Source organism: Nocardiopsis sp. NPDC006198 (assembly GCF_040613895.1).
GTDB lineage: Bacteria > Actinomycetota > Actinomycetes > Streptosporangiales > Streptosporangiaceae > Nocardiopsis > Nocardiopsis tropica.
Genome location: NZ_JBEXSY010000009.1, coordinates 57,116 through 166,241, shown reverse-complemented (window position 1 = coordinate 166,241; position 109,126 = coordinate 57,116). Strand labels below are relative to the sequence as shown.

At 71.5% G+C, this 109,126-nt stretch carries 98 protein-coding genes and 1 tRNA gene (1 of these 99 only partly in view); 32 read left to right on the top strand and 67 right to left on the bottom strand.

The genetic code is table 11. The annotated features are described in order from the left end of the window. Positions 1-312: 312 nt before the first annotated feature. Both ABZ234_RS09455 and ABZ234_RS09450 read right to left on the bottom strand, forming a co-directional pair. Entirely contained in the window at positions 313-951 is a 639-nt protein-coding gene (locus ABZ234_RS09455) for a response regulator (protein ID WP_267946623.1), read from the bottom strand. A gap of 6 nt (positions 952-957) precedes the next feature. Beyond that, on the bottom strand, positions 958-5,442 hold the full coding sequence (locus tag ABZ234_RS09450) for a HAMP domain-containing protein (protein ID WP_355011678.1): 4,485 nt from the start codon (positions 5,440-5,442) through the stop codon (positions 958-960). A 403-nt stretch (positions 5,443-5,845) separates the two neighbouring features. Between ABZ234_RS09450 and ABZ234_RS09445 the strand changes: the two genes are divergently transcribed. Beyond that, positions 5,846-8,014: a SpoIIE family protein phosphatase gene (locus ABZ234_RS09445; protein WP_267950524.1), complete on the top strand. Its 2,169-nt coding sequence runs from the start codon at positions 5,846-5,848 to the stop codon at positions 8,012-8,014. A gap of 25 nt (positions 8,015-8,039) precedes the next feature. Here ABZ234_RS09445 and ABZ234_RS09440 read toward each other — a convergent pair whose 3' ends face one another. Continuing rightward, complete coding sequence (locus ABZ234_RS09440) at positions 8,040-8,645, bottom strand: response regulator transcription factor (RefSeq protein ID WP_267946625.1); 606 nt, start codon at positions 8,643-8,645, stop codon at positions 8,040-8,042. Positions 8,646-8,919: 274 nt separating this feature from the next. Here ABZ234_RS09440 and ABZ234_RS09435 point away from each other — a divergent pair, with 274 nt between their 5' ends. Continuing rightward, positions 8,920-10,779, top strand: coding sequence for a trypsin-like peptidase domain-containing protein (locus ABZ234_RS09435; protein WP_355011677.1), 1,860 nt, complete (start codon positions 8,920-8,922; stop codon positions 10,777-10,779). Positions 10,780-11,131: 352 nt separating this feature from the next. Further along, on the top strand, positions 11,132-12,421 hold the full coding sequence (locus ABZ234_RS09430) for a glycosyltransferase (RefSeq protein ID WP_355011676.1): 1,290 nt from the start codon (positions 11,132-11,134) through the stop codon (positions 12,419-12,421). A gap of 161 nt (positions 12,422-12,582) precedes the next feature. Here the strand turns inward: ABZ234_RS09430 and ABZ234_RS09425 are convergent, their stop codons facing one another. The 3 genes from ABZ234_RS09425 to ABZ234_RS09415 form a co-directional block, all read right to left on the bottom strand. Beyond that, positions 12,583-14,004 (bottom strand): HAMP domain-containing sensor histidine kinase, encoded by a 1,422-nt coding sequence (locus ABZ234_RS09425; RefSeq protein ID WP_355011682.1) that lies wholly within the window; start codon positions 14,002-14,004, stop codon positions 12,583-12,585. Between the two features lie 107 nt (positions 14,005-14,111). Then, positions 14,112-14,810: a response regulator transcription factor gene (locus ABZ234_RS09420; protein WP_267946628.1), complete on the bottom strand. Its 699-nt coding sequence runs from the start codon at positions 14,808-14,810 to the stop codon at positions 14,112-14,114. Positions 14,811-14,883: 73 nt separating this feature from the next. After that, positions 14,884-15,831 carry a CoA ester lyase gene (locus tag ABZ234_RS09415; RefSeq protein WP_355011675.1) on the bottom strand — a complete coding sequence of 316 codons (948 nt, stop codon included), beginning with the start codon at positions 15,829-15,831 and terminating at the stop codon, positions 14,884-14,886. 164 nt (positions 15,832-15,995) lie between these two features. Here ABZ234_RS09415 and ABZ234_RS09410 point away from each other — a divergent pair, with 164 nt between their 5' ends. From ABZ234_RS09410 to ABZ234_RS09400, 3 genes are read left to right on the top strand one after another with little or no spacing between them, the layout of a single operon-like run. Next, positions 15,996-18,323, top strand: coding sequence for a molybdopterin-dependent oxidoreductase (locus ABZ234_RS09410; RefSeq protein ID WP_355011674.1), 2,328 nt, complete (start codon positions 15,996-15,998; stop codon positions 18,321-18,323). Positions 18,324-18,364: 41 nt separating this feature from the next. Next, positions 18,365-18,646 (top strand): type II toxin-antitoxin system Phd/YefM family antitoxin, encoded by a 282-nt coding sequence (locus ABZ234_RS09405; RefSeq protein ID WP_355011673.1) that lies wholly within the window; start codon positions 18,365-18,367, stop codon positions 18,644-18,646. After that, on the top strand, positions 18,643-18,903 hold the full coding sequence (locus tag ABZ234_RS09400; protein WP_355011672.1) for a type II toxin-antitoxin system RelE/ParE family toxin: 261 nt from the start codon (positions 18,643-18,645) through the stop codon (positions 18,901-18,903). The genes ABZ234_RS09405 and ABZ234_RS09400 overlap by 4 nt, the downstream gene beginning before the upstream one ends. Before the next feature lie 5 nt (positions 18,904-18,908). On the opposite strand, the gene ABZ234_RS09395 is transcribed toward ABZ234_RS09400, so the two are convergent. The 3 genes from ABZ234_RS09395 to ABZ234_RS09385 form a co-directional block, all read right to left on the bottom strand. Continuing rightward, a complete protein-coding gene (locus ABZ234_RS09395; RefSeq protein ID WP_355011671.1) occupies positions 18,909-21,107 on the bottom strand; it encodes a PrsW family intramembrane metalloprotease in 2,199 nt (732 codons plus the stop codon). Between the two features lie 237 nt (positions 21,108-21,344). Then, positions 21,345-22,646 (bottom strand): isoprenylcysteine carboxylmethyltransferase family protein, encoded by a 1,302-nt coding sequence (locus tag ABZ234_RS09390; protein WP_355011670.1) that lies wholly within the window; start codon positions 22,644-22,646, stop codon positions 21,345-21,347. Continuing rightward, positions 22,643-23,608, bottom strand: a complete 966-nt coding sequence (locus ABZ234_RS09385; RefSeq protein WP_267946635.1) for a hypothetical protein — start codon at positions 23,606-23,608, stop codon at positions 22,643-22,645. The genes ABZ234_RS09390 and ABZ234_RS09385 overlap by 4 nt, the downstream gene beginning before the upstream one ends. A gap of 103 nt (positions 23,609-23,711) precedes the next feature. Here ABZ234_RS09385 and ABZ234_RS09380 point away from each other — a divergent pair, with 103 nt between their 5' ends. Both ABZ234_RS09380 and ABZ234_RS09375 read left to right on the top strand, forming a co-directional pair. Further along, positions 23,712-24,380: a helix-turn-helix domain-containing protein gene (locus tag ABZ234_RS09380; protein ID WP_355011669.1), complete on the top strand. Its 669-nt coding sequence runs from the start codon at positions 23,712-23,714 to the stop codon at positions 24,378-24,380. Next, complete coding sequence (locus ABZ234_RS09375; RefSeq protein WP_355011668.1) at positions 24,377-24,937, top strand: NUDIX domain-containing protein; 561 nt, start codon at positions 24,377-24,379, stop codon at positions 24,935-24,937. Before ABZ234_RS09380 ends, ABZ234_RS09375 begins: the two co-directional genes overlap by 4 nt. 36 nt (positions 24,938-24,973) lie before the next feature. On the opposite strand, the gene ABZ234_RS09370 is transcribed toward ABZ234_RS09375, so the two are convergent. Then, positions 24,974-26,473 carry an NAD(P)H-hydrate dehydratase gene (locus ABZ234_RS09370; protein WP_355011667.1) on the bottom strand — a complete coding sequence of 500 codons (1,500 nt, stop codon included), beginning with the start codon at positions 26,471-26,473 and terminating at the stop codon, positions 24,974-24,976. Between the two features lie 155 nt (positions 26,474-26,628). Here ABZ234_RS09370 and ABZ234_RS09365 point away from each other — a divergent pair, with 155 nt between their 5' ends. Then, positions 26,629-28,698: a hypothetical protein gene (locus ABZ234_RS09365; protein WP_355011666.1), complete on the top strand. Its 2,070-nt coding sequence runs from the start codon at positions 26,629-26,631 to the stop codon at positions 28,696-28,698. 257 nt (positions 28,699-28,955) lie between these two features. On the opposite strand, the gene ABZ234_RS09360 is transcribed toward ABZ234_RS09365, so the two are convergent. Continuing rightward, positions 28,956-29,714, bottom strand: a complete 759-nt coding sequence (locus ABZ234_RS09360; RefSeq protein WP_355011665.1) for a hypothetical protein — start codon at positions 29,712-29,714, stop codon at positions 28,956-28,958. A 478-nt stretch (positions 29,715-30,192) separates the two neighbouring features. Here ABZ234_RS09360 and ABZ234_RS09355 point away from each other — a divergent pair, with 478 nt between their 5' ends. Then, the gene (locus ABZ234_RS09355; protein ID WP_355011664.1) at positions 30,193-31,533 is read left to right on the top strand and encodes a glycerophosphodiester phosphodiesterase; all 1,341 of its coding nucleotides are present in this window, start codon (positions 30,193-30,195) and stop codon (positions 31,531-31,533) included. A 124-nt stretch (positions 31,534-31,657) separates the two neighbouring features. Here the strand turns inward: ABZ234_RS09355 and ABZ234_RS09350 are convergent, their stop codons facing one another. After that, entirely contained in the window at positions 31,658-32,194 is a 537-nt protein-coding gene (locus tag ABZ234_RS09350) for a DUF4352 domain-containing protein (protein ID WP_267946641.1), read from the bottom strand. A 354-nt stretch (positions 32,195-32,548) separates the two neighbouring features. Between ABZ234_RS09350 and ABZ234_RS09345 the strand changes: the two genes are divergently transcribed. The 8 genes from ABZ234_RS09345 to ABZ234_RS09310 all read left to right on the top strand — a co-directional run bounded on the left by ABZ234_RS09345 (position 32,549) and on the right by ABZ234_RS09310 (position 38,098). Continuing rightward, positions 32,549-32,911, top strand: a complete 363-nt coding sequence (locus tag ABZ234_RS09345) for a hypothetical protein (RefSeq protein ID WP_267946642.1) — start codon at positions 32,549-32,551, stop codon at positions 32,909-32,911. Further along, positions 32,904-33,329, top strand: coding sequence for a hypothetical protein (locus tag ABZ234_RS09340; protein WP_267946643.1), 426 nt, complete (start codon positions 32,904-32,906; stop codon positions 33,327-33,329). The genes ABZ234_RS09345 and ABZ234_RS09340 overlap by 8 nt, the downstream gene beginning before the upstream one ends. Before the next feature lie 74 nt (positions 33,330-33,403). Beyond that, positions 33,404-34,255 (top strand): sulfurtransferase, encoded by an 852-nt coding sequence (locus tag ABZ234_RS09335; RefSeq protein ID WP_355011663.1) that lies wholly within the window; start codon positions 33,404-33,406, stop codon positions 34,253-34,255. 220 nt (positions 34,256-34,475) lie between these two features. Continuing rightward, a complete protein-coding gene (locus tag ABZ234_RS09330) occupies positions 34,476-35,081 on the top strand; it encodes a DUF4178 domain-containing protein (RefSeq protein WP_267946645.1) in 606 nt (201 codons plus the stop codon). Positions 35,082-35,088: 7 nt separating this feature from the next. Further along, on the top strand, positions 35,089-35,622 hold the full coding sequence (locus ABZ234_RS09325) for a DUF2617 family protein (RefSeq protein ID WP_267946646.1): 534 nt from the start codon (positions 35,089-35,091) through the stop codon (positions 35,620-35,622). Next, entirely contained in the window at positions 35,619-35,966 is a 348-nt protein-coding gene (locus ABZ234_RS09320; RefSeq protein ID WP_267946647.1) for a hypothetical protein, read from the top strand. Before ABZ234_RS09325 ends, ABZ234_RS09320 begins: the two co-directional genes overlap by 4 nt. 66 nt (positions 35,967-36,032) lie before the next feature. Then, positions 36,033-36,461: a DUF350 domain-containing protein gene (locus tag ABZ234_RS09315; RefSeq protein WP_355011662.1), complete on the top strand. Its 429-nt coding sequence runs from the start codon at positions 36,033-36,035 to the stop codon at positions 36,459-36,461. A gap of 71 nt (positions 36,462-36,532) precedes the next feature. After that, the gene (locus ABZ234_RS09310) at positions 36,533-38,098 is read left to right on the top strand and encodes a polyamine aminopropyltransferase (protein ID WP_355011661.1); all 1,566 of its coding nucleotides are present in this window, start codon (positions 36,533-36,535) and stop codon (positions 38,096-38,098) included. Between the two features lie 374 nt (positions 38,099-38,472). Here the strand turns inward: ABZ234_RS09310 and ABZ234_RS09305 are convergent, their stop codons facing one another. After that, positions 38,473-38,931 (bottom strand): flavodoxin, encoded by a 459-nt coding sequence (locus tag ABZ234_RS09305; protein WP_355011660.1) that lies wholly within the window; start codon positions 38,929-38,931, stop codon positions 38,473-38,475. Positions 38,932-39,053: 122 nt separating this feature from the next. Between ABZ234_RS09305 and ABZ234_RS09300 the strand changes: the two genes are divergently transcribed. From ABZ234_RS09300 to ABZ234_RS09260, 9 genes are all read left to right on the top strand, one after another. Then, positions 39,054-39,959, top strand: a complete 906-nt coding sequence (locus ABZ234_RS09300) for a hypothetical protein (protein WP_344183190.1) — start codon at positions 39,054-39,056, stop codon at positions 39,957-39,959. A gap of 362 nt (positions 39,960-40,321) precedes the next feature. After that, positions 40,322-41,164, top strand: coding sequence for a nitrilase-related carbon-nitrogen hydrolase (locus tag ABZ234_RS09295; RefSeq protein ID WP_267946652.1), 843 nt, complete (start codon positions 40,322-40,324; stop codon positions 41,162-41,164). Positions 41,165-41,180: 16 nt separating this feature from the next. Continuing rightward, on the top strand, positions 41,181-42,587 hold the full coding sequence (gene hydA / locus ABZ234_RS09290) for a dihydropyrimidinase (protein WP_355011659.1): 1,407 nt from the start codon (positions 41,181-41,183) through the stop codon (positions 42,585-42,587). A gap of 19 nt (positions 42,588-42,606) precedes the next feature. Continuing rightward, positions 42,607-43,614, top strand: a complete 1,008-nt coding sequence (locus tag ABZ234_RS09285; RefSeq protein ID WP_355011658.1) for a TIGR03842 family LLM class F420-dependent oxidoreductase — start codon at positions 42,607-42,609, stop codon at positions 43,612-43,614. A 297-nt stretch (positions 43,615-43,911) separates the two neighbouring features. Beyond that, complete coding sequence (locus tag ABZ234_RS09280; protein ID WP_267946655.1) at positions 43,912-45,477, top strand: NCS1 family nucleobase:cation symporter-1; 1,566 nt, start codon at positions 43,912-43,914, stop codon at positions 45,475-45,477. Positions 45,478-46,353: 876 nt separating this feature from the next. Further along, on the top strand, positions 46,354-47,820 hold the full coding sequence (locus tag ABZ234_RS09275) for a bifunctional cytidylyltransferase/SDR family oxidoreductase (RefSeq protein ID WP_355011657.1): 1,467 nt from the start codon (positions 46,354-46,356) through the stop codon (positions 47,818-47,820). Next, on the top strand, positions 47,817-49,886 hold the full coding sequence (locus tag ABZ234_RS09270) for a glycerophosphotransferase (RefSeq protein WP_355011656.1): 2,070 nt from the start codon (positions 47,817-47,819) through the stop codon (positions 49,884-49,886). Before ABZ234_RS09275 ends, ABZ234_RS09270 begins: the two co-directional genes overlap by 4 nt. Positions 49,887-49,926: 40 nt before the next feature. After that, positions 49,927-52,659: a CDP-glycerol glycerophosphotransferase family protein gene (locus ABZ234_RS09265; RefSeq protein WP_355011655.1), complete on the top strand. Its 2,733-nt coding sequence runs from the start codon at positions 49,927-49,929 to the stop codon at positions 52,657-52,659. A 404-nt stretch (positions 52,660-53,063) separates the two neighbouring features. Beyond that, positions 53,064-55,238, top strand: coding sequence for an acyltransferase family protein (locus tag ABZ234_RS09260; RefSeq protein WP_355011654.1), 2,175 nt, complete (start codon positions 53,064-53,066; stop codon positions 55,236-55,238). A 230-nt stretch (positions 55,239-55,468) separates the two neighbouring features. Here ABZ234_RS09260 and ABZ234_RS09255 read toward each other — a convergent pair whose 3' ends face one another. Next, a complete protein-coding gene (locus ABZ234_RS09255) occupies positions 55,469-56,233 on the bottom strand; it encodes a crotonase/enoyl-CoA hydratase family protein (protein WP_355011653.1) in 765 nt (254 codons plus the stop codon). Positions 56,234-56,242: 9 nt separating this feature from the next. Continuing rightward, a complete protein-coding gene (locus ABZ234_RS09250) occupies positions 56,243-57,016 on the bottom strand; it encodes an SDR family NAD(P)-dependent oxidoreductase (protein WP_267946661.1) in 774 nt (257 codons plus the stop codon). Between the two features lie 203 nt (positions 57,017-57,219). Between ABZ234_RS09250 and ABZ234_RS09245 the strand changes: the two genes are divergently transcribed. Next, positions 57,220-57,816, top strand: a complete 597-nt coding sequence (locus tag ABZ234_RS09245; RefSeq protein ID WP_352983865.1) for a Uma2 family endonuclease — start codon at positions 57,220-57,222, stop codon at positions 57,814-57,816. A gap of 4 nt (positions 57,817-57,820) precedes the next feature. On the opposite strand, the gene ABZ234_RS09240 is transcribed toward ABZ234_RS09245, so the two are convergent. The 4 genes from ABZ234_RS09240 to rplM all read right to left on the bottom strand — a co-directional run bounded on the left by ABZ234_RS09240 (position 57,821) and on the right by rplM (position 61,530). Beyond that, complete coding sequence (locus ABZ234_RS09240) at positions 57,821-58,849, bottom strand: ROK family glucokinase (RefSeq protein WP_267946663.1); 1,029 nt, start codon at positions 58,847-58,849, stop codon at positions 57,821-57,823. Positions 58,850-59,033: 184 nt separating this feature from the next. Next, entirely contained in the window at positions 59,034-60,374 is a 1,341-nt protein-coding gene (gene glmM / locus ABZ234_RS09235) for a phosphoglucosamine mutase (protein ID WP_267946664.1), read from the bottom strand. 159 nt (positions 60,375-60,533) lie between these two features. Beyond that, a complete protein-coding gene (rpsI, locus tag ABZ234_RS09230) occupies positions 60,534-61,043 on the bottom strand; it encodes a 30S ribosomal protein S9 (RefSeq protein WP_330161793.1) in 510 nt (169 codons plus the stop codon). A 37-nt stretch (positions 61,044-61,080) separates the two neighbouring features. Further along, positions 61,081-61,530, bottom strand: coding sequence for a 50S ribosomal protein L13 (gene rplM / locus ABZ234_RS09225; protein WP_267946666.1), 450 nt, complete (start codon positions 61,528-61,530; stop codon positions 61,081-61,083). Positions 61,531-63,061: 1,531 nt separating this feature from the next. Between rplM and ABZ234_RS09220 the strand changes: the two genes are divergently transcribed. Beyond that, positions 63,062-63,901: a hypothetical protein gene (locus tag ABZ234_RS09220; RefSeq protein WP_344182275.1), complete on the top strand. Its 840-nt coding sequence runs from the start codon at positions 63,062-63,064 to the stop codon at positions 63,899-63,901. 335 nt (positions 63,902-64,236) lie between these two features. Here ABZ234_RS09220 and truA read toward each other — a convergent pair whose 3' ends face one another. From truA to rplJ, 41 genes are all read right to left on the bottom strand, one after another. After that, the gene (truA, locus tag ABZ234_RS09215; protein WP_355011652.1) at positions 64,237-65,235 is read right to left on the bottom strand and encodes a tRNA pseudouridine(38-40) synthase TruA; all 999 of its coding nucleotides are present in this window, start codon (positions 65,233-65,235) and stop codon (positions 64,237-64,239) included. 145 nt (positions 65,236-65,380) lie between these two features. Continuing rightward, positions 65,381-65,872: a 50S ribosomal protein L17 gene (gene rplQ / locus ABZ234_RS09210; protein WP_267946669.1), complete on the bottom strand. Its 492-nt coding sequence runs from the start codon at positions 65,870-65,872 to the stop codon at positions 65,381-65,383. Between the two features lie 70 nt (positions 65,873-65,942). Next, the gene (locus tag ABZ234_RS09205; RefSeq protein WP_267946670.1) at positions 65,943-66,965 is read right to left on the bottom strand and encodes a DNA-directed RNA polymerase subunit alpha; all 1,023 of its coding nucleotides are present in this window, start codon (positions 66,963-66,965) and stop codon (positions 65,943-65,945) included. Positions 66,966-67,149: 184 nt separating this feature from the next. Then, a complete protein-coding gene (rpsK, locus tag ABZ234_RS09200; RefSeq protein ID WP_053616319.1) occupies positions 67,150-67,554 on the bottom strand; it encodes a 30S ribosomal protein S11 in 405 nt (134 codons plus the stop codon). A gap of 65 nt (positions 67,555-67,619) precedes the next feature. Then, the gene (rpsM, locus tag ABZ234_RS09195) at positions 67,620-68,000 is read right to left on the bottom strand and encodes a 30S ribosomal protein S13 (RefSeq protein ID WP_267946671.1); all 381 of its coding nucleotides are present in this window, start codon (positions 67,998-68,000) and stop codon (positions 67,620-67,622) included. Positions 68,001-68,215: 215 nt separating this feature from the next. Next, positions 68,216-68,329 carry a 50S ribosomal protein L36 gene (gene rpmJ / locus ABZ234_RS09190; RefSeq protein WP_082206327.1) on the bottom strand — a complete coding sequence of 38 codons (114 nt, stop codon included), beginning with the start codon at positions 68,327-68,329 and terminating at the stop codon, positions 68,216-68,218. Between the two features lie 54 nt (positions 68,330-68,383). Beyond that, entirely contained in the window at positions 68,384-68,605 is a 222-nt protein-coding gene (infA, locus tag ABZ234_RS09185; protein WP_013156135.1) for a translation initiation factor IF-1, read from the bottom strand. 438 nt (positions 68,606-69,043) lie between these two features. Next, the gene (locus ABZ234_RS09180) at positions 69,044-69,508 is read right to left on the bottom strand and encodes a DUF1707 domain-containing protein (RefSeq protein ID WP_344182271.1); all 465 of its coding nucleotides are present in this window, start codon (positions 69,506-69,508) and stop codon (positions 69,044-69,046) included. 67 nt (positions 69,509-69,575) lie between these two features. After that, positions 69,576-70,400, bottom strand: a complete 825-nt coding sequence (gene map, locus ABZ234_RS09175) for a type I methionyl aminopeptidase (RefSeq protein WP_267946673.1) — start codon at positions 70,398-70,400, stop codon at positions 69,576-69,578. Next, positions 70,400-71,065 (bottom strand): adenylate kinase, encoded by a 666-nt coding sequence (locus tag ABZ234_RS09170; RefSeq protein WP_330160997.1) that lies wholly within the window; start codon positions 71,063-71,065, stop codon positions 70,400-70,402. Before ABZ234_RS09170 ends, map begins: the two co-directional genes overlap by 1 nt. Next, a complete protein-coding gene (gene secY / locus ABZ234_RS09165) occupies positions 71,066-72,379 on the bottom strand; it encodes a preprotein translocase subunit SecY (RefSeq protein WP_267946675.1) in 1,314 nt (437 codons plus the stop codon). 282 nt (positions 72,380-72,661) lie between these two features. After that, positions 72,662-73,126 (bottom strand): 50S ribosomal protein L15, encoded by a 465-nt coding sequence (gene rplO / locus ABZ234_RS09160; RefSeq protein ID WP_267946676.1) that lies wholly within the window; start codon positions 73,124-73,126, stop codon positions 72,662-72,664. Then, the gene (gene rpmD, locus ABZ234_RS09155; RefSeq protein WP_013156129.1) at positions 73,123-73,308 is read right to left on the bottom strand and encodes a 50S ribosomal protein L30; all 186 of its coding nucleotides are present in this window, start codon (positions 73,306-73,308) and stop codon (positions 73,123-73,125) included. The genes rplO and rpmD overlap by 4 nt, the downstream gene beginning before the upstream one ends. A gap of 2 nt (positions 73,309-73,310) precedes the next feature. Then, positions 73,311-73,913, bottom strand: a complete 603-nt coding sequence (gene rpsE, locus ABZ234_RS09150; protein WP_267946677.1) for a 30S ribosomal protein S5 — start codon at positions 73,911-73,913, stop codon at positions 73,311-73,313. A 49-nt stretch (positions 73,914-73,962) separates the two neighbouring features. Continuing rightward, positions 73,963-74,340 (bottom strand): 50S ribosomal protein L18, encoded by a 378-nt coding sequence (gene rplR / locus ABZ234_RS09145; RefSeq protein ID WP_267946678.1) that lies wholly within the window; start codon positions 74,338-74,340, stop codon positions 73,963-73,965. Between the two features lie 2 nt (positions 74,341-74,342). Then, positions 74,343-74,879, bottom strand: a complete 537-nt coding sequence (gene rplF, locus ABZ234_RS09140) for a 50S ribosomal protein L6 (RefSeq protein ID WP_267946679.1) — start codon at positions 74,877-74,879, stop codon at positions 74,343-74,345. 16 nt (positions 74,880-74,895) lie between these two features. Then, the gene (rpsH, locus tag ABZ234_RS09135; protein ID WP_267946680.1) at positions 74,896-75,294 is read right to left on the bottom strand and encodes a 30S ribosomal protein S8; all 399 of its coding nucleotides are present in this window, start codon (positions 75,292-75,294) and stop codon (positions 74,896-74,898) included. 284 nt (positions 75,295-75,578) lie between these two features. Further along, on the bottom strand, positions 75,579-75,764 hold the full coding sequence (locus ABZ234_RS09130) for a type Z 30S ribosomal protein S14 (protein ID WP_267946681.1): 186 nt from the start codon (positions 75,762-75,764) through the stop codon (positions 75,579-75,581). A 13-nt stretch (positions 75,765-75,777) separates the two neighbouring features. Continuing rightward, positions 75,778-76,353, bottom strand: coding sequence for a 50S ribosomal protein L5 (gene rplE / locus ABZ234_RS09125; protein ID WP_267946682.1), 576 nt, complete (start codon positions 76,351-76,353; stop codon positions 75,778-75,780). Continuing rightward, entirely contained in the window at positions 76,353-76,658 is a 306-nt protein-coding gene (rplX, locus tag ABZ234_RS09120; RefSeq protein WP_267946683.1) for a 50S ribosomal protein L24, read from the bottom strand. Before rplX ends, rplE begins: the two co-directional genes overlap by 1 nt. Positions 76,659-76,661: 3 nt before the next feature. Beyond that, positions 76,662-77,030 carry a 50S ribosomal protein L14 gene (rplN, locus tag ABZ234_RS09115; RefSeq protein ID WP_013156121.1) on the bottom strand — a complete coding sequence of 123 codons (369 nt, stop codon included), beginning with the start codon at positions 77,028-77,030 and terminating at the stop codon, positions 76,662-76,664. Positions 77,031-77,137: 107 nt separating this feature from the next. Next, entirely contained in the window at positions 77,138-77,410 is a 273-nt protein-coding gene (gene rpsQ / locus ABZ234_RS09110; RefSeq protein ID WP_267946684.1) for a 30S ribosomal protein S17, read from the bottom strand. Then, positions 77,407-77,661: a 50S ribosomal protein L29 gene (rpmC, locus tag ABZ234_RS09105; protein WP_267946685.1), complete on the bottom strand. Its 255-nt coding sequence runs from the start codon at positions 77,659-77,661 to the stop codon at positions 77,407-77,409. The genes rpsQ and rpmC overlap by 4 nt, the downstream gene beginning before the upstream one ends. After that, on the bottom strand, positions 77,661-78,074 hold the full coding sequence (gene rplP / locus ABZ234_RS09100) for a 50S ribosomal protein L16 (RefSeq protein WP_267946686.1): 414 nt from the start codon (positions 78,072-78,074) through the stop codon (positions 77,661-77,663). The genes rpmC and rplP overlap by 1 nt, the downstream gene beginning before the upstream one ends. 3 nt (positions 78,075-78,077) lie before the next feature. Continuing rightward, positions 78,078-78,884 carry a 30S ribosomal protein S3 gene (rpsC, locus tag ABZ234_RS09095; RefSeq protein ID WP_267946687.1) on the bottom strand — a complete coding sequence of 269 codons (807 nt, stop codon included), beginning with the start codon at positions 78,882-78,884 and terminating at the stop codon, positions 78,078-78,080. After that, complete coding sequence (gene rplV, locus ABZ234_RS09090) at positions 78,884-79,252, bottom strand: 50S ribosomal protein L22 (RefSeq protein ID WP_267950527.1); 369 nt, start codon at positions 79,250-79,252, stop codon at positions 78,884-78,886. The genes rpsC and rplV overlap by 1 nt, the downstream gene beginning before the upstream one ends. Before the next feature lie 72 nt (positions 79,253-79,324). After that, complete coding sequence (rpsS, locus tag ABZ234_RS09085; protein WP_053616300.1) at positions 79,325-79,603, bottom strand: 30S ribosomal protein S19; 279 nt, start codon at positions 79,601-79,603, stop codon at positions 79,325-79,327. A gap of 12 nt (positions 79,604-79,615) precedes the next feature. After that, on the bottom strand, positions 79,616-80,455 hold the full coding sequence (gene rplB / locus ABZ234_RS09080) for a 50S ribosomal protein L2 (RefSeq protein ID WP_267946688.1): 840 nt from the start codon (positions 80,453-80,455) through the stop codon (positions 79,616-79,618). A gap of 57 nt (positions 80,456-80,512) precedes the next feature. Beyond that, on the bottom strand, positions 80,513-80,803 hold the full coding sequence (gene rplW / locus ABZ234_RS09075; RefSeq protein WP_267946689.1) for a 50S ribosomal protein L23: 291 nt from the start codon (positions 80,801-80,803) through the stop codon (positions 80,513-80,515). Next, positions 80,800-81,471 (bottom strand): 50S ribosomal protein L4, encoded by a 672-nt coding sequence (gene rplD, locus ABZ234_RS09070; RefSeq protein WP_267946690.1) that lies wholly within the window; start codon positions 81,469-81,471, stop codon positions 80,800-80,802. Before rplD ends, rplW begins: the two co-directional genes overlap by 4 nt. Before the next feature lie 3 nt (positions 81,472-81,474). Further along, the gene (rplC, locus tag ABZ234_RS09065) at positions 81,475-82,125 is read right to left on the bottom strand and encodes a 50S ribosomal protein L3 (protein ID WP_267946691.1); all 651 of its coding nucleotides are present in this window, start codon (positions 82,123-82,125) and stop codon (positions 81,475-81,477) included. Between the two features lie 12 nt (positions 82,126-82,137). After that, positions 82,138-82,446 carry a 30S ribosomal protein S10 gene (rpsJ, locus tag ABZ234_RS09060; protein WP_013156110.1) on the bottom strand — a complete coding sequence of 103 codons (309 nt, stop codon included), beginning with the start codon at positions 82,444-82,446 and terminating at the stop codon, positions 82,138-82,140. Between the two features lie 253 nt (positions 82,447-82,699). After that, positions 82,700-83,893, bottom strand: a complete 1,194-nt coding sequence (gene tuf, locus ABZ234_RS09055; RefSeq protein ID WP_355011651.1) for an elongation factor Tu — start codon at positions 83,891-83,893, stop codon at positions 82,700-82,702. Positions 83,894-83,973: 80 nt separating this feature from the next. Continuing rightward, the gene (fusA, locus tag ABZ234_RS09050; protein ID WP_267946693.1) at positions 83,974-86,088 is read right to left on the bottom strand and encodes an elongation factor G; all 2,115 of its coding nucleotides are present in this window, start codon (positions 86,086-86,088) and stop codon (positions 83,974-83,976) included. A gap of 45 nt (positions 86,089-86,133) precedes the next feature. After that, on the bottom strand, positions 86,134-86,604 hold the full coding sequence (gene rpsG / locus ABZ234_RS09045; RefSeq protein ID WP_267946694.1) for a 30S ribosomal protein S7: 471 nt from the start codon (positions 86,602-86,604) through the stop codon (positions 86,134-86,136). 2 nt (positions 86,605-86,606) lie between these two features. Then, positions 86,607-86,978, bottom strand: a complete 372-nt coding sequence (gene rpsL / locus ABZ234_RS09040) for a 30S ribosomal protein S12 (RefSeq protein WP_014912437.1) — start codon at positions 86,976-86,978, stop codon at positions 86,607-86,609. Between the two features lie 466 nt (positions 86,979-87,444). Continuing rightward, positions 87,445-90,534 (bottom strand): hypothetical protein, encoded by a 3,090-nt coding sequence (locus tag ABZ234_RS09035; protein WP_355011650.1) that lies wholly within the window; start codon positions 90,532-90,534, stop codon positions 87,445-87,447. A 124-nt stretch (positions 90,535-90,658) separates the two neighbouring features. After that, positions 90,659-94,537: a DNA-directed RNA polymerase subunit beta' gene (locus ABZ234_RS09030; protein WP_267946696.1), complete on the bottom strand. Its 3,879-nt coding sequence runs from the start codon at positions 94,535-94,537 to the stop codon at positions 90,659-90,661. Between the two features lie 34 nt (positions 94,538-94,571). Then, positions 94,572-98,039: a DNA-directed RNA polymerase subunit beta gene (gene rpoB / locus ABZ234_RS09025; protein WP_355011649.1), complete on the bottom strand. Its 3,468-nt coding sequence runs from the start codon at positions 98,037-98,039 to the stop codon at positions 94,572-94,574. 1,002 nt (positions 98,040-99,041) lie between these two features. Next, the gene (gene rplL, locus ABZ234_RS09020; protein ID WP_267946698.1) at positions 99,042-99,425 is read right to left on the bottom strand and encodes a 50S ribosomal protein L7/L12; all 384 of its coding nucleotides are present in this window, start codon (positions 99,423-99,425) and stop codon (positions 99,042-99,044) included. A 97-nt stretch (positions 99,426-99,522) separates the two neighbouring features. Further along, positions 99,523-100,050, bottom strand: coding sequence for a 50S ribosomal protein L10 (gene rplJ, locus ABZ234_RS09015; RefSeq protein ID WP_267946699.1), 528 nt, complete (start codon positions 100,048-100,050; stop codon positions 99,523-99,525). A gap of 678 nt (positions 100,051-100,728) precedes the next feature. On the opposite strand from rplJ, the gene ABZ234_RS09010 reads away from it, so the two are divergent. Continuing rightward, the gene (locus ABZ234_RS09010; protein ID WP_344180386.1) at positions 100,729-101,571 is read left to right on the top strand and encodes a hypothetical protein; all 843 of its coding nucleotides are present in this window, start codon (positions 100,729-100,731) and stop codon (positions 101,569-101,571) included. An 81-nt stretch (positions 101,572-101,652) separates the two neighbouring features. On the opposite strand, the gene rplA is transcribed toward ABZ234_RS09010, so the two are convergent. The 5 genes from rplA to ABZ234_RS08985 form a co-directional block, all read right to left on the bottom strand. Continuing rightward, positions 101,653-102,330 carry a 50S ribosomal protein L1 gene (rplA, locus tag ABZ234_RS09005; protein WP_267946700.1) on the bottom strand — a complete coding sequence of 226 codons (678 nt, stop codon included), beginning with the start codon at positions 102,328-102,330 and terminating at the stop codon, positions 101,653-101,655. A gap of 122 nt (positions 102,331-102,452) precedes the next feature. Further along, positions 102,453-102,881, bottom strand: coding sequence for a 50S ribosomal protein L11 (rplK, locus tag ABZ234_RS09000; protein WP_267946701.1), 429 nt, complete (start codon positions 102,879-102,881; stop codon positions 102,453-102,455). A gap of 287 nt (positions 102,882-103,168) precedes the next feature. Further along, complete coding sequence (nusG, locus tag ABZ234_RS08995; RefSeq protein WP_344180389.1) at positions 103,169-103,981, bottom strand: transcription termination/antitermination protein NusG; 813 nt, start codon at positions 103,979-103,981, stop codon at positions 103,169-103,171. 170 nt (positions 103,982-104,151) lie between these two features. Then, positions 104,152-104,406, bottom strand: coding sequence for a preprotein translocase subunit SecE (secE, locus tag ABZ234_RS08990; RefSeq protein WP_267946703.1), 255 nt, complete (start codon positions 104,404-104,406; stop codon positions 104,152-104,154). A 100-nt stretch (positions 104,407-104,506) separates the two neighbouring features. After that, positions 104,507-104,579: transfer RNA gene (locus tag ABZ234_RS08985), tRNA-Trp, on the bottom strand. A 206-nt stretch (positions 104,580-104,785) separates the two neighbouring features. Between ABZ234_RS08985 and ABZ234_RS08980 the strand changes: the two genes are divergently transcribed. Next, positions 104,786-105,994 (top strand): pyridoxal phosphate-dependent aminotransferase, encoded by a 1,209-nt coding sequence (locus tag ABZ234_RS08980; protein WP_355011648.1) that lies wholly within the window; start codon positions 104,786-104,788, stop codon positions 105,992-105,994. 112 nt (positions 105,995-106,106) lie between these two features. Further along, positions 106,107-107,192 (top strand): adenosine deaminase, encoded by a 1,086-nt coding sequence (locus tag ABZ234_RS08975; protein WP_355011647.1) that lies wholly within the window; start codon positions 106,107-106,109, stop codon positions 107,190-107,192. Here the strand turns inward: ABZ234_RS08975 and ABZ234_RS08970 are convergent. Together ABZ234_RS08970 and ABZ234_RS08965 are read right to left on the bottom strand one after the other, a co-directional pair. Then, entirely contained in the window at positions 107,155-107,748 is a 594-nt protein-coding gene (locus ABZ234_RS08970; protein ID WP_355011646.1) for a TMEM165/GDT1 family protein, read from the bottom strand. The genes ABZ234_RS08975 and ABZ234_RS08970 overlap by 38 nt on opposite strands. A 403-nt stretch (positions 107,749-108,151) precedes the next feature. After that, a protein-coding gene (locus ABZ234_RS08965) for a UDP-N-acetylmuramate dehydrogenase (RefSeq protein WP_355011645.1) crosses the window boundary here: on the bottom strand, positions 108,152-109,126 show its 3' portion. Its footprint extends 135 nt past the window's final position; 975 of the gene's 1,110 nt are visible here — the last part of the coding sequence; the start codon falls outside the window, past its right edge; its stop codon occupies positions 108,152-108,154.

Genomic DNA, 109,126 nt, shown 5'->3' with positions numbered 1-109,126 from the left:
CCGCCGGGGTGCTGCAGGACGAGTCAAGCCGCGAGCGAGGAACGAGCGACAGGCGCAGACGAGGACGAAGCACACCGGCCTCAAGGCGCCCGAACACGGGGCAAAGCGAAGCGGAGCCCCAAAAACAACAGGGGGCAAGCCGCGAGCGAGGAACGAGCGACAGGCGCAGACGAGGACGAAGCACACCGGCTTCCGGGCGCCCGAACACGGGGCAAAGCGAAGCGGAGCCCCCAAGCAAGCACAGGAAGCACACCGGCTTCCGGGCCCCCGAACCCCGGGGCGAAGCGAAGCGGAGCCCCAGGGCAAACACAGCTACTCGGGGCCGTGCAGGGTGTCCACCAGTGTGGACAGCTGCGACACCGACCGGTCCATCCGGCGCACGCCGTTGACGAGGGGCTGGTCCACGTCCTGGTAGTTGGTGACGATGTGCTCGCGCAGTTCGGCGAGGTCGGACTGCACCTGCCGTGAGCGCAGCGCCAGCTGCTCGGCCAGGATCTTGCCCGGCTCCCCGGTCTCCTGGCCGAGGTCGCGCTGGAGGGCGCGGGCCTGCTCGCGCATCTGCGCCTTGAGCTGGTGCAGCTCCACGAACACCTCGACCTTGGAGCGCAGCACCCACGGGTCGAAGGGCTTGAGCAGGAAGTCGACCGCGCGCGACGCGTAGCCGCGGAAGACCTGGTGCCGGTCGATCTCCTGTGCCGTCAGGAAGATGATCGGCACGTCCTTGGTCTTCTCGCGCTGCTTGATGTGGGCGGCGGTCTCGAACCCGTCCATCCCCGGCATGACCACGTCGAGCAGGATGACCGCGAAGTCGGTGCCCAGGAGGTGCTTGAGCGCCTCCTCCCCGGAGTTCGCACGGACCAGGTTCTGGTCGAGGGACGTGAGGGCGGCCTCCAGCGCGATCAGGTTCTCGTCGCGGTCGTCGACGAGAAGGATGTTGGCCTTCTGGGTCACTTCGGGTTACTCCAGGTCTTCGGTCGGGGTGCTGGTGCCAGTGTCCCCGTTCGGGTCGTTGTTATCCCTGGTACCGGCGCGGGTGTTGTCGCCGTCGTCGGCCGTCGCGCCATTCTGCCCGGTCCGTGTGTCGTCCGCGCCGTCGGCCCCGGTTCCGGCGGAGGCCGCCGCGGCGGCGGCGTCCTCGGCCGCCGCTCCGGCGATGGTCTCCTCCCGGCCCGCGGTGAGCCAGCGCCGCATGACGTCGAGCAGGTGGTCCAGGTCGACGGGCTTGGTCACGTAGTCCGTGGCGCCCGCCGCGAGGCTGCGCTCGCGGTCGCCCTGCATGGCCTTGGCGGTGAGCGAGATGATCGGCAGGTCGGCGAACTGCGGCATCTCCCGGATGCGCTGGGTCGTCTGGTTGCCGTCCAGCTCCGGCATCATCACGTCCATGAGGACCAGGGAGATGTCCTCGTTGGCCTCCAGCCTGGCGATGCCCGCGTGGCCGTTGTCGGCGTAGAGCACCTCCAGCCCCTGCGCCTCCAGTGCGCTCGTCAGGGCGAAGACGTTGCGCACGTCGTCGTCGACGATGAGGACCCGCTGGCCGGCCAGGACGGCGCGCCGCTCGGGGTCGGTGCGCGCCTCGGCCTCCTTCGGCTCCTCCGCGGCCTCTCCCCCGGCCGGTGCGGCCGACTCGGGCGCCTTGAGCACCGGGACGGTGGGCAGCGGCTCGTGGCCGATGTCTGTGAGGGCGGCCACCGCCGCGTCGAAGTCCTCGTCCGGCATGGCGAAGTCGTCGTTGATCGGGACGCCCGTCCCGAACCCGGTCCCGAAGGCGTCCTGGGCGGGGTCGGTGTCGCCGCGGCCGGTCTCCAGCATGGGCACCGAGGACACGCCGACCGCCTGGTCGTCCCGGTCCCCGGCGTCCTCGGGAAGGCGGACCGGCAGCAGCAGCGTGAAGGTCGAGCCCTGGTTCGCGACGCTCTGCACCCGGATCTCCCCGCCGAGCAGGCGGGCGAAGTTCCGGCTGATCGACAGGCCGAGGCCCGTGCCGCCGAACCTCCGCGACGTGCCGCCGTCGCCCTGGTGGAAGGCCTCGAAGATGACCTGGAGCTTGTCCTCGGCGATGCCGATCCCGGTGTCCGCGACCGTGAAGGCGATGACCTCCTCGTTCTCCTCGAACATCTCCAGGTCGGCGTCCTCCAGCGCCCACGCGGGCTCGATGAGGAGGCGCACCTCGCCCTGCGGCGTGAACTTGACGGCGTTGGACAGCAGGTTGCGCAGTATCTGCTGGAGCCTCTGCTCGTCGGTCCACAGCGTCCCCGGGATGTCCGGCGACACGTCCACCGCGAACGCGAGCCCCTGCTCGCCCGTGACCGGGCGGAAGGTCGCCTCGACGTAGTCCACCAGCTGTCCGATGGACACCTCGCTCGGCTGGACCTCCGCGCGGCCGGCCTCCACCTTGGACAGGTCGAGGATCTCGTCGATGAGCAGCAGCAGGTCGCTGCCCGCCTTGTGGATGGTCTGGGCGAACTCGACCTGCTTGGGCGAGAGGTTCTGCTCCCCGTTGTCGGCGAGCAGCCGCGCCAGGATGAGCAGGCTGTTGAGCGGTGTGCGCAGCTCGTGCGACATGTTCGCCAGGAACTCGGACTTGTACTTGGAGGAGACCTGGAGCTGGTGCGCCCGCTCCTCCAGGGCGTTCCTGGACCGCTGGATCTGCTGGTTCTGGAGCTCGATGGCCCTGTTCTGGTTGGCGAGCTGGGTGGCCTTCTGCCGGAGTTCGGCGTTCTTGCCGCGCAGCTCCTCCTGCTGGCGCTGGAGCTCGTTCGAGCGCTCCCGCAGCTGGCTGGTGAGCTGCTGGGACTGCTCCAGCAGGTGCTCGGTGCGGTTGTTGGCGAGGATGGTGTTGATCGTCGTGCCGAGCAGGGCGACCAGCTGGCGCAGGAAGTTCTTGTGGATCTCGCGGAACTCGCCGTAGGAGGCGAACTCCACGACGCCGAGGGCGCGCTCCTCCGAGACGATCGGGAGGATGTACAGGTTGCGGGGCGAGGCCTCGCCCAGGCCGGACTCGACCTTGACGTACCCCGGCGGGATGTTGCCCACCTGCTGTTCGACCTGCTGCGAGAGGGCCTCGCCGATGAGTCCGACGCCCTTGCGGACGCGGCGGCGGCTCTCGCCCGGCTCGAAGCCGAACCCCGCGTAGAAGAGGAAGTTCTCCTCGTCGTCCTGGGCCTCGGGCAGGTAGCAGGCGCCGTGCTGCGCGCCGATGAGCGGCGTCACCTCGGTCATGATGAGGCGGGCCAGCTCCTTGAGGTCGCGGTGGCCCTGGATGTGGCCGGAGATGCGGGCCACGTTGGACTTGAGCCAGTCGGCGTCCCGCTGGGTGGCGGTGGTCTCGCGCAGGTTGGACACCATCAGGTTGATGTTGTCCTTGAGCTGCTCCATCTCGCCGCGGGCGTCGACCTGGATGTTGCGGGTCAGGTCGCCCTCGGCGACGGCGCTGGCCACCTCGGCGATCGCGCGCACCTGCGTGGTGAGGTTGCCCGCCAGCCCGTTGACGCTGTCGGTGAGCTGCTTCCAGGTGCCCGAGACGCCCTCGACCTTGGCCTGGCCGCCCAGCTGCCCCTGGCTGCCCACCTCGTGGGCGACGCGGGTGACCTCCGTGGCGAAGGCCGACAGCTGGTCCACCATGGTGTTGACCGTCGTCTTGACCTCCAGGATCTCGCCCTGGGCGTTGACGTCGATCTTCTTCGTGAGGTCTCCGGCCGCGACCGCCGTCGTCACCTCGGAGATGTTGCGCACCTGCGTGGTGAGGTTGTGCGACATCGAGTTGACGTTCTCGGTGAGGTCGTTCCAGATGCCGGACACGCCCTTGACGTTGGCGCGACCGCCCAGCTTGCCCTCGGTGCCCACCTCGCGGGCGACCCGCGTGACCTCGTCGGCGAACGCGGACAGCTGGTCGACCATCACGTTGATGGTGTCCTTGAGCTCGAGGATCTCCCCCTTGGCGTTGACCGTGACCTTCTTGGTCAGGTCGCCCGCCGCGACCGCGCGCGTGACCATGGAGATCTGCCGCACCTGGTAGGTCAGGTTGTTGGCCATGGAGTTGACGTTGTCCGTCAGGTCCTTCCAGACCCCGGAGACGTCGCGGACGTGGGCCTGCCCGGCGAGCTTGCCCTCCGTGCCCACCTCGCGCGCCACCCGGGTGACCTCGCTGGCGAAGGAGTCGAGCTGGTCCACCATCTTGTTGATGGTGTCCTTCAGCTCCATCATCTCGCCCTGGGCGTCCACGGTGATCTTCTTGGTGAGGTCGCCGGCGGCGACGGCGGTCGTCACCTGGGAGATGTTGCGGACCTGGTAGGTGAGGCTGTTCGCCATGGAGTTGACGTTGTCGGTCAGGTCCTTCCAGATGCCCGACACGCCCTTGACGTTGGCGCGACCGCCCAGCTTGCCCTCGGTGCCGACCTCGCGCGCCACGCGCGTGACCTCGTCGGCGAAGGAGTCGAGCTGGTCGACCATGGTGTTCACGGTGTTCTTCAGGGCCAGCATCTCGCCCTGCACGTCGACCTGGACCTTCTGGGTCAGGTCGCCCCTGGCCACCGCCGTCGTGACCTGTGAGATGTCACGCACCTGGTTGGTCAGGTTGTCCGCCATCGAGTTGACGTTCTCGGTGAGGTCCTTCCAGATGCCCTGCACGCCGCGCACGTTGGCCCGGCCGCCGAGCTTGCCCTCGGTGCCCACCTCGCGGGCCACGCGCGTGACCTCGTCCGCGAACGTGGACAGCTGGTCCACCATCGTGTTGACGGTGTCCTTGAGGTCGAGCATCTCGCCCTGGACGTCGATGGTGATCTTCTTGCTCAGATCACCCCGGGCCACGGCCGTCGTCACCTCGGAGATGTCGCGGACCTGCACGGTGAGGCGGGACGCCATCTGGTTGACGGACTCGGTGACCTCGCGCCAGGCGCCGGAGACGCCCTCGACCCGCGCGGTGCCGCCGAGCTTGCCCTCGGTGCCCACCTCGCGGGCCACGCGCGTGACCTCCTCGGTGAACCCGCTCATCTGGTCGGCCATGCGGTTGACGGTGGTGGCCAGGCGGAGCAGGTCGCCCCGGAGCTCGCCGCGGCGGCCGTCGGTGGAGGCGCGGCGGCTCAGCTGGCCCTCCGCGACCGAGTCCAGGACCTGGGCGACCTCGGACAGGGGTTCGGCGACCTCGTCCAGGAGCTCGTTCAGGGCCTGGGCGCTCTCGCCCCACGCCCCTCGGGAGGGGTTGACGTTGACGCGCTCGTTGAGGCGCCCCTCGTCGCGGACGACGTCGCCGACCCGCTGGAGCTCCTTGCTCAGCTGCTCGCTGTGGTCGACCACCTCGTTGAAGACGGAGGCGATCTCCCGGACCGTGCCGCTGCCGCGCTTCCGGAGGCGGACACTGAAGTCGCCGTCGCGCATGCGGTACAGGGCACGCAGAATCTCGTCGAGCTGGTCGTCGGCCACCAGTTCCTTGACCGCCTCGGGCATCGAACCCCCTCCTCAACCTGCCTCGTCACCGCTGTGTCCGGGGGGTCCGCGGTGTGGCCCGCGTACCCTTGGTGACACCCCGTCACGCTACCCGCGCGAAGTACCACCCGAAAGAAGCGGATGTGTCGACTTACACTAACCGGCCGGGGTGGGCGGCACGGGCGGGTTCTCCATGTTGGGTTCCTGCGCCCGCCTCCCCGAGCCGGTCAGCGCGCCGTCCCCCCGTGCCCCGGGGGACGTGGTGGTATCACGGGGAGCGGTACCGCGCGACCCCCGGTCCGGAGGTTTCCGGGCGATACCCCGGGATCCGAGGGCGGGCGCACGCGTATCGTGTCAGTGACCACCACCCCCTCGCCCGTATCCAGCGACGAAGGACACCGACGGCTTGCCAGCACACGACGCGTTGAAGGTCGCTCGACGAGAGTTCCCTCCTGCCCCGGAGACCGCGGCCGCTGCCCGTGAGTTCGTTCACGACACCCTCCTCTCCTGGGGCGTCCCCGATCCGTTCGACGACGTGATCCTGCTGGTCAGCGAGCTGGTGACCAATGCCGTCATCCACGCGAGGTCGAGCCTGGACGTGACCGTGCGCCGGGCCGAGGGCGCGACCGAGGTGATGGTCACCGACTCCGCGCCCGAGCGCGCCGTGCCCCAGGCCGGTCCGCTGGCCGTGGACACCTCGCCGTCCAGGGACGACGAGCGCAGCGGCGGGCTGGGGCTGGCCCTGGCGTCCGCGATCGCGTCCAGCTGGGGCGTGAGCTACGGGCGCAACGACAAGGCGGTGTGGTTCCGGATCGAGGACGCGCCCGGCGAGCACCCCTCGCTGGAGTCGCCCCAGGTGCGGCGCGGTCCGGCTCGTCAGGTGCGCCCCGCGCCGTGGTCGGCGCTGGACGCCGCCCTCGGCTCGCGGCTGACCCTGCCGCAGCTGCTGGAGCGCACCGTGGAGTACGCGGCGACCGCCCTGGGCGGCGATGCCGCCTACATCACGCTGGCGACCTCCGACGAGACCATGTGGGAGGTGCGCGCCGCCGTCGGGCTGACCCCGGGCGGGGCGCCGTGGCGGCCGCTGCGCGTGCGCACCGAGGAGACCTTCCCGTCCGCCGCGCCCGAGCCCGGCGCGGTGATCAACGACGACCTGATGATCGCCCGCACCGGGCGCGGTCGCCTGTCGCGGGCGGGGATGCGCTCGCTGGTGACGGCGCCGCTGATCGTGGACGGCCGGGTGGCCGGCCTGCTCGGGGTCGCCTCCAGGCGGGCCAGGCACTTCGGCCCCTCGGCCGCCAGGAAGCTCCAGGAGGGCGCGGACCTCATCGCGCTTCCGGTGGAGCGCTCGCGCCTGGCCGAGGTCGAGCTCAACCGGCGCGCGTCGCTGAGCTTCCTGGCCGAGGCCAGCGACCTGCTCGCGGGCACGCTGGACGAGCGGATGACGGGCGCGCTCGCCGCCCAGCTGATCACCTCCCGGCTGGGCCGGTGGTGCTCCATCCACACCATCAACGAGCTGGGCAGCTCCCAGCTCACCCACGTGGTGCACGGGGACGAGAACTACAACGACGTCCTGCGCGCCCTGCTGACCGGGCTGCCGCCGCGGGAGCAGCGCGAGCCGCAGCCCCTGTGGTCGCCCGCCGAGCTCGCCGAGGAGGGGCTCGACGAGCAGCTGGTCCGCGAGCTGGCCAGCGGTCCCGCGATCAGCATCCCGCTGGTGGCGCACGGCCGCGCGCTCGGCCGGATGACGATCGGCAAGAACGAGGCGGACGACTTCACCCGCGAGGAGGTCGACGTCGCGGACGACCTCAGCCGCCGCGTGGCCTCCGCCATGGAGAACGCCCGCCTGCACGAGAAGCAGGCGGCGATGAGCAGCGCCCTCCAGCGCAGCCTCCTTCCCGCGAAGGAGAAGGAGCCGGTGATCCCGAGCGTGGACCACGCGGTGTTCTACCGCCCCGCGGACGAGAAGAACCAGGTCGGCGGCGACTTCTACGACGTGTTCGCCGCGAGCGGCCGCTGGTGCTTCGCCATCGGCGACGTGTGCGGGACCGGACCGGAGGCCGCGGCGGTGACCGGCCTGGCCCGGCACACCCTGCGCGCCCTGGCCAAGGAGGGGTTCACCCCGTCGCACATCATGCAGCGGCTGAACATGGCGATCCTGGACGAGAACACCTCCACCCGCTTCCTCACCATGCTCTACGGGGAGATGACCCCGGCCACCGACGAGGGCGGAGGGATGCGCGTACGGATGGTGTCCGCGGGCCATCCCCTCCCGATGCGGCTCAACCAGAAGGGCGAGGTCGAGAACTTCGGGATGTCGCAGCCCCTCCTGGGGGCGTTCGAGGACGTGGGCTTCACCACGGAGAGCGTCGACATCCGTCCCGGCGAGGTGGTCCTCGCGGTGACCGACGGCGTCACCGAGCGGCGCAGCAACACGGACATGCTCGGCGACGAGGGTCTGCTGGAGATCTTCTCCGGGTGCTCCGGCCTGACCGCGCAGGCGGTCATCAGCCGGATCGACCGCGAGCTGGAGGAGTACGCGCCGGGCGGCCACACGGACGACACGGCCATGCTGGTGCTGCGCTTCCTGTGACGGGGGCCGGGGTCCGGGCTCCCCGTCACAGCCAGCCCATGTCCTGCGCCGTGCGGATGGCCGACATGCGGTTGTCCGCACCGGTCTTGCCGATGGCGTTGGAGAGGTAGTTGCGGACCGTCCCCTCGGTCAGGTGCAGGGCGGCGGCGATCCTGGCGACGGTGGCCCCGTCGGACGCGGCGCGGAGCACCTCGGCCTCGCGGTCGGTCAGGGGGCTCTCCCCTCCGACCATCGCGGCGGCCGCGAGGTCGGTGTCGATGTAGCGCCCTCCCCCGTGCACCCGCCGGATGGCGCCCGCGAGCTGGTCGACCGGGGCGTCCTTGGCGAGGAACCCGCGCGCCCCCGAGGCGAGGGCCCGGCGCAGGTAGCCGGGGCGGCCGAAACTGGTGAGGATGACGACGCCGCAGCCGGGCGCGCTCTGCTTGAGCTGTGCGGCGACCTCGAGGCCGGTGCCGCCGGGCATCTCGATGTCCAGGACGGCGATGGAGGCGCCGTGTCCGAGGACCGCGTCGACCACCTGGTCGCCGCGGCCCACCTGCGCGACGACCTCCAGGTCCTCCTCCAGGCCGAGGAGGGCCGCGATGGCCCCTCGGACGAGGTGTTCGTCATCGGCCAGCACGATCTTGATCAAGGTCGGCCCTTCTCACGTGTAGCCGGAGCCCCGGCGCGGTATTGTTCCGGACATTGTGGTGCATAAGGTTCTTGCAGGCACGGGAGCTCCGAGGGCCGCGGGGTCCGGCCCCCGCGGAGGCGGCCCGGGGAGCGCGCGCCCCCGCCGGCCTCCGGTCCGCCGCCCCCGGCACGGACTCGAAACCCTGGTATATCGGGCTCTCACCCTGTTCTAACCCATGCGGCGCATGATGGATCCCGTCCACTAGACATCGTCCCGCCAGTCGGAGGATGAGTTGAACCCCAACGAACCGAGTACAGGTACCGAGCCCGGTGCGGCGGCCGGGAACGCCCGCCTCCCCGCCGAGCCGACCGACCAGCAGGTGCCGTCCGGTCAGGGACACTCCTCCGCCGACGGCGGGGCGCACGAGCCCGTGCCCGGCGGGGAGCGCGGGGGCGTTCCCGCCGGGCACGAGGACCGGTCGTCCGCGCCGCAGGCGGCCGAGGGCAGCGGGTCCGGGGCCCCCGGGCCGGAGGACGCCGGAACGGGGACCGCCGGCCCGGAGGACGCCGAGGGGCGGCCCGCGCAGGCGGAGGGTCACGCGGGCCCGCCGTTCGCGGCGGAGCAGCGGCCCCTGCCGCACGGGGGGTACGGGGAGCACCCGGGCACGGCCCACCCCGGACACCCCGTGCAGCACGCGGGGGCGCACGTGACCGGAACCGGTCCGCGCTTCTCCCCGCCGGAGCACGCCCCGCGGTGGGCCACGGGTCCCAACGAGGCGGACCGCGCCTCGTACACGTTCCCGCCGCACGTCGGCGGCCCCGGCGGTCCGGCGGGCGGCCCGCCCGACCAGTTCGCCGCGCACCAGGCCGGCCCCGGCCGTCCGTACGGCGGTCCGCAGGGACCCGGCGGCCCGAACGGCCCGGGGGCGCCCGGCGGTCCGGGCGCTCCGGGCGGCCCGCCCCCGTTCGGCGACGGCTCGGGCTTCGGTCCGGGCGGCCACGGACACCCCCCGTACGGCGCTGCCGCGCCCGGCCCCGCGGCCGACGGCGGCAAGAAGCGGGGCGGGCGGGTCGTGACGATCGCCGCCGTGACCGCGCTGGTCACGAGCCTGATCGTCGGTCCGGCCGCGGCCCTGGGCACCGCCTACCTCTTCCCGAACGGCCTGGGCTCCCCGGTGAGCTCCCTGACGGGCGAGCAGGGCAGCACGCCCACGGAGGGGGCGGTCGGCGAGGTCGCCGAGAGCGTCCTGCCGAGCGTGGTGTCGATCCAGACCGCCAACGGCGGCGGCAGCGGCGTGGTCATCTCCTCCGACGGCCAGATCCTCACGAACGCGCACGTGGTGGAGGCGTCCGGGGGCGGCCCGCTGGAGGTGCTGTTCAACGACGGGACCTCCGCCCCCGCCGAGGTGCTGGGCGCCGACACGGTCTCCGACATCGCGGTCATCCAGGCCGAGGGGCGCAACGACCTCGAACCGGCCACCCTCGGCGACTCCGAGCAGGTCGGCGTGGGCGCGGACGTGGTCGCGATCGGCTCCCCGCTGGGCCTGTCCGGCACGGTCACCACGGGCGTGGTCAGCGCCCTGAACCGGCCGGTGAACACGGGCGCCACCGAGAACGGCAACGGCCAGACCTCGACGGTGATCAACGCGATCCAGACGGACGCGGCGATCAACCCCGGCAACTCGGGCGGCCCGCTGGTGAACATGGCCGGCGAGGTGATCGGCATCAACACCGCGATCGCGGGGATCTCCCAGGACAGCGGTTCCGTGGGCCTGGGCTTCGCCATCCCGGTCAACCAGGCCCGTCCCATCGCCGAGCAGCTGATCGAGGACGGCAGCGCGAGCTACCCGGCCATCGAGGCCACCATCACCAACAGCCGCGGCGGCGGGGCCGAGGTCGTCGAGGTGGTCGAGGGCGGCGCCGCGGACGAGGCCGGCCTGTCGGCGGGCGACGTGGTGGTGTCCGTGGACGGCCGGGCCGTCACGACGCCGGACCAGCTGATCGCCGAGATCCGCTCCCGGCAGCCGGGCGAGGAGGTCACCTTCGGGGTGGTGTCCGGCGGCAGCGGCTCCCCCCAGGACGTGGCCGTCACACTCGGCGAGCAGAGCTCGGAGTCCGTCGAGAACGAGGCGGAGCAGGGCGGGGGCAACTGACCGGACGCGGTCGCGGTCCCTCTCCACGGGGCGGTCCCGGGCTCTCGGCCCGGGGCCGCCCCGTCGCCGTTCCCGCTCTGCCGCGCCGCGCCGTCCGCGGGCGGCCCCCGCCCCGGCCCCCGGGGTCCCCGGGACCCGCGAGTCCCGCCTCCCGGGGCCGGGTCCGGCGGAGATCACCGATCGGCCACATCACGGTGCGCTTGCGCACACGGGTGAACACGCAGAGTATCCTTCTCTGCGCCGTGTGCTACCTGAGCGGTCGCCCCTCCGTCACCGGAAGGTCGGCGACGGTCAACGCGGGTGGGCCACACTCGTGCGTACGCGGCGACCCGACAGCCAGGAGATCCGGTCCATGTCCACGTCCTTCGCTTCAGCCTCCCCCACGACGGCGCCCCCTCCCCGGCCGGCCGGCGGCCCGGAACGCCGGCCCCGGGTGCTGATCGGCACCGACACCTACCCCCCGGACGTGAACGGCGCCGCCTACTTCACCGAGCGCCTCGCCCGCGGCCTGGCCGGGCGCGGCGCCCGGGTGCACGTCGTGTGCCCCTCCCCGGAGGGCTCGCCCCGCACGGTCGAACGGGACGGGGTGGTCGAGCACAGGCTCCGCTCGATGTCCTCCCTCGTCCACGACAGCGTGCGCCTCGCGGTCCCCCTGGGGGTGCGCGGGCACCTGGACCTGCTGCTGGACCGGCTGGAGCCGGACGCGGTGCACATCCAGAACCACTTCCTCGTCGGCCGGATGCTGGCCGCGGCGGCCCGCGCCAGGGGCGTCCCCGTGGTCGCGACCAACCACTTCATGCCGGAGAACCTCTTCGACTACGTGCGCGTCCCCGGGCCGCTGCGCCCGTACGCCGCCCGGATCGCCTGGTGGGACCTGGGCGCCGTGCTGTCCCGGACGGAGCACGTGACGACCCCGACGCCCGCGGCGGCCGGGCTGCTGCGGGAGCAGGGGTTCGCCAAGCCGGTCGAGCCGGTGTCCTGCGGGGTCGACCTGGCCGGGTTCAGCCCCCTGGACGGCGGGGCGGCGTCCAAGCGGCGGCTGCGCGCGCGGCTGGGCGTCCCCGACCGGACGACGGTGCTGTTCGTGGGCCGGCTGGACGAGGAGAAGCGCGCCGAGGAGCTGGTGCGGGCGACCGCGCGGACGGCCTCCGCCCAGTTGCTGCTGGCCGGGCACGGCGCGTACCGGCGGAGCCTGGAGGAGCTGGCCGTGGCCGAGGGCGTGGCGGACCGGGTGGTGTTCCTGGGTTTCGTGTCGCAGGAGGACCTGCCCGACGTGTACCGGTGCGCGGACGTGTTCGCGATCGCGGGCGTCGCCGAACTCCAGAGCATCGCGACCCTGGAGGCGATGGCGAGCGGCCTGCCGGTGGTGGCGGCGGACGCCATGGCGCTGCCGCACCTGGTGGAGGAGGGCCGCAACGGGTACCTGTACCGGCCGGGCAGCCCTGAGGAGCTGGCCTCGAGGATCGAGGACGTGGTCGCGGACGAGGGCGGGCGCCTGAGGATGGGCGAGCACAGCCGGGCGATGGCCTCGCGGCACCGGTTGGAGGACTCCCTGGAGCGGTTCGAGCGGATCTACCTGGAGGCCGCGGAGGGAACGGCGGTCCCGGCGTCCGCCGCGGCCGGGGCCGTCCTGAGCGGCTGACGGCGGCGCCGAACCGCCCGCCCCGGAGGAGGGGCCCGGACCGGCGCGGCCACGCGGGACCGCCCACTGCGGAGCGGCGCCCGCGGGACACGGGCCCGGGACCCCGCCGTCCCGCTCCCGGTCCGCCCGCGGGAGGCGGCGCCCCGGCAGGCCCCGCACCCTCAGCCCGGCGGAGCCTCCGGCCCCCCGGGCCTGTGCTCCGGCAGCTGGAACCCGATGGCGGCGCCGCCCCCCTCGCGGTTGCGGGCGAACACCCGGCCGCCGTGGGCCTGGGCGATCTCCTTCACCATGGACAGTCCGAGCCCGGAGCCGGGCAGGCCCCGGGCGACGGTGGCGCGGTAGAAGCGCTCGAAGACGCGGCCCAGCTCCTCCGGGTCGATGCCGGGGCCGCGGTCCAGTACCTCGACCGCGCCCGCCCGGACGCGGATCTCGATGGGCGCGGTGCCGTCGGGGTCGAACTTGGCGGAGTTCTCCACCGGGTTGGCGACGGCCCGCTCCAGGGAGCCGGGGCGCCCCCACACCACGCTGTCGTCGGCGTCCACGACGATGTCCCGCCCGGTGCGCCTGCGGGTGCGCTCGGCGACCCTGTCGACGACCTCCCTCAGGGGGACCGCGCGCATCGCCTCGTCCTCGTGGTCGCCGGTGGCGAGTCCGACCAGCTCGTTGACGAGCGCGGTGAGCTCGCGGGTCTCCCCGCGCAGGTCGTCGATGAGGCTCTCCCGCGCCTCGGGGCTGAGCCGGTCCACCCTCCCCAGCACCTGGACGTTGGTGTAGAGGCTGGTGAGCGGGGTGCGGAGCTCGTGCGCGGCGTCCTGGACGAGTCGGCGCTGCTCCTCCTTGGACCTGGCCAGGCGGGCGAGCATCGCGTTGAAGGCGCTGCCGAGGCGGTCGACCTCGTCGTGGTTGCCCTCCTCGTGCGCGTCGCCGGGCCCGACGGGGTCGAGGCGGCCCGTGGAGCTGACGTACTCCGCGGCGTCGGTGAGGCGGACGAGGCGCCCGGTGGTGCGGTGGCCGACCAGCCAGCCCACCGCCGCGGCGCAGAGGGCGACGAGCAGGCCCACCCACAGGATCTGGGTGGCGAGGCGGTCGAGCATCAGCTCGGTGGGCGACAGCCGCTGGAGGAGCTGCAGGGCTCCGGCGCCGTCGCCGACGGAGACCGTGGCCATCCGGTAGGCCTGCCCCTCGATGGACTGCTCGCGCATGTCGACGACGCCCGGCCTGGCCGTCGCGGCCAGTTCCATGTCCGCGTCGGAGGGGGTGAAGAAGACGACCTCGGCGGGGTCCTCGACGCTGACGGTGCGGCGGCCGTCGGGGCCGAGGAGCTGCACCTGGAGGTTGTCGCTGGACAGGAACGGGATGGGGCCGGCGGAGGGCCCGACGCCCTCCTGCCCGTGGATCTCGACGAGCTTGTCGGACAGGTCGGCGACGGTGCTCTCGAACCCGTTCCTGACGTCGGCGCGGATGAGGGCGGCGGCGGTGGTGTAGGCCAGGGTGCCGACCAGGGCGATGATCACGGTGGCCACCAGCGCGAAGATGACCGCGAAGCGGGTTCCCAGCCGCCAGCCGCGCGGGTTGAGCACCACGCCGCCGCGCCACGGGAGGGCGGCGTGGGCGCCGGCTGCCCCGGGGCCCGGCACGTCCGGACCGGCGCCGTCCCCGCGGCCGTCGGCGGCGGGCGTTCGCACGCCCGTCACCCCTGCGGGCGGAGCGTGTACCCGACTCCGCGCACGGTCTGGATGAGCGGCGGGCCGCCGTCCTCCAGCTTGCGGCGGAGGTAGCTGATGTAGACGGCGAGGTTCTTGGACTCCGGACCGAAGTCGTAGCCCCAGATGCGGTCGTAGATGGTGGCGTGGTCCAGGACGATCCCCGTGTTGCGGATGAGGAGTTCGAGGAGGTCGAACTCGGTCTTGGACAGCTCGATCTCGCGTTCGCCGCGCCACACCCGGCGGGCGCGCGGGTCCAGGCGCAGCTCCCCCGCCCGCAGGGGGCCCTCGTCGGCGGTGTCCTCGGGAACGGGTGCGGCCCTGCGCAGGAGGGCCCGCAGCCGGGCGAGGAGCTCGTCCAGCTCGAACGGCTTGGCGAGGTAGTCGTCGGCCCCCGCGTCCAGCCCCGCCACCCGGTCGGGCGTCTCCACGCGGGCGGTGAGCATGAGGATGGGCGTGCGGTCGTGCTCGGCCCGCAGCACCCTGGCCACCCCCAGCCCGTCCACGCCGGGCATCATCACGTCGAGGACGAGCAGGTCGACGGGGTCGGCGTGCACCGCGGCGAGCGCCTGGACCCCGTCCGCGACCGTCCGGACGCTGTAGCCCTCCAGTTGGAGGGCGCGTTCCAGTGAGTCCCTGATCGCGCGGTCGTCGTCGGCGACCAGGACCGTGGCGGTGGCTTCCATGGCGCCCATGGTTCCCTATCCGGGTGAGAAGGCGGTAAGAGGCGGGTGGGGCGCGTGTCAGAGCTTCCGCCGGTCAGGACCCGGGGACGAACGCGCGGGTCCTCTCCAGCCCGGCCGCCCGGCCCTTGCCCGCGACCACGAGCGCCATCTTCCTGGAGGCCTCGTCGAGCATCTCCCCGCCGAGCATGACGGCGCCCCGGCGGTCCACGGTCGTGGCGTGCGCGTAGGCGTCCAGGACCAGCTCGGCGTGGTCGTAGTCCTCCTGGGAGGGGGAGAAGGCCTCGTTGGCGGCCTCCACCTGGAGCGGGTGCAGGACCCACTTGCCGTCGTAGCCCAGGGCGGCGGTGCGCCCGGCCGAGCGGCGGAGGGCGTCCACGTCGCGGATCTGGAGGCAGGGGCCGTCGATGGCCTGGACGCCGTTGGCGCGCGCGGCCGTGAGGATGCGCATGAGCACGTAGTGGTAGGCGTCGCCGGTGTCGTAGCCGGGCGGCTGCTCGCCCACGACCAGGCTCTTCATGGTGATGGAGGCCATGAAGTCGGCGGGGCCGTAGACCAGGGCCTCCAGGCGGGGCGAGGACGCGGCGATCGAGTCGACGTTCACGAGGCCGCGCGCGTCCTCGATCTGCGCCTCGATGCCGATGCGGCCGACCGGGAGGCCGGCGGCGCGCTCGATCTGGGTGAGCAGGGTGTCGAGCCACTCGACGTCGCGGGCCGCGGTGACCTTGGGGAGGACGATCGAGTCGAGGTCGGCCCCGGCGCCCTCCACGACGGCGATGACGTCGCGGTAGGCCCACTCCGTGGTGGTGTCGTTGACGCGGACCGACCTGACCCGTCCGTCCCAGCCGCCCTCGGTGAGGGCGCGGACGACCGTGCCGCGGGCGGCCTCCTTCTCCGAGGGGGCGACCGCGTCCTCCAGGTCCAGGAAGAAGGCGTCGGTGCCGAGGCCCCTCGCCTTGTCCACGAACCTGGGGTTGGACCCCGGGACCGCGAGTACCGACCGCCGCGACCTGAGTTCGCCCATCGCCGTCCCTGTTCCGCTCGACCGTGCCTGTGTGCGCGCCCCCGCGGCGGAGCCGCTCCCGGCGCCGCCGTCCACGGGTCGCGGGGCCCATCATCCCACCTGCGCGTGCGTAGAGTGAGAGACGGGTCCCCCGGTGGGGCCGGAGTGACCGAGGGAGAGTGACCATGTCCGCCACGCTGCGTCCGACGAGTGCCCACTGGGGCAGCTACCAGGTGGTCGTCGAGGACGACCGCGTCGTCGGCGTCCGCCCCGACCCCGACGACCCGGCGCCCTCCCCCGTGATGGCCAACACCCCCGCGGCCCAGCACCACGCGTCCCGGGTGGCCCGTCCCGCGGTGCGCCGCCGGTGGCTGGAGCGCGGCCCGGGCCCCGACCCGCGCCGCGGCGCCCCGGACGACGACTACGTCGAGGTCGAATGGGCCACGGTCCTGGACCTGCTGGCGGCGGAGCTCGACCGGGTGCGCACGGAGCACGGCAACGCGGCGATCTTCGGCGGTTCGTACGGGTGGGGCAGCGCCGGGCGCGTCCACCACGCGCAGAGCCAGCTGCACCGCTTCCTCAACACGATCGGCGGGTACACGCGGTCGGTCGCCACCTACAGCCACGGCGCCGTCGAGGTGCTGTTCCCCAGGATCATCGGCACCCCCGCCGCGAACCGGCTGCTGCACCGCGCGCCGGCGTGGACGCAGATCCGCGAGCACACCGAGCTGCTGGTGACCTTCGGCGGGCTGCGGCTGTCCAACACGTGGACGACCTCGGGGGGCCGGGCGGCCCAGACCGCCGGTCCGGAGATGCGGGCCGCCTCGGAGTCGGGGGTGGAGTTCGTGTCGGTGTCGCCGCTGTTCGACGACACCCCCGAGGACGTCAAGGCCGAATGGGTGTCGATCCCGCCGGGCGCCGACACGGCGGTGATGCTCGCCCTGATGCACGTCCTGTTCATGGAGGGGCTGGCCGACACCCGCTTCCTGGACCGGTACACGGTCGGCGCGGACGTGCTGCGCTCCTACGTGCTGGGGGAACGCGACGAGCGCGGCGACCGGCCCGGGGTGGAGCGCTCGCCCGAGTGGGCCGAGCGGATCAGCGGGGTCCCGGCCGGCGAGCTGCGGACGCTGGCACGGCGCATGGCGGAGAAGCGCACGCTCGTCAACGTGGGCTGGTCGGTGCAGCGCGCCCGGTACGGCGAGCAGCCGCTGTGGGCCGGTCTGGCGCTGGCGTGCTGCCTGGGACAGGTGGGACTGCCGGGAGCGGGTTTCGCGTCAGGGTACGGGTCGATGGGCAACTACGGGGGCGGTTCGACCCCGATGGGCCTGCCGAGGATGCCGCAGGGCGCCAACCCCGTCGACTCGTCGATCCCGGTGGCGCGGATCGCCGACATGCTGCTGGAGCCGGGCGGTCGGTACGACTTCGACGGCGAGGAGCGCCGGTACCCGGACGTGCGGCTGGTGTACTGGGCGGGCGGCAACCCGTTCCACCACCACCAGGACCTGGAGCGGCTGACCAGGGCGTTCGGCAGGCCGGAGACGGTGGTGGTCCACGAGACGCACTGGACGGCGACGGCCCGGCACGCCGACATCGTCATCCCCTCGACGACGGTGCTGGAACGCGACGACCTGACGGCCAGCAAGGGCGACCTGAGCGTGCGGGCCATGCCGCGGGCGGTGTCCCCCCACGGGCAGGCGCGCGACGAGTACGACACGTACGCCGACCTGGCCGGGCGGCTCGGGCTGCGCGAGGAGTTCACGGAGGGGCGGACCAGCGCCCAGTGGATGAGGTCGGTCTACGAGCGGTGGCGGTCCCTGGTGGCCAGGCACGGCGCGGAGGTGCCGGGGTTCGAGGAGTTCTGGGAGCGCGGGCGGGTGGAGATGCCCGGCCGGGTGGAGGACGAGGCGCTCCTGGGCGAGTTCCGGGCCGACCCGGAGGGCAGGCCCCTGCGGACGCCGAGCGGGCGGATCGAGCTGTTCTCGGAGACGATCGCGTCGTTCGGGTACGAGGACTGCCCGGGACACCCGGTGTGGCTGCCGGGGCCGGCCGTGGACGGCGCGGACGACGGGTTCCCGCTCGTGCTGCTCGCGAACCAGCCCAGCGGGAGGCTGCACAGCCAGCAGGACATGGGCGCGCACAGCATGTCGCAGAAGGTCGGGGGGCGCTCGCCGCTGCGGATCGGCCCCGAGGACGCACGGGCGTGCGGCGTCGCCGACGGCGACGTGGTGCGGGTGTCGAGCGGCCGGGGGTCGTGCCTGGCGGGCGTGGTGGTGAGCGAAGCGCTGCGGCCGGGCGTGGTGCAGCTGTCCACCGGAGCCTGGTACGACCCGTCGGTGCCGGGCGTGACGTGCGCGCACGGGAACCCGAACGCGCTGACGGAGGACGTGGGGACGTCACGGCTGAGCCAGGGGTGCACGGGGCAGACGGTGCGGGTGAGGGTGGAGCCGTTCGCCGGCCCGGTGCCGCCGGTCCGCGCGTTCGAGCCGCCCCCGGGCATCACGGTTCCCTGAGTACGCGGACGCCGACATAACTGGTCATTAAAATGACCAGTATGGAGACCATTCCGATCACCGAGGCCAAGGCCAGGATCGCCGAGCTCGCTGATCGCGCACAGCACGAACACGCCGACTACACGTTCACGAAGAACGGCCGCCCTGCGGTCGTCATGATGTCCGTGGCCCAGTACGACTCCCTGATGGAGACGCTGAGCATCCTCTCCGACCCCGAGACCAGGAGGGACCTCGCCGAGTCGGCCGAGTCCGAGGGGTTCACCACCGAGGAGGACATGGCCGATCTGATGAAGGCGCGTCTGGGCAGGGAACCCCGGGCATGAGGGTCGTCTACCCGGGTCCTGCCAGGCGTGCCCTCGCCGAGGAACTTCCCGAGGCCGTGGCCTCCGCGGCGTACGAGTTCGTCAACGGGCCCTTGAGGACGAACCCCTGGCGGGCCGGAAAACCCCTCGACGAGCCCTTCGCCGGCCTGCACTCGGCACGGAGGGGCACCTACCGGATCGTCTACCGGATCCGACCGGACAAGGACGCGATCGAGATCCACTCCATCCGCCATCGCAGGGGCGCCTACAGGTTCTAGGAGGATCAGCGGACCAGGAGGCGGTCCACCCGACGGGGCAGGAGCAGCCCCGCCAACCCGAGGAGCGCGTAGCCGACCTGGCCCGGGGCGAGCATGCCCAGGATCGCGCCCGTGTTCGCCGTCGGCGCCCGCAGGAACTCGCGCATGCGCGGGTGAGCGTGCGGGACCCCGTTGCCGGAGACCAGCAGGGAGAGCGCCGCGACCAGCACGAGCGCGGCCCACGCGGTCTCCGCCCCCGTCAGACCGCCCAGCCACAGCTGGAGCCGGTCCAGTGCCACGAACGCGTAGGCCGGCGCGTCCCGGTCCGCGGCTCCGCCCGGCCCGGGCGCCCCGGGGGCCGCGGCGGCGTACACCGCGGCGGCGGCGAACGAGGCGGTCGCCGCCGTGACACCGCCGGTGGCGGCCAGGCCCAGCCGCCGGGCCAGTGAGCGCGCCTGCCGGGTGAGCTCCTCCTGCGAGGGGTGGCTCCGCCAGGGGCGGCCGGCGGACCGGGCCTCCGCCATGGCGTTCGCCCGGCGCCGGCGGAGGAACCGCCACGTGTCGCAGAGGGCCCCGGGGCCGCGCCGCGCGGCGATGGCGGACACCGCGAACTCGTGGACGATCGTGGACAGCGTCGTGGCGAGCGTGACCGGCAGGTCCACCCAGGACAGCGCCAGCCTCCGGAACAGCGGCGCGATGTCCGCGGGGACGCGCACCCTCATCGCCACGGACCTGCCGCGGGCCCTGCGGCGCAGCCCGGCCAGCGGGGGGCGGCCGGGAAGCGGCGGCGTCGACTCGGCCGCGGTGCCGATCGTCCGGTAGTCCATCGCCACGGCGCACAGGAGGAGGACGACCAGCAGCCACGGGGTGAGGACCCCGCCGCCGAGCAGGCCGTGCACGAAACCGGACACCGGGTGGAGGGCAGCGTTGGCCAGCACGGCGTTCAGGTTGAGGTGCTCCAGGAACGCCGCGGTGAACGCGACCGGCGGCAGCAGCCACAGCCACGCGCCGTAGCGGCGGCCGACGACGGCGAGCCCGAGGGCCGCCCCGACCAGGCCGGTGGTGACGGCGTGGCCGGAGAAGACCGCGAGGACGGCGCCGGAGGCGTCGGTGACGGTGCTCCCGCCCGGCAGGAGGAACCCCCCGCCGCCGGGCCGGTCGCCGCCCCCGGTGGAGACACCGGTGAGCAGGTGCTCGGCGAGCTGGAAGCCGGCGCCGGACGCCGCGGCCAGCAGCAGGAAGTCGACGGCGGCCAGGCGGCGCATCCGCCGCCGGGCCACCAGGCCGAGGAGGAGGAGCGGCGCGAGCTTGCCGGCCTCCTCCACGGCCACCGCGACATAGGTGTAGCCGACGACCCCGTACGGGTCGACGCCCAGGAGCCCGACGACGGCCGCCTCGGCGAGGGCGAGCGGCCACAGCAGGAGCGCGCCGAGGGCGGCCACCCGCAGCAGGGTCGCGAAGGAGACGGTGCGCGACCGCGCGGGCCAGGCCAGCTGGAACAGCAGCACGAAGGCCGCGGCCAGTGCGGGGAGGGCCGTGTCGAGGCCGGGGACGAACAGGGGCGCGACCAGCAGCGCGACGACCGCCAGCCACCCCCAGGCCCCGCGCAGGGCGCGCAGCGCGCCGACGGCGCGCGGCGAGCGCTCCCGGAGGCGGTCGCCCCGGCGGGCGAGGCGTTCGGGCAGGTCGGGTCCGGGACCGCGCGGGCTCCTGGCGTGCCTGGCGCCGGTGTCGGCGCAGTTGTAGAGCAGGGCGGCGCGGGTGAGGACGGGCCCGCCCTCGACGCGGGCCCTGTTGCCGAAGTGGACGCGCGCCTGGGGGATGTCGGCGCCGACGAGTTCGCGGACGAAGTCGGCGGGCCCGGCCGCGACCGTGAGCTCGTCGGCGGTGACCAGGACGGCGGCGGAGAAGTCCTCGACGCAGACGAGGAAGTCGGTGGGGGTGGGCCCCCAGCCCCGGATGAGGTCGATGAGGGTGTCGGTGTCGAGGGGGACCTCGGTGACGGGGTCGTACGAGAACTCGGGCCGGGTCCGGCACACCAGGAGCCGGTCGACGCCCATGGCGCGCCCCGCCGAGACGATCGCGCGGATGAGGTTGCGGTCCCGGGGCACGAGGAAGGGCGTGGTGACCTTGCCGTCGACCCTGATCCACTGGGGGTCGAGCTCGGTCGCTCCGGCACAGACACGAAGGACGAGGTCCCGCGCGAGCATGGCCTGTTCTTCCATCGACGTCCTCGTGCCGTGCGGGGGGCGGATACGGGGGCCGGTCCCGCCCCTTGGCGGACGGAACGGCCCGACCGAGCATAACGGCGCGGGGCGGCGGCGGAAGAGGCGCTCTGCGGCATTGTGGCCGTGATGTCATGCGGCGGGCCCGCGCCGCGCCTCCCCCGGCGCCCGGGGCCGCCGCCCGGCCGGGAGGGCGCGGTGGCGCCGCCGGGCCCGGGGGCCTCCGGGCGCCTGCCGTCACCGTCCGCCGCCGGAGGGGAGGCCCTCCCCCGTCCGTGCGCCCGGTGCGCCGAGGACGTCGCGGGACGCACGGGGCCCGGCGCCGAAGGCGTCGGCGCACAGCTGCCCGACGTGGCGGAGGAGGGGCAGGTCGAGGGCCCAGCCGGCGAACGCCCACCCCAGGTGGAGGTGGTCCAGGGCACGCGCCAGCGCCGCCACCCCGCTCCGGCGGAGCCCGTCGGGCGTCTCGTAGGTGAGGCGGTACAGGACCTCGGGGTGCTCCGCCGCCGGGCGCAGCTCCAGGGCCACGGGCGCCCGGGCCGCGATCCAGCCGCCGAGGCCGGTGCACATGGAGCAGTCGGCCGCCACGTAGAGGGTCCCCGGGGTCCGGCCGGGCCACGGCCGCCACCGGGGCAGCCAGGGTCGCACGCCCTCGCGGTAGTCCTCCCAGTCGCTCCCGAAGGCCCGGCGCAGCTGCCCGCCCTCGTGCCAGGACGCGAACCCCGCTCCGTAGGCGAACGCGACCAGGGCGCCGACCAGCAGCCGCAGGTCCCCCGTCACCGGCACGAGCACCAGGTAGACGGCGGCGACGGTGGCCTGCATGGGGTTGCGCACGTAGGCGTAGGGGCCGCTGGCGACCAGGCGCGACGGCGGGTCGTAGGGCAGCGGGGTGCCGCGGCCCACCTGCGCGAACTCGCGGGCCGCGGCCAGGCCCGGCAGGCACGCCGCCGCGAGGACCTGGGCGCCGAGCAGCGCCTCCCCCGGGCCGGGGACGGCGTCCAGCGCGTACAGCGGCAGGCCCACCATGAGCCCGAAGGCCAGGACGGCCTGCGCCCACGTCCGGGCCCGGACCAGCTGCCCGCGCCGGGTCCAGTGGGCCAGCATCAGCGCGGGGATCAGGCACAGCGCCGACCCCGCGAACTCGCCGAGGAGCCAGAGGGGCCCGAGGACCACCACGGGTTCGGCGAGCGGCATGACGATCACGTCGACCCACACGAGCAGGCCGGTGAGCAGGGGGACCGGGAGGAGGCGGAGCATCAGCGCGGGCAGGGCGCCCCACAGGACCGCCCAGGCGATCAGCAGGTCGACGGGCATCCCGCGCCACACGGCGCCCTCGGCGTGGAAGGTCCACCAGCCCGCGTGCACCGCGTACAGGTTGAGCGGGACGAGGGTGAGCAGGGCCCACGCCCCCGCGACGATCATCGACGCGACCTCGCGCGGCCGGGGCGCGCGCCACGCGCACAAAGCGGCCAGGAGCAGCAGCGGGACGAACAGTCCGACGCCCCGGACCAGGGCCGCGGGAACCTCCGCGGCCGTCACTCCCCGGCCCCCGCGACCGCGTCCCGGAAGGTCGTCGCGAGGTACTCGGCGGCCAGGTCGGTCGTGTACGACTGGATCGGCCCGAAGTACCAGGAGGGCTCGTAGGTGCGCTCGTACTCGACGGTCCAGGTGAGGCGGGTGCCGCCGCCCTCCCTCTCCCAGACGGCCTCCGCCCGGCGCATGTCCATCCAGTTCGCGAACGCCGTGTCCCGGACCACGTCGAAGACCACGCGGCCGCCGTCGCCGTCCCACTCGCTCTCCGCGACCTCCAGCTCCATGTCGCGGGGGGTGGGTTCGGAGCCGATCCGGAGGGTGCGCCTCGGGGTGAAGTCGACGACGCGGGCGTCCCCGGGCTCCAGACCCTCCCCGGCCGCCCGGACCGGGTGGGGGAAGGGCACGGCGCGCAGGAAGAGGGCGTCGGGGACCGCGTAGCCGGGCGGGGCGGCCAGCGCGGCGGCGACCCGCTCCGGTTCCGCGTCGATCAGCACCGACCCCTCGCCCTGGTCCGCCCGGGGGAGGAGGCTCGTCCCGGCGACGCCCTCCAGGGCGAGGACGAAGAGGACCGGTACGCCCAGCAGGGCGTGGCGTCCGCCCCTGCCGCCGGCCCGGAAGGCCTCCGCCGTCCAGGCCACGAGTGCGGCGATGCCGTAGAGCAGGGGCGCGGCGATGACCAGGCACACCGTGCCCTCGCCGAGCAGGGCCGCCGCCAGCGCGAGGCCGACGGTGGTGACGGCCATCGCGATGCCCGTGGCGCTCCGCGCCCGCACGGTGAACACGACGATCAGGGCGATCACCGCGGGGAGGCCCACGTAGAACAGCGCCGTCTGGTCGAGGCCTCCCCAGTGGTTGGCCCGCAGGGCCAGCAGGCCGGCGAAGGCCGCGAGCAGGAGCGCGGCGAGCGTCCAGCGGGCGCGGGTGGGGACGTGGGCCGGAAAGGGTTCGGGCTCGTCGCTTCGGGACATGGGGGCACCCTTCATCAAGCGGTTAAAGCACTTGGTTTAATCACTTGATTAAACCGTATGATGAACACACCCCGACCGGCAAGGGGGCTACGCGAGGAGGACCATGGCCAGGAGCGGCGGCGGACGGCGGACCAGCGAGGAGACCAAGGAGAGGCTGCTCGACGCGGCCTGCGCGGTGCTGCGGGAGGAGGGGTACTCCGGGGCGTCCGCCCGCGCCATCGCCACGCGCGCCGAGGCCAACTCGGCGCTGGTCTTCTACCACTTCGGCGGGGTCGACCAGCTGCTGCTCGCGGCGCTGGACCGGTCGAGCGCCGAGCGCATGGCCATGTACCGGGAGATCGCCGGGCGCGCGAAGAGCCTGGAGGAGCTCGTGGAGGCGGCCCTGCTCATCTACCGCACCGACCTCGAACGCGGCTACATCACCGAGTTCTCCGAACTCGTGGCCGCCGCCGTCACCAAGCCCGAGCTCCGCACGGAGATCCGCGACCGCGCGGAGCCGTGGATCGCGTTCATCGAGCACGAGTGGAACCGCGTCCTGGGCGGATCGGCCCTCGGAAGGCTGCTGCCCGCGCGCGAGGTCGCCTACGGGGCGATCACGTTCTACCTGGGGGTCAACCTGTTCTCCGTCCTGGACGAGGACCGCACCCGCACCGAGGCGGTCTTCGAGCTCGCCGGGGAACTGGCGCCGCGGGCCAGGCTCCTCACCCTGCGCCTGCCGCGCCGCAACCGCGACGTAGGCTTGTCGCCGGCGGACCAGGAGGAGGACGCATGAGCGGTGGCGGCGGCGCGGGCGCCGACGGACGGGGCACGGGCACCGGCGGGTCGGGGCCGACGGCCGGGCAGGGCGTGGCGGTGGCCCCGGGGATCGAGTTCCCCGACACCGCCGACGGGAGGACCCACGTGGCGGGCGCGGTCATCGCCGACGGCCGGGGACGCGTCTTCGCGCAGCGCCGGTCCGCGACCCGCAAGGTGTTCCCGCACTGCTGGGACATCGTCGGCGGACACGTCGAGCAGGGCGAGACCATGCTCGAGGGCCTGGCCCGCGAGGTCGAGGAGGAGACCGGCTGGCGGCTCGTCGGCGTGCTCGCGGAGCTGTACCGGCTCGACTGGGACCCCGGCGACGGCGTCACCCGGCACGAGGTCGACTACCTGGTGCGGGTCGAGGGCGACCTGTCGGCGCCGCGGCTGGAGCCCGACAAGCACACCGAGCACCTGTGGGTGGACGACTCCCTCGTGCACCGGCTGCGCGACGAACGCGACCCCGGCGACTACTTCATCACCGACATCGTGCAGCGCGGCCTCGACGCCGCCCGCGCGGCGGACGGCTGACCCGCCGGGGCGGCCGGGCCGCCCCGGCGGGCCCCGTCACACGGCGCGGCCCCGGGTGACCTCGGCCACCGCGAGCGGCAGCGCGTCCAGCAGGTCGGACGCGCTGATCGGCGCACCGCCGCGGGCCAGCGAGGCGGCGCGTCCGTGCAGGTAGGCGCCGCACGTCGCGGCCTCGCGCGCGGGCAGTCCGGACGCCATGAGCGCGCCGACCGCCCCCGACAGCACGTCACCGGTCCCCGCGGTGGCCAGCAGCGGCGTCCCCGTCGGGTTGGCGACCGCGGGGGCGCCCGGGTGCGCGATCACGGTGGTGGAGCCCTTGAGAAGGACCGTGCAACCGAACCGGTCGGCGGCGCGCGCCGCGTGCTCCAGGCGGCGGGCCTCCACGTCGGCCCGGGCCACGTCGAGCAGCCGTGAGAGCTCGCCCGCGTGCGGGGTCAGGAGCGTCTGCGGCGCCCGTTCGCGGAGCAGCGCGGAGAGCGGACCGCCCCCGCCCCCGGTGAGCAGGGTCAGCCCGTCCGCGTCGACCAGCACCGGGACCTCGCTGTCCAGGACCGCCCTGAGCTCGTCGGCGTTGGCCGGGTGGGTGCCGCGCCCGGGGCCGATGACCACGGCGGCCACCCTGCCCGGGGACAGGTCGGTGCTGCTCTGCGGGTCGCGGAGGTCGGCGACGGCCTCCGGCCAGCGGCCGATCACCTGGTCGGCCACGCCCCTCCCCCCGCCGAAGCGGACCATCCCGACGCCGGTGCGCAGCGCGCCGCCCACGCACAGGACCGCCGCGCCCCGGTAGGGGTCGGAGCCGGCGCGGACGCCGAGGACGCCCCGCCGGTACTTGTCCTGCTCCGCGCCGGGGGCCGGGAGGAGCGCGGCGATGTCCACAGCCTGTGGACGGACCAGCGCGGGGCCGGGCAGCTCCGGCCCCAGCCCGATGTCCACCAGCCGGACGCGGCCCGCCCGCTCCGCCCCGGGGTCGACGAACAGGCCCGGCTTGTGGGTGCCGAACGTGACGGTGGTGTCCGCCCGGACCGCGGGCCCGGCCACCTCCCCCGTGTCCGCGTCCACCCCGCTGGGCACATCGACGGCGACCACCCGGGCGGGGGCGTTCGAGGCGAGCACCGCCAGGGCGGCGTGCGGCTCGCGCAGTCCGCCGCGCCCGCCGATGCCGACGAGCCCGTCGACGACCAGGTCGGCGTCGAACAGGGCGGCCTCCTCGGCCGCGCCGCCCGCGAACGGCAGGATCCGCCCGCCCGCGGCGCGCAGGGCGTCGGCTCCGCCCTCGTGGACGGTCCGCCCGGCCGCCAGCGCGCGCACCGACGCGCCCCGCGAGGCGAGGAGCGCGCCCGCGTACAGGGCGTCGCCCCCGTTGTCGCCGCCGCCGACCAGGAGCACCACCCCCGCCCCGTAGACCCGGGGCAGGAGCCCGGCGCACTCGGCCGCGAGCCCGGCCGCGGCCCGGCGCATCAGGGCCCCCTCGGGAACGCGCGCCATGAGCGCGCGCTCGGCTTCGCGGACGACGCTGACGGTGTGTGCTGAGTGCACCGGCTACCTCCAGAGGGGTCGATCGGCCACCATCGTGTCGCAGGTGGGGCCCGTGGGGCGGACAGCGCCACACCTGGCGTTCCAGGTAGGCCGATTTCAACCCGATGTCATCGTTTCACTACCCTTCGGAGTGTCGGCTTGCAACAATGGGGTGCATGCCTCGACCGAGCAAGTACGTGTCCCGGTCCGACCTCGGCTGGGGATCCTCCCCCGCCGAGAGGGCCAACCCCCGATCCGGACTGGTCATCCACTACGACAGCGCCGACCAGGGCCTCGCCGACAAGAAGCACGAGGCGTGTGTCACATACTGGCGCAACACCCGCAAGTTCCACACCGGCCCCTCCCGCGGTTGGGCCGACATCGGATACTGCGTCGACGAAAAGACGGAGATCTTCACAGAAGAGGGCTGGAAGACATTCCAGGAGATCGCCGAAGGCGATGTGGTCCTCACCCTCGACCACGAGACGGGCACGTCCCAGTGGCAGCCGCTGCTGGCGGTGAACGTCTTCCCCGCGGTACCGCGCGAGCTGATCAGGATGGAGGGGCACAGCCACTCCTCCCTGACCACGGCCCAGCACCGGTGGCCCGTCGAGCGGTTCTACCGCCGCGCAGGGACGCAACGCCACAAGTCGGCCGATGGTCGATGGGCGGCGACAGGGCGCGCGGAGCGCACGCAGCAGGGACGCGAACGCGTCTGGGCGACCACCGGGACCCTGAAGTACGCGGACCGCATCCCCTTGTCCGCTCCCTGCGTCACTCTCCCGACCGAGCCCAAGTGGTCGGACGCCCTGGTGGAACTGGTGGCGTGGTTCTGGACCGAAGGGCACATCAAGCCGCAGAGCCGGAGCCGCGTCCCCAGTACGGGCGTGGTCATCTACCAGTCCGAGCAGAAGAACCCGGAGAACGTGGCCAGGATCAGAGGAGCGCTGCACGCTCTCTTCGGCCCCGCGTGTGACGGCTTCCCCCGCTCCGGGACTGCTGCGGACGGGGTCCCCCGGTGGGGGGAGGCAGTCGACCGGCACCTCGTGGAGTTCCATCTCTCGGAGGACGCGGGTCGGGTGCTTCTCGACCACGCGCCCGGACGTGTTCCCGGATACGGGTTTCTCCGGTCCCTCACACGGGCTCAGCTCGGCCTGTTCATCGAGGCCTCCCTGCTGGCCGACGGCCACGACAACCGAACCGTCGACGCACAGGCCCTCAGCCAGAAGAGCCGGGAGGCAGCGGAGGCCTTCCAGTTCGCCGTGATCCTGGCGGGATATGCGACGTCGTTGCGAAGGCGCCCGCCGACGCCGTCGACGAAGTACGACATGTGGAAGGTCGAACTGCGGCGCAAGACCCACTTCGCGCCCAAGGCCGCGCAAACGCGGAAGTCGGCCTTCTCCATCACGAAGGAGCCCTACGAGGGTCGTATCTGGTGCCCGACCACGCCGAACGGAACCTGGCTCGCACGGCGGGCGGGCACGGTGTACTTCACCGGGAACTCGTTCATGGCGTGTGCCCACGGATATGTCCTGGAAGGCCGCGGTCTGTACCGCACCCAGGCCGCGCAGCCCGGGGGCAACACCTCCCACTACTCGGTGACCCTGGCCACGGGCCCGAAGGACGCCATCACGCCCGAGCAGATCAACGCCGTCCGCCAGCTGCGCCAGTGGCTGATGGAACCGGACACCTCCATCTCCGGCAAGGTGCTCGGCCACCGCGACTTCATCTCCACCTCGTGTCCCGGGGACAGGGCCTACAAGCTCGTCAAGGACGGAACCTTCGCCAAGAAGCCCGACGAAACCGAGGGAGATGACGTGCCCAGACATCGCAGGTTCGAGAAGGACGACGCACAGGAGCTGACACCCGGCACGTGGGCCAGCCTCAAGTTCGACCGCCGCCACGACGGCCACAGGGGCGACCTGTACGCCCTCGTGGGCCCGGACGAGCCGGACGGGGCGCTCTACGACCTCTCCGTGGGCGTCACCCTCCAGGGCCTGGCCTCGGGGACCGAGGTGCAGCTGCGCGCCACGGAGTACGAGTCCGACGGCAGCGGCGGCTGGAAGGTGGCCCGCAACCGTCCCATCGAGAGTCCGGTGCAGGCTGCGGGGAACGGGCACTTCACCTACGCCTGGAAGGGCAATCTCGCCAAGGGCAGGCGTGTGCGGGTGCGGGTCGCGCAGTTCGGGGACGCGAGCGCACAGGTCACGTCGGCCACCGCCGAGGTCTTCTACTGGCCCAAGTAGCCCGTGGACTCCCCCGGGGCCGGGCGCGGCCCGGAGGCCTGCGGCTCCGGGCCGCGCCGGTCCGTGGGGAGAGGCGTCCGTGACCGCCGTCGGCGCCGGATCGGCCCCGGCCCGGTCTTTCCGGTCCCGTCCGGTTCCCGGCGGGCGAGGGACCGTCCCCGACGCCCCCTCGGCGCCCGTCCCGGAGCACCGGGACACGGGAACGCCCCGGCCGCGCTCGGGCGCGTCCGGGGCGTTCCGCCGTTCGTCCGGCCGGGTCAGCCGACCGGGATGACGATCGGCTCCTCCATCCCGAAGCTCGGGTCGAACCGGAGCTCGGTGACGGTCACCTCGCCCACCGTGGCGAGCTGCCCGGAGATGCTGTCCCCGGGAGCGACGGACACGGCTTCCATCTGGGTGATGTCGGCGAAGATCGTCTCGGCCCAGTCGGAGCGCTCCGTGCCGTCGTCCAGCACGAAGGTGAAGTAGATCGGGTTGACGTCCAGGGCCTCGGACGAGTCGTTGGTGATCTCGACATCCACCACGGTGTAGGTGGTGTCGTCGATGACGTCGCCGGCGGTGCCGCTCTGCGTGGCGCTGGCGGTGATGCCGCCCTGCTCGACGGGGGCCTCCTCCTCGGTCGGCTGGGACTCGGTCTCGCCCGTCGACTCCTCCGGGGAGGAGGACGTGGTGGGCTGCGTGACCGGTTCGTCACCCCCCGACAGGGAGGCGACGATGACGATGAGCACGATGGCGATGATCACCACGCCGAGGCAGCCGCCGACCCCGATGCCGACCTTGGCGCCGGTGGACATGCCCTTCTTGGGCGGCTCGCCGTAGGGGGGCTGGCCGCCGGGGGGCATGTCATAGGGCGGCTGGCCGCCGTAGGGCGGCTGACCGCCGGGGGGCCCGCCGTAGGGGGGCTGACCCCCGGAGAGGTCTCCGTAGGGGGGCTGACCCCCGGTGGGGCCTCCGTAGGGAGGCTGGCCGCCGTAGGGCGGCTGCTGAGGGCCCGAGGGGTACTGGGGATAGGACACGGGGGTACTCCGGCTCTCGTGCACGATGCGGTGGAAGGGGATGCGCCGCCTACACCGTGCACCGTCGGGTGAACACGTGCGGCTGCGAGGACAATATCCGACATGACCGCATCGCGTTCGCGCTGCTCCCCTGCCCGGACCGTCCGGTTCCGGACACGGACGCGGGCGGGAGCCCCGGAACCCCGGACGTATCCGGCCGGACCCCGGTGGCGGACACGGTGCGGCACGGTGTTCGATGCCGCCCGTCCCTGTGAGGTTCTCCACTGCCGCGCCCCGCTCCTGGGGCCCGCCGGTCCGGCCCCGGGTCCGCTCCGCGGTCCGCCGTGCCCGGCGGCCGGTCGCGCCGCGGGCCGGTCGCGCCGCGGGCGTCGTGGGCTGCGGGGAAGGCGCCCCGCCCTCCGCCCGTGCGCCCCGCCGCCCCGCCGCGGGGGCGCGCGTCGTAGGTTGTTCGCGGCCCCCACCCCCTGAGGAGACGCCCGTGCTGATCGACCACCTGTCCTGGCCGCTGACCGTCGCCCACCGCGGCGCCCGGTCGACCGCCCCCGAGAACACCCTGGAGGCCGTGGCGGCGGCGATCGACGCCGGGTCGGACCTGATCGAGGTCGACGTCCACCTCGCCGCCGACGGGTCGCTGGTCCTGTGCCACGACACGACCCTGAGCCGGACGCACGGCGTCGCCCTGCCCGTGGCCGGGCTGACCGCCACGGCGGTGAAGAGGTGGCCCGTCCGATCGGCCTCCCGGCTCGGGCTGACCGGGTGGCCGGACGTGCCCACCGTCACCCTCAACGAGGTGTTCGCCCGCTTCGCCCGTGCCCCGGTCGCCTGGCTGATCGAGGCCAAGTACCCGCCCGCCCCGACCGGGGCCCGGCTCGACGCCGTCGGCGACGCCATCGTGGACCACGTCTTCCGCTGGGACCTGGCCGGCTCGGTGATCGTCCAGTCGTTCCAGCGGCGTCCCGGGCTGCGCGCCGTCGCCGCCGGGCTCCCGGCCGGGTACATCGAGACCGCCGGCGGCAGCGATCCCCGCGAGCTCGCCGACCAGGGCTTCGACTACTACGGGATGCGCAAGGACGCCCCGCCCGAACGCATCGCGGCGGCCGCCGACGCCGGGATGCGCCCCCTCCTCTACACGATCAACCGGCGCAGCGAGCGGGACGCCGCGCTCGCGGCCGGTGCGGCCGGGATCGTCACCGACGACCCCCTCTACCTGGCCGGACGCGCGCCGGGCCCGGACCTGTACGCCCTGGGCACCTGGCCGCACGGCCACCTGCCCTCACCGGTGAACCCGGTCACGGGCGTGCTCACCGGCTCGGCCCTGGAGCTGGCGCCCGCGCGGATGGAGGCGGGGGTGCCGGGGAACTACACCGCTGCCGTGCTCGGCTCGCTCAGCCACGAGGCGCCGCCGGAGTCGTGGACGTGGGACGTGCGGGTCGCCCTCCTGGAGGCGACGAGCGCCACCCGATCCGCGCAGGTCCAGTTCTGCATGGGGTCGGACGTGGGCTACCACGACGACGACCACGGCCGCGTCGACTGCTACAACGTCCTGCTGCGGCCGAACGGGACGCTCGACCTCTACGCGGCGGCCGACGGCGCCGGGGTCCGCATCGCGACAGCGACGGGTCCGGCCGTGCCCGTGTCCGCGACGGACCCGGTGTACGTGCCGCTGCGCATCGAGGTCTCCCCCACGCACGTGGGCGTCAGCCGCCTGGACGCCTCCGGGGTCGTGGCCTCGGCCGCCGACCCCCGGTTCCGGGGCGGGTACGTGGGCGTCGGGGTCCGCTCCGTCAGGGCGCGCTTCGTGCCGGGGGCCCGGGCCTGACCGTGCCGGCGCTGGAGCGCCCGGGCTGCGGACCTGGCGTCCCCGCCCGTCCGGGCGGGGGCGGTCGCCCCGGTCGGAGGCGTACGGGCCCCGGTCGCGTGCGCGGCAGGGGCCCGTACGGGTCCTACCCGACCTCGGCGACGACCGGGTCGCCCAGGCCGAGGATGTCCCCCATCTCGACGGTGGCCACGTCGACCTCGCCGACGAGGGCGATCTGCCCGGAGGCCCGCTGGCCGGGCTGGAGGGTGACGGCGTCGATGGGGTCGATGTCGGCGAAGATCGTGTCGGCCCAGTCGCTCACGACGGTGCCGTCGGAGAGGACGGCCGTGAAGTTGATCGGGTTCACGTCGACGGGCTCGTCCGAGTCGTTGACGACCTCGACGTCGATCGCGGTGTAGGTCGTGCTGTCGATGGTGTCGCCGACGGTGCCGGCGTGGGTGGCCGTCATCGTCACGCCGGTCTCCTCGGCGGGCTCCTCCTCGGCGGGTTCCGCCTCCGAGGCCTCGTCGGCCTCCTCGGTGGTGGCGCTCACGGCGGGCGGCGGGGCGTCTGCCTCGGTGTCCGAGGTGACGGCGGCGACGCAGCCGGCCATGAGGAGGAGGATCAGCAGGACGCCGGCGCAGCCGCCGCAGCCGAGGCCGATCTTCGCTCCGGTGGACATCCCCTGCTTCGGGGGCTGGGGCGGGGGGACGGACTGTCCATAGGGTCCGTAGGACATGGGGGAGCTCCGAGTCTGTGGGGGCAGAGCGGCGAGCGGGGGCCGCGGGGGTACCGAGCCCTGAGCGGGGGTGCGCGGCTGTTGGGAGAACCGTAGCCCCCGGACTGGCCATGGGGCGCCTGTTGCGCGGGAGACGGCCGGATGTGGTCAGCGATCGGCGCCCGGCACGGCGTCCCCGCCCGTTCGGGCTCCCCGGTTGGCACGGGGACCGGCCGGAGTACTACGCTGTGTCGTAGACAAGTGTGGTGTGCGGACCGCTGACATGGGCGGACGCGGCGGAGTGCGAGCGGAGGCGGCGTGGTCGACTGGCTGACCATGACGATTCAGATGGTGTCGCTGGCGATGGCCGGCTGGTGCCTCGTCTCGACCTTCCGCGACCGGCCGATGGTGGTCCCCCACCTGGTCGGCATGGGCGTCCTGTGGCTGCTCGTGCTCGGACAGGTGGGCGCCTCCGTGGCCGCCATGGTCGGCGGCGACCGCCCCGCCGAGACGGCGATGTACGTGTCCTACCTGGCGACGGTGGCGCTGCTGCCGCCCGCGTGCGCCGTGTGGGGCTTCATGGAGCGGAGCAAGTGGGGCCCCGCGGTAATCGCCTTCGCGTGCCTGATCCTGCCCGTCCTGTTCGTCCGCCTGGAACAGCTCTGGAGCCCCGTTGCCTGAGACGTCCGCGCCCACCGCGGCCAAGACCCTGCGCACCGGCCCCGGCCGGCTCCTCGTCGCCGTGTACGGGGTGTTCGCGCTGGCCGCGACCGCCCGCGGGAGCTACCAGCTGGCCACGCGGTTCGACGAGGCGCCGGCTGCCTACGCGCTGTCGCTGTTCGCCGGGATCGTCTACCTGGTGGCGGCGGTGGGCCTGGCCCGTGCGGGGCGGACCTCGCGCCGGGTCGCCCTGGTCTCGTGCGCCGTCGAGATGGCGGGCGTCCTCGTGGTGGGGACGGCGAGCGTGTTCTGGCCGTCCGTCTTCCCCGAGGACACCGTGTGGTCCGGCTTCGGCAGCGGCTACCTGTTCATCCCGCTCGTGCTGCCGGCCCTGGGGCTGTGGTGGATCCTGCGGGTGCACCGCATGGACCGGGACTGACCAGGCCGGTCCCGCCCCCGGGACGGGGACCCGGTTCCGTGTGCGGCGGGCGGCGGCCGGTTAGGCTGTCGCCCATGTCAGAACCCTCGTCCCTCCCGGTGGCCGTGTCGGCCGACTGGCTCCGCGAGCACCGCGACCAGGTGGTCCTCGTCGACTCCCGCTGGTACCTCGACGGCCGTTCCGGCCGCGACGCCTACCGCGCCGGGCACCTGCCCGGCGCCGTCTTCGCCGACGTGGACACCGACCTCGCCGCCCCGGCGGGCCCCGGGGTCGGCCGCCACCCGCTGCCCTCGCCCGAGGACTTCGCCGAGGCTCTGGGCCGCCTCGGCGTCGGGGACTCCGCCCGGGTGGTCGCCTACGACGACGCCGGGGGCTCCGTGGCCGCCCGCCTGGTGTGGATGCTCCGCGCCCTGGGAACCCCTGCCGCGTTCCTCGACGGAGGCATGCGGACGTGGACCGGCGGCCTGGAGGAGGGGGAGACCCTACCTTTGCCCGTGCACCGGACGGCGCGACCCTGGCCCCCCGAACTGGTGGTGGACACCGACACCGTCCTGGCGGAGACCGGTGAACCCGGCGACCTGCTCGTCGACGCCCGCGCCTACGCCCGCTTCACCGGCGAGCGGCCCGCGCCGGTGGACGCCCGCCCCGGGCACGTACCGGGCGCCCGCAGCGCCGAGTGGACGGCGAACCTGGACGGCGACGGCCTCCTCGCCGCACCGGAGGTCCTGCGCGAGCGCTTCGCCTCCCTGGGCGCCGACTCCGCCAGGACCATCACCGCGTACTGCGGTTCGGGGGTCACCGCATGCCACGACCTGCTGGCCCTCGAACACGCGGGGTACGCCGGCGCCCGCCTGTACCCGGGATCCTGGAGCCGGTGGGGCGGGGACGACTCGCTCCCCGCGGAGACCGGCGACCCCCGCGCCTGACGGGCCGTCCGGTCCCGGCGGCCCGCCCCGCGGGCGGCCGGCACCGTCCCGGACCGACCACGCACCGTCGTGACCTGTCGCGATCCGGTCTCGGAAGGAACCGGCGCCCCCTGTGCGGCGTCCGACCCGTCAGTAGGATTGCCCCGCCCGGGGAACGACGCGGCCGGGGCACAACCGACAACCCGCCCCCGCACCCCGCTCCACCGCGAAACGAGGAACCTTGTCCGTCGAACTCGTTCTGCTGTTCATCCTCCTCATCGTCGCCGCCGTGGCCGGCGTCCTGATCTACCTCCAGCGCTCCAAACAGCGGCAGGCGGCGCCCCCGCCGCCCGCGGCGCCCCGGGACCCCTTCGCCGACCAGGGCGACAGCGCCGCCGGGGACCCCCGCTCCATCAAGGCCGGCGACATGATCGACTGGGGCGCCGAGCGGACGTGGATCCGCGGCACCCTGCGCCTGTCCGAGGGCGGCTACGTCTGGTCCGAGCACTTCCTGGAGGTCGAGGGCGGCAAGCGCTGGCTCTCGGTCGAGGAGGATCCGGACGTGGAGCTCGCCCTGTGGTCCGGACGCCCGGACCTGGATCTGACCCCGCACAGCAAGACCATCGAACTGGAGGGCGTCACCTACCGCCTCCAGGAGAAGGGCAGCGGCTCCTACCGCTCCGAGGGCACCACAGGCCTCAAGGCGCAGGGCGGCCTCGACTACGCCGACTACGAGTCCTCGGACGGCAGGCTCCTGTCGTTCGAGCGGTTCGACCACGGCGGCTGGGAGGCCAGCACCGGCACCAAGGTCGCCCCCGGCACGTTCACCATCTACCCCGGGAGCTGATCCGCACGTGCGCGCGAGCATCAGCGCCCCCTTCGTCGACACCGGCGCGGACGACCTGGTCTGGACCCTGGGGCATCCGCCGACCGAGCCGCTGGCCTCTCGCTCCCTCCGGGTGGCGGGCGCCCGGGTCGAACTGCGCGTGCTGGGGGCCTCGCACCAGGTCGTCGTCGCGCCGGATTCCGGCGGAGGAGCCCTGGTGGAGACGGTCGCCTGCCTGCCCGGCCTGCCGGGCGGGCTCCCCGGACGCGCGGAACGCCCGGACCGGGGCGGCTACCGTTTCGACTCCCTCGTGGAGTCCCTCGCGCGCGACGAACTGGCCGACCGCGTGGAACGGCTCCACCGCGAGGTGGCCGATTCCCCCGGCGGACTCCTCGTCGCCTTCCCCGGCGACCCCCTGGCGATCACCGCCCTGCACCTGACCCCTCTCGGCGGTTCTCCCCTCGGCTGGCGCACCTGGCACGCCTATCCGCAGACAGGCGAACTGGTGACGACCACCTCGACGATGACCACTCCCCCCAGTCCGGAGAGATCCGCACCATGAACGCACACGAGGAAACCCACGAGAACAGGAACAAGATCATCACGGTGGTCGTCGTCGTCGGCGTCATCCTCCTGATCCTCATCCTGCTGAGCGCCTGCAACAACAACAGCAACAACTACTGCCCCGACGACGACGTCGTCGCCGTGGAGGGCTATGACGACGACGACTGCGAGGGGTCCTCGTCGGGCTCCGGCGGTGGCGGCGGTTTCTTCTTCTTCGGCGGAACCGGCGGCGGCTACCGGAACGACAACAGCAGCAGCTACAACAGCGGCAGCAACAACTACCGGAACGACAACGGCAGCGGCAGCAGCTACCGCGGCGGCGGCAGCAGCTTCGGCAAGTAGTCCCCGCGCCCCCGGGAGCCCCGCGACCGACAAACCGACGACGTCACCCCCTACACGGACAGGACCATGAACGAGATCCTCTTCAACTCCCTCGCAGCCCTCGCCTACGGCGGTGTGGGCATCGCCATCCTCGTGGCGGGCTACCTGATCACCGACCTGCTCACCCCCGGCAAGCTGCACCAGCTGATCTGGGAGAACCGCAACCGCAACGCCGTGCTGCTCGTGTCCGCGAACACGCTGGGCTCGGCCGTCATCGTCACGTCGGCGATCCTGTCCAGCGACTCGGAGATGGGCCTGGGCGCCGGCCTGCTCTCGGCCGCGGTCTACGGTGTGATCGGCCTGGGCGTCATGGCCCTGTCGTTCCTGCTGATCGACCTCATCATCCCGGCCAAGATCGCCCAGATCATCAGCAACGACGAGCCGCACCCGGCCACCTGGGTGAGCGCCACCGCGCACGTGTCGATCGCGCTCGTCGTGGCCGCCGCCCTCACCTGACGCCCCCGGGAGCGCAGGGCCCCTGACCCCGGCCACCGCCCCGCCCGCACCACCACACGAAGGCATCCGCGTTGACTGAGAACACGACCCGCGCCCGGCCAGGACTCCCGGTCCCCGCCAGGGCCGCCAGGTTCCTGGTACTGCTGGCGGTGTTCATCTGCGCGGCCTGCGGCCTGGTGTACGAGCTGGCGCTCGTCGCCATCGGCAGCTACCTGCTGGGAAACACCATCACCCAGGCCTCCGTGGTGCTGTCCGTGATGGTGTTCGCCATGGGCGTGGGGTCGCTGCTGTCCAAGCGCTTCCAGGCCAGTCCCGCGGTGTCGTTCGCGGTGATCGAGGGCCTGCTCTCCCTGGTCGGCGGCCTGTCGGTGCTCCTGCTGTACGGGGCCTTCGCCTGGTTCTCCGCCTACCAGCCCGCCCTGGTGGTGCTGTCGTTCGTCATCGGCCTGCTCATCGGCATGGAGATCCCCCTGCTGATGACGCTGATCCAGAGGATCCGCAGGCAGGAGGCCTCGGAGGCGGTCGCGGACCTGTTCGCGGCCGACTACGTGGGCGGGCTGATCGGCGGGCTGGCCTTCCCGTTCCTGCTGCTGCCCCTGCTGGGCCTGCCCCGGGGCGCGCTGGTGGTGGGGGCGCTGAACGCGGTGGTGGGCGTCGCGGTGGTGCTCTGGCTGTTCCGCTCGGAGCTGACCCGGCGCGCCTACGCGGGGCTGGGCCTCGGCCTGGCCGCCATCATCGCGGTGCTCGGCCTGGCCTACGTGTACGCCGACCGGTTCGAGGTGGACGCCCGCCAGGCGCTGTACCGGGACCCGATCGTGCACGCGGAGCGCTCCGAGTACCAGGAGATCGTGCTCACGCGCTCCCTGGACGGCGAGGACGTGCGCATGTTCCTCAACGGGAGCCTCCAGTTCTCGACCCTGGACGAGTACCGCTACCACGAGTCGCTGATCCACCCCGCGATGGACGGCCCGCACGGGAACGTGCTGGTCCTGGGGGGCGGGGACGGCCTCGCCCTGCGGGAGGTCCTGGCCTACGACGACGTGTCCTCGGTGACGCTGGTGGACCTGGACCCGGCGGTGATCGAGCTGGCGTCCACGGACCCGGTGATCACGGAGCTGAACGGGGACTCGTTCGAGGACCCGAGGGTGGAGGTGGTCAACACCGACGCCTTCCAGTGGCTGCGGGAGAACGGGGAGGGCTTCGACGTGGTCGTCGCCGACCTGCCGGACGGCGACGACACCTCCACGTCCAAGCTGTACTCGGTGGAGTTCTACTCGCTCCTGCGGCACGCCCTCGCCGACGACGGCCGCCTGGTGGTGCAGGCGGGTTCGCCGTTCTTCGCGCCCGACGCCTTCTGGAGCGTGGACCGCTCGCTGGAGGAGGCGGGGTTCTCGACCACCCCGTACAACGTGGACGTGCCGAGTTTCGGGAACTGGGGGTTCTACCTGGCGGCCGTGGGGCCGGCGCCCGAGCTGGACGTGCCGGACGACGCGCCCCCGCTGCGGTTCCTGGACGAGCCGCTGCTGGACGCGGCGCAGGTCTTCCCGAGGGACCGGCGCGGGAGCGACGCCGAGGAGTCGACCCTGATGCACCCCCGGGTGATGGCCTACCACCAGGGCGCCTGGCGCGGTTACTGACGCCGCGCCCCCCGGGGGGCGCGGGGCCGGGGCGGCCCCGGCGCGCCCTCCCGTGGAGTGGACACCGCGCGGCCTGGAACTGTGGGCCAGTGGGCGGCCACGCGGTGGGTCTGTGCGGGGGCGGACGCCGAACCGGACGTTCGCACGTCGGCCCGCGACCGGGTCCATCCTGTCCCGGGGGTGGGCTTCCACGGGGTCGCCACGCCGCCCCGGTCCCCGCGCAGGCCAACCCCTTACCCAGACTTACCGCCCCTTTTCCGACAGGAGCCGGGACGGGCGTCCGGCGTTCCGGTCGGGCCGCCAGCCGTCGCATGTCCGGTCCGGGCGTGGGACGGCCCGGCCCCGCGTGCGGAAGGACGCGGCCGATCCCCGGGTCAGCCCCTCTCCTGGGCGGCGAGGGCGGTGACGGCGCCCAGCTCCCAGCACGCCTCGCGGGCGGCGGCGTCGGGTCTGCCGTGGACGGTGACCGGGGGCCGGTGGCGATCCCATCCGATGCCCTTCGCGATGGACTCCACCGCGCGGACGGCTCCGGCGGTGTCGTTGTCCCCGTGCACGTAGAGGGAGTAGGGCAGCCCCTCGGTCTCCCCCTGGGCCGGGTAGAACACCGTGTCGAAGAAGTGCTTGAGCGCGCCGGACATGTAGCCGATGTTGGCCGGGGTCCCCAGGACCAGCGCGTCGGCCCCGAGCAGGTCGCTGACGGTCGCGGACAGTGCCGCCTTCGACCGCACCTCCACCCCTTCGATATCGTCGTCGCGGGCACCGTCGAGCACGGCCCCCAACATCTCCCGGGTGGCGGGTGAGACCGTGTGGTGAACGATGAGAAGTCGTGCCATGCCCCCACAGTAGGCAGTCGAACGCGTCTGGAACTGTCGGCCTCCGGCCGGCGTCACACTCAGCACGGGCAAGACGGCCCGGCCGCCTCCCGACCCGCCCGCAGCAGAAAGCCAGGACCTCCATGAGTCAGCCTCCTCCCCCGAACGGCCCGTACCAGGGACCTCCGACCGGTGGCCAGCCGCCCATGGGCCCTCCCCCGCCGGGTGGGCCCTACGGCCCCGGCGGCCCGTCCGACGGCTACCCCTCCGGGCCCTACGGCCCTCCCGGGGGTGACCCCTACGGTCCCCCCGGCGGTGACCCGTCCGGACCCTACGGCCCTCCCGGCGGCGACCCGTACGGTCCCCCCGGCGGCGACCCCTACGGCCCTCCCGGCGGAGGCCCGTACGGCCACCCCGGCGGACCGGGCGGGCCCTACGGCCCCGGCGGCCCCCAGCCCCCCTACGGCCCCGGCCCGCAGGGGCCGAAGAAGAGCTCCCCGTGGCTGTGGGTCGGCCTGGGCTGCGGCGGCCTGTTCGTCATCGGCGTCATCCTCGTGGTGCTCATCGCCTTCGTCTTCAACGACAGGGACGAGTCGGGCGGCACCTCCACGACGGTCACGACCGAGAGTCCCAGCGAGGGCTCGGGCGAGTCCGGCGGCGGTGGCGAGTCCGGCGGCGGTACCGGCGAGACCGTCGAGCACAACGGCATCCTCTACACGATCACCGGCACCGAGGTCACCGACGAGGTCGGCGGTTACACCGCCGACGGCGAGTACGTCATCGTGCACCTCGACGTGGCCTACGCCGGCACCGACACGTTCTGGCGCGACGAGCAGCACCTGTACACGTCCTCCGGCGAGCAGTTCGAGGAGGACTACGACGCCACCGGCACGCTCGGCGACTCCATGTGGAGCGACCTGCCCAGCGACGGCACCCCGGTGAGCCTGAGCATCGTCTTCGACGTGCCCGCGGCCGCCGACATCACCCACATCGGGCTGAGCTCGGAGACGTACGGCGGGGACGAGATCGAGGTCGAGCTCAGTCCCTGACCCGCACCCTCCCCCGGGCACGGGGCCGAGCGTGAACGGGGCCGTCGGAATCCCTTCCGGCGGCCCCTCGCCGTGTCCGCCGGAGGCATGTGCGGTTCCCTGAAATTTCTCGGGAAAACGGCGCGAAACCTGTGTTTTCCTCCGAATTGTTTTCACCCGGAAATGCCATTAAGCCCCTGTTGTGCACGATGAGAAAAACGGAAACACCGACTTATCACATGAACGGGGATGTCGAACGTTGACCCCCCGTTCCCCTCTTCTCTAAGGTGCGACTCTCACGCGCACCGCCCGCCGCGCCCACCGCACGACCACCGGCGCGAGCAGGGAGTACGCGGGCCCACCAGCCGAGGAGCGAGGGAACCATGCCGCACAACGTCCGCGCCGCGCTCGTCCAGACGGAATGGACGGGCGACACCGAGTCCGTGCTCGCGGCCCACGAGGAGTACGCGCGCGACGCGGCGGCGCAGGGCGCCCGGATCATCGGTTTCCAGGAGGTGTTCAACGCGCCCTACTTCTGCCAGGTGCAGGAGGCGGAGCACCACCGCTGGGCGGAGCCCGTCCCCGACGGCCCCACCGTCACCCGGTTCGCGGCCCTGGCCCGGGAGCTGGGCACCGTGATGGTGCTGCCGGTCTTCGAGGTCGAGAAGCCCGGCTTCTACTACAACACCGCCGCCGTCGTCGACGCGGACGGCTCCTACCTCGGCAAGTACCGCAAGCACCACATCCCGCAGGTCGAGGGCTTCTGGGAGAAGTACTACTTCCGCCCCGGCAACCTCGGCTGGCCCGTGTTCGACACCGCCGTCGGCCGCGTCGGGGTCTACATCTGCTACGACCGCCACTTCCCGGAGGGATGGCGGGCGCTCGGCCTGGCCGGGGCGCAGCTGGTGTACAACCCGTCCGCGACCAGCCGCGGCCTCTCCGGCCACCTGTGGAAGCTCGAACAGCCGGCCGCCGCGGTGGCCAACGCGTACTTCGTCGCCGCCATCAACCGCGTGGGCGTGGAGGAGTACGGCGACAACGACTTCTACGGAACCAGCTACTTCGTCGACCCGCGCGGGCAGTTCGTCGGCGATGTCGCCTCGGACACCTCGCCGGAGCTGGTCGTCCGCGACCTCGACCTCGACCTGGTCGACCGGGTCCGGCAGCAGTGGGCGTTCTACCGGGACCGCCGCCCGGACGCCTACGGTCCGCTGGTCGAGGGCTGAGAGGGGGAGGAGAGCCGTGGAACGCACCGTCATCAGCGGCGGCCTGGTCGTCACCGCCTCCGAGGAGGTGGAGGCCGACGTCCTCGTCGAGGGGGAGCGGATCGCCGCCCTCGCCCTGCGCGGCAGCGACACCGCACGCTCCTGGGCCGAGAGCGGAGCCCGCACCGTCGACGCCGCCGGCCACTACGTGGTCCCGGGCGGGGTCGACGGCCACACCCACATGGAGATGCCCTTCGGCGGCACCTACTCGGCCGACACCTTCGAGACGGGCACCCGCGCCGCCGCCTGGGGCGGAACCACCACCATCGTCGACTTCGCCGTCCAGGGCCGGGGGCGGTCCGTACGCGCCGGGGTGGACGAGTGGATGGCCAAGGCCGAGGGGAGGTGCGCGATCGACTACGCCTTCCACGCGATCCTGTCCGACGTCGACGAGTCCTCCCTGAGGGAGACGGACGCCCTGGTGGACGAGGGCGTGACCTCGTTCAAGCTGTTCATGGCCTATCCCGGCGTGTTCTACAGCGACGACGGCCAGATCCTCCGCGCCATGCAGCGCGGCGCGTCCAACGGCGCGCTGACCATGGTGCACGCCGAGAACGGCATCGCCATCGACGTGCTGGTCGAGCAGGCCCTCGCCGAGGGCAGGACCGACCCCCGCCACCACGGGGAGGTGCGCAAGGCCCTGCTGGAGTCGGAGGCCACCCACCGCGCCGTCCAGCTCGCCCGCGTCGCCGGATCGCCCCTGTACGTGGTGCACGTGTCCGCCCGGGAGGCCGTGGAGGAACTGGTCCGGGCCCGCGACATGGGCCTCAACGTGTTCGGGGAGACCTGCCCGCAGTACCTGTTCCTGTCCGCCGACAACCTGGCCGAGCCGGGCTTCGAGGGCGCCAAGTACGTGTGCTCCACGCCGCTGCGCCCGCGGGAGCACCAGGAGCACCTGTGGCGGGCCCTGCGCACGAACGACCTGTCCGTCGTCTCCACCGACCACTGCCCGTTCTGTTTCAGCGGGCAGAAGGACCTGGGCGTCGGCGACTTCTCCAAGATCCCCAACGGCATGCCCGGGGTGGAGCACAGGATGGACCTGCTGCACCAGGCGGTGGTGGAGGGCCGCATCGACCGGCGCAGGTGGATCGAGATCGCCTGCGCCACCCCGGCCCGCATGTTCGGCCTCTACCCGTCCAAGGGCACGATCTCGCCCGGCGCGGACGCCGACATCGTCGTCTACGACCCGCGCGCGGAGCATGTCCTGTCGGCCGCGACCCACCACATGAACGTGGACTACTCGGCGTACGAGGGCAGACGGGTCACCGGGAGGGCGCGCACGGTCCTCTCGCGCGGCCGCGTCGTCGTGGACGGCGGCGCCTACCTGGGCGAGGCCGGCCACGGCCGGTACGTGCCCCGCTCCACCTGCCAGTACCTGATCTGACCGCCCGAGGGGACACGACATGGACTTCGGACTCGTCCTCCAGACCGACCCGCCCGCCGACCTGCTGGTCGAGCGGATGGTGCGCGCCGAGGCCTACGGCTTCACCCACGGGTGGACCTTCGACTCGGTCGTGCTCTGGCAGGAGCCGTTCGTCATCTACAGCCGCATCCTGGAGCGCACCGAGCACCTGGTCGTGGGACCGATGGTGACCAACCCGGGCACACGCGCGTGGGAGGTGACCGCGTCCCTGTTCGCCACCCTGAACGACATGTTCGGGAACCGGACGGTGTGCGGGATCGGCCGGGGCGACTCGGCGATGAGGGTGGCGGGGCGCAGGCCCGCGACGCTCGACCGCCTCTCCCTCGCGATGGGGGCGATCAAGGACCTGGCCGAGGGCCGGGAGGCGGAGGTTGACGGCACGCCCATGCGCCTGCCGTGGGTCCGCGGCGGCTCCCTGCCCGTGTGGATGGGCGCCTACGGTCCCAAGGCGCTGGACCTGGCGGGGCGCCGGGCCGACGGGTTCGTCCTCCAGCTGGCCGACCCGTACCTGACCGAGTGGATGGTCTCGGCGGTGCGGGCGGCCGCGGCCAGCGCCGGGCGCGACCCCGCGTCGGTGAAGGTGTGCGTGGCGGCCCCCGCCTACGTGACCGACGGCTCCCCGGAGGCGCTGGCGCACGCGCGCGAGCAGTGCCGGTGGTTCGGCGGGATGGTCGGCAACCACGTCGCCGACCTGGTCGCGCGGTACGGCGAGTCCGGCGCCGTGCCGCAGGAGCTGACCGACTACATCCGGGCCCGCGAGGGGTACGACTACAGCCACCACGGCCGGGTGGACAACCCCGACACCCGGTTCGTCCCGGACGCGATCGTGGACCGGTTCTGCCTGGTGGGCCCGGTCGAGGAGCACGTCGCCAAGCTCGAACGGCTGCGGAGCGCCGGTGTGGACCAGTTCGCGGTCTACGCGATGCACGACGACGTGGACGGGGTCGTCGAGGCCTACGGCCGCGACGTGGTCCCCGCCCTCTCCTGAGGCCCGGGAGCACCTGGCCGGGCGGGCCGCGGGGAGGCGGACGGCGTCCCCGGGGCGCGGCCCGGCCACCCCGTCCGGGCCGCGCGCAGGCGCCCGCATGCCGTTCCGGCGCCTTGCGGGGCCCGGTCCCCGAGGCACGCGGGGAGACGTCGTCGCACCCCGGGTGACGTGCGAGGATATTCGGTGGCCTATGCACAATCCGGACTTTCCGTGCATACTGCCGGGCTCCGCCCCCGTGGACCCGGCGCCGCTCCCCCACCCCGCTCCCCACCCAGCACCACCGAAACCAGGTGTCCCGTGACCCAAGCCCCGCCGTCCCCGGAATCCGCCGTCGTCACCCATCCCGACGGACGCGTGTCCCTGGCGGAGGGCTCCGCCCTCCCCGAGAGCCCCTTCGTCAACGCCGACCTCCAGCCGGTCCCGATCTCCCGGCGCGACTGGGGCACCGGCAGCTTCACCGCCCTGTGGGTGAGCATGTCGGTCAGCATCCCGGCGTGGACCCTGGCCAGCGGCCTGATCGCGGCCGGCATGGACTGGCGGCAGGCGATGCTCGCCGTCGTCCTCGGCAACCTCGTCGTGCTGCTGCCGATGGTGCTGACCGGCCACGCCGGAGCCAAGTACGGCATCCCGTTCCCGGTGTTCGCCCGCGCCTCCTTCGGCCTGCGCGGCGCCAACCTGCCCGCGCTGCTGCGCGGCGCGGTGGCGTGCGGCTGGTACGGCATCCAGACCTGGGTCGGCGGCCAGGGCGTGTACGTCCTCGTCGGTCGCCTGCTCGGCGACGGGTGGACCGGCGCCGCGCAGGTCGGCGGCAACCCGTGGACCCTGTGGCTGTCCTTCGGCCTGTTCTGGGCGGCCCAGCTCGCGATCATCCTGTGGGGCATGGAGGGCGTGCGCCGCGTCCAGGTGTGGGCCGCGCCGCTGATGGTCGTCGGAGGCCTGGCCCTGCTGGCGTGGATGGCCGTCGAGGCGGGCGGCGTCGCCCCGATGCTCTCCCTGGACTCCGGTGAGGCCCTGGACTGGGGCCCGTCCTTCTGGGCGCTGTTCTTCCCGTCCCTCATGGGCGTCATCGGCTACTGGGCGACCCTGACCCTGAACATCAGCGACTTCACCCGGTTCTCCGCGTCGCAGCGGGCCCAGGTCGTGGGCCAGACGCTCGGCCTGCCCACCACGATGACGCTGTTCTCCCTGCTGGCCGTGATGGTCACGGCGGGCACCGCCTCCGTGTACGGCGAGCCGCTGTGGAACCCGATCGACATCGTCGCGCAGATGGGCAGCGGGCTCGGCCTGCTCTTCGCGGTCTTCGTCGTGCTGCTCGCGACGGTGTCCACCAACATCGCCGCGAACCTGGTCGGCCCCGCCTACGACCTGGCCAACCTGAGGCCGAGGCTGATCAGCTTCCGCACCGGAGCGGTCATCACGTGCTTCCTCAGCGTCCTCATCTTCCCGTGGAGGCTGCTGGAGAACGAGAACGTGTACATCTTCACCTGGCTCGGCACCGTGGGCGGCGTCCTCGGCACGGTGGCGGGCATCCTGCTCGCCGACTACTGGCTGCTGCGCCGCACCAGGATGAACCTGGCCGCGCTGTACGAGCGCGGCTCGGAGTACTGGTACGCGCACGGGTGGAACTGGCGCGCCCTCGCGGCGTTCGGGATCGGCACGGTGCTCGCCGTGGGCGGATCGCACTCCCCCGAGGGCTCGGGCCCCTTCCCCGCCGACGGCCTGATCCCGGTCCTGGCCCCGCTGGCCGACTACGGCTGGCTGGTCGGGCTCGTCAGCGCGCTGCTGGTCCACTGGGCGCTGGGCGTGTTCCTGCCCGACCGGCGCGCCGGCGGCCGGCGGGCCGCGGAAGACCCCGCCGACTGACCGGACCGCCCCACAGGTCCCGGGGCCGCGCCGGTGTCCGGCGCGGCCCCGCCGCGTGCCGGGCCGGACCGTGCGGGCCGCGGCCCGCACGGCGGCGGCCCGGGGGCGTCCGCCGGCCCGGGCGCACTCCCGTTCCGGTGGGATTGGACACCCTCCCGGCCGCGGGGCGCACCCCGGGGTCCGGCGCCCCGGCCGGACGGCGGGCGGTCCAGGTCGGGCACCCGCCGGGGCCGGACGCGCGGACCGGGTTCGGCGCGTCCGCGGACGACCTGCGCGCACGGGCCGTCAGGGACTCTCCCCTGGCCACGGTGGTCCCACCGGCGCCGGCGGACCCCTTCGCCGCGGGCGCGGGGCGAATGACTGCTATCACACGAGAAGAAGGTGCTTCGGCGGGTTAGGTAGTGTTCACCTGTGTGTTCCCACTACGTGGATATATCCGGCTGTCCGGGCGAACCGTTCCCCTGGGGAGGGGCGTTAGCCCAGGAGTCGGCCCACGAGTCCCGCTCCGGGTGCCCGACACGCGTCCCGCACTCCGTTCACACAGGGGCCACCGGCCGTCCTACCGCACCGTGGCGGATGGGCGGGCGATGTCACCCGAACAGGGGTCACAGGACACGCATCACAGACCAAGACGACCAGAACGAACTACAACTCGCACCGGGCCCCGGGTAAACCCCGGGGCGGCCACGGCCGTCAACGTGACGCCGAAGCATCCACTTTCATCCAGACAACGCACACATGTCATGAAGTGACGCGCATCCCCCGCGCGGGTCCTGATCCCTCCCGCGTTCCCTCTCCCCCACACGTCCACCCCGACGGGGTCCGCGTAGCCGGGGGCGTCGTTCGACATCTCGCGTTTCGACGGGAGACATCACCTTGCCTCACACCTCCGCGCGCCCGACGCCTGCGTCGGCGCACCGCACCGTGGCCGTCGTCCTGGCGGGCGGCAGCGGCCAGCGCATCGGACTGGCCACCCCGAAGCAGCTGCTCAAGATCGCCGGGAAGTCGATCCTCGAGCACACGCTCACGATCTTCGAGCAGGCTCCGAGGGTCGACGAGGTCATCGTGATGATGAACCCCGGGTTCGTCTCCGACGCGGAGGCGATCGTCCGCGGCGCCGGCCTGTCCAAGGTCACGCGCGTCCTGCCCGGCGGCACATCGCGCAACGCCACCACCCAGCTCGCCCTCGACGCCCTGGCGCACCTTCCGGCGGAGACCACGAACGTGCTCTTCCACGACGCCGTGCGCCCGATGCTGTCCCAGCGCGTCATCGACGACTGCGTCACCGCGCTCGGGTCCTTCGAGGCCGTGGACGTGGCGATCCCCTCCTCGGACACGATCATCGAGGTGGACGACGACGTCATCACCGACGTCCCCGTCCGCTCGCGGCTGCGCCGCGGCCAGACCCCGCAGGGGTTCCGCCTGGCCACCATCCGCGACGCCTACGTCAAGGCGTGGGACGACCCGGGCTTCGAGGCGACCGACGACTGCTCGGTGGTGCTGCGCTACTCGCCCGGCGTCCCCATCCACGTGGTGGCCGGCGAGGAGCAGAACATGAAGGTCACCCAGCCGGTGGACATCTTCATCGCCGACAAGCTGTTCCAGCTGGCCTCCTCCGCCACCCCCGAGTTCTCCGACGAGGACTACGCGAAGCGGCTCGCCGGGGCCACCGTCGTCGTGTTCGGCGGCAGCTACGGCATCGGCGCGGGCGTGGCCGACCTGGCGGAGAAGCACGGCGCGCGCGTGTTCCGCTACTCGCGCGGCGCCACCCGCACCAACGTCGCCAACCCCGACGACGTCGCCGCGGCCCTGGAGCAGGCCCACTCCGCCACCGGCCGGGTCGACTTCGTCGTCAACACCGCCGGGGTGCTCCGGATCGGGCGCCTGGACAAGACCGATCCGGAGACCATCGAGGAGGCCCTGCGGGTCAACTACCTCGCCCCGGTCCACATCGCCCGCGCCGCCTTCCCGTACCTGGCCCAGACCGGCGGGCAGCTGCTGCTGTACACCTCCAGCTCCTACACGCGCGGGAGGGGCGAGTACAGCCTGTACTCCTCCACCAAGGCGGCCACCGTCAACCTCACACAGGCGCTGGCCGACGAGTGGTCGCAGGACGGGGTCCGGATCAACTGCATCAACCCCGAGCGCACGCAGACCCCGATGCGCACCAACGCCTTCGGCGACGAGCCGGCCGGGAGCCTCCTCAGCGCGGAGAAGGTCGCCCGCACGTCCGTGGACGTCCTGTTGTCCGACCTGACCGGCCACGTCGTCGACGTGCGCCGCGAGGACCCTCCCGGCGCCGTGACCGGCGCCCCCCGCGGGGAGACGGAGGGAGCCAAGTGAACAAGTTCAGAGAACTGGGCAGGGAGACCATCGGCTGGTCCGCCCTGCTCGGGCTGTCCTACCTGGTCATGCTCGCCGGCGTGATCACCGGCCTGTGGTGGGTCTTCCTGGTGGGGGCCGTCGGCAGCTACGCCATGGACGCCCTCCTGCTGCACCGCCTGCCCGCGCTCGCCAAGCTCGTCCAGCAGATCCGCCTGGGCATCACGCCGCGGGCCCTGCTGCGCCAGCTCCTCGCCCTGGGCCTGCTCATCACCACGCCCACGGCCACCTCCACGGGCATCGGCATGGTCCTGCTGACCTGCCTGGTGCTGTTCGGGCTCCAGCTGGTGTGCGGTGTGGCAGCCCGGCTGCTGCGGATGCGCCGCCGCCTGCCGATCGTCACCCGCAACATCGACCTGGGCCCCCTGCGCATCCCCGACAGCCCGCCCATGGTGCTCGTCCGCGAGCCCATGAGCCGCCTGCTGCCCCTGGACGCGTTCCTGGTCGCCGGAGCGGTCGCCTACGTCGCCGAGGGCGCGGTCTGGGCCGTCGTGGTCGGGGCGATCGCCTCCGTGTCCCTGACCGTGCTGGCTCTGGCGCTGTTCGGGTGGCACCTGGCCCGGGCCCGGACCATCCCCGAGTCCGAGCGGGTCATGGAGTTCGCCCAGAACTGGCTGGACTCCTACCGGCCCGAGGTCGTCCTGTACTTCTCGGGTTCGGCCGACTCCGCCTACCAGGTCAACATGTGGCTGGAGGCCGTGGCCGCGCTGCCGCGCCGGTCGGTGGTCGTCCTGCGCGAGCGGGTCATCGCCGCGCAGCTCGCCCCGACGCCGGTGCCGGTCCTGTGCGTTCCCACCTCGACCGACCTGATGGCGCTGGACTTCGGCCCGGCGCGCGTGGCCCTCTACCCGGCCAACACCGGCAAGAACATCCACATGCTGCGCAACCCGCTGCTGGGCCACGTGTTCATCGGCCACGGGGACAGCGACAAGGTCGCCAGCATCAACCCGTTCAGCAAGGTCTACGACGAGGTGTGGACCGCCGGACGGGCCGGGCGCGACCGCTACGACCGCGCCCGGGTGGGCGTGCGCGACGACGAGATCGTGGAGGTCGGCCGCCCCCAGCTCGACGCGATCCGCACCGACACCGCCCCCAACGCCGTGCACAGCGTGCTGTACGCCCCGACCTGGGAGGGGTGGACGGACGAGCCCGGCAACACGTCGCTGACCGACGCCGGCCCGGCGCTGATCCGGACGCTGCTGGCCGCCGAGCCGCGGGTGCGCGTCCTGTACAAGCCGCACCCCTTCACCGGGGTCCGGTCCGCGGCCGCCCGCGGCGCGCACCGCCGCATCGTCGCGATGCTGGAGGAGGCCAACCGGGCCGCGTCCGCGAACGGCGACCGCGCCCCGGCGGGACGCGAGCGCCCGGACCTCGCCTCCCTCGAACGGCGCCTGGCCGCCTTCGACACCGACAACGGCGCCACCGACGAGGCCCACAACTCCCGTGAGGAGGGCACCGCCGACCCCGGCGCCGCCGCCGAGCTCCAGCAGCTGTCCGAGGAGTGGCACCGGGTGTACTGGGAGGGCCGCGCCGACACCGAGCACCTGGTCATCCAGGGGCCCCGCCCGACCCTCTACTCGTGCTTCAACCAGGCCGACCTGCTCATCAGCGACATCTCCAGCGTCGTCGCCGACTTCATCGCCACCGAGAAGCCCTACGCCATCACCAACTGCGAGGGCATCACGGACGAGGAGTTCCAGGACAAGCACCCCACCTCCGGCGCCGCGTACATGCTCGCGCCGGACGGGGGCGGCCTGGAGGCCGCGCTCGCGGCGGTCCGGTCGGCCGCGACCGACCCCCTGGCGGAGGACCGCACCAGGCTCAAGGCCTACCTGCTCGGCTCCGGCGACTCCAGCTCCCAGTCGCGCTTCGAGGCCGCCGTCGACGACCTCTACCGGCGCAGGAGCGACCAGCACCCGGTCGGCTCCGGGGCGGCGTCCGCGGACGCGCCCGACCCGGACGACTCACCCGGCTCCTCCGCCGGCTCCCCGCCCTCCGGGGCGGACCCCGCTCCCGCGCGTGTGTGACGCCCCGTCCACCGCGCTCCTGAAAGGAACCTGACAACCCATGGCCGGAGCAAAGCGCACGGTCCCCGAGGAACTCCAGCGCCTCATGCGCTACCTGCCCGAGTCCGAGCAGGACGAGCGGGCGCGCTTCCTCGCCGCCGCCGACGAGTTCGTCGGCGGCTCGGCCCCCGGTGACCTGAGGGCCTTCTCCCCGCTGACCAGGGTCAAGCTGTGGCTGGCCAAGGAGCACCGCCTGGACGACCTGGAGACGGTCATCCGGTACGAGCGGGACAACCCGCAGGCCCACCTGGTGCGGGGACGCCTGTCGCCCTCGGTCGAGGTGCCCGGCATCGCGCCGTCGTCCCTGCCCAGGGAGGTCACCCGGCTCAAGAACTCCGAGATGCCGCTGGTCACCAAGCTGACCGACATGGCCTGGGTGGAGGGACGCCTGCGCCTGCGCGGGTACGCGTACGTGCGCAACGTGCCCGTGGAGTCGGCGCCGCGCGTCCCCGCGATGGCGTGGCTCACCGACACCGCCTCGCGCCGGCGCGTCGTGGTCCGCATGGCCCCGCGGCACGAGCCGCGCGCCACGGCCGACTCCAAGCAGGCGCTGCACTGCTACGACTGGGCCGGGTTCGAGCTGTTCGTCGACCCCGCCAAGCTGCGCGGGAGCCAGGGCTGGAAGCCCTCGACGTGGTCGCTGACCCTCGGCGTGTGGGCCTCCGGCAGGCCGCACAGGGCGGGGCTGGTCCCCGGCGACATCGGCCCCGCCGGACACCAGCACGCCCACCGCCTGGACGCGTCCACCCGCTGGGTGAGCGCGTTCCGCAAGAAGCGGCTGGAGTTCGAGATCCAGTCCGTCGAGGCCGAACTCGTCGGCCACTCCCTCGACGCCGACCTGCTCAGCCTCGGGCTGCGCGGCCCGGCCGAGCGTCCCGTGGAGGGCCTCGTGCTCTCCCACGGCCCGGCCAAGGAGCCGGTCGAACGCGAGTACAGGGCCGAGGCGGACGGCCCCGACGGGCGCCGCCGCGTCACCGTGCCCCTCGCCGACCTCTCCGTGGCGGACACGGAGGAGACCCGTGAGCTGCGCGCCCACGCGGTCGTCGGCGGGCGCCGGGTGCCGGTCGTCGTCGCCGAGGGCGTGCTCTCACAGGCGCACCCGACCGACGGCGGCCGCGAGATCTCGGTGGGCGTCACCGCCGTGGACACCCTCGTCCTGCACGACCGCCTCCGCCAGCCCGTCGTGGACGCGATGGAGTGGGTGGAGGGCGACCTGGTGCTGTCCGGCTCCTACACCGGCCCGGACCGGGACCGCGTGATGGTGCTGCGCCACGGGGAGCGGTTCGAGGAGGTCCCCGTCCCGGTGGAGGTCGCCGACGGGCGCTTCCGTGCGGTGATCGACCCCGAGCACCACGACTCCCACGGCGACACCCTGCCGCTGCGCAAGGGCCGGTGGTACATGTCGTTCCGCTCCGTCCGGGACCGGGACGACTCCAACGACGTACCGGTGAAGATCCGGCACGACCTGGTGCCGCGGCTGCCCCTGGTCCACCAGGGGGCCAAGCGCTCCTACTCCGTGGACCACCGGTTCCACGACCGCCTGTTCCTGTCCCCCGCCAGTCCGCTCGACGACTCCGAGAAGGGCGCCTACCGGCAGAGGGTCCTGCGCGAGGCGTTCACCGCGGAGCAGAAGGCGCTGCCCCTGCGCGAGGCGGTGTTCTACAACAGCTTCGGCGGCAAGCAGTTCTCGGACTCGCCGCGGGCCGTGTACGAGGAGCTGGTGCGCCGCGGCGTGGAGGTCGACCACCTGTGGTCGGTCGACGACCAGCAGGTGTCCCTGCCGCCGGGCGTCGTGCCCGTGGAGTGGCACAGCCGCGAGTGGTACGAGGCGCTGGCCCGGAGCCGGTACGTCGTCACGAACGTCGGCATCGGCGACTGGTTCGTCCGGCGCGAGGGGCAGACCGTGGTGCAGACCTGGCACGGCACCCCGCTCAAGAAGATCGGCGCCGACCTGCTCGGCACGCCGAAGGCCAACCGGGCCTACATCGCGAGCCTGCCGCACCGGTCCCGCCAGTGGGACTTCCTGGTCTCGCCGAACTCGTTCACCACGCCCATCATGCGCGGCGCGTTCCGCTGCGAGACGGAGATCCTGGAGGCGGGCTACCCGCGCAACGACGTCTTCCACGCCCCCGACCGCGAGGAGCGCGCCGAGCGGACCCGCAAACTCCTCGGCATCCCCGAGGGCAAGAAGGTGGTCCTCTACGCCCCGACCTGGCGCGACGACCAGCGCTACGGCGGGACCCGCTTCAAGCTCGACCTCCGGATCGACCTGGAGGCGGCGCAGCGCGAGCTCGCCGAGGACCACGTGCTGCTGTTCCGCAAGCACCCTAAGGTGCTGGACAGCATCCCGGGCGCGGGGCAGGGGTTCGTGTGGGACGTGTCCAAGTACCCGGACATCGCCGACCTGTACCTGATCACGGACGTGCTGATCACCGACTACTCGTCGGTGTTCTTCGACTTCGCCCACTCCGGCAAACCGATGCTGTTCTTCACCTACGACCTGGAGCACTACCGGGACACCCTGCGCGGGTTCTACTTCGACCTGACCGCGCGGGCCCCGGGGCCGCTGATCAAGACCTCGGACGAGCTCATCGGCTCCATCCGGGACATCGGGTCCGTCACCGAGGAGTACGCGCAGCAGTACGAGGCGTTCGTCCGCGACTTCTGCCACCCCTCCGACGGCCGTGCCACACAGCGGGTGGTCGACCGCATGCTGGGCGGCGGCGAGGGCTAGGACGTGTTCTCCGCCCCCGGGCGCCGGGTCCTCCCGGAGCCCGGGGGCGGAGCCGTGCGCCCCGCCCCGGCGGAGGGGCGGAAAGGCGGATCGGGGCCGGGCACGCCCGGCGCACCGTCCGCCGCCGTGTGATCCGGGGCACCCGCCCCCCGGCGCGAGGCTACGCGTCAACACTGATTCCGTCTCGACTCGACAACAGGGCCCGCCCGGGAGGCGGGCCGCCCGCGGCGCCCGCCGATACTGGACCCGCAGGGTTTCCCGGGCGCCGTCGGCGCCCCGGCGCCGCGTCCGGCTCCCGCCCCCGGCGGCGCCGGGCCCGGTCCTCCCGCGACCGCGCTCCCGGAGCACGGCCCGGCCGCTGCCCCTGGCCCACCCCTGTCGAGTCCCGAGGCTGATCCGCACCCGTGCCCCTTCCCGCCCCCTTCCGCCCCGAGCCCTCCCCCGCCCGCGTCGAACCGGGGCGGCGGCGCTCCGACATCGAGGGGCTGCGCGCCGTCGCGGCGCTGCTGATCGCCGTCTACCACATCTGGTTCGGCACGGTCTCCGGAGGCGTCGACGTCTTCCTCCTGCTCACCGGGTTCCTCGTCACCGGCTCGCTGGTCCGGTCGGTGGAGCGCGACGGGCGGATCGCCTTCGGGGCGTTCTGGGCCAGGCTGGTCGAGCGGCTCTTCCCGGCGGGGGCGGTGGTGCTCGCGGCCGTGCTGGCGGGCGCGTACCTGCTCCTGCCGCGTTCGCGGTGGACGGGGGTCATCGCGGAGGTACAGGCCTCGGCGCTGTACTTCGGCAACTGGCGCCTGGCCCTGGACTCGGTCGACTACATGGCGGAGAACTCGTCCGCGAGCCCCGTGCAGCACTTCTGGTCGCTGGCGGTGCAGGGGCAGTTCTACCTGCTGTGGCCGCTCCTGATCGCGGCGGCCGGCCTGCTCGCGGCGCGGCTGGGCCGGAACGTGCGCGCGGTCGCGCTGCCCGCGGTGGGCGCGGTGCTGGCGGTGTCGTTCGCGTACTCGCTGTGGATCACCGCCGCCAAGCCCGTGTGGGCCTACTTCGACACCGGGGCGCGGTTGTGGGAACCGGCCCTGGGGGGCGTGCTCGCGCTGGTCGTCCACCGGGTGCGCCTGCCCCGGAGGCTGCGGACCGCCGCGGGATGGCTGGGGCTGGCCGCGCTGGCCGCCTGCGGGGTGGTGGTCGGCGACGCGCTCCCCTACCCCGGTTTCGCGTCCCTGTGGCCGGTGTGCGCCGCGGTCCTGGTCGTCCTGGCGGGCACGGGCGGGGACGGCGCCCCGCTGTCGGCGACCCGCCTGCTGGGACTGCGCCCGCTCACCTGGTTGGGCGGCCACGCCTACACGCTGTTCCTGTGGCACTGGCCCGTGCTGGTGTTCCACCTGGAGGTCACCGGCCAGGACCGCCCGACACCGGCGGGCGGCCTGCTCGTGCTGGGCGTCTCGTTCGCGGCCGCCGTGGCCACGAGCCGGGTGGTGGACGGGGGCGTGGGCCGGCTCACCCGTACGCGGAGCGCTCCGTCGTGGTCGCTGGCCGCGGGCGTCCTGTTCGTCGTCCCCGTGCTGGCCGCGGGCCTGCTGTGGGGCGGGTCCATCGAGCACGACCGCAGGCTGCGCCTGGAGCTGAGCTCCGACCCGCTGGCCTACCCGGGCGCCGCGGTGCACCTGGACCCCGAGCTGGGGGCGAACCTGCCCGCGCTGCCGGTGTACCCGGACACGACCACGGTCGTACGGGACACCATCGACCAGACCTCCGAGTGCAACTCCCTGCTCCCGGACACGGAGATGCGCAGGTGCGTGTTCGGCGACCCCGGGGCGGACTACACGCTGGTGCTGACCGGCAGTTCGCACGCCCGGCACTGGTTCCAGGCCCTGCGCCCCATCGCCGAGCGGCACGGGTGGCGGCTGGTGGTGATGACCAAGAACGCCTGCCAGTTCAGCGCGGAGCCGCAGACCTACCGGGGCGAGCCCTTCGCGGAGTGCACCGTCTGGAACGACCGGGTGATGGACGAGATCGCGACGCTGCGGCCCGATGCCGTGTTCGCCCTGGGATCGCTGACCCGGGCGGGAGAGGGCGCCTCCGAGCACGTGCCGGACGGTTTCGTGGAGCGGTGGCGGCAGCTGGAAGACCTGGGCGCGGACGTGGTCGCGGTCCGCGACACCCCCCGTTTCGGGTTCGACGTGGCCGAGTGCGTCGACCGCCACGGCGCCGGGCGCTGCACGGAGGACCAGTCCCGCTCGATGGCGCTCTCCTCCCCCTTCGAGGACCTGGAGGAGGTGCCCGGCAACACGCGGTTCCTGGACATGACCGACTACCTGTGCGAGGAGGGCCGGTGCCGCGGGGTCATCGGCAACCAGCTGGTGTACTACGACTCCGACCACTTCTCCTACGCGTTCTCGACGTCGCTCGCGGTGGTCCTGGAACCGCACCTGCTCGACGCCCTCGTGGACGCCCCTGCGGACGGGGGCTCCCTCGCCGAGGCGGCGGGCCACCCGCTCGTGCCCGTCGGCTCCTCCGGGGAGGAGGCGGACGGGCCACCGCGTACCGGTCCCGCGGGAAGCGGCGGGGAGGGGCCCTGACGGTCGCGCCCCGGTGGCGTGGACCGGGCCCTCCCCCGCGCGGCGGCCCCCGCGACCTCCAGGCGGCCGCACCGCGCCCGCCGGGCGCGGTGCGGCGTCCGGGACAGGGGCACCGGGGCCGGGCGGGGGCCTGGCGGCGATCGGGTCCGGCCCCCGGGCGCGGACGACGGCGGCGGCCGCCCCCGGGAGGGGACGGCCGCCGCACGCGGAGCCGGAGGCGCCGGGCGGCGCTACTCGCCCTTCCACACGGGGGCGCGCTTCTCGGCGAACGCCGCCGCCCCCTCCATCGCGTCCCGGCTGACGAACACGGGGCCCGCCAGCTCGTTCTGCCTCTCCCACATCTCGGCGGAGGACCAGTCGTCCGAGGAGGCGATGATCTCCTTGGACACCCTCACCGCCAGCGGGCCGTTGGGGGTGATCCGCGCCGCCAGGGCGCGGGCCCCCTCCAGTGCCCCGCCGCTCACGGTGACCTGGTTGACCAGGCCCAGCTCGGCCAGCCGGGGGGCGCCGACGAAGTCGCCGGTGAGGGCGAACTCCATGGCGATGTTGCGCGGGATCCGGTGGTGCAGGCGCAGCAGCCCGCCCGCACCGGCGACCAGGCCGCGCTTGGCCTCGGGGATCCCGAACTGGGCGTCCTCGGCGGCCACGACCAGGTCGCAGGCGAGGACCGCCTCGAACCCGCCCGCGAGGGCGTAGCCCTCGACGGCGGCGATCAGCGGCTTGCTCGGACCGCGCTCGGCGAACCCGCCGAATCCGCGCCCCTCCACCAGGGGGACCTCGCCCTTCATGAAGGCCTTGAGGTCCATCCCCGCGCAGAAGGTGCCGCCCGCGCCGGTGATGATGCCGACGCTCAGGTCCTTGCGTGCGTCCAGGTCGTCGAGGGCTTCGGCGATCTGGGCGGCGACCGCGGCGTTGACCGCGTTCCTGGCCCCGGGCCGGTTGATGGTGATGACGGCGACGCCGTCCTCGGCCGTGTAGAGAACCTCGTCGGACACGGTGTCCCCCTACTTCGGCGGCATGCGGAGCGCGCCGTCGATGCGGACGACCTCTCCGTTGACGTAGCTGATCTCCAGCAGGGCGCGCGCCAGCTTCCCGAACTCCGCGGCGGTGCCGAGGCGCTTGGGGAAGGGGACCGGCGCGGCCAGACGGGCCTTGAACTCCTCCGAGGCGGGGCCCTCCCCGTAGATGGGGGTCTCCAGGATGCCGGGGGCGATCGTGTTGACCGTGATGCCGACCGCGGCGAGGTCGCGGGCCGCGGGGAGGGTCATGCCGATGACGCCGCCCTTGGAGGAGGAGTAGGCGATCTGGCCGATCTGGCCCTCGATGCCCGCGAGGGAGGCGGTGTTCACGATCGAGCCGCGCTCGCCGTCCTCGTTGAGCGGCTCGGTCTTGGCGATCTCGGCCGCGGACAGGCGCAGCACGTTGAAGGTGCCGATGAGGTTGACCTGGATGACCTTCTGGTAGCTGTCCAGGTCGTGGGGGGTTCCGTGGCGGTCGACGGTGCGGGTCGCCCAGCCGATCCCGGCGCAGGAGACCGCGACGCGGAAGGGCCTGCCGGTGTCGACGGCGGCCTGGACCGCGGCCTTGACCTGGTCCTCCCGGGAGACGTCGGTGGAGACGAAGACCCCGCCGATCTCCTTGGCGACGGCCTCGCCGCGTTCGGCGTTGAGGTCGGCGACGACGACGGTGGCGCCCGCTGCCGCGAGCTCCTTGGCGGTGGCCTCGCCCAGGCCACTCGCGCCGCCCGAGACGAGGGCGGAGATTCCGTTCAGATCCATGGCCCGAACTCTACCGAGGATGTGACCCACGCACTAGAACCGGGTTCGGTTAATTGCGGACGACCTCTCCGGACCGGAGCCCGCACCGTCCCACCGGCCCCTTTCCCGCTCCGACGCACCTTGTCGTCACGGAGCGCTACCTTCCTGTCATGAGCAGAGCAACAGGATTACAGTGGGCTCAGGAATCGACCCCGGAGGAATCGATGACCGCCGAGCCGCTCCCCGCCTGGTTCATGCCGCCGCCCGGTGGATGGACCGCCGATCACATGGACAACCTTCCCCCGGGGGTACCCCGGATGGAACTCATCGACGGAGCGCTCGTCTTGCTTTCCCCTCAGACCCGGTTCCACAGTCAGGTCATGCGTCGGCTCGCCAATGCCTTGGAGGACTCGGCTCCCCCGAACGTCGAGGTCCTGCAAGAGATGACGATGAAACTCGGTAAGTACCAGAGGCCGGAACCCGACGTACTCCTCTACCGGTTCGAGAAAGGCGACGAGGAGCACCTCGACTGGTACCGGGCCACCCACGTACCGCCCGAGAACGTTCTCGTCGCCATCGAGATCGTGTCCGACGAGTCCCGGGACCGGGACCGCACCACCAAACCCCTCAAGTACGCACAGGCGGGCATTCCCCACTTCTGGAGGGTCGAGCACGAGGAGAACGGCCCGGCGATCCACGTCTACGAGCTCGACGGGACGAAGGACCCCCGCTACGTGCCGGTCACCATCGCACGGGAACGGCTCAAGCTGGACGTGCCCTTCCCGATCGACATCGACGTGAAGGCGCTGGCCCCCCGCTGACGGCTCAGCCCCGGTACGGCCCCCTCAAGCGCCGCTGGCGGCGCCTCTGGTGCCACCGGGGCAGTCCCTCCCGGGCGAGGTCGGCGGCGCCGATCAGCCCCGCCTCGTTCCCGAGGGCCGCCGCCGCGACCCGTGCGGTCGGCCGGTAGCCCCGCCCTGTGAGGTTGCGCTCGAACGCCGCACGCGCCGGTGCCAGCAGCAGCTCCCCCGCCTCGGACACGCCGCCGCCGATGATGAACAGCTCCGGGTCGAACGCCGCGGCCAGGTTGGCCAGGCCGGTCCCCAGCCACTCCCCCGCGTCCTCCATGAGCTCCACGCACGCCCGGTCGCCCTTGCGCGCCAGCTCGCTCACCAGCGGACCGGTGATGAGCCGGGCGTCGCCCCCGACCGCCTGGTGCAGGGCCCTGGCCACCGGGGACTCCGCCGCCACCAGCTCCCGGGCCTCCCGGGTCACCGCGTTGCCGCTGGCGTACTGCTCCCAGCACCCGCGGTTGCCGCACTCGCACCGGTGGCCGCCCGGCACCACGGTCATGTGTCCGAACTCACCGGCCAGCCCGTACCGGCCGCGGTGCAGCCGACCGTCCAGCACCACCGCCCCGCCGATTCCCGTGCCGAGGTTGACCACCACGACGTGGTCCACGCCCTGGCCGGAACCGGCGCACACCTCCGCCCACGCGGAGGCGTTCGCGTCGTTCTCCACCACCACCGGCAGGCCCAGCCGCAGCGACAGGGCGTCGCGCAGCGGCTCCTTGCGCCACGACAGGTGCGGGGCGAACAGCACGTTCGCGCGCCGCTCGTCCACGAAGCCGGCCGCGCCCACCCCCACCGCGCGCACGGGGAACTCCCGGCGCAGCTCCTCCACCGCGGACACGATCGTGTCCTCCACCACCGCGGGGCTCTTGCTCCGCTCGGGCGTCTCCGTGCGCAGGCGGGCGAGGATGCGCCCGCCCGGCGTCACCACGCCCGCCGCGACCTTCGTGCCGCCGATGTCCACCCCGATCGTCAGGGCGTGCCCGTACCGCGTGTCCGCCATCGTGACCACTTCACCGGTTCCAGGGACCCGCGCCGGAGTGGCGGGTCCGCCACACAGGGGAACGCGCACCCGGGCGGCGTCGTGCCCGGGTGCGCGTTCGAGGGGTCGGGGCCGCGCCCCGGCGGGCCGTTCCGGGCCCGCGGCGCGGGCGCCGGGCCCACCGGGAGCACCCGCGGACCACGTCCTAGCCCAGTGCGGAGCGGACCACCGCGGCCAGCCGCTCGGCCACCGCCGTCGCCTGCTCCTGCCCGGGAGCCTCCACCATCACCCTGACCTTGGGCTCGGTCCCGCTCGGACGGATCAGCACCCGACCGGTCTCACCCAGCTCCGCCTCCGCGGCGCGTACGGCCGACCACAGCTCCTCGGAGTCCTTCACCCGGGACCTGTCCACGTCGGGGACGTTGATGAGCACCTGCGGCAGGCGGGTCATGACCTTGGCCAGCTCGGCCAGCCCCTGCCGGCGGTGGGCCATCGCCGCGAGGAGGTGCAGCCCGGTCAGCACGCCGTCGCCGGTCGTGGCGTGGTCCAGCAGGATCACGTGCCCGGACTGCTCGCCGCCCAGGCCGAAGCCGCCGCGCTTCATCTCCTCCAGCACGTAGCGGTCGCCCACCGCGGTCTCCACCACGGCGATGCCCTCCCGCTCCATCGCGAGCTTCAGCCCCAGGTTGGACATGACCGTCACCACGAGGGTGTCCTCGGCGAGCCTGCCCGCGTCCTTGGCCTCGGCGGCCAGGATGGCGAGGATCTGGTCGCCGTCGACCACGCGGCCGTCCGCGTCCACCGCCAGGCAGCGGTCGGCGTCGCCGTCGTTGGCGATGCCCGCGTCCGCGCCGTGCAGGAGCACGGCCTCCTGGAGCACCTCGAGGTGCGTGGAGCCGCAGCCCTCGTTGATGTTGTAGCCGTCCGGCCGGTCCCCGATGGTGACGACCTCGGCGCCCGCCCGGCGCAGGGCCTCGGGGGCGACCGCGGTGGAGGCGCCGTTGGCGCAGTCCACCACGACCTTGAGGCCCTTGAGGCTGTGCGGGACCGACGCGAGCACGTGGGCGACGTAGCGCTCGGCCCCGTCGTCCGCCTCGCCGACCCGGCCGACCTGGTCGCCCACGGCGGGGGTCGAGGGCACGCCGAGCATGCCCTCGATCTCCTCCTCCAGGGCGTCCTCCAGCTTCTGGCCGCCCCGGGCGAAGAACTTGATGCCGTTGTCGGGGGCCGGGTTGTGGCTGGCGGAGAGCATCACGCCGAAGTCGGCGTCCAGCTCGCCGGTGAGGAAGGCCACGGCCGGCGTGGGGAGCACACCCACGCGGACCACGTCCACGCCGGTGCTCGCCAGGCCGGCGACCACGGCCGCCTCCAGGAACTCGCCGGAGGCGCGCGGGTCCCGGCCGACCACGGCCCTGGGTCTGCGCCCCGACCCGCTGTCCCGGGTCAGCACCCTCGCCGCGGCGATGGAGAGGTCCAGCGCGAGGGACGCGGTCAGGTCCCGACCGGCGACACCCCGTACACCATCTGTTCCGAACAGCCGAGCCACAGGCGACCAGCCCCTTTCGCAAACGGCGCCGCGTCCGGCGCCGGTGAAGTTCAGCGTGGCGCAAGCCACCGGAAAAACCAAAGACCCGCACGCCGCCCCCTGGAAACGGGAACGGCGTACGGGCCGAAGCTCAGCCGAGCAGGTGCCGGCGCATGAGCACTAACGCTTGGAGAACTGGGGAGCCTTGCGCGCCTTCTTGAGACCGGCCTTCTTCCGCTCCACCTCACGGGAGTCGCGGGTCAGGAAGCCGGCCTTCTTCAGGGTCGGGCGGTTGTTCTCCGGGTCCAGGGTCGCGAGCGCACGGGCGATGCCGTGGCGCAGCGCGCCGGCCTGGCCGCTGGTGCCGCCGCCGTCGAGACGGGCGAAGACGTCGTAGGCGCCGTCGAACCCGAGGGAGACGAACGGGTCCTTGATGGTCTGCTGGTGGACCTTGTCCGGGAAGTAGACCTCAAGGGGCTTGCCGTTGACCTTCCACTCGCCCGAACCGGGGGCGATGCGGACGCGGGCGACAGCCGACTTGCGGCGACCGGTACCGGCGCTGGGGCCGGAGGCGGTGGGGACGTAGGCGGCGACGGTCTCGTCGGACTCGCTGGTGTACTCGGAGGGGAACTCCTCCGGGTTGTCAGCGATCTCCTGCTCGACCTCTTCGATGCCGGTGGGCTCGACCACGGTTTTCCTCGTGCTCTCTGTAAAAGTCTGCGAACGCCTAGGCGGGCTGCTCGATCTTGGTGATGGCGAACGGAACCGGCTGCTGGGCCTGGTGCGGGTGCTCCGCGCCCGCGTACACCTTGAGCTTCTTGGCCATCTGGCGGCCGAGGGAGCCCTTGGGCAGCATGCCCTTGACGGCCTTCTCGATGGCGCGCTCGGGGTTGTTCTCCAGCAGGTCGACGTACGCCACGGAGCGCAGACCACCGGGGTAGCCGGAGTGCCGGTAGGCCTTCTTCTGCTCCAGCTTCTTACCGGTCAGGGCGACCTTGTCGGCGTTCACGACGATCACGAAGTCGCCGGTGTCGATGTGGGGCGCGTAGTACGGCTTGTGCTTGCCCCGAAGGAGCGTGGCAACCTGGCTCGCCATACGCCCGAGCACGAGATCGGTAGCGTCGACAACGTGCCACTGACGCTGGACATCGCTTGGTTTGGGGCTGTATGTGCGCACGATCGTTTGCCTTCGCTTCTTCAGTCGGCTGCCCCATCCCGAAGGTGGGAAGGGGGACTCGTATACACACCCGCGGTTGCGGGGTGTTTGGCCGGGTGTCCCATGCCAATCACAGGACTCTCCGATGGTGAGTGCGCAGACGATGGTGCGTGGATCGGCACCCGAATACGGGAGTTCGGGGCCCACGGCAACTCAACGCACAACGACGGGATATCCTACCTGGCCACCATAGCGCAGGTCAAAGCCAGCGACAGTGCGGACCGGCAGGACCACGCTCGGCGGGAAGCGCCGGCACGGGGTCACATCCGTGACCTCTCCGCCTTTTATTATGCCTTGTGCCGAGAGTGCTTCGTCCTGCGGCCGTCCGCGCGTTGGCTACGCTTGCACCGAAAGGCCGGTCTCCGCCCGGAACGACGGGCGCCGACACGCACCCCAGGAGACGCCCGTCACGGACGCCGACCCCCCGGGAGCCGGTGCTGACGCCAGAGGGCGCACCAGGCCGTGAGCCCGGTCGACCGCGGCCCGGTTCCCATCCCCAGAGCCTTCGGAGACTCCCATCAGTACCCATCCGAACCAGCCACAGTACGGACCCGACGGGCGACCCCTCGGACCGGAGGCAGGTGACGGCCAGGACCTGCTCGGATCAGCGGCCCCCCATGCCGAGGGCCAGCATCCCACATCGGGGCCGCAGCAGCCGCACTCCGCGCCCGCGGGCGGCCGGCCGCCCCTCCCCCCGCAGCCCTCCCCCCCGCACGCGCGGCCCGGCGGCCCGCAGTCCCCTCCCCCGTACCCGCAGAGCGGGCCCCAGCAGGGGTTCCACGGCGGCCAGGGCGACCCCGCGGGCCGCGGCGGCCCGAGCGGCCCCCAGGAGCCGCCCTACCCCGGCGGCCCCGTCGCCGCGTCCACGGGCGGCCGGCCCCCGATGCACCCCGGACAGCCGCCGTACGGCGCTCCCACCGGCGGACACGTGCCTCCGCACGGGGGCCCCACCGGTGGGCAGGTCCCCCCGCACGGGGGCCCCACGGGCGGCGGTCCCGGCATGGGACATCTCACCCCGGGCGGTCCCCACCAGCCCCCCGGCCGGACGCTCCCCCCGGGCGCCCTCCCCCACGGCCAGGGCGCTCCGCCCCTCCCCCCGCACGTGCAGGGACGGCCCGGCCCGCCCCCCGGCGCCCCGGCGCCCGGGCTGCCGCAGGCGCCCGGGCTGCCGCAGGCGCCCGGCACGCCCCAGGGGCCGCAGGATCCCCGAAGACAGCAGGGGCCCCAGCCGGACTTCCAGGTGACCGGGCAGCCGACGTACGGCGCCCCCACCGGCGGGCAGGTCCCCCCGCACGGGGGCCCCACTGGCGGCAGTCCGCGCCCGCTCCCCGGCGTGCCGTCCGGCGGCCAGATCGGCGGAGCCCCCGCGCTGCCGCCGGGCGCGCTTCCGCCCGGCGCGGCCCCGAGCCCCCAGCAGGCCTTCCAGGCGCCGCCTCGCGGCCCGGGGGCCGGGGAGCCGGGTAGGGGTGACCCCGTGTTCCCCCCGGAGGCCATGGGGGCCACACAGAACATCCACGCCGTCCCCGCGGCGCCGGGCAGGCGCGACAACCGCCCCCTGTACCGGGACGAGGTCCCCGACGACGCCGGCGTCGACACCGCGCAGTTCGACGTCCGGGGGATCGACGACTACGAGGACTACGACGACTACGCGTCCGGTGACGACGGCTATGCGGACGCGCGCGCCGGGAAGCGCCGCCTCCTGATGATCGCCGGGTTCGCCGCGCTGCTGGTCGTCGCGGGCGGCGTGACGTTCCTCCTCGCCAGCGGCGGGGGGACGGAGTCCGGCGGGGCGAGCGCCTCCGCCGTCGCGGACGAGTCCGACGACCCGGGCGCGCTCGCGCCGGACGACCTCTTCCCCGAGACCCTGGACGTGGAGGGCGGCACGTTCACCCGTGTGGCCGTCGACGACATCGAGGACTGCGCCGCGGGCGCGCACGGCGACTACGGCCAGGTCCTCTCCGACAACGAGTGCCGCCAGATGGTCCGCGCGTCCTACCTCAGCGAGGACGAGGCCCACGCGGTGACCATCGGGGTCGCGGCGATGCCCTCGGACGAGGACGCCGCCGCCGCCATGGAGGCGCAGGACCTCGTGGGGGCGCAGTGGTTCGCCGGCCTCGCCGGCGAGGAGGGCACCCCAGCGGAGCGGCTCGGCCACGCGGGCGGGCACGGCAGCAGCGGCCAGTGGGGCCGCTATGTGCTCTTCGCCCTGGCCACCAACAGCGACGGCTCCGAGGAGGGCTCGGAGGAGAGCGAGTCCGCCACCGAGCTGCGCACCATCGGCGACGGCTTCCTCGACGAGGCGTTCGGCGCCCTCAGCGAGGACCGCGCCTGATCCGGCCGGGAACACGGGGAGGGGGCGCCCGGTCCGGGCGCCCCCTCCGTCGTCCTCGGCCTCTCCGCCCCCGTCCACAGCCCGCGGAGCGGGCTTCCCCCGCCCTCCGCCCGGCCCTACCGTGGAAAGCGGGGGGATCCCGGGGTCACACCGGCCCCGCTGCACCGCACAGGACGCGCAGGACGCACGGGCCCCACTGCCCCGCACAGGACGCGCAGGACGCCTGACGCGGCGCCCGGCCGCACCGGACGCCGCACGCCGCACGCCCTGACCGTCCCGGCCGCGCCGCCGGTCCCCGGCCGCCGCACCCCGTGCCAGGCGCCACGCGCCCCGCGTCAGGCCGAGTGCCCCCGGCAGGGCAGCTCGCGCACCCGCCGGGTCGCCGAGGCCCGCGCCGCCAGCTCCTCGTCCCCGGGGTAGCGCACCTCCTCCAGGCTGAGCCCCTGCGGTCCCACCACGTGCACGGAGGAGTCGCGCACGGCCGCGCCGAGCACCGTCCCCGGCCAGTCCGCGTCCCGGCGCCCGTCGCCCACGGCCAGGAGCGCCCCCACGAGGGCGCGCACCATGTTGTGGCAGAAGGCGTCCGCCTGGATCGTCCCGCGCAGCAGGTGGGTGTCCACACGCGCCCACTCCAGGCGCAGCAGCTCCCGGACGGTCGTGGCGCCCTCCCGCTTCTTGCAGAAGGCCGCGAAGTCGTGCTCGCCGACCAGCCGCGCCGCTGCCTCGTTCATCCGCCCCTCGTCCAGCGGGCTCCTGTGCCACAGCACCGACCGGCGCAGCAGCGGGTCCACCCCGTGGGGGGCGTCGCTCACGTGGTACTCGTAGCGCCGGAACAGCGGGGAGAACCGCGCGTCGAACCCCGGTGGGGCCTTCCGGGCCCCGGTCACGCGCACGTCCTTGGGCAGGACCCCGGCGAGGCGGCGGAGCACCCTCTCCCCCTCGGCCACCCAGGTGGCCGCCGGGATGTCGGCCTGCGCCACCTGCCCCCTCGCGTGCACCCCGGCGTCCGTGCGACCCGCGCAGGTCAGTGCCACGCGCGGCAGCCGCAGGACCCTCTCCAGGGCCGACTCCAGCTCGCCCTGCACCGTGCGGCGCCCGGGCTGCGCGGCCCACCCCGAGAAGTCCGTGCCGTCGTAGGCGATGTCCAACCGGATCCTGACCGCCGGCTCGGCCCCGGACGCGTCGCCCGCGCCCCCGCCGGCCTCCGGGGGGCCGGCGGCGCCACCGGCTCCGGCGCCCCCTGGAACACCGGCGCGTCCCGGCTCCTCCGCCGCGGCGCCGCGCGGGGGCTCCCCCGCGGGCCCGGCCCCGGCCGTCGTCCCGTTCTCGTCCATCACACCCATCCGTTCAGGCCCACCGTCGGAGGGCGGCGCCCCAGGCGTCCGCCCTCCTGGAAAACACGAGTGCCCGACCCCCGGAGGGGTCGGGCACTCGGCGAGCGGTCGCACACACAGGTCCTGCCCGCGCGCGCCATCCGCCCTACTTGCTCTCGGCGCTCTTCTCGGCGGCCTCGTCGGTCTCGGCGACCTCTTCGGTCTCCGTGGCCGCGGTCTCCTCGGCGGGGGCCTCGACGGGCTCCTCGACCGGGGCGGCGGCCGGAGCGGCGGGGGCGTTCAGCGCCTCGACCAGCTCGATGACCGCCATGGGGGCGTTGTCGCCCTTGCGCGGACCGATCTTGGTGATCCGGGTGTAGCCACCGGGACGGTTCTCGAAGCGCGGGCCGATCTCGGTGAACAGCTCGTGCACCACGGACTTGTCCGTGATCTTGGTGAGAACCTGGCGACGGGCGTGCAGGTCACCGCGCTTGCCGAGGGTGATCAGCTTCTCGGCGTACGGGCGCAGACGCTTGGCCTTGGCCTCGGTGGTGCGAATGCGGCCGTGCTGGAACAGCGAGGTCGCGAGGTTCGCCAGGATGTGCCGCTCGTGAGCGGGCCCGGAACCCAGACGGGCGCCCTTGGTAGGCGTGGGCATGGTGTCGTTCTCCTAGTGATGCGATCCGCGGCCGCACTCGGCCGTGGACCATGTGGGCGACGAAGGTCGGTTAGTACTGCTCCGTCTCGACGAAGGACTCGCCCTCGTCGTCGTCGGAGCTGTAGGAGTCGGCCGCCGTGCTGGGGTCGAATCCGGGCGGGGAGTCCTTCAGGGACAGGCCCATGTCGATGAGCTTCTGCTTGACCTCGTCGATGGACTTCGCACCGAAGTTGCGGATGTCCAGCAGGTCCTGCTCGGAGCGGGCGACCAGCTCACCAACGCTGTGGATGCCCTCCCGCTTGAGGCAGTTGTACGAGCGCACCGTCAGGTTGAGGTCCTCGATGGGCAGCGCCAGGTCCGCCGCGAGGGCGGCGTCCGTCGGCGACGGGCCCATGTCGATGCCCTCGGCGTCGACGTTGAGCTCGCGCGCCAGACCGAACAGCTCGACCAGGGTCTTGCCCGCGCTGGCGACCGCGTCACGGGGACGGATGGCCGGCTTGGTCTCGATGTCGACGATCAGGCGGTCGAAGTCGGTGCGCTGCTCGACACGGGTGGCCTCGACCTTGTAGGTCACACGCAGGACCGGCGAGTAGATGGAGTCGATCGGGATGCGACCGATCTCCTGGCCGGCCTGCTTGTTCTGCGTGGCCGAGACGTAGCCGCGGCCGCGCTCGACCGTCAGCTCCATCTCCAGCTTGCCCTTGCCGTTGAGCGTGGCGATGTGCAGCTCGGGGTTGTGCACCTCGACGCCGGCGGGCGGAGCGATGTCCGCCGCGGTGACGACGCCGGGGCCCTGCTTGCGCAGGTACATCAGCACGGGCTCGTCGTGCTCGGAGCTGACGACCAGGCCCTTGAGGTTGAGGATCATCTCCGTGACGTCCTCCTTGACACCGGGCACGGTGGTGAACTCGTGCTCGACGCCCTCGATGCGGATGCTGGTGACAGCCGCGCCGGGGATGGAGGACAGCAGGGTGCGCCGGAGCGAGTTGCCGATGGTGTAGCCGAAACCGGGCTCCAGCGGCTCGATGACAAACCTCGAGCGCAGGTCCGAGATGACTTCCTCGGCGAGCGTGGGACGCTGTGCGATCAACATGGTCCGTGTTTTCCCTTCCACATGGCCGACCGCTATATGACGGCCACCGGATGGACGTTCCGCCGGAACGGCGGTGTCCACTACTCGGATTACTACCCAGCCCGCGCGGGCCCCAGCGGGGACCGCGCGGGATCAAGCACGGCACGGTGCCCTGCCGGCCGGGGCCGCGGGCACGCGCTGCCGATCAGACGCGGCGGCGCTTCGGCGGACGGCAGCCGTTGTGCGGAACCGGGGTGACGTCCTGGATGGAGCCCACCTCGAGGCCGGTCGCCTGGAGCGAGCGGATGGCGGTCTCCCGGCCGGAGCCCGGGCCCTTCACGAAGACGTCCACCTTGCGGACGCCGTGCTCCTGCGCGCGACGGGCAGCGGCCTCGGCGGCCATCTGCGCGGCGTACGGCGTCGACTTGCGCGAGCCCTTGAAGCCCACCTGTCCGGAGCTTGCCCACGCGATCACGGCACCGGTCGGGTCGGTGATGCTCACGATCGTGTTGTTGAACGTGCTCTTGATGTGAGCGTGTCCGTGGACAATGTTCTTCTTTTCCTTGCGGCGCACCTTGCGCGCGGCACCCTGACGGCCCTTAGGCGGCATTAGCGAAACTCCCAGAGATCATCGGTCCGTTGCTGTTCTCGGACGCGGTCGACAGTCCGAGCGGACTACTTCTTACCGGCCTTCTTCTTACCGGCCACGGTCTTCTTCTTGCCCTTGCGGGTACGCGCGTTGGTCTGCGTGCGCTGACCGCGGACCGGGAGCCCGCGACGGTGGCGGACGCCCTGGTAGCTACCGATCTCCATCTTGCGACGGATGTCGCCCTGCACCTCGCGGCGCAGGTCGCCCTCGACCTGGTAGTTCGCGCCGATCCACTCGCGCAGCTTGACCAGGTCCTCTTCGGACAGCTGGTGGACGCGCGTGTTGCCGTCGACGCCGGTCTGCTTCAGGGTCTCGAGCGCGCGGGTGCGGCCGATCCCGAAGATGTACGTGAGAGCGATCTCCACCCGCTTGTCGCGAGGGAGGTCAACGCCTTCAATACGTGCCATGTGGGCGAGACTCCATATCCATGCCCCGGAGGTCTGCCCCGTTCCACCCTCTCGTCGCCCAATCGACGAGGCCCCGGCCTCCGACCGGGGGTTGTCCCCGGGCCTCGTCGGCGCCGGGAATCGGAACAGGTTTTCGTTTGTACTGCGCCCGGGAGGGAAGTCCTTCCCTTGCCGGGTTGTCGCGGTTCAGAAGCCGCGGCGAGCTGCGGGGGCTGTTAGCCCTGACGCTGCTTGTGCCGCGGGTCCGAGCAAATGACCATGATCCGACGGTTGCGACGGATCACGCGGCACTTCGCGCAGATCTTCTTCACGCTCGGCTTGACCTTCATGGTGACTCCGAACTCATCACATCACTCATCCTGGGCCGTGCGGCCCACGACGGGCTACTTGTAGCGGTAAACGATGCGCCCGCGCGTGAGGTCGTACGGGCTCAGCTCCACGACGACACGGTCGTCGGGGAGAATACGGATGTAGTTCATCCGCATCTTGCCGCTGATGTGGGCAAGAACCTGGTGCCCGTTGTCGAGCTCTACCTTGAACATAGCGTTGGGTAGGGACTCGACAACGGAACCCTCGATCTCGATGGCGCCGTCTTTCTTTGCCATGTCCTCCACGCCTCGCTCATCGATTGGTTGATCAGGACAGTCCCGACGCGACCCCAGTGGCCTCGCACAACGCGACGGCCCCGGCGACACCGTACGGGCCGGATGTCGTCGACGCCAGGACACACTGGTAGTTCAGGTCAACTGCAAGGGCGTACGTCGATGGGAAGACGTGGCACAAAGAAGGCAGACTGACCCAACAGCCCGCGTATGGGCAGTGACAGTCTATCGCCTTCGGGCAAGTGCTTCTGACCGGCGGGCAGAGAACCCTATACCGTCGCCCCCGCAGGGGGAACCGGCGCCGCTCCGCGCCCCGGGCCGCGTTCGGGGGTGCCCCCGACAACGCCTCCGGTGGCCGCTTTCTTCCCCGTGCGGCGTCCCCGGCCGGGCGGACGGGGCCGGCGCCGGGGAGGGCCGGACCGCGACCGCCCGGAGGCCGGCCTACGGCGAGTGGTCGCCGCCGGGGTGGCTGCGCTGCGAGGCCAGGACCCCGAAGGTCACCACGCTCATCACGATGCCCCACGGCCCCAGCACCCACAGGAACCACGGGTAGTTGTAGTCGGTGGTGAGGAAGAGGATCAGCCAGATCACGAAGCACAGGACGTTGACCCCGGCGTACAGGATCCACGGCACCATCAGCGCCGGGTCCCGCATGCTGATCGGCGGCGCGATCAGGGGCTCCTCCTGGAGAGGGGACGCCCCGCGCAGGTCCGCCAGATCGCGCTCGGGCAGGTCGCGGGTGACCGTGGCCAGCTCGTCCGCCGTCCGGGACTTGTAGACGCGGCCGAGCCGGTCGGTGAACTCCTCGTGGTCGAGCCGGCCCTGCGCGAAGTGCGTCTGGAGGAGCTGCGCGACACGGTCGCGCTCGGAGTCGGACGTTCGTATCGACGGCACCGGGTCGGACACTGCGCGCACCTCGATCTTCACCCGTGAGTGGTCGCGTCCCGCGCGCGGTGCGCGTGGGGCGGGGCCGCTACCAGGTTGGCTGGACGAACCCCATATGAGTGATTTTATCGCGGTTGGACTCACGAGCGGTCAGGACCACGGGGCCCTCTGCGGTCACCGCGACCGTGTGCTCGAAGTGCGCCGCCCTCTTGCCGTCCTTCGTGACCACCGTCCAGCCGTCGTCCAGCTGGAGCACGTCCTGGCGGCCCAGGGTGGTCATCGGCTCGATCGCCAGGCACATGCCCTCGACGAGCTTCAGCCCGCGGCCCCGCTTGCCGTAGTTGAGGACGTGCGGGTCCATGTGCATCTCGGTGCCGATGCCGTGGCCGCCGTACTCGCGGACGTTGCCGTAGCCGCCGTTCGCGGAGATGTGGCCGCCGATCGCGAAGCCGATGTCGCCCAGGCGGTTGCCCGGCCGCATCTGCGCGATCCCCTGCCACATGGACTCCTCGCAGACCTCCATCATGCGGAGATCCTCGGGCCGGCCCTCGCCCACGGCGACGGTGATCGCCGAGTCCCCGTGCCAGCCGTCCAGGATGGCGCCGCAGTCGATGGAGACGATGTCGCCCTCGGCCAGCACCCGCTCGGCGCTGGGGATGCCGTGGACGACCTCCTCGTTGACCGAGGCGCAGATGGACCCGGGGAAGCCGTGGTAGCCCTTGAAGGACGGCACGGCGCCCGCGTCGCGGATGACCTTCTCCGCCACGGAGTCGAGATCCAGTGTGGACACTCCGGGCCGCACAGCGGCCCGGAGGGTGTCCAGGGCGCGGGCCACGACCTGGCCCGCCGCCCTCATCTTGGCGATCTGTTCCGGCGTCTTGATCTGCACGTCCGGCTCCGCCTTCCGAAACATCAGGAACTGGCCTTTCGGGCCTGCTCCTCGATCGCGGCCTTGGCCCGGGCCGTCACCGCGTCCACGGAGCCCGTGGCGGCGATGGTCGCCAGCAGCCCCTCGCGCTCGTAGAACTCCACCAGCGGCGCGGTCTGCTCGCGGTAGACCTTCAGGCGGTGCCTGATGGTCTCCTCGCGGTCGTCCTCGCGCTGGTACAGCGCGGCGCCCTCGTGGTCGCACACGCCCTCGGACTTCGGGGCGTCGTACTCCACGTGGTACACGCGTCCGCACTCGGGGCACGAGCGGCGCCCCGAGAGGCGCTTGACGACCTCGTCCTCGTCCACCCTCAGCTCCAGGACCACGTCCAGGTGCGTCTTCAGGTCGGCCAGGATGCCCTTGAGCGTCTCGGCCTGCGGGACGTTGCGGGGGAAGCCGTCGAGCAGGAAGCCCACAGCGGCGTCGTCCTGCGCCAGTCGGTCCTTGACCATGGCGTTCGTGACCTCGTCGGGGACGAGGTCGCCACGGTCCATGTACTCCCTGGCCTTCTTGCCAAGCTCCGTGCCACCGCTGACGTTGGCCCGGAAGATGTCACCGGTGGACACCTTCGGGATCGACAGCTCCGACGCGAGGATCTGGGCCTGGGTGCCCTTGCCGGCCCCAGGCGGCCCCACCAATACTGCTCGCATTTATCGCAGAAAACCTTCGTAGTTCCTCTGCTGGAGGTGACTCTCGATCTGCTTCACCGTGTCCAGCCCGACACCGACCATGATCAGGATGCTCGTCCCGCCGAAGGGGAAGTTCGCGTTGGCGCCGGTGGCGCCGAGAGCGACCATCGGGAGAAGAGCGATCACACCCAGGTACAGGGATCCGGGGGTCGTCAGCCTCGTCAGGACGTAGTCGAGGTACTCGGCGGTCGGACGCCCCGGTCGGATACCCGGGATGAACCCACCGTACTTCTTCATGTTGTCGGCGACTTCAGTGGGGTTGAACGTAATCGCCACGTAGAAGAACGCGAACCCGATGATCATGACGAAGAAGGTCGCCAGGTACACGGGGTGCGTGCCGGACAGGAAGTAGGTCTGGATGAAGGTCACCACGGGGTTCGTGGAGTCCTGGCCGACCAGTCCGACGACCAGCTGCGGGAGGTACAGCAGCGAGGAGGCGAAGATCACGGGGATGATGCCCGCCTGGTTGACCTTCAGCGGGATGTAGGTCGAGCTTCCGCCGTACATGCGGCGTCCCACCATGCGCTTGGCGTACTGCACCGGGATGCGGCGCTGCGCCTGCTCCATGAAGACCACCGCGGCCACGAGCACGAGGCCCGCGATGCAGATGAGGGTGAAGACCCAGATGGAGCGCTCCTCGAAGAGCCCCATGATGGAGGACGGGAACATCGCGATGACCTGGGTGAAGATCAGGAGCGACATGCCGTTGCCCACGCCGCGCTCGGTGATCAGCTCGCCGAACCACATGACGATGGCGGTGCCGGCGGTCATCACGAAGACGATCGTCACCAGGGTCAGGATGTCCTGGTTGGGCATGTAGGTGCTGACCGGGATGGCCCCCTGGAACAGGGCGCCCGTCCTGGCCATGGCGACGATGCTGGTGGCCTGGAGGACCGCGAGCATCAGCGTGAGGTAGCGGGTGTATTGGGTGATCTTGCTCTGCCCCGACTGGCCCTCCTTCTTGAGGGCCTCCAGGCGGGGGATCACCACCGTGAGCAGGTTGATGATGATGCTCGCGGTGATGTACGGCATGACCCCGAGCGCCAACACCGCCAGTTGCAACAGCGCGCCGCCGCTGAACAGGTTCACGAGCGCGTACACACCGCTCTGGTCTGCGGCGGTGACCGCCTCCATCTGCTCCCGGATCGCCGCGGAGTCGATCCCCGGAGCGGGAATCACCGACCCCAGACGGAAGATCGTCAGGATGAACAGTGTGAACAGCAGCTTGTTACGCAGGTCGGGCGTGCGGAATGCACGGACGAACGCACCTAGCACGTCTCCTCCTGCGCGGCTTCGGCGGCGGAACGGGTTCCAGACATCGCGGCCGATCCTGAATCGTCGTAGAACGTCAGCAGCGGGCAGTCGCCCGTTGCTCGGAAGTATTCACAGTACGTCAAGCGGGGAGCTCAAACAGATGGAACTGTAACAGCCATCACGCGGCAGTTGCGGTCGTGAGTCATAACGATCACTTCTCACAACACACGGGGGCGCCCGCCGGCCGGTCTTTCACTGACCTGCCGGGCGGACGCCCCCAGTTGCGCATTTCGGGGTAGACCCCTACAGCTCGGTGACGGAGCCACCGGCAGCGGCGATCTTCTCCTTCGCCGAGGCGGAGAACGCGTTCGCGCTCACCTGCACGGCGACGGTGATCTCACCGGTGCCCAGAACCTTGACGAGCTGGTTCTTGCGAACCGCGCCCTTGGCGACCAGGGCCTCGACGGTGACCTCGCCACCCTCGGGGAACAGCTCGCTCAGCTTGTCCAGGTTGACGACCTGGTAGGTCGTCTTGAACCGCGCGTTGCTGAAGCCCTTGAGCTTCGGCACCCGGCGGATGAGGGGCATCTGCCCGCCCTCGAAGCCGGGACGGACGGTGTTACGAGCCTTGGTGCCCTTGGTGCCCCGGCCCGCGGTCTTGCCCTTGGACGCCTCGCCGCGGCCCTTGCGGGTCTTGGCCTTGTTGGCGCCCGGGGCGGGCCGCAGGTGGTGCAGCTTGAGCAGCTCGTCGGGGTTGTAGTCGCTCATTCGGCAACCTCCTCGACAGAGACGAGGTGCGCGACGATCGTGATCTGCCCGCGAACCTCAGGGCGGTCCTCACGGACGGTGGACTTGCCGATCCGGCCCAGGCCGAGCGACTGGAGAGCAGCGTGCTGCTTCACCTTGCCGCCGATCTTGGAGCGGGTCTGCGTGATCTTGAGCTTGGCCATGGTCAGGCTCCTGCCTTCGCCTCAGCACGAGCACGCAGCATGGCGGCCGGGGCGACGTCCTCGATCGGCAGGCCACGGCGGGCGGCGATCTCCTCGGGCTGGTTGAGCCCCTTGAGAGCCGCCACGGTGGCGTGCACGATGTTCAGCGGGTTGGACGACCCGAGCGACTTGCTCAGGATGTCGTGGATGCCGGCGCACTCCAGCACGGCGCGCACGGGGCCGCCGGCGATGACGCCGGTACCCGGAGCGGCCGGACGGAGCAGGACGACGCCAGCGGCGTCCTCGCCCTGGACCCGGTGCACGATGGTGCCCTGGATGCGGGGGACGCGGAAGAAGTTCTTCTTCGCCTCCTCGACACCCTTGGCGATCGCGGCCGGAACTTCCTTGGCCTTGCCGTAACCGACACCGACCATCCCGTTGCCGTCACCGACGACGACGAGAGCGGTGAAGGAGAAGCGACGGCCGCCCTTGACGACCTTCGCGACCCGGTTGATGGTCACGACCTTCTCGATGTAGGAGACACCCTTGTCTGCGGCGCCGCCGCGGCGATCGTCACGGCGATCACGCCGCTCGCCACCGGCGCCGCGCCGCGGTGCTGCAGCCATCAGTGGTTCCTCTTCTCGTGGTTGATCTTGCCCAGTACAGAGGTCATCGCTAGAACTCCAGCCCGCCCTCGCGCGCCGCGTCGGCGAGCTTGGCGATACGGCCGGCGTACTGGTTGCCGCCGCGGTCGAACACCACGGCGGAGACCCCAGCGGCCTTGGCGCGCTCAGCGATGAGCTGACCGACCTTGGCGGACTTGTCGGACTTGGTGCCCTCGGCACCGCGCAGGTCGGCCTCGACGCTGGAGGCGGCGACCAGGGTGTGACCCCTGGTGTCGTCGATGACCTGCGCGACGATGTGCTTGGAGGACCGGAACACGGCCAGACGCGGACGCTCGGCGGTGCCCACGACCTTCTTGCGGACGCGGAACTGGCGGCGCGCACGGGAGGTCGCGCTCTTGGAGGTCCGCTTGCGCACGGTGATACCCATGGCTACTTACCAGCCTTTCCGGCCTTGCGGCGGATGTGCTCGCCCTGGTACCGCACGCCCTTGGCCTTGTACGGGTCCGGCTTGCGCAGGCTGCGGATGTTCGCGGCGACCTGGCCCACCAGCTGCTTGTCGATGCCCTCCACGTGGAGGATCGTCGGCTTCTCCACGCGGAAGGTGATGCCCTGCGGGGGCTCGACCACGACGGGGTGGCTGTAGCCCAGCGAGAACTCCAGGTTGGAGCCGCGGGCCTGGACGCGGTAACCCACGCCGTGGATCTCCAGCGTCTTCGTGTAGCCCTTGGAGACACCCTCGGTGAGGTTCGCGACCAGTGCACGGGTCAGACCGTGCAGCGACCGGTTCTCCGGCTTGTCGTCGGGACGCGCAACCGTGACGACCCCGTCCTCGAAGGAGACGGTGATCGGCTCGGCGACGGTGTGCTTCAGTTCGCCCTTCGGCCCCTTGACAGTGACGTCTTGCCCGTTAATCGTGACTTCGACGCCCTTGGGGACCGAGAGCGGCAGTCGACCGATTCGCGACATGCTTCAGTCTCTCCCTCTACCAGACGTAGGCGAGGACTTCGCCGCCCACGCCGCGCTTCTTGGCCTGCTTGTCAGTCATCAGGCCACCGGACGTCGAAATGATCGCCACACCGAGGCCACCCAGCACGCGCGGGAGGTTCTCCTTCTTGGCGTACACCCGCAGACCGGGCTTGGAGACCCGGCGGATGCCCGCGATCGAACGCTCTCGGGTGGGGCCGTACTTCAGGTCCAGGACGAGGCTCTTGCCCACAGGGGCCTCCTCGGTCCGGTGGCCCTGAATGAAGCCCTCCTGCTGGAGGATCTCGGCGATGTGCGCCTTGATCTTGGAATACGGCATCGCCACGGTGTCGTGGTAAGCCGAATTCGCGTTACGCAGACGCGTGAGCATGTCTGCGATCGGGTCGGTCATCGTCATGGCCGACTGGCCCTTCCTCACCGCGGTTTCCGAGTGCGGGCTTTCCCAGAGCCTGCCCTCCCACGGGTCTCCCCGTGGAGGTGCACAAACGGACCTACGGCGTGGTCGTGGGCACCGCTGTCCCTCGCGGGACTGCCGTGCCCTGATGGTTGGATGTTGCTGGACCGCTGACCGCGTCGGGCGGTCACGGACACTTGTCGAGCCACCAAGGGGGTGGCGGTTCGGGGGGCCGAACCCAGTGCGCCCTCCTCAGGGAGTGAGCGCCTGGTCGGCCCCGCCGGAAACTACCAGCTCGACTTGGTGATACCGGGCAGCTCGCCGCGGTGCGCCATCTCGCGGAAGCAGATGCGGCAGAGGCCGAACTTCCGGTAGACGGCGCGCGGACGGCCGCACCGAGAGCATCGAGTATACGCGCGGACGCTGAACTTCGGCTTCCGCTGCGCCTTGGCGATCAGGGACTTCTTAGCCATGTGTGCTTACCCCTCAGGCTTCCTTGAACGGGAAACCGAGCCGCTTGAGCAGGCTGCGGCCCTGTTCGTCGGTCGTGGCCGTGGTGACAACCGTGATGTCCATCCCACGCTGCCGGTCGACCTTGTCCGGGTCCACCTCGTGGAACATGACCTGCTCGGTCAGACCGAAGGTGTAGTTGCCGTTCCCGTCGAACTGCTTCGGGGAAAGGCCGCGGAAGTCCCGGATACGGGGCAGAGCCAGCGAGAGCAGCCGGTCGAGGAACTCCCACATCCGGTCGCCGCGCAGCGTGACGCTGGCGCCGATCGGCTGGCCCTCGCGCAGCTTGAACTGCGCGATGGAGTTCTTGGCCCGGTTGATCCGAGGCTTCTGGCCGGTGATCGCCGAGATGTCGGCGATCGCGCCCTGGATCAGCTTCGCGTCACGAGCCGCCTCGCCGACACCCATGTTGACCACGATCTTCGTGAGACCGGGGACCTGCATGATGTTGGCGATGTCGTGCTCCTCCTTGAGGGCAGCGACGATCTCGTTACGGTACTTCTCCTTGAGCCGCGGCATCGGAGGGGCCGTGATGTCGTTGGTAACCGTCATCAGATGTCCTTACCGGTGCGACGGGAGACGCGAACCTTGGTTCCGTCGTCCTCGAAGCGGTAGCCGACCCGGGAGGGCTTGCCGTCCTCGGCGAGCGCGATGTTGCTCACGTGGATCGGGGCCTCCTTCGTGACGACCTCGCCCTGCTGGCCGCCCGCCGGGTTCGCCTTCCTGTGCTTCTTGACCAGGTTGACGCCCTCGACGACGACACGGTCTTCCTTCGGCAGGGCCTTGACGACCTTGCCGGTGGCACCCTTGTCCTTGCCGGCGAGGACGATGACCTCGTCGCCAGTTTTGATCTTCATCGCTCAGAGCACCTCCGGCGCCAGCGAAATGATGCGCATGTACTTCTTGTCACGCAGCTCGCGGCCCACCGGGCCGAAGATGCGGGTGCCTCGCGGGTCCCCACCGTCCTTGATGAGCACGGCAGCGTTCTCATCGAAGCGGATGTAGGAGCCGTCGGGCCGGCGGCGCTCCTTGACGGTGCGCACGACAACGGCCTTGACGACGTCGCCCTTCTTGACTCCAGCGCCAGGCAGGGCGTCCTTCACCGTGGCGACGATCGTGTCGCCGATCCCGGCGTAGCGCCGACCCGAGCCACCGAGAACACGGATGGTGAGGATCTCCTTGGCACCCGTGTTGTCGGCGACCTTGAGTCGCGACTCCTGCTGAATCACGTCTGCTCCTGATGTGATGCGTGCGGTCCACTGCCGCACGGCTAGGTGGTCTCACCCCTCGCGCTGGCGGCCGACAACGCGTGTCGGCCGCCAAACGCAGGCTGGGGTTACTTAGCCTTCTCCAGGATCTCCACGACGCGCCAACGCTTCGTCGCGGAGAGCGGCCGGGTCTCCATCACTCGGACCCGGTCGCCGACGCCACAGGAGTTCGCCTCGTCGTGCGCCTTGTACTTGGTCGTCCTACGGATGACCTTGCCGTACATGGCGTGCTTGATGCGGTCCTCGACCTCGACAACGACGGTCTTGTCCATCTTGTCGCTGACGACGTAGCCCTCGCGCACCTTGCGGTAGTTGCGGGTCGCGGTCTGGTTCTCACTCATTCGGCTGCTTCCTTCGTCTCCTCAGCCGACTCACCAGACAGCGGGGCGATGCCCAGCTCGTGCTCACGCATGACCGTGTAGATCCGCGCGATCTCGCGCTTGACGGTACGCAGCCGGCTGTGGTTGTCGAGCTGGCCGGTGGCGGCCTGGAAGCGGAGGTTGAAGAGCTCTTCCTTGGCTTCCTTGAGCTTGGCGACCAGGTCCTCGACGGACTGGTCCCGGAGCTCATGGGCAGTCACGGACTTCGCCATCACTCCCCCTCCCGCTTAACAAACTTGCACTTCATCGGGAGCTTGTGCATGGCACGGCGCATCGCCTCCTTGGCGATGTCCTCGGGCACGCCCGACAGCTCGAACATCACGCGACCGGGCTTGACCGGCGCGACCCACCACTCGGGTGAACCCTTACCGGAGCCCATGCGGACCTCGGCGGGCTTCTTCGTCAGCGGACGGTCCGGGAAGATGTTGATCCACACCTTGCCGCCACGCTTGATGTGACGCGTCATAGCGATACGAGCGGACTCGATCTGACGGTTGGTGACGTAGGCCGACTCCAGAGCCTGGATGCCGTACTCGCCGAAAGTGACCGTCGTTCCACCCTTGGCCTTACCGCGCAGATCCGGGTGGTGCTGCTTGCGGTACTTGACCTTACGAGGAATAAGCACTGGTCAGCTCCCCTCGGGCTTCGCGGACTCGGCCGGAGCCTTGGCCTCGGTGTTCTGCGGCTGACCGCCGCCGGCACCGCCACGACGACGACGCTGCGGGCGCTCGCGGCGCTGACCGCCGCCACCGCCGCCACCGCCACCGGCGGAACGCTGGGCGGCCTGGGCCGCCTCGCGCTCGGCGCGGGTCGCGGGTGCGTCACCCTTGTAGATCCACACCTTGACGCCGATGCGGCCGAACGTCGTACGGGCCTCGAAGAAGCCGTAGTCGATGTCGGCGCGGAGCGTGTGCAGCGGGACCCGGCCCTCGCGGTAGAACTCCGAGCGGGACATCTCAGCCCCGCCCAGGCGTCCGCCGCACTGGATACGGATGCCCTTGGCACCGCTCTTCATCGCGCTCTGCATCGCCTTGCGCATCGCGCGGCGGAAGGCCACACGGCTGCTCAGCTGCTCGGCGACGCCCTGGGCGACGAGCTGCGCGTCGACCTCGGGGTTCTTGACCTCGAAGACGTTGAGCTGAACCTGCTTGGCGGTCAGCTTCTCCAGGTCGGTCCGGATTCGATCGGCCTCGACGCCGCGGCGGCCGATGACGATGCCCGGCCGGGCGGTGTAGACGTCCACGCGGACACGGTCACGGGTGCGCTCGATCTCGACCTTGGAGATGCCCGCGCGCTCCATGCCGCGGGTCAGCATCCGACGGATCGCAACGTCTTCCTTGACGTAGTCCTTGTAGGACTTGTCGGCGTACCAGCGGCTCTTGAAGTCGGTGGTGATGCCGAGGCGGAACCCGTGCGGGTTTACCTTCTGCCCCACTATCGGGTCCTTTCCTTCGTCTTGGACGAGGCGCCCGAGCGCTCAGCGACGACCACGGTGATGTGGCTCGTACGCTTGGTCACCCGGAAGGCGCGGCCGAAGCCTCGCGGTCGAATGCGCTTCAGGGTCGGACCCTCGTCCACCCATGCGCCCTCGACCACCAGCGTCTCGCGGTCCAGCTTGTCGTTGTGCTCAGCGTTGGCGATGGCACTAGCCAGCACCTTGCCAACAGGCTCGCTCGCCGACTGGGGCGCGAACCGGAGCACCGCCTGTGCCTCGTCAGCGGGCAACCCGCGAATAAGGTCCACCACCCGGCGGGCCTTCCGGGGCGTAACACGGACGAACCGTGCCTGTGCCCTCGTTCCCATCGCTTTTCCCTCGCTCACGGAAATTCATCTCCACTCACCGTGGAGAAATGGTTCTTTCTCCTGCTGCAACCGCTAACGGCGGCTACGGCGGTCTTCCTTGACGTGGCTACGGAAAGTACGCGTGGGAGCGAACTCACCGAGCTTGTGGCCGACCATCGACTCGGACACGAACACGGGGACGTGCTTGCGGCCATCGTGGACGGCGATCGTGTGACCGATCATCTCCGGGACGATCATGGACCGCCGGGACCACGTCTTGATGACGTTCTTGGTCCCCTTCTCGTTCTGAACTTCCACCTTCTTGATGAGGTGGTCGTCGACGAAGGGACCCTTCTTAAGGCTACGTGGCATCAGACGTGCTCCTTACCGCTTCTTCTTACCGCTACGCCGACGCCGCACGATCAGCTTGTCGCTGGCCTTGTTCTTGGCCCGGGTCCGGCCTTCCTTCTTGCCCCAGGGGCTGACCGGGTGTCGTCCACCGGAGGTCTTGCCCTCACCACCACCGTGCGGGTGGTCGACCGGGTTCATCACGACACCGCGGACGGTCGGGCGCTTGCCCTTCCAGCGGTTACGACCGGCCTTGCCCCAGTTGATGTTGGACTGCTCGGCGTTGCCGACCTGACCAACGGTGGCACGGCAGGTGACCTCCACCATGCGCATCTCGCCGGAGGGCATACGCAGCGTGGCGTAACGGCCCTCCTTGGCGAGGAGCTGGATCTGGGAACCGGCGGAGCGGCCCAGCTTGGCGCCACCACCCGGCTTCAGCTCGACCGCGTGCACGAACGTACCCGTGGGGATGTTGCGCAGCGGGAGGCAGTTGCCGGGCTTGATGTCGGACTGGGGGCCGTTCTCGACCCTGTCGCCCTGCTTGAGACCGGCGGGTGCCAGGATGTAGCGCTTCTCACCGTCCACGTAGTGGAGCAGTGCGATGCGAGCGGTGCGGTTCGGGTCGTACTCGATGTGAGCGACCTTGGCCGGCACGCCGTCCTTGTCGTGACGACGGAAGTCGATCACGCGGTAGGCGCGCTTGTGGCCGCCGCCCTGGTGGCGGGTCGTGATCCGGCCGTGGCCGTTGCGCCCGCCCTTGGAGTGCAGAGGACGCACCAGGGACTTCTCCGGCTCCGAGCGCGTGATCTCGACGAAGTCGCTCACGCTGGAACCGCGACGACCCGGTGTCGTCGGCTTGTACTTACGAATGCCCATCTTCTTCGCGCATTCCTTTACGTGTTGCTTGGTGTGTAGCGGTCAGACCCGGAAAGGTCACCGACCGAAGATGTCGATCCGGTCGCCCTCGGCGAGGCCGACGATCGCGCGCTTCGTGTCAGGACGCTTCCCGAAACCGAAACGGGTCCGCTTGCGCTTGCCCTTCCGGTTGATCGTGTTCACGCTCGTGACCTTCACCTCGAAGATCTTCTCGATCGCGATCTTGATCTGGGTCTTGTTGGCGTCGGGCTTGACGATGAACGTGTACTTGTTCTCGTCCATGAGCCCGTAGCTCTTCTCGGAGATCACCGGCTCGATGATGATGTCCCGGTGGTCGGCGATCCTCACTGGTCGTCCTCCTCGGACTGAGCGGCCTTGGAGGCGCCGGCCGCGTGGGCCAGGAACTCGGCGTAGCCCGCCTCGGTGAAGACCACGTCGTCCGAGTAGAGGACGTCGTAGGTGTTCACCTGGTCCGCGTCGAGGATGTGCACCTCTTCGAGGTTGCGCAGGGCGCGCCGGTTGTGCTCGTCGTCGCGGGCCAGGACGACCAGGACCTTGTCGGACCCGGTGACCTGGCGGAGCGCCTTCAGAGCGTTCTGCGTGAGCTTGCTGTCCGCGTCCTCGGCCACGAAGTGGCTGATGACGTGGATACGGCCGTGCGTGGCCCGGTCGGAGAGGGCAGCGCGCAGGGCGGCGGCCTTCATCTTCTTCGGGGTCCGCTGGCTGTAGTCGCGCGGCTGCGGTCCGTGGACCGTGCCACCGCCGGTGTACTGCGGGGCGCGGATGGAGCCCTGTCGGGCCCGGCCGGTGCCCTTCTGGCGGTAGGGCTTCTTGCCACCGCCGCGAACCTCGCCGCGGGTCTTGGTGGAGTGCGTGCCCTGGCGGCCCGCGGCCAGCTGGGCGTTCACGACCTGGTGCAGGAGCGGAATGCTGACCTGCTGGGCGAAGACGCTCTCCGGCAGCTCGACACTGCCCTGAGCGGCGCCCTCGGGGTTCTTGACCTCGATCTGGGCCATGGCTTACTTGTCCCCCTTCACAGCGGTGCGGACGAGCACCAGACCGCCGTTGGGACCGGGCACAGCACCCTTGACCAGGATGAGGCCCTTCTCCGCGTCCACGGAGTGAACGGTCAGGTTCTGGACGGTCTTGCGCACGTTGCCCATGCGCCCTGCCATCCGCATGCCCTTGAAAACGCGGCCGGGCGTGGCGCAGCCGCCGATGGAACCGGGCGAGCGGTGCTTGCGCTGGGTACCGTGCGAGGCGGAGAGGCCACGGAAGCCGTGACGCTTCATCACACCCGCGAAGCCCTTGCCCTTGCTCTTGCCCGTGACGTCGACCGTCTGGCCGCTCTCGAAGCTGTCCGCGGCGACCTCCTGGCCGAGCGTGTACTCGGAGGCGTCGGTGGTGCGGACCTCGACGTAGTGCCGGCGCGGGGTCAGGTCGTTCTTGCGCAGGTAGTCGCCGAGGGGCTTGTTCACCTTGCGCGGGTTGATCTGCCCGTAGCCCAGCTGGACGGCCGAGTAGCCGTCGGTGTCCGGAGTCCGGATGCGGCTCACGACGCACGGACCGGCCTTCAGAACCGTCACGGGCACCATTTTGCCCGTGTCGTCGAAGACCTGGGTCATGCCGAGCTTTTCGCCCAGAACTCCCTTGATCTGCTTGGTGGCCATGTCTGTGCGTCCTTAAAGCTTGATCTCGATGTCAACACCAGCCGGCAGGTCGAGTCGCATGAGCGAGTCGACCGTCTTCGGCGTGGGGTCGATGATGTCGATCAGCCGCTTGTGGGTGCGCATCTCGAAGTGCTCGCGCGAGTCCTTGTACTTGTGCGGCGATCGGATAACGCAGTAAACGTTCTTTTCCGTCGGCAGCGGCACCGGGCCCGCGACCTGTGCGCCAGTTCGCGTCACAGTCTCGACGATCTTGCGCGCCGAGCTGTCGATGACCTCGTGGTCATAGGCCTTTAGCCGAATGCGGATCTTCTGTCCCGCCATGTGGCCTGTTCGTCCTTCGCTTCAGTGTCCGTAACGGTGAGCTGTCCCGGTCACAGAAGCCCAGGCCTGACGGAATCCGCCGTGTGGCCGTGAGCCCCTATTCCCTTGAGAAACCGCAACAGGGCTTGCCCCTGCGGTGCGTCACCGTCACAGTGCCCGATGACGTCTTGTGTGTGGGTGGGTGGGCCGTGCGGACACGGCCCGCCCACCACGCCGGGGGCGGCTCCTCAGGGGGCCGCCCCCGGCATGCGTACTACTTGAGGATCTTCGTGACGCGACCGGCGCCCACGGTACGGCCACCCTCGCGGATGGCGAACCGCAGACCGTCTTCCATGGCGACCGGCTGGATCAGGTTGACGGTCATCTCGGTGTTGTCACCGGGCATGACCATCTCCGTGCCCTCCGGCAGCGTCACGACGCCCGTGACGTCCGTGGTGCGGAAGTAGAACTGCGGACGGTAGTTGTTGAAGAACGGCGTGTGGCGCCCGCCCTCGTCCTTGGACAGGATGACGACGTTGGCCTCGAACTCCGTGTGCGGGGTGGTCGTGCCCGGCTTGATCACGACCTGGCCGCGCTCGACGTCCTCGCGCTTGATGCCGCGCAGGAGCAGCCCGACGTTGTCGCCGGCCTGGCCCTGGTCGAGCAGCTTGCGGAACATCTCGACACCGGTGACGGTGGTCGTCTGCTTCTCGTCCTTGATACCGACGATGTCGACGGTCTCGTTGACGTTGACGATGCCGCGCTCGATACGACCGGTGACGACGGTGCCGCGACCGGTGATCGAGAAGACGTCCTCGATGGGCATGAGGAACGGCTTGTCGGTGTCACGCTCGGGCTCGGGGATGTAGGTGTCCACGGTGCTCATGAGCTCCAGGACGGTCTTGCCCCACTCCTCGTCGCCCTCCAGCGCCTTGAGCGCGGAGACCTTGGTGACGGGGACGTCGTCGCCGGGGAACTCGTACTCGCTGAGGAGCTCACGGACCTCGAGCTCGACGAGCTCGAAGATCTCCTCGTCGTCCACCATGTCGGACTTGTTCAGGGCCACGACGATGTAGGGCACGCCGACCTGGCGGGCCAGGAGCACGTGCTCCTTGGTCTGCGGCATCGGGCCGTCGGTGGCGGCCACGACCAGGATCGCGCCGTCCATCTGCGCCGCACCCGTGATCATGTTCTTCACGTAGTCGGCGTGGCCGGGGCAGTCGACGTGGGCGTAGTGACGCGCCTCGGTCTGGTACTCGACGTGGGCGACGGAGATCGTGATACCGCGCTCGCGCTCCTCGGGAGCGTTGTCGATGTCCTCGAACGGCGTGAACGGGTTCAGGTCCGGGTACGCGTCGTGCAGCACCTTGGTGATGGCCGCGGTCAGCGTGGTCTTGCCGTGGTCGATGTGACCGATGGTGCCGATGTTGACGTGCGGCTTAGTCCGCTCGAACTTTGCTTTCGCCACTGGATGTCTCCTAGACGTACAGAGCTATCTGGTGCTCGCCCCCCGCGTGGACGGGGAGCGGGCTGGTTACGTGTTCGCGGCTACTCGCCGCGAACCTTCGCCACAATTTCTTGGGCGACAGCGGACGGAACCTCCGCGTAGGAGTCGAACACCATCGAGTAGTTGGCGCGACCCTGGGTACGGCTGCGCAGGTCACCCACGTAGCCGAACATTTCGGAGAGGGGCACCTGGGCCTTGACGATCCGGACGCCGGAACGCTCGTCCATGGACTGGATCTGTCCACGACGGGAGTTCAGGTCGCCGATCACGTCACCCATGTACTCCTCAGGGGTGGTGACCTCCACTGCCATGACCGGCTCGAGAAGAGTCGGCTTGGCGAGCTTGACGGCCTCCTTGAAGGCCATCGAACCCGCGGTCTTGAAGGCCATCTCCGAGGAGTCGACCTCGTGGTACTGACCGTCCTGGAGCGTCACCTTGACGCCGACGAGCGGGTAGTGCGCGAGCACACCCAGTTCGGCGGCCTCCTGGGCACCGGCGTCGACCGACGGGATGTACTCCCGTGGGATACGGCCACCGGTGACCGCGTTGACGAACTCGTAGCCGGAGGCGTCGCCGCTCTCGACGACGAGGGGCTCGACGTCGATCTTGACCTTGGCGAACTGGCCCGACCCACCGGTCTGCTTCTTGTGGGTGTAGACGTGGCCTTCGACCTTCTTGCGAATGGTCTCTCGGTAGGCCACCTGGGGCTTGCCGATGTTCGCGTCGACCTTGAACTCGTCGCGCATGCGGTTGACGAGGACCTCGAGGTGCAGCTCGCCCATACCGGAGATGATGGTCTGGCCGGTCTGGTCGTCCGTGGCGACCTGGAACGAGGGGTCCTCGTCCGCGAGGCGCTGGATCGCGATGCCCAGCTTCTCCTGGTCGCTCTTGGTCTTGGGCTCGATGGCCACCTCGATGACCGGAGCCGGGAACGTCATGGACTCCAGGACGATCGGAGCCGACTGGTCGCACAGCGTCTCGCCGGTCGTGGTGTCCTTCAGACCCATGACCGCGACGATGTCGCCCGCGCCGGCCTCGCCGATCTCCTCACGCTTGTTGGAGTGCATGCGGTAGATCTTGCCGATCCGCTCCTTGCGGCCCTTGAGACTGTTCAGCACCTGGGTGCCGGTCTCGAGGACGCCGGAGTAGATGCGCACGTAGGTCAGCTTGCCCAGGTGCGGGTCGCTCATGATCTTGAAGACCAGGGCGGACATCGGCTCGTCGACGCTCGGCTTGCGGGCGAGCTTGGTCTCCTCGGTCTCGTCCTTGGGGTCGTGGCCCTCGATGGCGTCCACGTCCAGGGGCGAGGGGAGGTAGGCGGTGACCGCGTCGAGCAGGGGCTGGACGCCCTTGTTCTTGAACGCGGTGCCGCACACGATCGGGATCGCGGTACCGGCGATGGTCGCGCGGCGGATCGCCGGAACCACCTGCTCCAGGGTGGGCTCCTGCCCCTCCAGGTACAGCTCCATGATCTCGTCGTCGGCCTCGGCGAGCACCTCGATGAACTTCTCGCGGGCCTCGCGGGCGGCGTCGGCGTGGGTCTCGGGGATGTCGATCGTGTCGTACATCTCGCCGAGCGCGGCCTCGTCGTTCCAGACGTAGGCCTTCATGCGGACCAGGTCGACGACGCCCTTGAAGTCGCTCTCGGCGCCGATGGGCAGCTGGATCGGCATGGCGTTCGCGCCGAGGCGCTCACGGAACATGTCGACGCAGCGCTGGAACTCGGCGCCGATCTTGTCCATCTTGTTGACGAAGCAGATACGCGGAACGCCATAGCGGTCAGCCTGACGCCAGACCTGCTCGGACTGGGGCTCGACGCCTTCCTTGGCGTCGAACACCGCGACGGCACCGTCGAGGACACGCAGCGACCGCTCGACCTCGACCGTGAAGTCGACGTGGCCGGGCGTGTCGATGATGTTGATGGTGTGGTCGTCCCAGTGGGTGGTGGTAGCAGCCGAGGTAATGGTGATACCCCGCTCCTGCTCCTCCTTCATCCAGTCCATCGTGGCGGCGCCATCGTGGACCTCACCCACCTTGTGGGTCACACCGGTGTAGTAGAGGATCCGCTCAGTCGTGGTGGTCTTGCCCGCGTCGATGTGGGCCATAATCCCGATGTTGCGGACCTTGGCCAGGTCAAGCGCAGTCTTAGCAGCCATGAGGCTCGTCTTCCCTCGGTCTCAAGGAATCGAATCGCCGCGGGGTTACCAGCGGTAGTGGGCGAAGGCCTTGTTCGACTCGGCCATCTTGTGCGTGTCCTCACGCTTCTTGACGGCCGCGCCGAGACCGTTGCTGGCGTCGACCAGCTCGTTCATCAGACGCTCGGTCATGGTCTTCTCACGGCGCTGACGCGCGTAGGAGACCAGCCAGCGCAGGGCCAGCGTGGTGGACCGGGAGGCGCGAACCTCGACCGGCACCTGGTAGGTCGCGCCACCGACACGGCGGCTGCGGACCTCGAGCGCGGGCTTGACGTTGTCCAGGGCGCGCTTCAGAACGACGAGCGGGTCCTGGCTGGTCTTCTCGCGAGCGCCTTCGAGGGCGTCGTAGACGACGCTCTGGGCGATGGAGCGCTTGCCGTCGAGCAGCACCTTGTTGATCAGTGCGGTGACGAGCGGCGAGCCGTAGACCGGGTCGGTGATGAGCTGGCGCTTCGGCGCCGGGCCCTTGCGCGGCATCTTTACTTCTCCTTCTTGGCGCCGTAGTGGCTACGCGCCTGCTTGCGGCCCCGGACACCCTGGGTGTCGAGCGAGCCGCGGACAATTCGGTAGCGGACGCCCGGCAGGTCCTTCACACGACCACCGCGAACGAGCACGATGCTGTGCTCCTGGAGGTTGTGACCAATGCCGGGGATGTAGGCCGTGACCTCGATGCCGCTGCTCAGCTTGACGCGAGCGACCTTACGCAGAGCGGAGTTCGGCTTCTTCGGCGTAGTGGTGTAGACACGCGTGCACACACCACGACGCTGCGGACTCCCCTTCAGCGCCGGGGTCTTGTTCTTTGCGACCTTGTCCTGTCGGCCCTTGCGGACCAGCTGCTGGATGGTGGGCACCGCGTCTCCGTCTTCCTCGTGACCTACGCCGGTTCTCGTAGCCGATATCGCTATTGACCTGCTGAATTTCCCGAACCTCCCCGACCCCCGTGGTCGGGCGTGTCGCGCTGGTTGTCGCGCACGGCAAAAAACCGATCACACCCGGCCGGAGGCCGATCATGGGAGGGGGTTCACCTGCGCGGCGCGCCTTACGTCCTCAACTGGTGGGACCGAGGCGCCGCACACGCACGTGTGACCCGTCGACTCACGGGCACAATCACACAGGCTACCGTTTACCGTCTGGGCGGTCAAAACGGTGTGCGACATGGCGAGAATCATGGAACCGGTTCTCGCGTAGCCGTGGGTCACCGCCAGTCTACGCGCTCCCGGAGTCGTTTCGCCCCGGGTTCCCCCGGAGACCGTCGACGGGCGGCCCGGGCATGCGGCCGCTCCCCCGGAACATTGTCCTGGAGGAGCGGCCGCGGCGCTACAGGACCAGCCAGATGGCGACGGAGATCACCGTCACCAGGATGCCGACCACCGCGAACACCGTGCCGACGGTGATCAGTCCGAGGCCGTCGAGCTCCCCGCGCGAGGCGCGGATCGCCTTCTTGGCCTTGGGCCCCGTGATCAGGAGCGCCAGCAGAGCTGTGACCAGACCGATGCCGGGGAGCAGCGAGGCGATGCCCAGCCACAGGGTGACGGTCGCCCCCTTCTCCGTGTCCGGCAGGAAGTCGATGCTGTCGTAGCCGGGGTACGGGTCGCCGGGCTCCCCGCCCAGGGGACGGTCCACGAAGCCGGGGAACTCCTCGGCGATGGGGTCCTTGCGGCGCCTGCGGGAGGCCGGGGCCTCCGGCATGCCGTAGTCCGCCGGGGTGAAGCCGTCGTCGTACTCGCTCTCCCCCGCCGGCTCCGGCTCGTCGTGGTCCCAGGTGTCCTCGGGGATGCTCGGCGCCTCGAAGACCTGGGTGGCGCCGTCGGGGACGCCGTCCTCCCCGGGACCGCCCCGGCGCACCGGGCCGTCGTCGTACCCCTCGTCGTCGTACTCCTCGTCCGCGAACGCCTCGTCCGCGTATCCCTCGGCCTCCCGGGAGCGGGCGCGCGACTGCATGTCCGCGATGGCCGCCAGGGGGTCGTCCACGGACGGCGCGCCACCGGTCCGCTCCCCGCCCGGGGCCCCGTCGTGCAGCCGGTCGTTGTCCGCCCAGGCCGAGGGGGCGTCCCCGTCCGTGCCGTCGTCTCCCCAGGCCCCGGTGTCGGAGGACCTGGCGGACTCGCGCCGGCGCTCCTCCGCCTCCCGGACGATGTCGGGGAGGCGGGGGTCGTTGCGGTCGAACGCCCAGGTGTTGCCGCTCCCCGACCCGAACCCGCCCGGGTCGGGTGCCGGGGCGGGGGCGGGGGCGGGCGGTGACAGCTCGTCGTCGTAGCCGTCGGTCCACGACTCGTCGGTCCCCGCGCCGGACCACGCGTCGGCGGTCTCCCTGGCGGGCGCCCAGGAGTCCAGGCCGCCGGTGTCGGCCGCGGACCCGCGACCTCCGTTCCGCGGCCCTGCGGCGGCGTCACGGTCCTCTCCTGCGGCGGCGCCGCGGTCGGCGGCCGGCCCCCAGGAGTCCGAGCCGAGTTCGTCGTCGTCCCACGAGCGGCCGTCGGCGGCACGGTCGCCGGAGGGCGCCCCGTGGGCCTCGTGGCGGGGAGCCGCGTCCCAGGAGCCGTGCTCCGGTCCCGCCGTGCCGTCCGAGGGGGCGTCGGCGCCCCACGCGGACGGTCGGCGGTCGTCGGACAGCTCGTCGTCCCAGAGCGGGGCCGCGGGGGCCGTGTCGCCGACGGGGGACCGGCCACCCGGCCCCTCGGGGCCCTGCCGGTCCTCGGGGCCTGCGCCCCAGGCGGTGGCGTCCCGGTCCTCGTCCCAGGCGCGGTCCGCGCCGCCGACGGGGCCGTACCCGGAGGGCGCGTCGTCCCAGGGGCGGTCCCCGTTCGCGGGGGCTCCGGTGTCCCAGGGGCGGTCCCCGGCGTCGGCCGGGGGCGTCCAGGGGGCGTCCGCGCCGCCGGACGGCCCGTCGTCCCACGGGCGCGCGTCGCCCGTCCCGGGGCCGGTCACGGGCGCGTCGGTACCGGAGGGGGCGGAACCGCCCACCGGGACGTCCGGGGACCAGCGGTCCTGCTCCCGGTCCTCCGAGCGGCCCACCGGGCCGTCCGCGCCCCACGGGTCCCGGAGGGGCTCACCGATCCCGCCGAGGGCGGGGTCCGGCTCCCACGACCGCGTGTCGGCCGGGGACTGCGGGGTCCAGGCGTCGGCTCCCCGGGAGGGGGACCACGCCTCGCGGCCGTCCTCCACCTCGGGGGCCTCGTCCCACGGGCGCGCGTCGGTCGCCGCGGGACCGGTCACGGGCGCGTCAGTACCGGAGGGGGCGGAACCGCCCACCGGGACGTCCGGGGACCAGCGGTCCTGCTCCCGGTCCTCCGAGCGGCCCACCGGGCCGTCCGCGCCCCACGGGTCCCCTGCGGGGGCCGCGGGGGCGTCCGGGGTCCACGCGTCCCGCGCGTACACGTCGGATCCGCCCGCCGGGGCGCCGGCGTCCCACGCAGCGGGACCGCGCGCGCCCTCGGGGTCCCACGCCGTGGAACCCTCCGTACGGTTCCCCGGGGCCTCGCGGCCGTGCCCGCCCGCGGGTGCTTCGTCCCACGGGCGCGCGTCGTCCGACGGCTCCGGGGTCCGTGCGTCGGCGTCGCGGGCCGGGGCCCACGCCTCGGGACCGCCGTCGCCGAGACCGTCCCCGGGGACGTCGGTACGCCACGCGTCCTGCCCGCGGGTGTCGGAGCGGTCTGCCGGTGCATCGCTCCAGGCGTCCCGCGCGTACACGTCGGATCCGCCCGCCGGGGCGCCGGCGTCCCACGCGGCGGGACCGCGCGCGCCCTCGGGGTCCCACGCCGGGGAACCCTCGGGCCGGGCCGCGGGGGCGTCCCAGGCGGACGGGTCGCGCGACCCGTCGAGGGGCGCCTCGCTCCTCCAGGCGTCGGAGGCGCGGTCGGGCGACGCGTACCCGGTGTCCGGGAAGCCCTCCCCTCCCCGTGGGCCCGGTGCGGGCGCCTCCGGCTCGTCCCGGCCCGCGGTCCAGGCGTCACCGGGACCGGCCGGCGCCTCGGCGCCGCCCGCCGCCGGGTCGGTCCGGGGCGCGGCCCAGGAGTCCATGCGGCCGGCCGGTTCCTCGCCCGGGTCCTCGGAGGGCAGGGGAACCTCGGCGCTGGCCGCGACGCTGGGCAGGCTCGGTTCCTCCGGTTCCCCCGGCACCCGGGTCAGCGGCTGGTACGCCGACTGCCCCGCCCCCGGGTAGGAGATCGGGTGCGAGGCGCCGGACGGCGGACCGCCGAGCGCCTCCGGGTACGGCTCGACCAGGGCCGGGCGCGACGCGCTCAGCCCCGTGTAGCCGCCGCTGTCGGGGAACACCGTCTCGGCGCCCTCGTCGGCTTCCTCACCCTCGAGCGGGTCCTGGTACTCCGACTGCGTGCGGTAGCGGTTCTCGCTCGGCTTGAACCAGTCCCCCGCACCGGAGTCCCGTCCGCCCCCGTGTTCAGTCATGCCTCTCCCGCCAGCGCAGTAGCGCCGTCTCCCCGTCCGCCGTGCGCGGACCCTCTACGCCGAACGGCGGCGGCACCACTCCCGGTCGGGAGTGGCTGGCCGCCGCCGTCAGTTCAAACCGCTCTTACCGGTTGTACGGCCCGAAGTCGTACTCCTCCAGCGGGACGGCCTCGCCGGACCCCTGACCGAAGGTGTACTCGCTCGGCTCCTCGTACCCGGAGACCGAGTACATCGAGGCCTTCGCCTCCTCGGTGGGCTCCACCCGGATGTTGCGGTACTGCGGAATACCGGTACCGGCCGGGATGAGCTTACCGATGATGACGTTCTCCTTGAGGCCGAGCAGCGGGTCGCTCTTGCCGTGGATGGCGTTCTCGGTGAGCACCCGGGTGGTCTCCTGGAAGGAGGCCGCCGACAGCCAGGACTCCGTGGCCAGCGAGGCCTTGGTGATCCCGAGCAGCACCGGGCGTCCGGCCGCGGGCTGTCCGCCCTCGGAGACGACGCGGCGGTTGATCCGCTCGAACTTCGGACGCTCGACCATCTCGCCGGGCAGGAGCTCGGTGTCGCCCGACTCCAGGATGTTCACCCGCTTGAGCATCTGGCGGACGATGATCTCGATGTGCTTGTCGTGGATGGACACACCCTGCGACTTGTACACCTCCTGGACCTCCGACACGAGGTGCTGCTGCACCGCGCGCGGGCCCTGGATACGAAGAACCTCGTGCGGGTTGATCGCACCCTGGATCAGCTGCTGGCCGACCGTGACGTGGTCGCCGTCGCTGACGAGGAGCTGCGCACGCATCGGGACCGGGTAGGCGATCTCGTCCGTGCCGTCGTCGGGGATGACGACGATCTTGCGGCTCTTCTCGGTGTCGTCGATCCGGATCCGGCCCTCCATCTCGGAGATCGGGGCCACACCCTTGGGGATGCGGGCCTCGAAGAGCTCCTGGACACGGGGCAGACCGTGCGTGATGTCCTGACCCGCGGAACCGCCCATGTGGAAGGTACGCATGGTCAGCTGGGTGCCGGGCTCACCGATGGACTGTGCCGCGATGATGCCGATCGCCTCGCCGACGTCCACCGGCTTGCCGGTCGCCATGGAGCGGCCGTAGCAGGTGGTGCAGACGCCGATCTTGGCCTCGCAGGTCAGCGACGAGCGGATGCGCACGCGGGTGAACCCGGCCGCGATCAGCTTGTCGATGTTCTGCTCGGAGGTGTCGCTGAGCGCGGGCAGGACGAGCTTGCCGTCCGGCCCCGTCACGTCCTCGGAGAGGGTGCGGCCGAAACCGGTGTTCTCGACGTTGTGCTTGCGCACGACGGCGCCGGCGGCGTTCTTCTCACCGATCTCGTGCCAGATCGAACGGTCCGTGCCGCAGTCGATCTCGCGGACGATGACGTCCTGCGCGACGTCCACCAGACGACGGGTCAGGTAACCCGAGTCGGCGGTGCGCAGGGCGGTGTCCGCCAGGCCCTTGCGCTGGCCGTGCGTGGAGATGAAGTACTCCAGCACCGACAGGCCCTCGCGGTAGGAGGACTTGATCGGACGCGGGATCGTCTCACCCTTGGTGTTGGAGACCAGGCCGCGGATACCCGCGATCTGGCGCACCTGCATCGGGTTGCCTCGGGCGCCGGACTGGACCATCATCCACACCGGGTTGTCGGCGGGGAAGTTGTCCTCCATGTTCTGCGCGACCTCGGCGGTGGCCTGGGTCCACACCTCGGTGAGCTCCTGGCGGCGCTCGTCGTCGGTGATGAGACCGCGGTCGTACTCGCGCTGGATCTTGTCGGCCTTGCGCTCGTACCCCTCGAGGATCTCCGTCTTGCGCGGAGGCGCGACGACGTCCTCGATGCCGATGGTCAGGCCGGACCGGGTGGCCCAGTGGTAGCCCGCGTCCTTCAGGGCGTCCAGGGTCGTGGCGACCTGGACCTTGGGGTAGTTCTCGGCGAGGTCGTTGACCAGGACCGAGACCTGCTTCTTGCCCACCTGGAAGTTGACGTACGGGTAGTCGACCGGGGTGGTCTCGTTGAAGAGGTACCGGCCCAGGGTCGTCTCCAGGACGTACACGTCGCCCTGCTGCCAGCCCTCCGGCGGCGTCCAGTCCTTCGGGGCCGGGGCGCCGTCGGCGATCCGCAGGCGGATCTTCGCCTGCAGGTCCAGGTCGCCCAGGTCGTAGGCCATGATCGCCTCGGCCGGGGAGCGGAACGCGCGGCCCTCGCCCTTGGCGTCGGCCTTCTCCGTCGTCAGGTAGTACAGGCCGATGATCATGTCCTGGGTGGGCATGGTCACGGGCTTGCCGTCGGACGGCTTGAGGATGTTGTTGGTCGCCAGCATCAGCAGCCGCGCCTCGGCCTGGGCCTCGGCGGACAGCGGCAGGTGCACGGCCATCTGGTCGCCGTCGAAGTCGGCGTTGAACGCCGTGCAGACGAGCGGGTGGATCTGGATGGCCTTGCCCTCGACCAGCTGCGGCTCGAAGGCCTGGATGCCCAGGCGGTGCAGCGTCGGGGCGCGGTTGAGCAGCACCGGGTGCTCGGTGATGACCTCTTCGAGGACGTCCCACACGACCGGGCGGGACCGCTCCACCATGCGCTTGGCGCTCTTGATGTTCTGCGCGTGGTTCAGGTCGACCAGGCGCTTCATCACGAACGGCTTGAAGAGCTCCAGGGCCATCTGCTTGGGCAGACCGCACTGGTGCAGCTTCAGCTGCGGGCCGACGACGATGACCGAACGGCCGGAGTAGTCGACACGCTTGCCGAGCAGGTTCTGGCGGAAGCGGCCCTGCTTGCCCTTGAGCATGTCGGACAGCGACTTGAGCGGCCGGTTGCCGGGACCGGTGACCGGGCGTCCGCGGCGGCCGTTGTCGAACAGCGCGTCGACGGCCTCCTGGAGCATCCGCTTCTCGTTGTTGACGATGATCTCGGGCGCGCCGAGGTCGAGCAGCCGCTTGAGGCGGTTGTTCCGGTTGATCACGCGGCGGTACAGGTCGTTGAGGTCGGAGGTCGCGAAGCGGCCGCCGTCCAGCTGCACCATCGGACGCAGGTCCGGCGGGATGACCGGGATGCAGTCGAGCACCATGCCCATGGGGCTGTTGGTGGTGTTGAGGAACGCCGAGACGACCTTGAGCCGCTTCAGGGCGCGGGCCTTCTTCTGGCCCTTGCCGGTGCGGATGGTCTCGCGGAGCTTCTCGGCCTCCACGTCCAGCTCGAAGTTGGCGAGCCGGTCCTGGATGGCCTGGGCGCCCATGCCGCCGCGGAAGTACTTCCCGAAGCGGTCCCGCATCTCGCGGTAGAGCATCTCGTCGCCCTCGAGGTCCTGGACCTTGAGGTTCTTGAAGCGGTTCCAGACCTCGTCGAGGCGGTCGATCTCACGCTGGGCACGGTCGCGGAGCTGGCGCATCTCGCGCTCGGCGCCCTCGCGGACCTTGCGGCGCGCGTCGCCCTTGGCGCCCTGCTCCTCGAGCTCGGCCAGGTCGGCCTCGAGCTTGCGGTGCCGCTCCTCGATGGTGGAGTCGCGGCGCTGCTCGAGGTGCTGCTTCTCGACCGAGATCCGCGCCTCCAGGGACTGGAGGTCGCGCTCACGGGCCTCGGTGTCCACCCACGTGACCATGTAGGCGGCGAAGTAGATGATCTTCTCGAGATCCTTCGGAGCCAGGTCCAGCAGGTAGCCCAGGCGGGAGGGCACGCCCTTGAAGTACCAGATGTGCGTGACGGGAGCGGCCAGCTCGATGTGGCCCATCCGCTCGCGGCGCACCTTGGCACGGGTCACCTCGACGCCGCAGCGCTCACAGATGATGCCCTTGAAGCGGACGCGCTTGTACTTGCCGCAGTAGCACTCCCAGTCCCGGGTCGGACCGAAGATCTTCTCGCAGAAGAGTCCGTCCTTCTCGGGCTTGAGGGTCCGGTAGTTGATGGTTTCGGGCTTCTTGACCTCGCCGTGCGACCACTGGCGAATGTCGTCGGCGGTGGCGAGGCCAATCCGCAGCTCGTCGAAGAAGTTGACGTCGAGCACTTAATTCGTCCCCTGCTCTCGAAATCCGCGGAAGTTAGACCTCTTCGACACTGCTGGGCTCTCGCCGCCCCAGGTCGATTCCCAGTTCTTCCGCCGCGCGGAAGACGTCCTCGTCACTGTCCCGCATCTCGATGGACATACCGTCACTGGACAGCACCTCCACGTTCAGACAGAGCGACTGCATCTCCTTGATGAGCACCTTGAAGGACTCAGGGATACCCGGCTCGGGGATGTTCTCGCCCTTGACGATGGCCTCGTAGACCTTGACCCGGCCCACCACGTCGTCGGACTTGATGGTGAGCAGCTCCTGGAGCGCGTAGGCGGCACCGTAGGCCTCCAGCGCCCAGACCTCCATCTCACCGAAGCGCTGACCGCCGAACTGCGCCTTACCGCCCAGCGGCTGCTGGGTGATCATGGAGTACGGGCCGGTGGAGCGCGCGTGGATCTTGTCGTCCACGAGGTGGTGGAGCTTGAGGATGTACTTGTAGCCGACCGAGATCGGCTCGGCGAACGGCTCGCCGGTGCGGCCGTCGAACAGGCGCGCCTTGCCGTCCTTGTTGATGAGGCGGTTGCCGTCCTTGTTCGGGCGCACCGACTGGATCAGGCCGCTGAGCTCGTCACCGTGCAGGCCGTCGAAGACCGGGGTGGCCACGCGCGAGTTCGGCGGGACCTCGGCCGCGCCGATCGCGTGGAGCGACTTCTGCCACTCCTCCTCCACCCCCTCGACCAGCCAGCCGTTCTTGGCCAGCCACCCGAGGTGGACCTCCAGGACCTGGCCGACGTTCATCCGGCCGGGCACGCCCAGCGGGTTGAGGATGATGTCGACCGGGGTGCCGTCCTCCAGGAAGGGCATGTCCTCCTGCGGCAGGATCTTGGAGATGACGCCCTTGTTGCCGTGGCGGCCGGCGAGCTTGTCACCGTCGGTGATCTTGCGCTTCTGGGCCACGTAGACGCGGACCATCTCGTTGACGCCGGGGGCGAGCTCGTCGCCCTCCTCGCGGCTGAACACGCGCACGCCGATGACCTTGCCGGTCTCGCCGTGCGGCACCTTCAGGGAGGTGTCGCGGACCTCGCGGGCCTTCTCGCCGAAGATGGCGCGCAGCAGGCGCTCCTCCGGGGTCAGCTCGGTCTCGCCCTTGGGCGTGACCTTGCCGACGAGGATGTCGCCGTCCACGACCTCGGCGCCGATCCGGATGATGCCCCGGTCGTCGAGGTCGGCCAGGACCTCCTCGCTGACGTTGGGGATCTCGCGGGTGATCTCCTCCGGGCCCAGCTTGGTGTCGCGGGCGTCGACCTCGTGCTCCTCGATGTGGATCGAGGAGAGGACGTCGTCCTGCACCAGGCGCTGGGAGAGGATGATCGCGTCCTCGTAGTTGTGGCCCTCCCAGGACATGTAGGCCACGAGCAGGTTCTTGCCGAGCGACATCTCACCCTGGTCGGTGGAGGGTCCGTCGGCGAGGACCTGGTTGGCCTCGACCCGCTGGCCCTCGGTGACGATCGGCCGCTGGTTGAAGCAGGTGCCCTGGTTGGAGCGCTGGAACTTGCCCATGCGGTACGTCTTGCGCGTGCCGTCGTCCGCCATGATCGTGGCGTAGTCGGCGGTGACGTCCTCGACGACGCCGGCCTTCTCGTTGAGGATGACCTCACCGGCGTCGGTCGCGGCGCGGTACTCCATGCCGGTGCCGACGAACGGCGACTCGGCGCGCAGCAGCGGCACGGCCTGGCGCTGCATGTTGGAGCCCATGAGCGCGCGGTTGGCGTCGTCGTGCTCCAGGAACGGGATCATGGCGGTGGCGACCGACACCATCTGGCGCGGCGACACGTCCATGTAGTCGACCTCGTCGGTGCTGACCTGCTCGAACTCCCCGCCCTTGCGGCGCACGAGCACGCCGGCCTCGGCGAAGGTGCCGTCGGCGTTCAGCGGCGTGTTGGCCTGCGCGATGACGTACAGGTCCTCCTCGTCCGCGGTCAGGTAGTCGACCTGGTCGGAGATGCGCCCGTCGATGACCTTGCGGTACGGGGTCTCCACGAAGCCGAAGGAGTTGACCCGCCCGTAGCCCGCCAGGGAGCCGATCAGACCGATGTTGGGACCCTCGGGGGTCTCGATCGGGCACATGCGGCCGTAGTGGGAGGGGTGCACGTCGCGCACCTCGAAGCCCGCGCGCTCACGGGACAGACCGCCCGGACCCAGCGCCGAGAGGCGGCGCTTGTGGGTCAGGCCCGCGAGCGGGTTGGTCTGGTCCATGAACTGGGACAGCTGCGAGGTGCCGAAGAACTCCTTGATGGAGGCGACGACGGGACGGATGTTGATCAGGGTCTGCGGCGTGATCGCCTCGACGTCCTGGGTAGTCATCCGCTCGCGGACGACGCGCTCCATGCGGGCCAGGCCCAGGCGGACCTGGTTCTGGATGAGCTCGCCGACGGTGCGCAGGCGGCGGTTGCCGAAGTGGTCGATGTCGTCGGTCTCGATCGGGCGGAGGCCGTTGACGGTCTCCTTCTCCACCTCGCCCGCGTGCAGGCGGACCATGTAGTCGATCGTGGCGACGATGTCGTCCTCGGTCAGCGTGCCCTGCGTGTAGTCGGCGTCGAGGCCGAGCTTCTTGTTGATCTTGTAGCGGCCGACCTTGGCGAGGTCGTAGCGCTTGGGGTTGAAGTAGAGGTTCTCCAACAGCGCCTGGGCCGACTCCTTCGTGGGCGGCTCTCCGGGGCGCAGCTTGCGGTAGATGTCCAGCAGCGCGTCGTCGGTGCCCGCCGTGGGGTCCTTCTCCAGCGTGTTGCGGATGGACTCGTACTGGCCGAACCGCTCCAGGATCTGGTCGGTGGTCCAGCCCAGCGCCTTGAGCAGGACGGTGACGCCCTGCTTGCGCTTGCGGTCGATGCGGACGCCGACGAAGTCGCGCTTGTCGACCTCGAACTCCAGCCAGGCGCCGCGGGACGGGATGACCTTGCAGCCGAAGAGGTCCTTGTCGGTGGTCTTGTCGACGGACCGGTCGAAGTAGACGCCCGGGGAGCGGACCAGCTGGGACACGACGACGCGCTCGGTGCCGTTGATGATGAAGGTGCCCTTGACGGTCATGAGCGGGAAGTCGCCCATGAACACCGTCTGGCTCTTGATCTCACCGGTGTCGTTGTTGATGAACTCCGCCGTGACGAACATCGGGGCGGAGTAGGTCATGTCCTTGTCCTTGCACTCCTCCTCGGAGTACTTGGGCGGCTCGAACCGGTGGTCGCGGAACGAGAGGGACATGGTGCCCGAGAAGTCCTCGATCGGGCTGATCTCCTCGAAGATCTCTTCGAGACCGGACTGCTCCGGAACGTCCTTGCGGCCGGCGTTTCGGGCCGTCTCGACCCGGGTCTTCCACTTGTCGTTGCCCAGCAGCCAGTCGAACGACTCGGTCTGCAGGGCCAGAAGGTTCGGAACCTCGAGGGGTTCCTGGATACGGGCGAAAGAAACGCGGTGCGGACCAAGGGCGTTAGCGGAGGCGTTGCGCGAGGCTGCCAACAGGGGTCCTTCCGAAGGCTTGTGGCGGTTGAAGCGCGCACGCCAGACGATCCGTCACGAGAGGGACCGCCGCAACGCGGTTGAGACGGTCACATCGAGCGGGTGACGGGCCACCGTATGTCCAGAAATGGGATGGGTGGCAGCCGTGCACCGGCACAGGGATCACCAAAGGGCAGCGCAAAAGAGCAGTGTAGCCGAACACCACACCGCTGTCCACTCACGGTCCACAGCGCAACTCACGACACCGGCAGGATCACCCGTGAAGGGCGATCCGTCAAGCCCGGCCGTCGTCCCGCGCGGCCCGCGACGGAGAACCTCCGACCGTGGACCAGCCCCTCCGCCGTCTCCGGCACAGGGGTGTCCGGCCTCGGGCCGTCTGCCCGTCCGCTCCCCCGAGGGGGAGCCGTCCGCCGACGGACCGGCTCCGGTCCGCCGTCCCTCACAACCCTCGGGATCGCCCTCGACCGGGATCGGTGGAGCTGGCGCGCCTGCCCTGGCCCCAGGGGGTTGTGAGCCCGTCGGACACCCGAAAAGGTTCCCCCGCGGGGGGCGGGTAAACCCTCTCCCGGGGCCTCGTCGGGATTCCCGGGACGGGAGATTACCGCGTCCGGGGGACAGTTCGCACACGCGGCCCCTGACCTGGTGCTCCCGAACCGCCCCAGCTTCGCACACCCGGCGGAGCGAACGGCGTCGGAACACGGCGTACCCGGGGAGAGGGGACCTTCGTCGCACGGGTCCGGGACCAGGGGCCCTGTCGCGGCGGGCGCGGGGAGGGGCGGAGCGCCGCCGCCGCACCCGCAGGGCGCGGGGAGGGGCGGAGCGCCGCCGCCGCACCCGCAGGGCGCGGGTGCGGGGTGCGGGTGCGGGGTGCGGCACCCGGGCCGAGGGAGCCGGGCCCCCGCGCCCCACGGCCGGGTCCCGGGAACGCGAACGCGGCCGCCCCTCCCGGAGGAGGGACGGCCGCGTGGAGCAGACCAGCGGGCCTGTGCGGCCCGCGGAGGACTACTTGAGGGTGACGGTGGCGCCGGCGCCCTCGAGAGCGGCCTTGGCCTTCTCAGCGGCCTCCTTGTTGACGCCCTCGAGCAGCGGCTTCGGAGCGTTGTCGACCAGGTCCTTGGCCTCCTTGAGACCCAGGCTCGTGAGGCTGCGGACCTCCTTGATGACCTGGATCTTCTTGTCGCCGGCGGACTCGAGGACGACGTCGAACTCGTCCTTCTCCTCGACCTCGGCCGGAGCGGCACCCGCGGGGCCGGCGACGGCGACGGCGGCCGGGGCGGCAGCGGTGACGTCGAACTTCTCCTCGAAGAGCTTCACGAAGTCGGCCAGCTCGAGAAGGGTCATCTCCTCGAAAGCGGCAAGCAGGTCGTCGTTGCTGAGCTTCGCCATGATGCGGTTTCTCTTTCTCTACAGACACGCGCGCCTGTCGGCATCACGTGCGAGCCTTCGGCGGGGCGCCCTCGGCGCCCGCCGCGGTTCAAAAGGTTCAGGCAGCTTCCTGGGAACGCTTGTCCGCCAGGGCCTGCGCGAGGCGCACGGCCTTGGAGGGAAGCGCCTGGAAGACGGCGGCGGCCTGGCCCTGCTTGGCCTTGAGCGCGCCGGCAAGCTTCGCGAGGAGAACCTCGCGGGACTCCAGGTCGGCCAGCTTGGTGATGTCCTCGGCGCTCATCGACTTGCCGTCGATGATGCCGCCCTTGATCACCAGGGGCGAGTTCGCCTTCGAGAAGTCGCGCAGACCCTTGGCGGCCTCGACCACGTCACCGTGGACGAAGGCGATGGCGGACGGGCCCACCAGAAGATCCTGGATCTCCTGGTCGACGCCGGCCTCCTTGACCGCGATCTTGGTCAGCGTGTTCTTGACGATGCGAAAACGCGCGTTCTGGCCGAGGCTGTTGCGCAGGTCGGTGATCTGCGCGACAGTGAGCCCCCGGTATTCGGTCAGCACGGCGCCGCTCGACTCACGGAATTCCTCCGTGAGTTCGGCGACCGCGGCTGCCTTGTCCGGCCTCGCCATGGGACTCCTTCCAACATTGACTTCGATCCCGCGCCTGACGGCGGGGTGTCCCGCACCTCGCGGGGCGGAGTTCCTGACTCGTGCGCCGGAAACCGCCCCGGGCGGACTCGGAACGGACCCGCTCCGGCTCCGCCTGCCTTCCGGCCGGGGCCCGGTGGACCACCGGTACCGGCCGGTGCGGGTACGAGCGCCGGTCGGTTCCCAAGGACTCGCGCGATCGGCGTCAGCACGAGAAAAAGCCCCGAGCGCCAGGCGCACGGGGCACGACCGCGTTCTCTCGGCGCGGAGTGCGCGCCCGGAACGGGAAAGCTCTAGTGACACCTGCGCGGGCGCCCATCGCGGATGGGTCCTTAGGGCCACCCCTGCGGGTGGCGACCAGCGGTCTTCGGCAGCCTCCATCGTAACCGACGCCCGGGGGTGCTCGTCCCCTCCGGCGGAACCGCCGGTGTGATCGCGCGCACCCCGCGCACGCGCGGGGACCGTCGGTACATGTGCCGGACCGGCTCCAGGCTGTCCGCGCGCCCCGCGCACGCGCGGGAACCGTACGGGGAGACCGGCCGTCGAAGGGGCACTCGCGAATAATCGACCGATATGTCGGTTGTGTGCGGGAAGATGTCTCCCGGGCGCCCCCGCTCCCGGACGCGCCCGTCCCCCACCCGAAGAAAGCGGAACACCTTCGTGAAGACGCGTATGCCCTCCCTGCTCACGGCGGGAACCCTCGCCCTCGCCCTCACCGCCTGCGGCGGCGGCGCCCCGGAGGAGGAGGCGGTCGAGGTCGAGGCGGCCGAGGAGCCCGGAGAGGGCGGCGGTGTCCTGGACATGCTCGCCGAGCTCGCCTCGAGCACGCAGGAGGTCACCAACTACACGCTGGACCTCGACCTGTCCATGCCCGACCCCGAGCTCGGCACCGTGGACATGACGATGACCTACGAGGTCATGGACGACCCCGAGGCCGCGCAGGTCACCATGGTGATGCCCTTCGTCGGCGAGATGCTGCTGGAGCTCGCCGCCCTGGGCGGGGAGGACCCCGGCCTGACGGCCGAGGAGCTCGGCACGACCGTCCTCATCGTCCCCGCGGAGGGCGAGTCCCTGGTGTCCAACCACAACGGCCTCCAGGAGGTCGACACCCCCTGGGCCCGCGGCGTCCAGGACACCGCGGAGCTGGGCCCGCAGGAGATGTTCGACATCGCCTCGCTGCCCGACCTGGTCGGCGCCTTCGCCGAGATCGACCAGATCGAGGCGGCCGGCACCGAGGAGGTCGGCGGTGTCGAGACCACCCTCGTCGAGGGCACGATGACCACCGAGGAGATCGACGCCCTGGACGCCGAGCAGAAGCTCGCCGTGCTGGAGCTGATCGGTGACGTCAGCGGCTCCGTCGACGTGTCCATCTGGGTCGGCCGGGACGGCTTCCCGATGCGCCTCGACTTCTCCGACGAGGAGGCCGACGTGTCCATGGTCTTCTCCGAGCTGGGCGAGACCTCCTTCGAGATCCCCGGCGAGGACGAGATCACCGACCTGTAGGGGCCCGGTACGAGGAACGGCCCCCGCGTCCGGTGGACGCGGGGGCCGTCGCCGTCTGCGGGACGGCTACACGGAAGGACGTCAGGCGTCGAGCGGGATGCTCGGGCCCATGGTCGTGCTGACCACGGCCTTCTTGATGTAGCGGCCCTTGGCGGCGGACGGCTTGAGGCGGTTCACCTCGTCGATCGCGGCCTGGTAGTTCTCCAGGAGCTGCTGCTCGCCGAAGGAGGCCTTGCCGATGATGAAGTGCAGGTTCCCGTGGCGGTCCACGCGGAACTCGATCTTGCCGCCCTTGATGTCGGTCACGGCCTTGGCCACGTCCGGGGTGACGGTGCCCGTCTTCGGGTTCGGCATCAGGCCGCGCGGGCCGAGCACGCGGCCCAGGCGGCCGACCTTGCCCATGAGGTCCGGGGTGGCGACGACGGCGTCGAAGTCGGTGTAGCCCTTGGCGACCTTCTCGATCATCTCGTCGTCGCCGATGATGTCGGCGCCGGCGGCGAGAGCCTGCTCGGCACGCTCACCGGTCGCGAAGACCAGGACCCGAGCGGTCTTGCCGGTGCCGTGCGGCAGGTTCACGGTGCCACGGACCATCTGGTCGGCCTTGCGCGGGTCGACGCCCAGGCGCAGGGCGACCTCGACGGTCGAGTCGAACTTGGAGCTGGAGGTCTCCTTGGCGAGCTTCACGGCCTCGGCGGGGCCGTGGAGCTTGTCGCGGTCCACCAGTTCGCTGGCTTTGCGGTAGGTCTTGCTGCGCTTCACGCTGTTCTCCTAGGGAACGTGTGGTCGTCGGGCCAGCGCCTGGCCCTGCCACGGTGGTTCTTGAACGTCGAGCGTCCCCGGTCGCCCCGCCCCGCCTGGGGTCGGCGCCACCGTGCGGGGGGCTACTTGACCTCGATGCCCATCGAACGGGCGGTGCCGGCGACGATCTTGGTCGCGGCCTCGATGTCGTCGGTGTTGAGGTCGGGCAGCTTGGTCTGCGCGATCTCGCGGACCTGCTCGGCGGTGATGGAGCCGGCCGTGGTGCGACCCGGGTCGGTGGCGGCCTTGTCCAGCCCGGCGGCCTTCAGGATCAGCTTCGGCGCCGGAGGCGTCTTGGTGACGAAGGTGAAGGAACGGTCCTCGTAGATGGAGATCTCTACGGGGATGACGTTGCCGCGCTGGGACTCCGTGGCAGCGTTGTACTGCTTGCAGAAGTCCATGATGTTGACGCCGTGCGGACCGAGAGCGGTACCAACGGGCGGCGCCGGGGTCGCCTGACCGGCGGGGAGCTGCACCTTGACGAGTGCGGCAAGTTTCTTCTTCGGAGGCATATCGGGTCCTTTGCCTGATCTGCGTTGTGTGCTGGTCCCTGGCCTCCCCGCGGCGCCGTGCGGTCGTGGCGATCGCGGCGGCACCGCTGCCGAAGGAGGCGCGGCCCCGCGCCGGAGGGCGCGGGGGCGACGGCCCGCCGGGACCTGGCGGGCCGTGACGTGCCCTGCCTGGGCGGGGCACGAGAGTGGGTCCACCGCGAGGGTGGACCCACCAAGTCTATGTCGCCGTGACGAGTGCCTTGACGGTCGTCCTGCGGGCACGGCGCCCCGCCGGACGGCGGCCCGGGTCAGATCTTGGCGACCTGGGTGAAGGACAGCTCGACCGGCGTCTCGCGGCCGAAGATCGACACCAGCACCTTGAGCTTCTGGGTGTCCGGGTTGATCTCGCTGACCGTGGCGGGCAGCGTGGCGAACGGGCCCTCCATGACCGTGACGGACTCGCCGATCTCGTAGGCCACGTCGGAGCGGACCTCGCCGCCGGCGCGGGCCTTCTGCGCCTGCTCCGGCTCCTGCTCCGGCTCGGGCGCGAGGAGCTTGGCGACCTCGGTCAGGCTCAGCGGGGCGGGCTTGTTGGACAGGCCCACGAAGCCGGTGACGCCGGGGGTGTTGCGGATCGCCGACCAGGACTCGTCGGTCAGGTCCATGCGGACGAGCACGTAGCCGGGCAGGACCTTCTCGGTGACCTGCTGGCGCTTGCCGCTCTTGACCTCGGTGACCTCGTGCTCGGGCACCTCGACCTGGAAGATGTAGTCCTCCATGTTGAGGGACTGGGTGCGGCTCTCGACGTTGGCCTTGACCCGCTTCTCGTAGCCCGCGTAGGTGTGCACGACGTACCAGTCGCCGGGCAGCAGGACCAGCTCGTTCTTGAACTCCTCGACGGGGTCGAGGCGCGGGGCCTCCTCGGCCTCCTCCTCGCCCTCGTCGTCGGCGTTCTCGTCGTCGGCGTTCTCGTCCGCGTCGCCGGTCAGAGCAGGGCTGTCGTCGTCGGCCTTGTCGGCCGCGTCCTCGGACAGCTCGCCCGCCAGGCCGGTCTCTTCCGCAGACGACTGATCCGGCTCCTCATCGGGGAAGTCGTCAGAGGTCAGTGGGGACTCGGACACGGCTGCTCTTTCTCTCGTCGGATGCGCTCTGCGGAGCGACGCACGCCGAACAGCGGTCTGCGTCGAACCCAGTCATGCCAGCTTACGGTCTGTCCGGGCGGCGCGGGACCGACGCGCGGACGAGTGGGGCCGCGCCCCGGTCGTCCGGAGGCGCGGCCCAGAAGTCTCGGTCAGACGCCCGCCGGGCGGCCGAAGGTGCCGTAGAGCCAGGTGATGGCCTCGCCGAAGCCCCAGTCCAGGAGCGAGACGTAGCCGAGGACGACCACCACGAAGACGAGGACGACGATGGTGTAGGTCACCAGTTCGCGGCGCGTGGGCCAGCGAACCTTGCGCAGCTCACCGACGACCTGCTTGGTGAACGTCACCGGACCGGTACGACGCTTCGGCTCCTTGTCGGGCTTCGCGTCGGCGTCAGTCTGTGTCACCTGGGGTCCTTAGGGTCGCGGGCTGCCAGAAATCCCCGTAGTTCCGATGCCCCGTGCGGAGTGCCGGCCCGGAGGCCGCCACTCCGCTCGCGCGGACTTGCAGGGCAGGAGGGACTCGAACCCCCAACCGCCGGTTTTGGAGACCGGTGCTCTACCAATTGAGCCACTGCCCTTGACGGAAACTGCGCTCCCACCATAGCCGGTCGCCGCGCGCTACGCACACTGATGGCCCGGTAACACCTGGGCCACGACCGTTCGGCGCGACCGAGTGTATGCCCATTCGCCCGATCTGACCAAACCGCCGGAGGACCGGCGCCCCCTCCGGAGGCGCCTCGCGGGCTCCCTGCCCGGGACGGGCCCGCGTGGCACCATGGGCGCCATGAGCGACCGACCCCGTGTCTCCGCACGCATCAGCGCCGTCTCCGAGTCCGCCACCCTCGCCGTGGACGCCAGGGCCAAGGCCATGAAGGCGGAGGGCCGCCCCGTCATCGGCTTCGGCGCGGGAGAGCCCGACTTCCCGACGCCCGACCACGTCGTCGAGGCGGCCGTCGCGGCGGCGCGCGACCCGCGCTTCCACCGCTACACGCCGGCGGGCGGCCTCCCCGAACTGCGCGAGGCCGTAGCGGAGAAGACCCGGCGGGACTCCGGCTACGCGGTGGAGCCCTCGCAGGTGCTGGTGACCAACGGCGGCAAACAGGCCGTCCACGAGGCCTTCGCCGCCATGCTGGACCCGGGCGACGAGGTCCTCCTGGTCGCCCCGTACTGGACCACCTACCCCGAGTCGGTCAAGCTCGCGGGCGGCGTGCCGGTCTTCGTCGTCACCGACGAGAGCACCGGGTACATGGCGGGCGTGGAGCAGTTGGAGGCCGCGCGCACCGAGCGCACCAAGGTCCTGGTGTTCGTGTCCCCGTCCAACCCGACGGGCGCCGTCTACCCGCGCGAGCAGGTCCGGGCGATCGGCCGCTGGGCGGACGAGCACGGCCTGTGGGTCCTCACCGACGAGATCTACGAGCACCTGGTGTACGGCGGCGCCGAGTTCTCCTCCCTGCCCGTGGAGGTTCCGGAGATCGCCGACCGCACCGTCGTCGTGAACGGCGTCGCGAAGACCTACGCGATGACGGGTTGGCGCGTGGGGTGGATCATCGGCCCGAAGGACCTGGTCAGGGCCGCCTCCAACCTCCAGTCGCACGCCACCTCGAACGTCGCCAACGTCTCGCAGGCGGCCGCCCTGGCCGCCGTCTCCGGCGGCCTGGCCGCCGTGGAGGGGATGCGGGAGGCCTTCGACCGCCGCCGCAGGACGATGGTCCGGATGCTCGGCGGGATCGACGGCGTGGTCTGCCCGGAGCCGCGGGGCGCGTTCTACGCGTACCCGTCCGTGAAGGGCGTGCTCGGCAGGGAGGTGCGCGGCAGGACGCCCCGGACCTCCGCGGAGCTGGCCGAGCTCGTCCTGGAGGAGGCCGAGGTCGCCGTGGTGCCCGGCGAGGCCTTCGGCACCCCCGGCTACCTGCGCCTGTCCTACGCGCTCGGCGACGAGGACCTGGCGGAGGGCGTGGGGCGGCTCCAGAGGCTGCTGGGCGAGGTGCGGTAGCGGACGGCCCCCGCCCGTGCGGAGCGCGGCCCGGGGCGCCCGTCCGCCGCCCCGGCGCGGCAAGTACGGCGTCCTGGCACCGGGGGCGCCCGTGATACGGCAGGCTTGGTTCATGGAGACACCGACCACCGCTCGCCGATTGGACCGGCTGCCCAAGGCCCACCTGCACCTGCACTTCACCGGCTCGATGCGGCACTCGACCCTGGTCGAGCTCGCCGGGGAGCGAGGAGTGCACCTTCCCCAGGCCCTGGTCGAGGAGTGGCCTCCCCGGCTCCGGGCCACGGACGAACGCGGCTGGTTCCGCTTCCAGCGCCTGTACGACATCGCCCGCTCGGTGCTGCGCAGGCCGGAGGACATGTACCGGCTGCTGCGCGAGGCCGCCGAGGACGAGCGCGAGGCCGGGTCCGCCTGGCTGGAGATCCAGGTCGACCCGAGCGGGTACGCGTCCCTCTTCGACGGCCTCACCGCCACCCTGGAGCTGATCCTGGACGCGGCCCGCGCCGCCGAGCGCGACACCGGCGTGGCCGTCGGCCTGATGGTGGCCGCCAACCGGACCAGGCACCCCCTCGACGCCAAGGCCCTGGCGCGGCTGGCCCGGCAGTACGCGGGCAAGGGGGTCGTCTCGTTCGGGTTGAACAACGACGAGAGGCGCGGGCGCGCACGCGAGTTCGAGGGCGCCTTCAGGATCGCCCGCCGGGCCGGCCTGCTGTCCGCCCCGCACGGGGGCGAGCTCCAGGGGCCGCGCAGCGTGCGCGAGTGCCTGGACGAGTTGAGCGCCGACCGGATCGGGCACGGCGTCCGCGCCGTGGAGGACCCGTACCTGGTCGAGCGGATCGCCACCCAGGAGGTCACCCTGGAGATCTGCCCGACCTCCAACGTGGGCCTGGGCGTGTACGAGGACCTGGAGCACCTGCCCCTGCGCAGACTCTTCGAGGCGGGGGTCCCGATCGCCCTGGGGACCGACGACCCGCTGCTGTTCGGCCCCCGCCTGGTGGAGCAGTACCGGATCGCGCGCGAGGTGTTCGGCTTCTCGGACGCCGAGCTGGCGGCGCTGGCGGGGATGTCGATCCGCGGGTCGGGCGCGCCGGACGCGCTGAAGAAGGAGCTGCTGGGCGGGGTGGAGGCCTGGCTGGCCTCGGAGCCCGAGCCCGTGCCGGACGCTACGTCAGGAGCATCCAGGCCCCCTGGCCGAGCATGACCGCTCCCGCCCCGAAGAACAGGACGGCGGCGCCGATCCGGATGGCGCGCTCGGGGAGCTTCTTGCCGAGGGCCGCGCCGAGGGCGATGGCGATGGCGTCGGCGGCGACCATGCCGAGGGTCGAGCCGATCCAGACGGGGAGCCAGTGGTGCTGGGTGCCGACCGTGATGGTGGCGAGCATGGTCTTGTCGCCGAGCTCGGCGACGAGGAAGACCACGAAGACGGTCATGAACGCGGAGCGGATGCGCCTGGAGGCGGCGCGCCTCTCGTCGTTCTCGGTCATCTCGTCGCCGCGCAGGGTCCACAGCCCGAAGAAGAGGAAGGCCGCGCCGGCGACGAGGGTGAGCCAGTCGGTGGGGATGGCGGCGCCCAGGACCTCGGCGAGGAGCACGCTCCCGGCGTGCACGACGAGGGTGGCCGCGGTGATGCCCAGGAGGACCGTCAGGGCCCGGTAGCGGGTGGCCAGCGACATCGCGACGAGTTGGGTCTTGTCGCCCATTTCGGCGATGAAGATGGCGACGGCGCTGAATCCGAGGCCCGCGAGAAAAGCGGTCATGCGTCTGCCTCCGTACGAGGTGTGCAGGGCGGAAGGAGGCGGAGAGCGCCCCTTCAACCCGGTCGTCCTGAACCGGGTCAAAGGTCTCGTCCGCCCGCCGCGCCGGAATTCGGCTCCCGTTTCACCGGGGGCCTCCTCGTCGGTTCGGGCTCGTACGACCGGGCCGTGGGGCGGCCAGTGTGTCGATCGCACGCATTGGGGACTACTCCCCTTCGACACCCGTACTTTATGCCGAAAGAACGGCGAATGGCAATTCATTGCCTCTTCGCATTTCTTTATTCGGAGCGGCTCATAAACGAGTTCGGTTCACCGAACTTCTTTCTTGGGGAAAGGCCACTCCGTTGTGCGGCACGGCGGCCCCCGGCCGCCCGCGGGCCGGTGCGGCGGTCGGGGGCGCGAGGCGTCAGAGGGAGACGCCGACCATCACGGGCTCGTTGACCAGGCGGACCCCGAAGGCCTCCTCGACGCCGTCGCGGACGTCCCGGGCCAGGGCCAGGAGGTCCTCGGTGGTGGGCGCCCCCGGGACGGTGGTGAGGGCGAGCACGTGCTTGGAGGAGACGCGGGCGGTCCCCCTGGCGTGGCCGCGGAACCCCGCCCGGTCGATGAGCCAGGCCGCGGACAGCTTGACGTTGCCGTTCCCGTCGGGGTGGCCGGGCATCCCGGCGTCCGCGCCGAGCCGCCGGTCCGCCCGTGCGCGCACCTCGGCGAACTCCTCGGCCGTGACCACCGGGTTGGTGAAGAAGGAGCCGGCGCTGCGGGTGTCGGGGTCGTCGGGGTCCAGGACCATGCCCTTGCCCCTGCGCAGGCCCAGGACGGTCTCCCTGGCGCGCTCCAGCGGCACCCTGTCCCCCGCTTCGGCACCCAGGGTGCGGGCGACCTCCGCGTAGGCGATCGGGCGGCTGAGCTTGGCCCGGCGGAGGGCGAACACGACCTCGCACACCACGTACCGGTCGTCGCCCTTGAAGGCACTGTCGCGGTAGGTGAACCCGCACTCGGCGTTGCCCAGGACGCGCCGCTCGCCGGTCCGCCGGTCGTAGACCAGCACCTCGCGGATGGTCTGGCTGACGTCCTGGCCGTAGGCGCCGACGTTCTGGATGGGGGTGGAGCCGACCCGGCCGGGGATGCCGGAGAGGAACTCCAGGCCGTTGAGCCCCTCGGCGACGGTGCGCTCCACGAGCGGGTCCCACTCGACGCCCGCCTCGGCGCGCAGCAGCACGACGGGCTCCCCCGTCCCGGGGTCGGTGTCGCCGGTCTCCTCGAAGGAGGCCCCGGGCGTGTCCACGAGGACCACGGTGCCCGGGAACCCGTCGTCGGAGACGACCAGGTTGCTCCCGCCCCCCAGGACGAGGACGGGCTCCCCCGCGGCGTCGGCCGCGGC

Coding starts and splice junctions, on each gene's coding strand:
- ABZ234_RS09380 (WP_355011669.1), top strand. CDS start 23,712: ATGGCCAGGAGCGGCGGCGGACGGCGGACCAGCGAGGAGACCAAGGAG.
- rpsJ (WP_013156110.1), bottom strand. CDS start 82,446: ATGGCGGGACAGAAGATCCGCATTCGGCTAAAGGCCTATGACCACGAG.
- ABZ234_RS09450 (WP_355011678.1), bottom strand. CDS start 5,442: ATGCCCGAGGCGGTCAAGGAACTGGTGGCCGACGACCAGCTCGACGAG.
- rpmJ (WP_082206327.1), bottom strand. CDS start 68,329: ATGAAGGTCAAGCCGAGCGTGAAGAAGATCTGCGCGAAGTGCCGCGTG.
- ABZ234_RS08975 (WP_355011647.1), top strand. CDS start 106,107: ATGGAGACACCGACCACCGCTCGCCGATTGGACCGGCTGCCCAAGGCC.
- ABZ234_RS09305 (WP_355011660.1), bottom strand. CDS start 38,931: ATGGCACGACTTCTCATCGTTCACCACACGGTCTCACCCGCCACCCGG.
- ABZ234_RS09430 (WP_355011676.1), top strand. CDS start 11,132: ATGTCCACGTCCTTCGCTTCAGCCTCCCCCACGACGGCGCCCCCTCCC.
- ABZ234_RS09285 (WP_355011658.1), top strand. CDS start 42,607: ATGGACTTCGGACTCGTCCTCCAGACCGACCCGCCCGCCGACCTGCTG.
- ABZ234_RS09335 (WP_355011663.1), top strand. CDS start 33,404: ATGTCAGAACCCTCGTCCCTCCCGGTGGCCGTGTCGGCCGACTGGCTC.
- ABZ234_RS09205 (WP_267946670.1), bottom strand. CDS start 66,965: ATGTTGATCGCACAGCGTCCCACGCTCGCCGAGGAAGTCATCTCGGAC.
- ABZ234_RS09415 (WP_355011675.1), bottom strand. CDS start 15,831: ATGGGCGAACTCAGGTCGCGGCGGTCGGTACTCGCGGTCCCGGGGTCC.
- ABZ234_RS09315 (WP_355011662.1), top strand. CDS start 36,033: ATGAACGAGATCCTCTTCAACTCCCTCGCAGCCCTCGCCTACGGCGGT.
- infA (WP_013156135.1), bottom strand. CDS start 68,605: ATGGCAAAGAAAGACGGCGCCATCGAGATCGAGGGTTCCGTTGTCGAG.
- rpsH (WP_267946680.1), bottom strand. CDS start 75,294: ATGACGATGACCGACCCGATCGCAGACATGCTCACGCGTCTGCGTAAC.
- rpmC (WP_267946685.1), bottom strand. CDS start 77,661: ATGGCGAAGTCCGTGACTGCCCATGAGCTCCGGGACCAGTCCGTCGAG.
- rpsM (WP_267946671.1), bottom strand. CDS start 68,000: ATGGCACGTATTGAAGGCGTTGACCTCCCTCGCGACAAGCGGGTGGAG.
- rpsS (WP_053616300.1), bottom strand. CDS start 79,603: ATGCCACGTAGCCTTAAGAAGGGTCCCTTCGTCGACGACCACCTCATC.
- ABZ234_RS09420 (WP_267946628.1), bottom strand. CDS start 14,810: ATGGAAGCCACCGCCACGGTCCTGGTCGCCGACGACGACCGCGCGATC.
- ABZ234_RS09240 (WP_267946663.1), bottom strand. CDS start 58,849: ATGGCGGACACGCGGTACGGGCACGCCCTGACGATCGGGGTGGACATC.
- rplC (WP_267946691.1), bottom strand. CDS start 82,125: ATGGCCACCAAGCAGATCAAGGGAGTTCTGGGCGAAAAGCTCGGCATG.
- ABZ234_RS09300 (WP_344183190.1), top strand. CDS start 39,054: ATGAGTCAGCCTCCTCCCCCGAACGGCCCGTACCAGGGACCTCCGACC.
- ABZ234_RS09265 (WP_355011655.1), top strand. CDS start 49,927: ATGGCCGGAGCAAAGCGCACGGTCCCCGAGGAACTCCAGCGCCTCATG.
- ABZ234_RS09035 (WP_355011650.1), bottom strand. CDS start 90,534: ATGACTGAACACGGGGGCGGACGGGACTCCGGTGCGGGGGACTGGTTC.
- rpsE (WP_267946677.1), bottom strand. CDS start 73,913: ATGGCTGCAGCACCGCGGCGCGGCGCCGGTGGCGAGCGGCGTGATCGC.
- ABZ234_RS09245 (WP_352983865.1), top strand. CDS start 57,220: ATGACCGCCGAGCCGCTCCCCGCCTGGTTCATGCCGCCGCCCGGTGGA.
- ABZ234_RS08980 (WP_355011648.1), top strand. CDS start 104,786: ATGAGCGACCGACCCCGTGTCTCCGCACGCATCAGCGCCGTCTCCGAG.
- truA (WP_355011652.1), bottom strand. CDS start 65,235: ATGGACGAGAACGGGACGACGGCCGGGGCCGGGCCCGCGGGGGAGCCC.
- rplE (WP_267946682.1), bottom strand. CDS start 76,353: ATGACGGTTACCAACGACATCACGGCCCCTCCGATGCCGCGGCTCAAG.
- rplL (WP_267946698.1), bottom strand. CDS start 99,425: ATGGCGAAGCTCAGCAACGACGACCTGCTTGCCGCTTTCGAGGAGATG.
- rplF (WP_267946679.1), bottom strand. CDS start 74,879: ATGTCGCGAATCGGTCGACTGCCGCTCTCGGTCCCCAAGGGCGTCGAA.
- map (WP_267946673.1), bottom strand. CDS start 70,400: ATGTTTCGGAAGGCGGAGCCGGACGTGCAGATCAAGACGCCGGAACAG.
- rplJ (WP_267946699.1), bottom strand. CDS start 100,050: ATGGCGAGGCCGGACAAGGCAGCCGCGGTCGCCGAACTCACGGAGGAA.
- rpsK (WP_053616319.1), bottom strand. CDS start 67,554: ATGCCGCCTAAGGGCCGTCAGGGTGCCGCGCGCAAGGTGCGCCGCAAG.
- ABZ234_RS09130 (WP_267946681.1), bottom strand. CDS start 75,764: ATGGCTAAGAAGTCCCTGATCGCCAAGGCGCAGCGGAAGCCGAAGTTC.
- ABZ234_RS09385 (WP_267946635.1), bottom strand. CDS start 23,608: ATGTCCCGAAGCGACGAGCCCGAACCCTTTCCGGCCCACGTCCCCACC.
- ABZ234_RS09220 (WP_344182275.1), top strand. CDS start 63,062: ATGGGGGCCACACAGAACATCCACGCCGTCCCCGCGGCGCCGGGCAGG.
- ABZ234_RS09365 (WP_355011666.1), top strand. CDS start 26,629: ATGCCTCGACCGAGCAAGTACGTGTCCCGGTCCGACCTCGGCTGGGGA.
- rplR (WP_267946678.1), bottom strand. CDS start 74,340: ATGGGTATCACCGTGCGCAAGCGGACCTCCAAGAGCGCGACCTCCCGT.
- ABZ234_RS09295 (WP_267946652.1), top strand. CDS start 40,322: ATGCCGCACAACGTCCGCGCCGCGCTCGTCCAGACGGAATGGACGGGC.
- fusA (WP_267946693.1), bottom strand. CDS start 86,088: ATGGCTGCTAAGACTGCGCTTGACCTGGCCAAGGTCCGCAACATCGGG.
- rplB (WP_267946688.1), bottom strand. CDS start 80,455: ATGGGCATTCGTAAGTACAAGCCGACGACACCGGGTCGTCGCGGTTCC.
- ABZ234_RS09350 (WP_267946641.1), bottom strand. CDS start 32,194: ATGTCCACCGGAGCGAAGATCGGCCTCGGCTGCGGCGGCTGCGCCGGC.
- ABZ234_RS09405 (WP_355011673.1), top strand. CDS start 18,365: ATGGAGACCATTCCGATCACCGAGGCCAAGGCCAGGATCGCCGAGCTC.
- rplO (WP_267946676.1), bottom strand. CDS start 73,126: ATGAGCGACTACAACCCCGACGAGCTGCTCAAGCTGCACCACCTGCGG.
- ABZ234_RS09410 (WP_355011674.1), top strand. CDS start 15,996: ATGTCCGCCACGCTGCGTCCGACGAGTGCCCACTGGGGCAGCTACCAG.
- ABZ234_RS09320 (WP_267946647.1), top strand. CDS start 35,619: ATGAACGCACACGAGGAAACCCACGAGAACAGGAACAAGATCATCACG.
- rpmD (WP_013156129.1), bottom strand. CDS start 73,308: ATGGCCAAGCTCAAGATCACGCAGACCCGCTCCAAGATCGGCGGCAAG.
- rplQ (WP_267946669.1), bottom strand. CDS start 65,872: ATGCCCACGCCTACCAAGGGCGCCCGTCTGGGTTCCGGGCCCGCTCAC.
- ABZ234_RS09395 (WP_355011671.1), bottom strand. CDS start 21,107: ATGGAAGAACAGGCCATGCTCGCGCGGGACCTCGTCCTTCGTGTCTGT.
- rplD (WP_267946690.1), bottom strand. CDS start 81,471: ATGGCCCAGATCGAGGTCAAGAACCCCGAGGGCGCCGCTCAGGGCAGT.
- rpsG (WP_267946694.1), bottom strand. CDS start 86,604: ATGCCGCGCAAGGGCCCGGCGCCGAAGCGCCAGCTCATCACCGACCCG.
- rplX (WP_267946683.1), bottom strand. CDS start 76,658: ATGAAGATCAAAACTGGCGACGAGGTCATCGTCCTCGCCGGCAAGGAC.
- rplK (WP_267946701.1), bottom strand. CDS start 102,881: ATGCCTCCGAAGAAGAAACTTGCCGCACTCGTCAAGGTGCAGCTCCCC.
- rpsQ (WP_267946684.1), bottom strand. CDS start 77,410: ATGAGTGAGAACCAGACCGCGACCCGCAACTACCGCAAGGTGCGCGAG.
- ABZ234_RS09250 (WP_267946661.1), bottom strand. CDS start 57,016: ATGGATCTGAACGGAATCTCCGCCCTCGTCTCGGGCGGCGCGAGTGGC.
- rplV (WP_267950527.1), bottom strand. CDS start 79,252: ATGGGAACGAGGGCACAGGCACGGTTCGTCCGTGTTACGCCCCGGAAG.
- ABZ234_RS08970 (WP_355011646.1), bottom strand. CDS start 107,748: ATGACCGCTTTTCTCGCGGGCCTCGGATTCAGCGCCGTCGCCATCTTC.
- ABZ234_RS09400 (WP_355011672.1), top strand. CDS start 18,643: ATGAGGGTCGTCTACCCGGGTCCTGCCAGGCGTGCCCTCGCCGAGGAA.
- ABZ234_RS09375 (WP_355011668.1), top strand. CDS start 24,377: ATGAGCGGTGGCGGCGGCGCGGGCGCCGACGGACGGGGCACGGGCACC.
- ABZ234_RS09170 (WP_330160997.1), bottom strand. CDS start 71,065: ATGCGAGCAGTATTGGTGGGGCCGCCTGGGGCCGGCAAGGGCACCCAG.